General features: G+C 50.5%; 104 protein-coding genes and 1 pseudogene (1 of these 105 running past the window's edge). 37 read left to right on the top strand and 68 right to left on the bottom strand.

The features are described from left to right. Nucleotides 1–87: 87 nt before the first annotated feature. The 10 genes from NFS35_RS10790 (at nt 88) to NFS35_RS10835 (ending at nt 11032) form a co-directional block, all read left to right on the top strand. The gene (locus NFS35_RS10790; protein WP_330640165.1) at nt 88–594 is read left to right on the top strand and encodes an oligopeptide/dipeptide ABC transporter ATP-binding protein; all 507 of its coding nucleotides are present in this window, start codon (nt 88–90) and stop codon (nt 592–594) included. After that, complete coding sequence (locus NFS35_RS10795) at nt 584–1864, top strand: ABC transporter ATP-binding protein (RefSeq protein WP_330640166.1); 1281 nt, start codon at nt 584–586, stop codon at nt 1862–1864. Before NFS35_RS10790 ends, NFS35_RS10795 begins: the two co-directional genes overlap by 11 nt. Before the next feature lie 3 nt (nt 1865–1867). Continuing rightward, complete coding sequence (locus tag NFS35_RS10800) at nt 1868–2287, top strand: DUF3899 domain-containing protein (protein WP_251207138.1); 420 nt, start codon at nt 1868–1870, stop codon at nt 2285–2287. 103 nt (nt 2288–2390) lie between these two features. Then, entirely contained in the window at nt 2391–3260 is an 870-nt protein-coding gene (locus NFS35_RS10805; RefSeq protein WP_251207139.1) for a DegV family protein, read from the top strand. 148 nt (nt 3261–3408) lie between these two features. Further along, nucleotides 3409–5331 carry a DNA gyrase/topoisomerase IV subunit B gene (locus tag NFS35_RS10810; RefSeq protein WP_251207140.1) on the top strand — a complete coding sequence of 641 codons (1923 nt, stop codon included), beginning with the start codon at nt 3409–3411 and terminating at the stop codon, nt 5329–5331. Between the two features lie 84 nt (nt 5332–5415). Beyond that, complete coding sequence (locus NFS35_RS10815; protein WP_251207141.1) at nt 5416–6939, top strand: DUF6056 family protein; 1524 nt, start codon at nt 5416–5418, stop codon at nt 6937–6939. 74 nt (nt 6940–7013) lie between these two features. Next, nucleotides 7014–9308: a DNA gyrase/topoisomerase IV subunit A gene (locus NFS35_RS10820; protein ID WP_251207142.1), complete on the top strand. Its 2295-nt coding sequence runs from the start codon at nt 7014–7016 to the stop codon at nt 9306–9308. A 37-nt stretch (nt 9309–9345) separates the two neighbouring features. Then, nucleotides 9346–9897: a 16S rRNA (guanine(966)-N(2))-methyltransferase RsmD gene (gene rsmD / locus NFS35_RS10825; protein WP_251207143.1), complete on the top strand. Its 552-nt coding sequence runs from the start codon at nt 9346–9348 to the stop codon at nt 9895–9897. Between the two features lie 33 nt (nt 9898–9930). After that, complete coding sequence (gene coaD / locus NFS35_RS10830; RefSeq protein WP_251207144.1) at nt 9931–10416, top strand: pantetheine-phosphate adenylyltransferase; 486 nt, start codon at nt 9931–9933, stop codon at nt 10414–10416. A 19-nt stretch (nt 10417–10435) separates the two neighbouring features. Further along, a complete protein-coding gene (locus NFS35_RS10835) occupies nt 10436–11032 on the top strand; it encodes a hypothetical protein (protein ID WP_251207145.1) in 597 nt (198 codons plus the stop codon). Nucleotides 11033–11120: 88 nt separating this feature from the next. On the opposite strand, the gene NFS35_RS10840 is transcribed toward NFS35_RS10835, so the two are convergent. After that, nucleotides 11121–12101, bottom strand: a complete 981-nt coding sequence (locus NFS35_RS10840) for a hypothetical protein (RefSeq protein WP_251207146.1) — start codon at nt 12099–12101, stop codon at nt 11121–11123. Between the two features lie 69 nt (nt 12102–12170). Between NFS35_RS10840 and NFS35_RS10845 the strand changes: the two genes are divergently transcribed. From NFS35_RS10845 to hisIE, 12 genes are all read left to right on the top strand, one after another. Then, a complete protein-coding gene (locus tag NFS35_RS10845; protein WP_251207147.1) occupies nt 12171–12914 on the top strand; it encodes a pseudouridine synthase in 744 nt (247 codons plus the stop codon). A gap of 1 nt (nt 12915) precedes the next feature. Continuing rightward, on the top strand, nt 12916–13560 hold the full coding sequence (locus tag NFS35_RS10850; RefSeq protein WP_251207278.1) for an HAD family hydrolase: 645 nt from the start codon (nt 12916–12918) through the stop codon (nt 13558–13560). A gap of 54 nt (nt 13561–13614) precedes the next feature. Continuing rightward, nucleotides 13615–14388: an SDR family NAD(P)-dependent oxidoreductase gene (locus NFS35_RS10855; RefSeq protein WP_251207148.1), complete on the top strand. Its 774-nt coding sequence runs from the start codon at nt 13615–13617 to the stop codon at nt 14386–14388. A gap of 4 nt (nt 14389–14392) precedes the next feature. Next, nucleotides 14393–14977 (top strand): hypothetical protein, encoded by a 585-nt coding sequence (locus tag NFS35_RS10860; protein ID WP_251207149.1) that lies wholly within the window; start codon nt 14393–14395, stop codon nt 14975–14977. 25 nt (nt 14978–15002) lie between these two features. Further along, a complete protein-coding gene (locus NFS35_RS10865; protein ID WP_251207150.1) occupies nt 15003–15329 on the top strand; it encodes a nucleotide pyrophosphohydrolase in 327 nt (108 codons plus the stop codon). A gap of 34 nt (nt 15330–15363) precedes the next feature. Continuing rightward, nucleotides 15364–16440, top strand: coding sequence for an RluA family pseudouridine synthase (locus NFS35_RS10870; RefSeq protein WP_251207151.1), 1077 nt, complete (start codon nt 15364–15366; stop codon nt 16438–16440). 9 nt (nt 16441–16449) lie between these two features. Next, complete coding sequence (locus NFS35_RS10875) at nt 16450–16983, top strand: Holliday junction resolvase RecU (RefSeq protein ID WP_251207152.1); 534 nt, start codon at nt 16450–16452, stop codon at nt 16981–16983. 158 nt (nt 16984–17141) lie between these two features. Continuing rightward, nucleotides 17142–18299, top strand: a complete 1158-nt coding sequence (gene hisZ, locus NFS35_RS10880) for an ATP phosphoribosyltransferase regulatory subunit (protein WP_251207153.1) — start codon at nt 17142–17144, stop codon at nt 18297–18299. Next, nucleotides 18296–18958, top strand: coding sequence for an ATP phosphoribosyltransferase (gene hisG, locus NFS35_RS10885; RefSeq protein ID WP_251207154.1), 663 nt, complete (start codon nt 18296–18298; stop codon nt 18956–18958). The genes hisZ and hisG overlap by 4 nt, the downstream gene beginning before the upstream one ends. A gap of 25 nt (nt 18959–18983) precedes the next feature. After that, nucleotides 18984–20291, top strand: a complete 1308-nt coding sequence (hisD, locus tag NFS35_RS10890; RefSeq protein ID WP_251207155.1) for a histidinol dehydrogenase — start codon at nt 18984–18986, stop codon at nt 20289–20291. After that, entirely contained in the window at nt 20288–20875 is a 588-nt protein-coding gene (gene hisB / locus NFS35_RS10895; protein WP_251207156.1) for an imidazoleglycerol-phosphate dehydratase HisB, read from the top strand. The genes hisD and hisB overlap by 4 nt, the downstream gene beginning before the upstream one ends. Nucleotides 20876–20923: 48 nt before the next feature. Next, a complete protein-coding gene (gene hisIE / locus NFS35_RS10900; RefSeq protein ID WP_251207157.1) occupies nt 20924–22210 on the top strand; it encodes a bifunctional phosphoribosyl-AMP cyclohydrolase/phosphoribosyl-ATP diphosphatase HisIE in 1287 nt (428 codons plus the stop codon). A gap of 23 nt (nt 22211–22233) precedes the next feature. On the opposite strand, the gene NFS35_RS10905 is transcribed toward hisIE, so the two are convergent. After that, complete coding sequence (locus NFS35_RS10905; RefSeq protein WP_251207158.1) at nt 22234–23619, bottom strand: MATE family efflux transporter; 1386 nt, start codon at nt 23617–23619, stop codon at nt 22234–22236. A 213-nt stretch (nt 23620–23832) separates the two neighbouring features. On the opposite strand from NFS35_RS10905, the gene NFS35_RS10910 reads away from it, so the two are divergent. The 4 genes from NFS35_RS10910 to NFS35_RS10925 all read left to right on the top strand — a co-directional run bounded on the left by NFS35_RS10910 (nt 23833) and on the right by NFS35_RS10925 (nt 30746). Continuing rightward, nucleotides 23833–25116: an O-acetylhomoserine aminocarboxypropyltransferase/cysteine synthase family protein gene (locus NFS35_RS10910; protein ID WP_251207159.1), complete on the top strand. Its 1284-nt coding sequence runs from the start codon at nt 23833–23835 to the stop codon at nt 25114–25116. 177 nt (nt 25117–25293) lie between these two features. Further along, nucleotides 25294–25686 (top strand): PAS domain-containing protein, encoded by a 393-nt coding sequence (locus tag NFS35_RS10915; protein WP_251207160.1) that lies wholly within the window; start codon nt 25294–25296, stop codon nt 25684–25686. A 51-nt stretch (nt 25687–25737) separates the two neighbouring features. Then, complete coding sequence (locus NFS35_RS10920) at nt 25738–27141, top strand: sensor domain-containing diguanylate cyclase (protein WP_251207161.1); 1404 nt, start codon at nt 25738–25740, stop codon at nt 27139–27141. 275 nt (nt 27142–27416) lie between these two features. Beyond that, nucleotides 27417–30746, top strand: a complete 3330-nt coding sequence (locus tag NFS35_RS10925; protein ID WP_251207162.1) for an ATP-binding domain-containing protein — start codon at nt 27417–27419, stop codon at nt 30744–30746. 12 nt (nt 30747–30758) lie between these two features. Here NFS35_RS10925 and NFS35_RS10930 read toward each other — a convergent pair whose 3' ends face one another. Next, nucleotides 30759–31145: a hypothetical protein gene (locus tag NFS35_RS10930; RefSeq protein ID WP_251207163.1), complete on the bottom strand. Its 387-nt coding sequence runs from the start codon at nt 31143–31145 to the stop codon at nt 30759–30761. Between the two features lie 158 nt (nt 31146–31303). Between NFS35_RS10930 and NFS35_RS10935 the strand changes: the two genes are divergently transcribed. The 7 genes from NFS35_RS10935 to NFS35_RS10965 all read left to right on the top strand — a co-directional run bounded on the left by NFS35_RS10935 (nt 31304) and on the right by NFS35_RS10965 (nt 39666). Beyond that, the gene (locus tag NFS35_RS10935; protein WP_251207164.1) at nt 31304–32272 is read left to right on the top strand and encodes an AAA family ATPase; all 969 of its coding nucleotides are present in this window, start codon (nt 31304–31306) and stop codon (nt 32270–32272) included. Beyond that, nucleotides 32269–33393 (top strand): DUF58 domain-containing protein, encoded by a 1125-nt coding sequence (locus NFS35_RS10940; RefSeq protein ID WP_251207165.1) that lies wholly within the window; start codon nt 32269–32271, stop codon nt 33391–33393. Before NFS35_RS10935 ends, NFS35_RS10940 begins: the two co-directional genes overlap by 4 nt. Nucleotides 33394–33466: 73 nt before the next feature. Then, a complete protein-coding gene (locus tag NFS35_RS10945) occupies nt 33467–34720 on the top strand; it encodes a DUF4129 domain-containing protein (RefSeq protein ID WP_251207166.1) in 1254 nt (417 codons plus the stop codon). Nucleotides 34721–34780: 60 nt separating this feature from the next. Next, nucleotides 34781–36715: a TIGR03960 family B12-binding radical SAM protein gene (locus NFS35_RS10950; RefSeq protein ID WP_330640169.1), complete on the top strand. Its 1935-nt coding sequence runs from the start codon at nt 34781–34783 to the stop codon at nt 36713–36715. A gap of 59 nt (nt 36716–36774) precedes the next feature. After that, the gene (locus tag NFS35_RS10955) at nt 36775–37509 is read left to right on the top strand and encodes a TIGR03936 family radical SAM-associated protein (protein WP_251207167.1); all 735 of its coding nucleotides are present in this window, start codon (nt 36775–36777) and stop codon (nt 37507–37509) included. Between the two features lie 77 nt (nt 37510–37586). Then, complete coding sequence (locus tag NFS35_RS10960) at nt 37587–39095, top strand: ribonuclease E/G (RefSeq protein WP_251207168.1); 1509 nt, start codon at nt 37587–37589, stop codon at nt 39093–39095. 19 nt (nt 39096–39114) lie between these two features. After that, the gene (locus NFS35_RS10965) at nt 39115–39666 is read left to right on the top strand and encodes an NUDIX hydrolase (RefSeq protein WP_251207169.1); all 552 of its coding nucleotides are present in this window, start codon (nt 39115–39117) and stop codon (nt 39664–39666) included. 97 nt (nt 39667–39763) lie between these two features. Here the strand turns inward: NFS35_RS10965 and NFS35_RS10970 are convergent, their stop codons facing one another. The 4 genes from NFS35_RS10970 to rbr form a co-directional block, all read right to left on the bottom strand. Continuing rightward, complete coding sequence (locus NFS35_RS10970; RefSeq protein ID WP_251207170.1) at nt 39764–41410, bottom strand: hypothetical protein; 1647 nt, start codon at nt 41408–41410, stop codon at nt 39764–39766. 49 nt (nt 41411–41459) lie between these two features. Beyond that, nucleotides 41460–41927 (bottom strand): D-aminoacyl-tRNA deacylase, encoded by a 468-nt coding sequence (gene dtd, locus NFS35_RS10975; RefSeq protein WP_251207171.1) that lies wholly within the window; start codon nt 41925–41927, stop codon nt 41460–41462. Beyond that, entirely contained in the window at nt 41924–43231 is a 1308-nt protein-coding gene (locus NFS35_RS10980; RefSeq protein ID WP_251207172.1) for an AI-2E family transporter, read from the bottom strand. The genes dtd and NFS35_RS10980 overlap by 4 nt, the downstream gene beginning before the upstream one ends. A 138-nt stretch (nt 43232–43369) precedes the next feature. Continuing rightward, complete coding sequence (gene rbr, locus NFS35_RS10985; RefSeq protein WP_251207173.1) at nt 43370–43966, bottom strand: rubrerythrin; 597 nt, start codon at nt 43964–43966, stop codon at nt 43370–43372. Between the two features lie 161 nt (nt 43967–44127). Between rbr and NFS35_RS10990 the strand changes: the two genes are divergently transcribed. Continuing rightward, nucleotides 44128–44859 carry a tRNA lysidine(34) synthetase gene (locus tag NFS35_RS10990; protein ID WP_251207174.1) on the top strand — a complete coding sequence of 244 codons (732 nt, stop codon included), beginning with the start codon at nt 44128–44130 and terminating at the stop codon, nt 44857–44859. Next, nucleotides 44843–45916, top strand: coding sequence for a tyrosine-type recombinase/integrase (locus tag NFS35_RS10995; RefSeq protein ID WP_251207175.1), 1074 nt, complete (start codon nt 44843–44845; stop codon nt 45914–45916). Before NFS35_RS10990 ends, NFS35_RS10995 begins: the two co-directional genes overlap by 17 nt. 3 nt (nt 45917–45919) lie before the next feature. Here NFS35_RS10995 and NFS35_RS11000 read toward each other — a convergent pair whose 3' ends face one another. Continuing rightward, nucleotides 45920–46312 carry a LysM peptidoglycan-binding domain-containing protein gene (locus NFS35_RS11000; protein WP_251207176.1) on the bottom strand — a complete coding sequence of 131 codons (393 nt, stop codon included), beginning with the start codon at nt 46310–46312 and terminating at the stop codon, nt 45920–45922. A gap of 199 nt (nt 46313–46511) precedes the next feature. On the opposite strand from NFS35_RS11000, the gene lexA reads away from it, so the two are divergent. Together lexA and NFS35_RS11010 are read left to right on the top strand one after the other, a co-directional pair. After that, the gene (gene lexA, locus NFS35_RS11005) at nt 46512–47129 is read left to right on the top strand and encodes a transcriptional repressor LexA (RefSeq protein ID WP_251207177.1); all 618 of its coding nucleotides are present in this window, start codon (nt 46512–46514) and stop codon (nt 47127–47129) included. 136 nt (nt 47130–47265) lie between these two features. Beyond that, entirely contained in the window at nt 47266–47481 is a 216-nt protein-coding gene (locus NFS35_RS11010; RefSeq protein ID WP_251207178.1) for a DUF378 domain-containing protein, read from the top strand. Nucleotides 47482–47549: 68 nt separating this feature from the next. Here NFS35_RS11010 and rsfS read toward each other — a convergent pair whose 3' ends face one another. The 60 genes and pseudogenes from rsfS to NFS35_RS11310 form a co-directional block, all read right to left on the bottom strand. Further along, the gene (gene rsfS / locus NFS35_RS11015; RefSeq protein WP_251207280.1) at nt 47550–47903 is read right to left on the bottom strand and encodes a ribosome silencing factor; all 354 of its coding nucleotides are present in this window, start codon (nt 47901–47903) and stop codon (nt 47550–47552) included. A gap of 27 nt (nt 47904–47930) precedes the next feature. Further along, nucleotides 47931–48464 (bottom strand): bis(5'-nucleosyl)-tetraphosphatase (symmetrical) YqeK, encoded by a 534-nt coding sequence (gene yqeK / locus NFS35_RS11020; RefSeq protein WP_251207179.1) that lies wholly within the window; start codon nt 48462–48464, stop codon nt 47931–47933. Between the two features lie 22 nt (nt 48465–48486). Next, nucleotides 48487–49107, bottom strand: a complete 621-nt coding sequence (nadD, locus tag NFS35_RS11025) for a nicotinate-nucleotide adenylyltransferase (RefSeq protein WP_251207180.1) — start codon at nt 49105–49107, stop codon at nt 48487–48489. Nucleotides 49108–49117: 10 nt separating this feature from the next. After that, a complete protein-coding gene (gene yhbY / locus NFS35_RS11030) occupies nt 49118–49408 on the bottom strand; it encodes a ribosome assembly RNA-binding protein YhbY (protein ID WP_251207181.1) in 291 nt (96 codons plus the stop codon). A 50-nt stretch (nt 49409–49458) separates the two neighbouring features. After that, nucleotides 49459–50748, bottom strand: coding sequence for a GTPase ObgE (obgE, locus tag NFS35_RS11035; protein WP_251207182.1), 1290 nt, complete (start codon nt 50746–50748; stop codon nt 49459–49461). A 94-nt stretch (nt 50749–50842) separates the two neighbouring features. Continuing rightward, nucleotides 50843–51127, bottom strand: coding sequence for a 50S ribosomal protein L27 (rpmA, locus tag NFS35_RS11040; protein WP_251207183.1), 285 nt, complete (start codon nt 51125–51127; stop codon nt 50843–50845). A gap of 3 nt (nt 51128–51130) precedes the next feature. Beyond that, nucleotides 51131–51463 (bottom strand): ribosomal-processing cysteine protease Prp, encoded by a 333-nt coding sequence (locus tag NFS35_RS11045; protein ID WP_251207184.1) that lies wholly within the window; start codon nt 51461–51463, stop codon nt 51131–51133. Between the two features lie 6 nt (nt 51464–51469). Continuing rightward, nucleotides 51470–51775: a 50S ribosomal protein L21 gene (gene rplU / locus NFS35_RS11050; protein ID WP_251207185.1), complete on the bottom strand. Its 306-nt coding sequence runs from the start codon at nt 51773–51775 to the stop codon at nt 51470–51472. A gap of 175 nt (nt 51776–51950) precedes the next feature. After that, nucleotides 51951–52577: a cytidylate kinase-like family protein gene (locus NFS35_RS11055; protein ID WP_251207186.1), complete on the bottom strand. Its 627-nt coding sequence runs from the start codon at nt 52575–52577 to the stop codon at nt 51951–51953. 106 nt (nt 52578–52683) lie between these two features. Further along, nucleotides 52684–53613 carry an RluA family pseudouridine synthase gene (locus tag NFS35_RS11060; RefSeq protein ID WP_251207187.1) on the bottom strand — a complete coding sequence of 310 codons (930 nt, stop codon included), beginning with the start codon at nt 53611–53613 and terminating at the stop codon, nt 52684–52686. 53 nt (nt 53614–53666) lie between these two features. Then, nucleotides 53667–54191 (bottom strand): signal peptidase II, encoded by a 525-nt coding sequence (lspA, locus tag NFS35_RS11065; protein WP_251207188.1) that lies wholly within the window; start codon nt 54189–54191, stop codon nt 53667–53669. Further along, on the bottom strand, nt 54184–55293 hold the full coding sequence (aroB, locus tag NFS35_RS11070; protein ID WP_251207189.1) for a 3-dehydroquinate synthase: 1110 nt from the start codon (nt 55291–55293) through the stop codon (nt 54184–54186). The genes lspA and aroB overlap by 8 nt, the downstream gene beginning before the upstream one ends. A gap of 45 nt (nt 55294–55338) precedes the next feature. Further along, nucleotides 55339–55875 carry a cell division protein SepF gene (locus NFS35_RS11075; protein WP_251207190.1) on the bottom strand — a complete coding sequence of 179 codons (537 nt, stop codon included), beginning with the start codon at nt 55873–55875 and terminating at the stop codon, nt 55339–55341. 34 nt (nt 55876–55909) lie between these two features. Further along, on the bottom strand, nt 55910–56599 hold the full coding sequence (locus NFS35_RS11080) for a YggS family pyridoxal phosphate-dependent enzyme (RefSeq protein WP_251207191.1): 690 nt from the start codon (nt 56597–56599) through the stop codon (nt 55910–55912). Nucleotides 56600–56602: 3 nt separating this feature from the next. Then, nucleotides 56603–58108 (bottom strand): HlyD family efflux transporter periplasmic adaptor subunit, encoded by a 1506-nt coding sequence (locus NFS35_RS11085; RefSeq protein WP_251207192.1) that lies wholly within the window; start codon nt 58106–58108, stop codon nt 56603–56605. A 120-nt stretch (nt 58109–58228) separates the two neighbouring features. Next, entirely contained in the window at nt 58229–58648 is a 420-nt protein-coding gene (locus NFS35_RS11090; protein WP_251207193.1) for a twitching motility protein PilT, read from the bottom strand. A gap of 108 nt (nt 58649–58756) precedes the next feature. Further along, nucleotides 58757–59743, bottom strand: a complete 987-nt coding sequence (locus NFS35_RS11095) for a D-alanyl-D-alanine carboxypeptidase family protein (RefSeq protein WP_251207194.1) — start codon at nt 59741–59743, stop codon at nt 58757–58759. Beyond that, on the bottom strand, nt 59727–60122 hold the full coding sequence (mgsA, locus tag NFS35_RS11100) for a methylglyoxal synthase (protein ID WP_251207195.1): 396 nt from the start codon (nt 60120–60122) through the stop codon (nt 59727–59729). The genes NFS35_RS11095 and mgsA overlap by 17 nt, the downstream gene beginning before the upstream one ends. A gap of 25 nt (nt 60123–60147) precedes the next feature. Further along, nucleotides 60148–61260 carry an FtsW/RodA/SpoVE family cell cycle protein gene (locus NFS35_RS11105; RefSeq protein WP_251207196.1) on the bottom strand — a complete coding sequence of 371 codons (1113 nt, stop codon included), beginning with the start codon at nt 61258–61260 and terminating at the stop codon, nt 60148–60150. Nucleotides 61261–61291: 31 nt separating this feature from the next. Then, nucleotides 61292–61570, bottom strand: coding sequence for a cell division topological specificity factor MinE (gene minE / locus NFS35_RS11110; protein ID WP_251207197.1), 279 nt, complete (start codon nt 61568–61570; stop codon nt 61292–61294). Nucleotides 61571–61582: 12 nt separating this feature from the next. After that, nucleotides 61583–62404, bottom strand: a complete 822-nt coding sequence (gene minD / locus NFS35_RS11115; RefSeq protein WP_251207198.1) for a septum site-determining protein MinD — start codon at nt 62402–62404, stop codon at nt 61583–61585. An 84-nt stretch (nt 62405–62488) separates the two neighbouring features. Continuing rightward, on the bottom strand, nt 62489–63160 hold the full coding sequence (locus NFS35_RS11120; RefSeq protein WP_251207199.1) for a septum site-determining protein MinC: 672 nt from the start codon (nt 63158–63160) through the stop codon (nt 62489–62491). Between the two features lie 19 nt (nt 63161–63179). After that, a complete protein-coding gene (locus NFS35_RS11125) occupies nt 63180–66089 on the bottom strand; it encodes a penicillin-binding transpeptidase domain-containing protein (protein WP_251207200.1) in 2910 nt (969 codons plus the stop codon). Then, entirely contained in the window at nt 66058–66576 is a 519-nt protein-coding gene (gene mreD / locus NFS35_RS11130) for a rod shape-determining protein MreD (protein ID WP_251207201.1), read from the bottom strand. The genes NFS35_RS11125 and mreD overlap by 32 nt, the downstream gene beginning before the upstream one ends. Nucleotides 66577–66602: 26 nt before the next feature. Beyond that, a complete protein-coding gene (mreC, locus tag NFS35_RS11135; RefSeq protein ID WP_251207202.1) occupies nt 66603–67472 on the bottom strand; it encodes a rod shape-determining protein MreC in 870 nt (289 codons plus the stop codon). Next, on the bottom strand, nt 67469–68479 hold the full coding sequence (gene mreB / locus NFS35_RS11140; RefSeq protein ID WP_251207203.1) for a rod shape-determining protein: 1011 nt from the start codon (nt 68477–68479) through the stop codon (nt 67469–67471). The genes mreC and mreB overlap by 4 nt, the downstream gene beginning before the upstream one ends. A gap of 90 nt (nt 68480–68569) precedes the next feature. Beyond that, entirely contained in the window at nt 68570–69322 is a 753-nt protein-coding gene (radC, locus tag NFS35_RS11145; RefSeq protein ID WP_251207204.1) for a RadC family protein, read from the bottom strand. Between the two features lie 62 nt (nt 69323–69384). Continuing rightward, the gene (locus NFS35_RS11150; RefSeq protein WP_251207205.1) at nt 69385–69624 is read right to left on the bottom strand and encodes a DUF4321 domain-containing protein; all 240 of its coding nucleotides are present in this window, start codon (nt 69622–69624) and stop codon (nt 69385–69387) included. 180 nt (nt 69625–69804) lie between these two features. Beyond that, nucleotides 69805–71103 (bottom strand): methionine gamma-lyase family protein, encoded by a 1299-nt coding sequence (locus NFS35_RS11155; protein ID WP_251207281.1) that lies wholly within the window; start codon nt 71101–71103, stop codon nt 69805–69807. 250 nt (nt 71104–71353) lie between these two features. Continuing rightward, nucleotides 71354–71917, bottom strand: coding sequence for an AAA family ATPase (locus NFS35_RS29650; protein ID WP_251207282.1), 564 nt, complete (start codon nt 71915–71917; stop codon nt 71354–71356). 39 nt (nt 71918–71956) lie between these two features. Further along, a pseudogene (gene miaA / locus NFS35_RS29655) lies at nt 71957–73018 on the bottom strand (tRNA (adenosine(37)-N6)-dimethylallyltransferase MiaA); the annotation flags it as partial. Between the two features lie 145 nt (nt 73019–73163). Further along, the gene (locus NFS35_RS11170; RefSeq protein WP_251207206.1) at nt 73164–73466 is read right to left on the bottom strand and encodes a hypothetical protein; all 303 of its coding nucleotides are present in this window, start codon (nt 73464–73466) and stop codon (nt 73164–73166) included. Next, entirely contained in the window at nt 73463–73978 is a 516-nt protein-coding gene (locus NFS35_RS11175; RefSeq protein WP_251207207.1) for an NUDIX hydrolase, read from the bottom strand. Before NFS35_RS11175 ends, NFS35_RS11170 begins: the two co-directional genes overlap by 4 nt. A 35-nt stretch (nt 73979–74013) precedes the next feature. Further along, a complete protein-coding gene (mutL, locus tag NFS35_RS11180) occupies nt 74014–76362 on the bottom strand; it encodes a DNA mismatch repair endonuclease MutL (protein ID WP_251207208.1) in 2349 nt (782 codons plus the stop codon). Between the two features lie 171 nt (nt 76363–76533). After that, entirely contained in the window at nt 76534–77289 is a 756-nt protein-coding gene (locus NFS35_RS11185; RefSeq protein WP_251207209.1) for a hypothetical protein, read from the bottom strand. A gap of 88 nt (nt 77290–77377) precedes the next feature. Beyond that, a complete protein-coding gene (locus NFS35_RS11190) occupies nt 77378–79102 on the bottom strand; it encodes an AAA family ATPase (RefSeq protein ID WP_251207210.1) in 1725 nt (574 codons plus the stop codon). 128 nt (nt 79103–79230) lie between these two features. Next, nucleotides 79231–81903 carry a DNA mismatch repair protein MutS gene (mutS, locus tag NFS35_RS11195; protein ID WP_251207211.1) on the bottom strand — a complete coding sequence of 891 codons (2673 nt, stop codon included), beginning with the start codon at nt 81901–81903 and terminating at the stop codon, nt 79231–79233. 118 nt (nt 81904–82021) lie between these two features. Beyond that, a complete protein-coding gene (locus NFS35_RS11200) occupies nt 82022–84796 on the bottom strand; it encodes a YidC/Oxa1 family membrane protein insertase (protein WP_251207212.1) in 2775 nt (924 codons plus the stop codon). Nucleotide 84797: 1 nt separating this feature from the next. After that, on the bottom strand, nt 84798–86045 hold the full coding sequence (locus tag NFS35_RS11205) for a CDP-glycerol glycerophosphotransferase family protein (protein WP_251207213.1): 1248 nt from the start codon (nt 86043–86045) through the stop codon (nt 84798–84800). 82 nt (nt 86046–86127) lie between these two features. Then, complete coding sequence (locus tag NFS35_RS11210) at nt 86128–87651, bottom strand: BCCT family transporter (protein WP_251207214.1); 1524 nt, start codon at nt 87649–87651, stop codon at nt 86128–86130. Next, nucleotides 87644–88369 (bottom strand): NTP transferase domain-containing protein, encoded by a 726-nt coding sequence (locus NFS35_RS11215; protein ID WP_251207215.1) that lies wholly within the window; start codon nt 88367–88369, stop codon nt 87644–87646. The genes NFS35_RS11210 and NFS35_RS11215 overlap by 8 nt, the downstream gene beginning before the upstream one ends. After that, nucleotides 88362–90140, bottom strand: a complete 1779-nt coding sequence (locus NFS35_RS11220; RefSeq protein WP_251207216.1) for a phosphocholine cytidylyltransferase/choline kinase family protein — start codon at nt 90138–90140, stop codon at nt 88362–88364. The genes NFS35_RS11215 and NFS35_RS11220 overlap by 8 nt, the downstream gene beginning before the upstream one ends. Before the next feature lie 198 nt (nt 90141–90338). Continuing rightward, nucleotides 90339–92345 (bottom strand): beta-galactosidase, encoded by a 2007-nt coding sequence (locus tag NFS35_RS11225; RefSeq protein WP_251207217.1) that lies wholly within the window; start codon nt 92343–92345, stop codon nt 90339–90341. A 109-nt stretch (nt 92346–92454) separates the two neighbouring features. Continuing rightward, on the bottom strand, nt 92455–93453 hold the full coding sequence (gene ruvB, locus NFS35_RS11230; protein WP_251207218.1) for a Holliday junction branch migration DNA helicase RuvB: 999 nt from the start codon (nt 93451–93453) through the stop codon (nt 92455–92457). Between the two features lie 193 nt (nt 93454–93646). After that, nucleotides 93647–94894: an ABC transporter permease subunit gene (locus NFS35_RS11235; protein ID WP_251207219.1), complete on the bottom strand. Its 1248-nt coding sequence runs from the start codon at nt 94892–94894 to the stop codon at nt 93647–93649. Continuing rightward, nucleotides 94891–95808: an ATP-binding cassette domain-containing protein gene (locus tag NFS35_RS11240; RefSeq protein ID WP_251207220.1), complete on the bottom strand. Its 918-nt coding sequence runs from the start codon at nt 95806–95808 to the stop codon at nt 94891–94893. Before NFS35_RS11240 ends, NFS35_RS11235 begins: the two co-directional genes overlap by 4 nt. A 135-nt stretch (nt 95809–95943) precedes the next feature. Then, nucleotides 95944–97056 (bottom strand): sensor histidine kinase, encoded by a 1113-nt coding sequence (locus NFS35_RS11245; protein ID WP_251207221.1) that lies wholly within the window; start codon nt 97054–97056, stop codon nt 95944–95946. Further along, entirely contained in the window at nt 97046–97762 is a 717-nt protein-coding gene (gene vanR / locus NFS35_RS11250) for a VanR-ABDEGLN family response regulator transcription factor (protein WP_251207283.1), read from the bottom strand. The genes NFS35_RS11245 and vanR overlap by 11 nt, the downstream gene beginning before the upstream one ends. A 432-nt stretch (nt 97763–98194) precedes the next feature. Next, a complete protein-coding gene (ruvA, locus tag NFS35_RS11255; RefSeq protein WP_251207222.1) occupies nt 98195–98800 on the bottom strand; it encodes a Holliday junction branch migration protein RuvA in 606 nt (201 codons plus the stop codon). 102 nt (nt 98801–98902) lie between these two features. Further along, the gene (locus NFS35_RS11260; protein ID WP_251207284.1) at nt 98903–100243 is read right to left on the bottom strand and encodes an MATE family efflux transporter; all 1341 of its coding nucleotides are present in this window, start codon (nt 100241–100243) and stop codon (nt 98903–98905) included. Nucleotides 100244–100387: 144 nt separating this feature from the next. After that, nucleotides 100388–100873, bottom strand: coding sequence for a 3-isopropylmalate dehydratase small subunit (gene leuD / locus NFS35_RS11265; RefSeq protein WP_251207285.1), 486 nt, complete (start codon nt 100871–100873; stop codon nt 100388–100390). A 134-nt stretch (nt 100874–101007) separates the two neighbouring features. Further along, nucleotides 101008–102276: a 3-isopropylmalate dehydratase large subunit gene (leuC, locus tag NFS35_RS11270; protein ID WP_251207223.1), complete on the bottom strand. Its 1269-nt coding sequence runs from the start codon at nt 102274–102276 to the stop codon at nt 101008–101010. Nucleotides 102277–102511: 235 nt separating this feature from the next. Continuing rightward, nucleotides 102512–103465 (bottom strand): type I phosphomannose isomerase catalytic subunit, encoded by a 954-nt coding sequence (locus NFS35_RS11275; protein WP_251207224.1) that lies wholly within the window; start codon nt 103463–103465, stop codon nt 102512–102514. Nucleotides 103466–103585: 120 nt separating this feature from the next. Then, entirely contained in the window at nt 103586–104461 is an 876-nt protein-coding gene (locus NFS35_RS11280; RefSeq protein WP_275564679.1) for an ROK family protein, read from the bottom strand. Between the two features lie 163 nt (nt 104462–104624). Further along, nucleotides 104625–107309 (bottom strand): DegV family protein, encoded by a 2685-nt coding sequence (locus tag NFS35_RS11285; RefSeq protein ID WP_251207225.1) that lies wholly within the window; start codon nt 107307–107309, stop codon nt 104625–104627. Nucleotides 107310–107323: 14 nt separating this feature from the next. Beyond that, nucleotides 107324–109882 (bottom strand): response regulator, encoded by a 2559-nt coding sequence (locus tag NFS35_RS11290; RefSeq protein WP_251207226.1) that lies wholly within the window; start codon nt 109880–109882, stop codon nt 107324–107326. Further along, complete coding sequence (locus NFS35_RS11295) at nt 109882–110241, bottom strand: response regulator (protein WP_251207227.1); 360 nt, start codon at nt 110239–110241, stop codon at nt 109882–109884. Before NFS35_RS11295 ends, NFS35_RS11290 begins: the two co-directional genes overlap by 1 nt. A 288-nt stretch (nt 110242–110529) precedes the next feature. Continuing rightward, the gene (locus NFS35_RS11300) at nt 110530–112323 is read right to left on the bottom strand and encodes an L-fucose isomerase (RefSeq protein ID WP_251207228.1); all 1794 of its coding nucleotides are present in this window, start codon (nt 112321–112323) and stop codon (nt 110530–110532) included. Nucleotides 112324–112525: 202 nt separating this feature from the next. Further along, a complete protein-coding gene (locus NFS35_RS11305; protein WP_251207229.1) occupies nt 112526–115138 on the bottom strand; it encodes a sensor histidine kinase in 2613 nt (870 codons plus the stop codon). A gap of 58 nt (nt 115139–115196) precedes the next feature. Next, nucleotides 115197–115343: the 3' end of a response regulator transcription factor gene (locus NFS35_RS11310; protein WP_251207230.1), read on the bottom strand. It continues 564 nt past the right edge of the window; 147 of the gene's 711 nt are visible here — the last part of the coding sequence; the start codon falls outside the window, past its right edge — the gene reads right to left on this strand; it ends in the stop codon at nt 115197–115199.

The following is a 115343-nucleotide window of genomic DNA, read 5'->3' on the forward strand; positions in this document are numbered from 1 at the left end:
GACGATTTCGGAGAAGATGGATTCTATATCTTTTAAAATTCCGTACCGCCTGTTTTTTATGCCCACATTTATTTTTTTGTCAAACATATGTTCGCAAAACGTACGTTTCTTTTTGCCACTCCAAAAGACGCAATTTCCTATAAAGTCAAAAAGAAGCGGAATATCTCCGTCCTGTTCATCACCCACGACCTGGGAGTGGTGGCCAATATGGCGGATAAGGTGGCAGTCATGTACGCCGGCAAGATTGTGGAGTACGGAACGGTGCGGGATATTTTCTATGATCCAAAGCATCCATATACCTGGGCGCTGCTTTCCTCCATGCCCTCGCTGGACACAAAGGATGTCCTGGAGGCGATTCCGGGGACGCCGCCGAATATGATATACCCGCCCAAAGGCGACGCCTTTGCGGACAGGAACAAGTATGCCATGAAGATAGATTTCGAGAAGCAGCCGCCGTTCTTCAAGGTATCCGACACCCATTACGCGGCCACCTGGCTCCTGCATCCGGATGCGCCCAAAATCGGGCTGCCGGAGAACATCCAGAACCGCATCAGGACAATGAAAGAAATGGAGGTGCCGGATTATGAGCAATGAGTTCAAGACAATGGGAAAAAAACATTCCACGGAAAACATACTGGAAGTCCGTCATCTGAAACAGTATTTCGGCAAGCGTGATTTCAAGGCGGTGGACGATATCAGCTTTTCTGTGAAAAAGGGAGAGGTCGTAGGAATAGTGGGGGAATCCGGCTGCGGCAAGACCACCACGGGCCGTTCCATCATCAAGCTTTATAATGCCACATCGGGAGATGTGTATTTCAAGGGCCAGCGCATCGTGGCAGGCACCCGTTCCTACACAGACGCTATCGCTTTGGAGCGCAGGAAGAGCCGTGATACCGTCAACAAGCTGAAGAAAGCCGGGAAAACGGATGAAATCAGGGCGGAAAAGGAGCGTCTGTCCGCCTTTGTGGAGGAGCAGAAACGACTTATCCAGGAGGCTAAAAATGACCATAAGAACTGCATCAGGCTCTATAGAGAGCGTATCCTCCGTGGGATTGCCGAAGCGTATGATGAAAAAGAAAAAGCTGCCGCAGGAAATACTGTCCTTCTGGAGCAGCTGAAAAAAGAGCGGGCCGAGAAGATAAAGGACGCCGAGAAAGAAAACATCGTCACCAGGATACAGATGATTTTCCAAGACCCAATCGCCTCCCTGAATCCCCGCATGACGGTACGCGAGATCATCGCAGAGGGACTGACCATTCAGGGAATCAAGGACAAGGACTATATCGATAAAAAGGTTTATGAGATGCTGGAAAAGGTAGGCCTTGTGCGGGAGCACGCGGGACGTTACCCCCATGAATTCTCAGGGGGACAAAGGCAGCGTATCGGCATCGCCCGGGCCATCATCATGAATCCTGACCTGATCATCGCGGACGAGCCGGTCAGCGCATTGGACGTCTCCATCCAGGCGCAGGTCATCAATCTGCTGAATGAGCTGCGGGAGGAGCTGGGTCTGACGATTCTGTTCATCGCCCATGACTTGTCCGTTGTAAAGTATTTTTCCGACCGGATTATCGTCATGTATTTTGGTAAAATCGTAGAGATCGCACCAGCGGATGAATTGTTCGGGCATCCTCTCCATCCATATACCAAATCCCTGCTCTCGGCCATTCCCCTGCCGGATCCGGAATATGAGAAGAAGCGCAGGCGGATCACCTATGTGCCGGATCAGGCCCATGACTATTCCCAGGAGGCTCCCGTCCTGCAGGAGGCGGCGCCGGGGCATTTTGTGAGCTGCAATACGGCGGAGCTGGAAAAGTACCGCAGGAGTCTGGCGGGGACACAGGAAAGGAATCTGAAGAATTAACATATGAAAGATAGGAAAATTTTTCTTCGATACGGCATGGCAATGGCGGCGGCAGCTGCCATTGCCATACTTGTCACTTTGATGGAAACCGATTTCTACGGGCTGGACAAAAAAATGCTTTTCCGCTTCCTGAGCGATGGCTTTTTTGTGGCGGCTGTATTCTATATCGGCTTCGGGCTGCTCACATGGATTGCCGATGCCGGCAATTTCCATGCTTTCGGCTATCTGGGCTACATGGTAGTCCGGCTGTTTTCCCCGATGAAGCACCGATTTGAAGAGCGCAAGGACTATTTTACCTATTATACGGAAAAAAAGACACAGCGCAGAGAGGGAAAAACCTCGCCAAAGCGGATATTGCTGACAGTGGGGGCTGTCTGTGCTGTTCTGGCAATCGTGTTCGCAGGTATTTTTTACAGGATATAAGTTGACTTTCTCCCGATATAACAGTAAAATAATCTTGCCGAAAAAATATCAGTAAGAGCATGCCCTGTTTTTAGAAACTTTCACGGGCGGAATGGGGGAAATTATGTCAAAGATAGCAATCGTAACAGACAGTAACAGCGGAATCACACAAGCGGCGGGAAAGGAGACAGGCGTCTATGTGCTGCCCATGCCTTTTATGATTGATGAGGAGACTTTTTATGAGGATATCAACCTGACTCAGGAAGAATTCTACCAAAAGCTTGCCTCAGGCGCCAATATCGCCACCAGCCAGCCCTCGCCGGAATCTGTCATGAAACTGTGGGACACGGTTCTGGAAGAATATGATGAGCTTGTCCATATCCCCATGAGCAGCGGTCTGTCAGGCTCCTGCCAGAGCGCCATGCTTCTGGCAGAAGATTATCATGGGCGGGTGCAGGTAGTGAACAACCAGCGGATTTCCGTCACCCAACGGCAGTCCTGTCTGGATGCGAAGCTTCTGGCCGCCAGGGGAAAGAATGCGAAGGAAATCAAGGAATTCCTGGAGGCGGATAAATTCAACAGCAGCATTTATATCATGCTGGATACACTGTACTATCTGAAGAAAGGCGGACGGATAACCCCCGCGGCCGCGGCCATCGGGACGATGCTGCGCTTGAAGCCTGTGCTGCAGATTCAGGGCGAGAAGCTGGACGCTTTCGCAAAGGCCAGGACCACGAACCAGGGGAAGAGCATCATGATAAATGCCATCAAGGCCGATATCGAGAAGCGCTTCGGCGGAATGACGGAAGACAATCATATCTGGCTGCAGATTGCCCATACGGCGAACCTGGAAGAAGCTAAAGTGTACAAAGAAGAGATATTGAAGCATTTTCCGGGGTATGATATCCATATCGATGCATTATCCTTAAGCGTGGCTTGTCATATCGGGCCCGGAGCGCTTGCTTTCGCCTGCTGCAGAAAGATTAAAGCCTAAAAAAAGTTTCGGAAAAATCTACTTGTTTTTTTGAAACATTTCGTTTATTATAGAATAGGAACGTATGTTCTTCCATGTTTTTGTTTTTCATGCAGTTTATCATGGAACGGTTCAGGGCATGGAAGTTTTGGGACAGAGAGGTTTATAGATGGCAACTGTAAGTAATTATGACGCCTCCAGCATTACGGTGCTGGAGGGGTTGGAGGCTGTGCGGAAACGGCCGGGAATGTATATCGGCAGCACCTCCACCAAGGGTCTGAATCATCTGATATATGAGATTGTGGACAATGCCGTGGACGAGCATCTGGCGGGGGTATGCGATACCATCCGGGTGACCCTGGAAGCGGACGGATCGGCCACGGTGACGGACAATGGACGAGGCATTCCGGTGGGGATGCACGAAAAAGGAATCAGCGCGGAGCGGCTGGTGTTCACCACGCTTCACGCAGGCGGTAAATTCGATAATTCAGCATACAAAACCAGCGGAGGCCTCCACGGAGTGGGCTCTTCGGTGGTGAATGCCCTTTCCACCAGATTGACCGTGACGGTCAAGACGGGCGGCTGTATCTATGAGGATACGTATGAGCGGGGGAACCCGATTACGCCGCTTAAGGACGGGCTGCTCCCGGTGATAGGAAGGACGAGGGAGTCCGGGACAATCATCAATTTCCTGCCGGATGATACGATTTTTGACAAGACACGGTTCAAGGAGGATGATGTGAAGAGCCGGCTTCATGAGACGGCTTATCTGAATCCGAATCTGACGATTATTTTTGAGGATAAGCGCAAGGAAGTGCCGGAGACAGTGACTTTCCATGAACCTGATGGAATCACGGGCTTCGTTAAGGACATGAACAAGTCCCAGGAGGCGGTTCACGATATTGTCTATTTCAGCGGGGAGAGCGAGGGGATTTCCGTTGAGGTGGCGTTTCAGTATATCAATGAGTTCCATGAGAATGTACTGGGATTCTGCAACAATATCTACAATTCAGAGGGCGGCACCCATCTGACAGGCTTCAAGACCATGTTCACCAACGTAATCAATACCTACGCCAGAGAGCTGGGAATCTTAAAGGAAAAAGATTCCAATTTCACAGGCGCGGATGTGCGCAACGGCATGACGGCAGTGGTGTCCATCAAGCATCCGGATCCCCGATTTGAGGGGCAGACCAAGACAAAACTGGACAATCAGGACGCGGCCAAGGTGGTGTCCAAGGTGACAGGAGAGGAGATTGTCCATTTCTTCGACCGGAATCTGGACACGCTGAAGAATATCATTGGCTGTGCGGAGAAAGCCGCGAAAATCCGCAAGTCGGAGGAGCGGGCCAAGACGAACATGCTGACGAAGCAGAAGTTCTCTTTCGATTCCAACGGAAAGCTTGCCAACTGCGAGTCCAAGACACCGTCCCAGTGCGAGATTTTCATCGTGGAGGGAGATTCCGCGGGGGGCAGCGCCAAGATGGCCAGGAACCGTATGTTCCAGGCGATATTGCCTATCCGGGGCAAGATTCTGAATGTGGAGAAAGCCAGCATCGACAAGGTATTGGCCAATGCAGAGATCAAGACCATGATCAATGCTTTCGGCTGCGGGTTTTCGGAAGGATATGGAAATGATTTCGATATCTCGAAGCTGCGTTATGACAAGATCATCATCATGGCGGATGCGGACGTGGACGGGGCCCATATCTCGAATCTTTTGCTGACATTGTTCTATCGGTTCATGCCGGAGCTGATATTCGAGGGACATGTGTACATCGCCATGCCGCCCCTGTATAAAGCCATGCCCGCAAAAGGCGAAGAGCAGTATCTCTATGACGATAAAGCGTTGGAAAAGTATCGCAAGACCCACAAAGGGGCTTTCACATTGCAGAGGTACAAAGGACTTGGCGAGATGGACGCGGAGCAGCTCTGGGAGACTACGCTGAACCCGGAGACCAGACGGATGAAGTTGGTGGAGATCGAGGACGCCAGGATGGCTTCGGAGGTGACGGAGCTTCTGATGGGGACGGAAGTTCCTCCGAGGAAGACTTTTATTTATGAACATGCTGTGGACGCGGAGCTGGATATTTAGAACTGCAGGCTTGATAATCAGGAACAAGTTCTGGCGGCCTGCAACTATAAATATTTCAAGTCAGAAATCTATGGGAGTTTATCCATGAAAAAGAACAAGAGAAAATTGTCAATTAAATCTGAAAGTCTGCAAATCAAGATTTTAGCAGGAGGATTGCTTATTTTTCTTGTTGTGATTTTGGCTCCGCTCTTCAGGATTAGCCATTACAATTTCAGCGGTGCGGACGATTATGTATTTTCATCGGTTTCGGTTCCTCTATGGCAGGAAAGCCATTCCATATGGAAAGTTTTTTGTGCACAGGCCCAGTATGCCTATGAGATGTATCATACCTGGCAGGGAACATATTTCAGTGTATGGCTGTTATCCAGTTTATTGGGCTTCTTTTCGCAAGATGCATATTTTGCAGGAACCTATCTTGCGCTAGGAGGCCTTGTCATCTGTGAGTTTTTTTCTTTTGTAGTGACTCTGCGTAAAGTGTTCCTTGCGGATTATGGACGTTCTGTGATTATTGCCATAAGCTGTATTTCCATGCAGGTTCTTATGACTACTGTTCCAGTAGAAGCTTATTATTGGTTCACTGGCGCGATAGTATATACCTTTATTTATGCATTGACCGTACTGCTGGCTGGTTGCTTGGTTGTTTTTTATCATAGCAAATTTTCCCGGCTACAGTTTGTGCTGATAAATCTCTTGTTTGTGGTCCTGAATCTTGCTATTGGCGGGAGTAATTATATTACGGCTTTGGTGACATTTCTGATTCATCTGTTTACTTGTACTTATTTTTTTGTCAGACATCATAAATACCGTTTTGCAGTGCTGGGGCAGTTTGCTTTCTATCTTCTGGTGTTTATCCTGAATGTCGCGGCTCCGGGAAACCTAATCCGGCAGAACAGCGCAGGAATGAATCATCAGTCTGCCGTACAGAGCATTTTGCTGTCCTGCAAAGCGGCTGCAGAATATCTGATGACATGTACTGTTTTGCCATATATCATATTGGGTATCCTGCTGGTTCCGATTATCCTGAAGATAACACAGAAGAAAGACTATAGATATCCTTTCCCTGCGCTAATAAGCCTTTTATCCTTTGGCTTGTTCGCGGCACAATTTACTCCTACTATTTATGCTTTGGGTATCACGGGGGCCGGAAGAGTTCAAAATTTATATCGTTTCTCGCTATTCATTTTTCTGTATGGCAATGAAATTTATTGGATTGGATGGACTCAGAGGAGATGGAAAAATCTCTTGGGCATAAAGTCGGAGACGGAACAAGTGGAAACTGCTGCAGGGATGTGTTGGATATTGCCTGCGTGGATGGCTGTGGGCTTGCTTCTGCTTTGCAGTTTATATGTTTGGGGAGGCAATACCGTGACCAGTCTTAATGCCTGGAAATCTCTGCGCGCCGGAGAAGCACAGCAGTATCATGCGGAATATGAGCAGCGCTGTCAGCTGCTGGAGAATGAGACCAACAGTGAAGTCGTTCTGCCGCCTTATTCCATAAAGCCGTATCTTCTCTATTTTAACGATATTACAGAGGATTCGTCAGACTGGGTCAATCAGGCGCTTGCTGACTGGTATCACAAGGATGCAGTGACGCTGCAAGCAGAATAATTAAGGAATAGCCATAATCATTTTCTTTTACAAACAGAATAATATATGATATAATTTGGGAAGGTTAAGAATAAATGGAAGACAGCAGAATCATAAAAACAGAATATTCCGAAGAGATGCAGAAGTCCTTCATCGATTACGCCATGAGCGTCATCATAGCCAGAGCGCTCCCTGATGTCCGGGACGGACTGAAGCCCGTGCAGCGGCGTACCCTTTACGATATGTATGAGCTGGGCATCCGCTACGACAGACCTTACAGGAAATGCGCCCGTATCGTGGGCGATACCATGGGTAAATATCATCCTCACGGCGACAGTTCCATTTATGACTCCCTGGTGGTCATGGCTCAGGACTTCAAAAAAGGCCTGCCCCTTGTGGACGGCCACGGCAACTTTGGCAACATCGAGGGAGACGGCGCGGCCGCTATGCGTTACACGGAGGCAAGGCTGCAGAAAGTAACCCAGGAAGCTTATCTGGCGGATTTGGACAAGGACGTGGTGGATTTCGTCCCGAATTTCGATGAGACGGAGAAAGAGCCCTCCGTTCTGCCTGTAAAACTGCCCAATTTCCTCATCAACGGCTCCGAGGGCATCGCCGTAGGCATGGCCACCAGTACGCCGCCCCACAATCTGGGCGAGGTGGTGGACGCCATGAAAGCCTATATGCGCAACGAGGACATCACCACCAGAGAGCTGATGCGGTATCTGAAAGGCCCCGATTTTCCCACCGGCGGCATCGTCACCAACAAGGACGATCTGCTCCAGATTTATGAGACCGGCGTTGGGAAAATCAAAATCCGCGGCAAGGTAGAATTCGAGAAGCAAAAGGGCGGCAAGACCAATGTGGTCATCACCGAGATTCCCTATCCCATGATCGGCATGAACATCTCCAAGTTCCTGTCCGATGTGGCAGGACTGGTGGAATCGAAGAAGACACAGGACATCGTGGACATCTCCAACCAGTCCTCCAAAGAGGGCATCCGAATCGTCATAGAGCTGCGGAAAGATGCCGATGCCGAGAACTTTGTGAATCTGCTCTACAAGAAGACCCGGCTGGAAGACACTTTCGGCGTCAATATGCTGGCTATCAGCGACGGCAGACCGGAGACTATGGGCTTAAAGACGATTCTGAAAGCCAACATGGATTTCCAGTTCCAGATTGCCACCAGAAAGTATAATAATCTGCTGGCCAAAGAGTTGGAGCGCAAGGAAGTACAGGAGGGGCTGATCAAGGCCTGTAATGTCATTGACTTGATTATAGAAATCCTGCGGGGCTCCAAAGACCGGAACATGGCGAAAGCCTGTCTGGTAGAGGGTAAGACAGCGGGAATCAAGTTCAAGTCCAAGGAATCCAAAATCATGGCCGCGCAGCTTGCATTTACGGAACGGCAGGCCAATGCCATTCTGGAGATGCGCCTGTACAAGCTGATCGGCCTGGAAATCGAAGCCCTGATCAAAGAGCATGAGGATACTATGGCGAACATCTACCGCTATGAGGATATCCTGGACCGCAGGGATTCCATGGCCCAAGTCATCATCAACGAGCTGGATGAATTCAAAAAAGCATACAGCCGTAAGCGCAGAACCGTCATAGATAATGTGGAAGAGGCCGTCTATAAGGAAAAAGAGATAGAGGAAACAGAAGTCATCTTCCTCATGGACCGCTTCGGATACGCAAAAATCATCGACACCGCCACCTACGAGCGGAACAAGGAAGCGGCTGACAGCGAGAACCGGTTCCTCTTCCCCTGTAAGAATACCGGCAAGATATGCCTGTTCACCTCCGCAGGACAGCTCCACACCATCAAGGTCATGGATCTGCCTTTCGGGAAGTTCAGGGACAAGGGTGTGCCCATAGATAATATCAGCAACTACAATTCCGAAAAAGAGGCGATTGTCTATATCACCAGCCAGACACAGCTGAACCTTCGCCAGGTGGTTTTTGTCACAGAGCAGTCCATGATAAAGCTGGTGAGCGGCGGGGAATTCGATGTGTCCAAGCGCACAGTGGCATCTACCAAGCTTGGCGAGGGAGACCGGGTCATCAGTGTCATGCCTCTGGGAGAGCAGCGCTATGTGGTCCTGCAGACAAAAGAGGGTTTTTTCCTGAAATTTGCCATAGAAGAGGTTCCTGAACAGAAAAAGGCCGCGATGGGAGTGCGGGGCATGAAGCTGGGGGCGAAAGATTTCGTGGAAAATGTATATTATACCTCCAATTCCACGGAGTTTTCCACGGAATGCTCTTCTTCCATGGAATGCTCTTCTTCCATGGAGTGCTCTTCTTCCATTGTATACAAGGATAAAACCATCAATCTGAACAAGTTAAAGACAGCCAAACGTGACAGCAAGGGAACTAAAATAAGAGTATGATGTGCAGCGTACAGGCTGCGGAAAGGCATGGATTACAATGAGAGTGATTGCGGGAACAGCCAGGAGCCTTCCCCTGAAGACACCTGAGGGGCTGGACGTCCGGCCCACTACAGACCGTATCAAAGAGACTTTATTCAATATGCTGCAGTGGGACATTCCGGGGGGCGTGTTCGTGGATCTGTTCAGCGGCAGCGGCAGCATCGGAATCGAGGCCCTGAGCCGGGGCGCAAAGAAGGCTTATTTTGTGGACAATGCCCAGAAAGCGATTTCCTGTATCCAGCAGAACCTGACCTTTACGAAAATGGCGGACAAAGGCGTCGTGTTGAAGCAGGACGCCTGCAGTGCTCTGGGCAGCATCCGGGAGAGCGAAGCGAATATCATCTTCATGGATCCGCCCTATGACAGCGGGGAGGAAAAAGCCGCTCTGGCGGTTCTGAAAAACATGCCCTATGTGACAGAGGATACCATCATCATAGTGGAGGCGGTTCTGGACAGAGATTTTTCCTGGGTTACGGAGCTGGGCTTCACCATCACGAAAGATAAACGCTATAAGACCAACAAACATATCTTTATGAAGAGGGAAGTGTAGCGTTCTTCCCAAAATGTGCAGGAGGGTATAATCATGAAACGTGCCGTCTATCCCGGGAGCTTCGATCCCGTGACCTTTGGGCATCTGGATGTCATCAAACGCGCTTCCGAAGTATTTGATGTGCTGATTGTCAGCGTCCTGAACAACAAAGTAAAGACACCATTGTTTTCTGTGGAAGAACGTGTTAAGATATTAAAAGAGGCTACAAAGGATATCCCCAATGTACAGGTGGACAGCTTCACCGGTCTTTTAATCAATTACGCAAGAGAGAATGACATCCATGTGGCGGTCAGAGGTTTGCGGGCCATCACGGATTTTGAATATGAGCTGCAGATTGCCCAGACGAATCGGAAACTTTCGGACGGAAAGCTGGACACCATCTTTCTGACTACAAGCCTGGAATACGCATACCTCAGTTCCTCCAGTGTAAAGGAAATCGCAAGCTTTGGAGGCGATATCAGCCAGTGCGTTCCCGAGTTTGTGGCGAAGTTGATTTATGAGAAATACCATATTCTTTAATAGTATAGGAGTGACGCTTATGAGCAGCAGAATAGAACAATTGATTGATGAACTGGAGGAGTATATCGAAAGCTGCAAGCCCAAATTCATGTCGAATTCAGAGATTATCGTAAACAAGGATGAAATCGATGAATTGCTCCGTGAGCTGCGCATGCGTACACCTGAAGAAATCAAACGGTATCAGAAAATCATAAGCAACAAAGATGCGATCCTAAACGATGCAAGGTCAAAGGCACAGGCGCTGATAGACGAGGCCACCGTACACACCAATGAGCTGATCAGCGAGCATGAGATCATGCAGCAGGCTTATTCACAGGCCAACGGAATCGTGGCCACTGCCGCAAGGCAGGCCCAGGAAATCCTGGACAAGGCTACCATGGAGGCCAATGAGCTTCGAATGCAGGCTTCCCTGTACACGGAGGACAGGCTGACGGAACTGGATTCCATCATCTCCGCGGCCATCCAGTCCACTAATTCTGACTATGAGCGTCTGGCGGGCTCTCTCGGTCAATACCGCGATCTGATTCAATCCAACCTCAGAGCGCTCCACCCCGCGGAGAATCTGGATATACATCTGGATGACCCTGAAGATGACGACAAATTGGATGTATTATAAAAAATTCCATTGGCAGAACCAGTTTCGTATGGAAGAAAAGCATTCCAAGGGAACTGGTTCTTTCCTGTATCCGGGCATATGCAGCGAATCAGCGCAGGAATGAACCGGGCAGGAGCAGGAACCAGCACAGATAGAAGATTCCGTTCAGCAATGTCAGTATGATTTTATGTAAAATATAATCGCCAATCGGCAAATCCGAACCTTTGATGCAGCTGTAGGTCTGGGCGATACAGGACAGCCCCCCAAAGGAAAGCGCAATCAGGCTGTACAGCGGAACGGACTCCCCCAGCATCTGCAGGCCCCCTGTGATTTCCAGCAAAGGCGAGAGCACGGTCAGCGGATGGCCCAGGAGCAGATGCGGAACCAGATTCAGCAGATTGAACAGAATCATGTAACCGCCCAGAGAAAGCATGCTCTGCACGGAGGCCTGGATGGAGCTGTCAATCTCCTCCAGAAGCCTTTCCCCGGGGGAAATTTTTCGGGAAACATCCCGGCAGATACCCGCAGAACCATCTTCGCAGGCCACCAAATCTGCCGCAGGACGGACGGATTCCTGCCGGGACTTAGGGTTATCCAAGTCCCGAAAGCGCGTATGACGCAGCGCAAGGCCGTACAAAGCCGGAATCCCATACATGCCGAAAAGATAAGGAAACACAAGTTTTCTGCCCAGGAGAGGCAGCACAAAGCTGCAGAAATACACCGGGCCGATATTGTTGCAGAAAGCCAGGAGGTATTCCGCCTCCCTTTTGGTAATCATCTGTCTTTTATACAGGTCATCCACCACCCTTGCCCCCATGGGAAAGCCGCAGAAAAACCCCATCATCATGGCATAGCATACGTTTTTGCGTACTTTGTAGAGCGGTCCGGCAATTGGGTATATCAGCATGGCGACTTTGTCCGTCAGCTTCATCCGCACCATAACGCCGGACAGAATCATGAAAGGCAGAAGCGACGGAATCATTTTTTCAAACCATAAGCCCAACCCCAGGGAGGCATAGGAGAGGCTCATCCGGGAATGGCTCAGGATACAGATTAGCAGCATAAGAAACATTACAGTAAGCAGTTTCATAGAAAGATAACCTTTTTGATACTATATGCGCAGCGGAACAGGGACATTCGTTCCCAGGAGGAGATTGGCATGCGCCTGGATAAATTTTTGTGTGAAATGAATATCGGCTCCCGGAGCCAGGTAAAAGTGTTCATCCGTCAGGGAACCGTAACCGTCAACGATACCCCGACGACAAATCCGGACCAGCAGATCGACGAATTTTCGGACAGAGTCGCCTTTCGCGGAAAAGCACTGCAATACCGTAGATTTGTTTACTATATGATGAACAAACCGGAGGGCGTGGTGTCTGCAAGTCGCGACAACACGGCCAGGACGGTAGTGTCCCTCCTGGGAAAGGACGCCAGGGAAGACATCTTCCCTGTTGGCAGACTCGACAAAGATGTGACAGGCCTATTGCTCCTTACCAACGACGGAGACCTGGCCCACAGGCTGCTGTCCCCGAAAAAGCATGTGGATAAGACTTACCGGGCAGTCCTGGAACATGTCTTGCTGCCGGAGGACATCCGCAGGCTGGAAAACGGCCTTGACATCGGCGAAGAGAACCTCACTCTGCCTGCCCGGGTAACGGTTCTGGAGGAGCGGATCATTCTCCTTACCCTGCATGAAGGGAAATTCCATCAGGTGAAGCGGATGCTCCAGGCTGTGGACAACCAGGTGCTGCAGCTGCGGCGGACAGCATTCGGCGGACTCACCCTGGATCCGAACCTGGCCCCGGGAGAGTATCGCGAACTGTCCGGGGAAGAACTGGAAACTTTGAGAAAGAGCGGAGGCAGGAAGCAAAAAGCACAGGAGGAAACCGAAAATGAAACATGAAATGCTGCAGGATATCGATGCGGTCATATTCGATATGGACGGTTCGCTGGTGGATTCCATGTGGATGTGGAAAGCCATCGACATCGAATATCTGGGGCGCTATGGCATTGCCCTGCCGGAGAATCTGCAGGAACAGATAGAGGGCATGAGTTTTAGCGAGACTGCCCATTATTTCAAGGAGCATTTTTCTATTCCGGAATCCCTGGAGGAAATCATGGAAGAGTGGAATCGGATGGCATGGGATAAATACATGTACGAGGTTCCCCTGAAAAAAGGTATCCCGGAATTTCTGGCCGGCTGTAAAAATTTCGGTATTCAGTTGGGCATCGCTACCAGCAATTCCAGGGTACTGGTGGAAAATGTGGTGAAAGTACATAATCTCCGGGATTATTTTTCCTGCATCATGACCGGCACCGACGTGCTGCGCGGAAAGCCGAATCCCGATATCTATCTGGCCGTGGCAGAGGGGCTTGGCGTGTCCCCGGAGCGCTGCCTGGTATTCGAGGATATCGTGGCCGGAATCCTTGCCGGGAAAAATGCCGGCATGCGCGTCTGCGCCGTGGAAGATGAGTATTCCGTGCAGTCCAGAGCCGCTAAAAAGGAGCTGGCCGATTATTATATCGAAGATTTTGCGGACTTATTTTGAATGTCCCCTGATTTTTATAGAATGAGTTGAATGACAAGCAAGAAAGGAATGCCAATGAATATCATTATCATCACAGGCGCCTCCTCCGGCATTGGCCGGGAATTCGCGAGGCAGATGGACGGACATTTCGACAGGACAGAAGAATTCTGGCTGGTGGCGAGAAGCCGCGAAAAACTGGAGGCGCTTGCGAAAGACCTGAAACACAGGACCAGGATATTTGCCATGGACATCACGCGGGAGGAATCCCTTGACGCTTTGGAGGAAGCCGTGTTCCAGTCCCATGCGGTGGTGCGGATACTGATAGGCTGTGCCGGTTACGGAATCATGGGAAGTTTCTGTGAACAGGAGCCTCGCCTGGAGACAGGAATGGTGCGTCTGAACTGCGAAGCCCTGACAGACCTGACGCACCGCATGATTCCCTATATGAGGCGGGGCAGCCGCATCATCCAGATGGCCTCCAGCGCCGCTTTCCTGCCTCAGCCCGGTTTTGCGGTATATGCCGCCACCAAAGCCTATGTGCTGAGCTTTTCGAGGGCTCTGGGCGAGGAACTTAAGAATGCCGGCATCTATGTCACCAGCGTCTGTCCCGGGCCTGTGGATACGCCTTTTTTTGACATTGCAGAAGCCACAGGCTCCACCCTTGCCGTGAAAAAATATACCATGGCAGAAGCCAGCCGGGTAGTGGCGCTTGCCCTGAAAGATTCCTATTACAGGCGCCCCGTATCCGTGTGCAGCCTGCCCATCAAGGCATTATGGGCGCTTTCCAAGGCTGTGCCGCACAGCGCCATCTTACATGTAATGGCGCAAATGAAGAAGAAAGGACTGTGAAATCATGCAGCTGAAGCGAATGTTCTCTACAGGCAGCGTCAAAGGGACGAAGAATTATTTAGATACCCAGAAAAAATATGAGATTATGCGCACTGTGCTCTATTTTGCCATCTCCATATCCCTGTTCGCCGCAGGGTACCTCCAGACCGGCAGCCGTGCGAACCTCCTCAGCATCGTCGCCATACTTGGCTGTCTTCCCGCCAGCAAGAGCACAGTAGGAGCGATTATGTTCCTGCGGTTCAAAAGCTGCAGCGACGAGACGGCGGCAGAAATCGAACAGCATATTCAGGGGCTCGACTGCCTGTACGATACGGTATTCACCTCCTATAAGAAAAATTATATGGTGAGCCACCTGGCTGTCTGCGGCAACACGGTATGCGGCTTTTCCGAGGACAGCGCATTCCCGGAAAACGAGTTTTATAAGCACATCGGCGATATCCTGAAAATGGACGGCCATAAAAACGCCACTGTAAAAATTTTTACAAATCTGTCAAAATATACGGAACGGTTGGAACAGATGAAGAACCTGGCGTCTGATGAGGTGCCGACACAGGCAATTATCGCCACCCTGAAAAGCGTCTCATTGTAAAGAAAACGGATAGGAGAAATTTACCATGGAAGATTTCAGTTTACAGGAAATGCGGGAGATACAGTGCCAGCTGCAGGAGAAATACAAGGACAAATGGAATCCGCTGTCTCCGGAGCAGGGAAAGAATCAGCTGCTGTGGATGATGATAGAGTTAGGCGAAGCGGCTGACGTCATGAAGAAAGAGGGAGTCCGGAAAATCATGGACGACAGAGACACAAGAGCTCACTTCATCGAGGAAATGGCCGATGCCCTGATGTACTACAATGACATCCTGCTCTGTTACGGCATTTCCATCGAAGAATTCAAGAGCATCTATCTGGAAAAACATAAACGGAACATGAAGAGATGGTAGGGCCGGCCATGAGAAAGGGCTTTGGAGAAATCATATGCAGTCAGTAACGATTGGAGCAAATCAGGCCGGACAGCGTCTGGATAAGTTTTTACATAAATATCTGCCCCTGGCAGGCAGCGGCTTTCTATATAAGATGCTGCGCAAGAAGAACATCACCCTGAATGGAAAAAAGGCCGAGGGGAAAGAGATTCTTTTCCCGGGGGATGAGGTCTGCACCTTTTTTTCAGATGAGACTTTCGCGAAGTTCTCCGGCAGAGCGCCGGGCCGGGACACCTGCACAGACAGACAGCCTGCCCGAAAATCGCCCTTTCTTACGGAAAAGGAATATGAGAAGGCTTATGAAAAGCTGCAGGGAATCTCGATATTGTACGAGGATGAGGATTTTCTGATACTGAACAAGCCTGCCGGCATCCTGACGCAGAAAGCGGCACACGGCGATTTGAGCCTCAGCGAATGGATGGTGGGATATCTGCTGGCGGAAAACCCTGCCCTGACCGATGAGCTTACCACTTTCCGTCCGGCTCTCTGCAACCGGCTGGACAGGAATACCAGCGGCATCGTGTTGGGCGGGAAGAGCCTGGCAGGGCTGCAATTCTTAAACAGATGCATCAAGGAACGCGCTGTGCGGAAATATTATCGGGCCATCTGCGTCGGCGCACTGATGGAATCGGCCGCGATACAGGGCTATCTCATAAAGGATTCCCGGAATAATCAAGTGTCTGTGTCCGATGAGCCAGAATGCAGAAATCAGGCCGAAAAGCCGGCCCTTATCCACACAGCATATTCACCCGTTACCGTCACGGAAGATTACACTCTGTTGGAGGTAGAGCTGATAACCGGAAAGAGCCATCAGATTCGCGCCCATCTGGCCAGCATAGGCCATCCGCTGGCGGGAGACGCCAAATATGGTCTGGAATCTGTCAACCGTGATTTAAAACGGCGCTATGGCCTGACCCATCAACTGCTTCACGCCTGCAGGGTCACGTTCCCGGAAATCGCATCCGGAGTCGGCAGTTCCTTAAGTGGGAGAACTGTCATAGCCCCCAGCCCGAACCTTTTTATGAGGCTGGAAAAAGAACTTTTAGAAAATTTGAAAAATGGAAGAAAATAGAGGAGCGGTATGGCCACATGGAATTCCCGGGGCCTGCGGGGACAGGCGCTGGAAGAGATGATCAACAGGACCAATGAAAAATATGCCGATGCCGGACTGGCCCTGATTCAGAAGGTGCCCACGCCCATCACGCCCATCAAGATAGATAAAGAGAGCCGCCAGATTACGCTGGCCTACTTCGAGCAGAAGAGTACGGTGGACTATATCGGAGCCGTACAGGGACTTCCCGTCTGCTTTGACGCCAAGGAATGCGCCACGGATACCTTTGCCCTGCAGAACATCCATGCGCATCAGGTATCGTTCATGGAAAAGTTTGAAAAGCAGGGAGGCATCTCTTTTTTCCTGATATATTATACGCATAAGGATATCCTGTATTATCTGCCGTTACAGATGCTTCTCTTTTTCTGGAACCGGGCAAAGGAGGGCGGCCGGAAAAGCTTCCGTTATGAGGAATTGAATCCTGAATATGTTTTGCCGCACAAGCACGGGATTCTGGTTCCCTATCTGGATATCCTTCAGAAAGACCTGGAGGACAGGGCTTGACAGCGACAGAATCATCCGATATACTAATGTGGTTCGATACATCGTTATGATAATGCGGCAGCACATTGCCGTGATAAAGCAGCATAATATTGACCGGGTCAGTCAGGACGACCAACCGAGTCAATGCAGCGTCGGCACAGGAAAGGTTTGGGTAGCTTATGAGCCAGCAATTATTGCATACGCCGGAGGGAGTGCGGGATATCTACGGAAAGGAATATGCGGAAAAATTCCATGTGGAGCAGCAGCTGAGAGAATGCATCCGTCTCTACGGCTATGAGGATATCCAGACGCCCACATTTGAATTTTTTGATGTGTTTTCCAAAGAAATCGGGACGACTCCCAGCAAGGAACTGTATAAATTCTTTGACAAAGAAGGGAATACTCTGGTGCTGCGGCCGGACTTCACGCCGTCCATCGCCCGCTGTGCCGCGAAGTATTTCTCTGAGAAAAAGCATCCTCTCCGCTTCAGCTATATAGGCAATACTTTCACCAACACTTCCAATCTTCAGGGAAAGCTGAAAGAAGTGACCCAGCTGGGGGCGGAACTGATAGGGGATTCTGGCGTAGAGGCGGATGCCGAAATGATATGCATGGTAATCAAAGCTCTTCTCCGCGCGGGACTGAATCGCTTTCAGGTCGCAATCGGCGATGTGGAATATTTCAAGGGCCTCTGCGAAGAGGCCGGACTGGATGAGGATACGGAGCTGGAACTGCGCTCCTTTATCTCCGGGAAGAATTATTTCGGGGCCCAGGAGCTTCTGGCAGAGAGTAATGTGGCCAAGCCCTATCAGAGCAGGCTCTTAAAGGTGGCTGATATGTTCGGCGATATGGGGTCTCTGGCCGGAGCTGGGGCCATGGTGGAAAATACCCGTTCCCTGGCCGCTGTCCACCGCCTGGAGAAGCTTTATTCCCTGTTGCAGCTCTATGGCGTGGAATCCTATGTGTCCTTCGACCTGGGCATGCTCAGCAAATATCGTTATTATACGGGGATGATTTTCAAGGCATATACCTACGGCGTGGGCGAGGCTGTGGTGAAAGGCGGCAGATATGACAGGCTGCTGCAGCAGTTCGGCAAAGACGCGCCCGCGGTCGGTTTTGTCATCGTGGTGGACAGCATCATGGAGGCGCTTTCCAGACAGAATGTGCGGCTGCCTGTCCCGGATGAAATCCGAAAGGTTTACTACGATGCGGGAGACTATGCCGAAAAGCTGGCGGAGGCCCGGAAACTGCGCAGCGAGGGAATCGCGGCGGTGCTGCTCCCGGTGGGTAATGGGCATCCCCTGGAACGGGAGATTTCCAAGGAGGGCGCAAGATGAGCATAAATAATAAATATCTGACTTTCGCGCTTGCCAAGGGACGGCTCGCGAACCAGACCCTGGCTCTCTTCGAGGAAATGGGAATTTCCTGTGAAGAGATGAAGGATAAAAATACAAGAAAGCTGATATTCGTAAATGAAGAGTGGAAACTGAAGTTCTTCCTGGCCAAAGGCCCGGACGTGCCCACCTATGTGGAGTACGGCGCCGCGGACATCGGCGTAGCCGGGCGGGATACCGTGCTGGAGGAGAACCGGAATGTGTACGAGGTGCTGGATCTTGGTTTCGGCAAGTGCAGGATGTGCGTCTGCGGCCCGGAATCCGCCAGGGAGCTGCTTCTGCACCATGAGCGCATCCGCGTGGCCAGTAAATATCCCAACATCGCCAAGGACTATTTTTATAACAAAAAACATCAGACCGTGGACATCATCAAGCTGAATGGTTCTGTGGAGCTGGGCCCGCTGGTAGGACTGTCGGAAGTCATAGTAGATATCGTGGAGACCGGATCCACCCTGAAAGAGAATGGCCTGGGAGTGCTGGAAGAAGTCTGTCCCCTCTCCGCGAGAATGATCGTCAACCCGGTCAGCATGCAGATGGAGCGGGCGAGAATCCAGGAACTGGTGCTGAGATTGCGGAAAAAGTTAAGCGGAAACGAAGCCTGAAGGGCAGAAAGGTGGATTTACAGTCATGAGAATCGTAAAACTGACAGCGGAAACCAAAGCGAATATATTAAGCGACCTGCTGAAAAGGAGCCCCAATAATTATTCCGAATACGAGAGCACGGTAAACGGCATCCTGGAGGATGTGCGCAGGGACAGAGACAGGGCCCTGTTCGAGTACACCCTGAAATTCGACAAGTATGCCCTGAATGCGGATAACATCAAAGTAACCAGGGCGGAAATCGATGCCGCCTACGGTCTGCTGGATGACGGTTTGGCGGACGTCATCAGACGCTCTGCCGACAATATCCGAAGCTTTCACCAGAAGCAGCTGCGCAACAGCTGGTTCAGCCCCGAAGCGGATGGCACGATTCTCGGCATGAAGATAACTCCTGTGGCAAGGGCCGGAATCTATGTTCCCGGCGGAAAGGCCGCTTACCCCTCCAGCGTCCTGATGAACGTGATTCCCGCAAAGGTGGCGGGAGTGGGAGAAATCATCATGACCACGCCCCCCGATGCCCGGGGACAGGTGAATCCGGGCACGCTGGTAGCCGCGGACATCGCGGGCGTGGACACGATTTACAAAGCAGGCGGCGCCCAGGCGGTGGCCGCGATGGCTTTCGGCACGGAATCCATTCCAAAGGTGGACAAGCTTACAGGCCCCGGAAATATCTTCGTGGCATTGGCTAAAAAGGCAGTGTACGGCTATGTGGGGATTGACTCCATCGCCGGCCCCAGCGAGATTCTGGTGTTGGCGGACGAGACTGCCAACCCGAAATACGTAGCGGCGGATTTGCTTTCTCAGGCAGAGCATGACGAGCTGGCCAGCGCCATTTTGATCACTACTTCAAAAGAACTGGCAGAGCAGATTTCCGCCCAGGTGGACGTCTTTACGGAAAAACTGTCCAGAAAGGAAATCATCCGGAAATCTCTGGACAATTACGGCTATATCCTGCTGGCCGAAACTATGGAAGACGCCATCGACGCCGCCAACGAGATTGCCTCAGAGCATCTGGAAATCCTCACTGCCAACCCGTATGAAGTAATGACGAAAATCCGCAATGCGGGAGCCATTTTCCTGGGAGAATATTCCTCCGAGCCTCTGGGCGACTATTTTGCAGGGCCTAACCATATCCTGCCAACAAACGGTACGGCGAAGTTTTTCTCACCTTTGAACGTAGAAGACTTTATGAAAAAGACCAGCATCATCTCATATTCCAGAGAAGCATTGGGAAAAGTACATAAGGATATCGAAATTTTCGCCGAGAGCGAGGGGCTCACGGCACATGCGAACAGCATCCGGGTGCGGTTTGAGGAAAGTGAGGGGTGCCTATGACAAGGACTGCGCAGATAGACAGGAAGACAAAGGAGACCGATATCTCCATCTCCCTAAATCTGGACGGCACAGGAGAAGCCGAAATCGCCACAGGCATCGGCTTTTTCGACCACATGCTGGAGGGATTCTCCAGGCATGGTTTCTTCGACCTGAAATGCCGTGCGGCGGGCGATCTCCATGTGGACGGACATCACACAGTGGAAGATACCGGCATCGTACTTGGACAGGCCATCGCAGGGGCAGTGGGGGACAAGAAAGGAATCCGCAGATATGGCCACTTTATCCTCCCCATGGACGACGCGCTGGTTCTGTGTGCCGTAGACTTATGCGGCAGGCCCTATCTCAACTTTGACGCCCGGCTGCAGACTCCCCGGGTGGGAGGTCTGGACACGGAACTGATCAGGGAATTTTTTTATGCTGTCTCTTACAGTGCGGGCATGAATCTCCACATCAAGCAGCTGGACGGCAGCAACGCCCATCACATCATAGAGGCCATGTTCAAAGCCTTTGCCAAGGCTCTGGATATGGCGGTATGCGCTGAGCCGCGGACCGCGGATGTGCTGAGCACGAAAGGAAGCCTTTGATATGGCAATCCTTACATCTGCAGAAATTTAACAAATGAGGTCACTGATATGCTAGTAAAAAAATTTGTACCATGTATCTACCTTTACAACGGCCACGCGGTAAGGCGGCTGACAGATACCTCCGTAGTGGAGACAGATCCTCTGCGCCTGGTGCATCTGTATAATGAAAACAGCGCGGACGGTCTTGTAGTATTCGACATGTCCCAGGAGGATCAGGAACACGAGGATGCCCTGGACATAATCAAGGAAATCTGTGCCGCAGCTGAGATGGAGGTCACAGGCGCCGGAAATATCAAGCGCCTGGAGGATGTCAAAAAGCTGCTTTATGCCGGCTGCAGGCGCGCGGTCCTGGATTACACCAAAGACAGCAATATCGCCATCACAAAAGAGGCCTCCCAGAGGTTCGGCAGGGAAAAGATTCTCGTTTCCTGCGACAATGCGGATAATCTTGCGGAGAACAGGGAGCTGCTGGAAAGCTATGTATCAGGCCTGATTCTGCTGAATCCTCATCAGATCAGAGCTACCATGGATGCGGTACAGCTGCCGTTTCTGGTGGAGGTGAATCAGATTGCCCTGAATAAACTGATGGAAATCTTTGCGTACGAAAATGTCTGCGGCGTCACCGGGAACACGATCAACGACAATTACCGGGACATCCTGGCGCTGAAAGGCTTATGTAAGGAGAATGGAGTTTTGGTGGAAACTTTTGAAGCTGCTCTGCAATGGGAAGACCTTAAGAAAAATTCGGACGGCCTGATTCCTGTCATCATACAGGATCACCGGACCGGGGAAGTACTGATGATGGCATATATGAACGAAGAGGCCTACGGACATACCCTCCGCACCGGCAGGATGACCTATTTCAGCAGAAGCCGCGGACAGCTGTGGCTGAAAGGCGAGACCAGCGGCCATTTCCAGTATCTCAAGAGCCTCGATGCGGACTGCGATATGGACACGCTCTTAGCCAGAGTCTCTCAGGTGGGGGCAGCCTGCCACACAGGGGCAAGGAGCTGTTTCTTCAACGGAATCGTCAGAAAAGAGGAGGAAGAGACCGCCAATCCCCTGCAGGTCTTTGAAGAGGTCTTTGATGTCATAAAGGACAGGAAACTCCATCCCAAGGAGGGTTCCTACACCAATTACCTGTTCGACAAGGGAATCGACAAGATTTTGAAAAAGCTGGGCGAGGAGGCCACGGAAATCGTCATCGCCGCCAAGAACCCGGGTTCCAATGAGGTGAAGTACGAGATGAGCGATTTCCTGTACCATATGATGGTATTGATGGCGGAAAAAGGAATCAGCTGGGAGGAGATTACCACGGAACTGGCAAACCGTTAGAAACTGATTGAAAAGCGCAGGCATTAAGCCTGCGCTTTCTGTCCTCCTGCGCCTCTGTCCAGAATCCCGTTCAGCCTGGTAAAGAGCATGGTCGCCGTGACGCCGGCTGCCAGGATGTCGCTGACAGGCTCTGCCACGAATACGCCTAAGACCTGATTGGAAAGGACCAGCGGCAGAATGAAAATCAACGGAATCAACAGCACCAGCTTTCTCAGGCATGCCATCAGCAGACTGATTTTCGCCTGTCCCAGCGCCATGAAAGTCTGCTGGCAGCCAATCTGCACGCCTGTGGAGAAAATGCCTGCCATATAGATGCGCATGGCCCAGACTGTATAATCCACCAAAGACGCGTCGCTGCTGAAGATGCCGGCGAACATCCGGGGGAAGAGCAGCATCAGCAGCCACATGAGAGAGGCGTAGGCGGTGCAGGTGAGGAACTGGCATCGAAACGCCTGTTTTACCCGTTCCTTTTTGCCCGCGCCGAAATTGTAGCTCATAATCGGCTGTCCGCCCTGGCAGATTCCCTGCAGGGGCAGCAGCACAAGCTGACTGCAGGAGGATATGATTGTCATGGCCCCTACGGCTACATCTCCGCCAAAGCGGGAGAGGCTGCTGTTGAAGCTGATATTCAGGATGCTCTCCGTACTGAGCATCACAAAAGAGGATATGCCCAGCGCGAGGCAAGGCAGGATGACCGGCGCCTCCAGCTTCATATTGAAGACAGAAAGCTTCAGCATAGTCTTTTTCCCCAGCAGAAAACGCAGCACCCAGAGCGCGCTGACGGCCTGGCTGATGACCGTGGCTATGGCCGCGCCCTGTACACCCATATTGAGACCGAAAATCAGAATGGGATCCAGGATGATATTGCACACAGCGCCTGCCACTGTGGTAATCATGCTGAATTTCGCAAAGCCCTGGGTGGTGATGAAAGGATTCAGCCCCATCACAATCATCACGAAGATGATTCCAAGGATATATATCCGGGCATAGGAGAGAGCGTAGGGCAGAGTCACATCGCTGGCGCCGAACAGGCGAAGCAGCCAGGGCGCGAACACATAGAATATCACCGTCAGCAGAACCGCAAATATCATGAGCATGGAAAAGCAGTTCCCCAGAATCTTCTGGGCGCCTTCCGTATCCTTTTTCCCCATGGCTATGGCCGCCCTGGGCGCGCCGCCGGAACCGGCCAGCATGGCGAACGCATTAATCATCATCAGAATGGGGAGAAACAGCCCCACCCCTGTCAGGGCAGACGCGCCGGCATCCGGGATATGACCGATATAAATCCTGTCCACAATGTTGTAGAGCATATTGATGAGCTGTGCCACCACCGCAGGAACCGCCAGGTTCAGCATCAGTTTCGGAATGCTGCCGCTTCCCATATCCTGCTTTTTCTCTTGTTTCTCCATCGCAATCTCCATTTCCGCCGCAATCCGCAGACTGCAGACATAGTTTTATTTCCTTAAGAATTGTAGCAGAATTTGGATTTGACTGCAATGATAACCGAATTTTCTTTCTTCTTTTTTAATTACCTATTGACATAGTAGTTAAATAGGTGTATTCTATGAACCAAGGAATTCCAATAAGCAATTCTAAAACGATGAATCCAGGAGGAAAACACCATGAGCAAATACAGATTTGAAACCCTTCAGTTACATGTAGGACAGGAACAGCCGGATCCCGCCACCGATGCCAGGGCTGTCCCCATCTATCAGACCACTTCCTATGTATTCCGCGATTCCGCCCATGCGGCCGCGCGCTTCGGTCTGGCAGACGCAGGAAATATCTACGGCCGTCTGACCAATTCCACCCAGGATGTGCTGGAAAAGAGGCTGGCGGCCCTGGAGGGCGGCGCAGCGGCTCTGGCTCTGGCCTCCGGTGCGGCTGCGATTACATATGCCATTCAGGCCCTGGCCCAGGACGGCGGACATATCGTGGCCCAGAAGACCATCTATGGAGGCAGCTATAATCTTCTGGAGCATACCCTGCCTCATTATGGGATTACAACTACCTTTGTAGACGCTCACAATCTCCAGGAGCTGGAGGCGGCAATCAGGCCCGAGACGAAAGCAGTCTATCTGGAGACCCTGGGCAATCCCAACAGCGATATCCCTGACATTGACAAAATCGCAGAAATCGCCCATGCCCACGGCCTGCCCCTTGTCATCGACAATACTTTCGGCACCCCGTATCTGATCAGGCCCATCGAGCACGGCGCTGATATCGTGGTGCACTCCGCCACCAAATTCATCGGAGGACATGGGACTACCCTGGGCGGTATCATCGTAGACTCCGGGAAATTCGACTGGAAAGCCAGCGGGAACTATCCCGCAATCGCCGCCCCGAATCCCAGCTACCATGGCGTCTCCTTTGCGGACGCGGCAGGCCCCGCGGCTTTCGTGACTTATATCCGGGCCATCCTTCTGCGCGACACCGGCGCCGCTATCTCTCCTTTCAACGCGTTCCTGCTCCTGCAGGGCGTGGAGACTCTTTCCCTGCGCCTCGACCGCCACGCGGAGAATACTAAGAAAGTAGTGGAATACCTTGCGGGCCATCCTCAGGTAGAGCATGTGAACCATCCCTCATTGCCTGGCCATCCTGACCATGAACTGTACGAAAAATATTTCCCTGACGGCGGCGCTTCCATCTTTACCTTTGAAATCAAGGGCGGCCAGAAAGAGGCCCACAAGTTCATCGATCATCTGGAGATTTTCTCCCTGTTGGCCAATGTGGCAGATGTGAAGAGCCTCGTCATCCATCCGGCCACCACCACCCATTCCCAGCTGACGGCGGAAGAACTGGCCGACCAGGGCATCAAGCCCAACACAATTCGCCTGTCCATCGGCACAGAACACATCGACGACATTATCGCCGACCTGGAGAAAGGATTTGCGGCCCTGTCATAAAAGATCAGGAAATGAAATACCCTGTGCGGGAATTCGTGCGGGGTATTTTTTATGTCTTTTTCTGATTTTATTTACCGGAATCTTAAGCTCCAAATATCTTGTAAAATTGGCAAGTATAGCCTATAATGATAAAGGGGAGCGATGCTTTCCCAGAAAATTCACAAAAGGAGAACTGTAATGTCAACAGAGAGAAACTTACATCCGTATTTCAAAGCTATGATAGAGACGGACCGCTGCGCGGTAGTAATCTGCAACCTGGCACATGAAATCATCTACATGAACCCGGCGGCCACAGAACGCTACGCCAGATGGGGCGGAGCGGAACTGACAGGCAGGAGCCTGCTCCACTGCCATGGCCCGGCCTCAAAAGAAATGATCCAAAAAGTAATCGACTGGTTCCGGGAAAGCGCGGACCACAATATGATATACACATCCTATAACGAAAAGGAGAACAAGGATGTCTATATGGTGGCGCTGCGCGATGAGAGCGGCGATCTGATTGGATACTATGAAAAGCATGAATACCGGAACCGGGAGACGGAACCATTCTATCATTTTGACAGGAATTGAACTCCCCGGGCGCGGGGGATGGAATAAGTAAAGTTGGAGGAAAAGCATTCTATGAATGCATCATCAAAGAATAGTGCAGGAACCCTCAAAGGGCTCCGGATTCAGACCCTCAGCCTGTGGCTGGTGGCCGTCACGCTTGTGATATCTGTTATGATTGGTTTCGGCATCGTCCAGGTCATGCAAGGTTACTCTGCGTTGACGAATCAGACGAAAAAATATATTTTTGCGCAGGAAGCTGCCGGGGATTTGCTGCTGGGATCAAATTATCTGACCGAGCAGGTGCGTCTCTATGCAATGACCCAGGACTACAGCTATGCGGAGGCATATTTTGCGGAAGTACATGAGACAAGGAGAAGGGACCTGGCGCTGGACGAGCTGGAGACGCATCTGAGCGGAAGGGATGAGGATGTACTGAATACCTCAAAGGAGGCCATGGAACTGTCCAATGAGCTCATGGTGCTGGAGATTCATTCCATGAAGCTGGTGGCCCTGTCGTCCGGGGCGGATATGGGCGGCCTGGCACAGGAAATACAGGACTATCAGCTGACGGAGGAAGAGCTGGCTTCCACAGCGCAGGAACAGGCCTCCATTGCTCTGGAACTGGTGTTCGGGGGCGAATATCTGGACATGAAAAGGCAGATAGAGGAGAAGATGTCCAGCGTCACCCAAAGCGTGATTGAAATCTGTGAGAAAGAGCAGACGGAAAGTCAGGTCCTGATGGAAAAGGCCCTGATTCGCCAGAGCATCTATACGGTCCTGGTAGTGCTGCTGGTGATTCTTTCCTACATCATGATTGCAATCCTGATTCTGAGGCCCATCCGGATTTACGTGAACTGCCTCAAGAACAACCATTTCCTGGAAATCACGGGGGCCTATGAATTCAAATACCTTGCGGCTACATACAACAATGTCTATGAGATGACCATGGAGCAGCAGGATGTGCTCCGCCAGAAAGCAGAGCGGGACGCCCTCACCGGCCTCCTGAACCGGCAGGCGTTCGAACAGTTAAAGGAACAGCTCCGCAATTCTTCCGATACGATTGCGTTTCTGCTGATAGACGTGGATGTATTCAAGTCCATCAATGATACTTACGGTCATGACGTGGGAGATCAGGCCCTGATTAAAGTCGCCAAGCTGCTGGAAGAGAATTTCAGAAAAGCAGATTATGTCCTCCGGATAGGCGGAGATGAATTTGCCGTCATCATGGAAAAGACAGGCCCGGACAGAAAACAGGTCATCAGCGGCAAAATAAACGCCATCAACGGGCTCCTGCAGCACCCCACAGAAGAAGAGCTTTCCCGGGGGCCTTTCCCGAAATATTCCCTCAGTGTGGGAATCGCGTTTTCAGAGAAAGGGTTCCACGATGAGCTGTTCCAGCAGACGGATCAGGCTCTGTACCACACAAAAGAAAACGGAAGGTGCGGCTATACGTTTTATGATGAATTGAAAGACTGACAGACGGCTGCTCCATAAATGCTGCAAAAACCATGAGGTCTGTACGGCTTCATGGTTTTTCGTTCGGCGCGCTCAAAATTATATGAAATAATGATAAAAAACTGCCGGTTAACAGCAGTTTTTTTCAGGTACGATTCTATATAACACTTTACCAAATAATAAAAGAAAAGTCTAGTATTTTTTTCAATTTTCTTTATAATTTTAGTTACACCTGAATCCACAGGCAATAGGCGACTGACCCACGCAGGAATCTTGACAAAAGGAAGGAGCGACCGATGAAGCAAGAGGAACGAATACAAGGCACCACCCGTCAGGCCGAGGAGGCCTTTCTGGAACAGACCCTATCCGTTGTCCGCGGTAATCTGGAAAACTATGGCAGAAAGGTGAAGGACATGGGTGCGGAAATCGATGACATGCTGGATCATTTCCACGATGACAACCCGGAGTTGATTAACGCCCTGGAGAATCTCACTACCATGCATGTGCATATGAAGCGCGCATTGGAGCGGAATGAGAAAGCCCAGAGTAAGCCCTATTTCGGGCGGATCGTCTTCCACGACGACGCACTGAACAAGATGGAATCCATTTATATCGGCAAGGGCGGCATCGCCAAAGACGCCACCCATCAGGTGGTCATAGACTGGCGCGCACCCGTGGCCAATGCCTACTATGAGAATGGTCTGGGGAAATGCAGCTATATAGCCCCCGGGGACAGGCAGGTGGATATCGACCTGAAGCTGAAGCGCACCTACGAGATAGAAGACGGGAAACTGCTGGATTACTTCGACAGCGAAGTGGTTGCCAATGACGACCTGCTGACCAAGTATCTGGCCAAAAACAAACAGGCCGTGCTAAGCGAAATCGTGGCAACCATCCAGAAAGAGCAGAATGAAATCATCCGCAAGTCCCCGCACCACAATATCATCGTCCAGGGTGTGGCCGGTTCCGGAAAGACCACTGTCGCCATGCACCGGATTTCTTTTATCCTGTACAATTATGCGGATCGCTTCAAGCCGGACGATTTTTATATCGTGGGCAGCAACCGGATTCTGCTGAACTATATCACGGGAGTCCTGCCCGATCTGGATGTGTACGGCATACGGCAGATGACCATGGAAGAGCTCTTCGTCCGGCTTCTATATGAGGACTGGGATGAGAAAAAATACCGCATCCTGAGAAACAATCAGAGCGGAGAGCGCGGCAGCATCAAGGGAAGCCTGACCTGGTTCAGGGATCTGGAGGCCTACTGCGCCAAGCTGGAATGGGACAGTATTCTGCGGGAATCCATTTACCTGAATCCCAGGCAGTTCGTGGAGGGGCTTCGGGACGGCAAAAACGGAGTCTATGACGAAACCGTAGGCAAAAAGGTCGATCCTCACAATCTGGTCCTGCTGGTGAACGGCGAGGCAGTGGAACGCTATATCCTCCAGAATCCCAGGATTTCCATGCAGAACAAAATCAATATGCTGAACGACCGCCTGATCATCAAGATAAAAGAGGAATTCCTGGGCAAGGGAGTCAAATATACGGAGGCCGAGCGCAAGGCCATCCTGAAAGCCTACCGGGGCAGGTACGGCGGCAAGGTGTGGAAAGGCTCCATCTATGAACTTTATCGGAAGTTTTTGGAACTGCAGGCCCTCAAAGGAAAAGCAGTGGACATTCCGGCGGATGAATTCGATGTGTACGATCTGGCGGCTCTGGCCTATATTTATAAAAGGATTAAGGAGACCGAGGTCATCAGCGAGGCACATCATATCGTCATCGATGAAGCGCAGGACTTCGGCATGATGGCATATTCCGTGCTGCATTTCTGCATCAAGGACTGCACCTATACTGTCATGGGGGACGTGTCCCAGAACATCCACTTCGGCTTTGGCCTGAACGACTGGGAGGAGCTGCGGGCCTTGCTTCTGCCGGATCAGATGGACAGCTTTGGAATCTTAAAAAAGAGCTATCGAAATACCGTGGAGATTTCTGATTTTGCCACCCGGATTCTCCATCATGGCAGTTTTTCCAGTTACCCGGTGGAACCCATCATCCGCCACGGCAGTCCTGTATCCGTCCTGCAGAGAAGCGAGGATGAGATTATCCGGGAGGCAGCGGATATCTGCAGGAAATGGCAGGAAAAGGACTACGAGACGATTGCGGTAGTCTGCAGGAATCAGCACGGAGCGGACTGGGCGGCAAAGGAGCTGGGGCAGTATATCGAGGTGATGGAGAGTGATTTGGAAAAGGCTGTCTTCGGAAGCGGTGTCATGGTGCTGCCAGTGGAGTATACCAAGGGGTTGGAATTCGATACTGTGCTGATTTTGGATCCCACCAGGGCGGAATACCCTGTAGATGACGGACATGCGAAACTGCTTTATGTGGCCGCTACAAGAGCTTTGCATGAGTTATGTGTGCTCCACACGGAGGATTTGACAGGGCTGATTGCAGATCCGGTTCCTGAGAAAGCGGAAGAGGAGAAGCCCATAGCAGGATGTTTCGTGAAAGAAGAATGCTCCATGGGAGAGGGACAATCCATGAAAATGGCTCAGTCCGAAGCAGCTCCTGTGCCAAAAGCGGCAGACAGGCGGACAGGCGCCGGCAGAGAACGGACAAAGCTTACTGTCGAAAAGAAAACCTCGGAACCTGGCGGGGCGCACCAAAGAGGCAGAATCTCTGTCATACAGAATACATCCCGGAATCTGACGCAGGAATCCGAAGAACATGGAAGAGAAGCATTCAAAAACCAAAAAGCCGTTGCATCGCAGTCCGAATTTTCCCGAAATAATAGTTTTCAGAATATAAGTGCACAAATTGACGTTTCCCGGAAAAGCGGCATAAAACCGAAGCAGCTGTTGCCTGCCAGTAGTACGGCGCTCCCGGCTTTCGGTGACATCCCGTCCACAGAAAAGCTGCGTCCCATGGGCCATTCCAAAATCGATCTTTCCATCCGCTGGGTCGCGAAACAGCCGGACGGCCTCTACCTGCAGAGCCGCTACGGCACATTGCGCCTCAGTCCGGTGGGCAGCGCTATCATACGGGTCTCCTTTGTCAGAGACGGCCAGCCTGAAAAGGGCGTACATCCCGGCATCGCCGTGAATCGGACAGAAAAATTCTGGATGTACAAGGATAATGGGAAACAGGTAGAACTGACCACGGACGAGCTGGCGCTTCAGGTAGACAAGACGAACGGAGCAGTCCGCTATCTGGCCCTGGGTGAAAACGCAAAAGCATCTAAACTGCTTTTGGCTGAGCGTCCAAAAGAATGCCGCCAGCTGGAAACAGCCCCCGGCAAAAAGCTGCGCGCATGGCTGTATTTGGATCCGGCCAAAGACGAACACCTCTACGGTTTCGGCGGAAAAGGACAGCCGCTTTTAAGCCTGCGCGGCGTTTCCAGGTATATCTCCAGACCGGAAGAAAAAGAGCTTCCTTTCCTCCTTTCCGACAAAGGATACGGAATCCTGGCAGCTACGGGCCACCCGGCCTTTTTCTGCGACATTCCGGCCTATGGCTCCTATTTGTACACAGAAAATGACAGGCAACTGGATTTCTATTTCATCGCAGGGAAACGGCAGGATACTATCCTGAACGCCTGCTCATATCTCTGCGGCACATTGTAGAGCCATCAATTTTTATGTATCATTCCGTTGAGTGCCGGATTGCGAGATAGTCTCCACCCATGTCTCCAGCACTTCCTCATAGTCGGCCGAAATCACCTCATATATCTTCTCAGAGGTGATCCCGGCCACTGTCATGCCGTTCGTGTCCATGACAATCACTATCATCACCAGAAATACGGCAAGGAAAAACCGCAGCCGAAAAGAAGAAACACCCTGCGGCATATCTCCCTCCTGATAAGGATTATCATAAGGAGAGGAATATCCCATCCTTTCAGGACCGATACTGGTCCTGCCATACAGAATCCGCTCCCTGTTGGATAAATCATACTGGTCCTCCTGGTACCTGGAGCGCACCTGCTGCACCAGCCGCAGCTTTTGTTCCATAGTCGTGTCACTCATAAACAGATTCCCTTAAAAGATAAAGAAAGCTTATTTAAAAATATGGCATTTTGGACTGCATTATGATAAAATAAATAGAAATAGTCAATTCAGCGCAGGAAATGTATATTTCATAAATATGGAAAAAAGGCATTCCAGGGAAGAGAGGGAAAAGAAAAATGGGAAATAACGAAAATGGGGCACTCCACGGAAAGCAGTTAGGAGATAAGATTCTGTCCAATATCTCAAAGGTCATCGTGGGAAAGGAACAGACTGCCAGGCTGCTGTTGACGGCGCTTCTGGCGGACGGACATGTACTGCTGGAAGATGTGCCCGGCACAGGCAAGACAAAGCTGGCGAAGACGCTGGCAAAGAGCATCAGCGCCGATTTTGCCAGAATCCAGTTCACGCCTGATCTTTTGCCCAGCGATATCACAGGCCTGAATATTTTCGACAGGCAGAAGAATGAGTTCATCCTCCGCAAGGGGCCTGTCTTTACCAATATCCTGCTGGCCGACGAAATCAATCGCGCTACCCCCAGGACCCAGGCAGGACTGCTGGAGTGTATGGAGGAGCGTCAGGTGACCATCGATGGGGAATCCTATGTTCCCGGCAAGCCCTTTTTCGTCATTGCCACCCAGAATCCGGTGGAGACCACGGGCACCTTTCCTCTGCCCGAGGCCCAGATGGACCGCTTCATGATGCGCCTGTCCATGGGACTGCCCGACAGGGCGGAAGAACTGGCCATTCTGGAGAAGTACATGGATAAGGAGCCTCTGGCTGAACTGGAAAGCGTGTTGGCTTTGGAGGAACTGGCCACAGCGCGTGAGGAGGCCGGACAAGTTTTCGTACATAAATGTGTGCAGGAATACATGGTTGACATTGTGGAAGCTACCAGAAAAGGAGAGCAGATTGTCATGGGCGTCAGCCCCAGAGGAAATCTGGCTCTGCTGCGCTGCGCAAAAGCCTATGCCTATCTGGACGGCAGGGATTATGTGACGCCGGACGACATCAAGGCGCTGGCGGTGCCCGTGCTCGCCCACCGTGTGGTTTTGGGCTACGGCTCCGGCGGCACGGAGAATTCCAGGAAATGGATGGAGCAGCTTGTGTCAAATATCCCTGTACCCACTGAGGAGTTCAAATCATGATAAAAATACTGGGAATCGGCCTCATCGCCTACCTCCTTTTTATCGTGCAGAGACGTCTCTATGAGAAACTTTGGCAAAAGCATCTGGGAATATCCATCAGTTTCGGGACGGACCACATCTTTGAGGGAGAGCAGGGTGAGCTGAAGGAAATCATAGAAAACAGAAAACGGCTGCCGCTGACCATGCTGAAAGTGAAATTCAAAACGGACAGACATCTGATATTCGGCAATGAAAAAGGCTCCCGCACTACGGATCAGTACTACCGCAATGACGTATTCCGCATCAGCGGCAGCGAGAGAGTGACGCGCACCCTGAAGTTCTCAGGGGGAAAGAGAGGCTACTATACCATAGACGAAATCAGCCTTGTGGCCTCCGATTTATTTTTCCTGGGTCAGATGGTAGCTGATCAGCCCGTAAAGGCAGAGCTTTATGTATATCCGAAGCCTTATGACAGCAGCCGCCTGCGCCAGTCATTCGTCCAGCTCAATGGCGAAATGCTCACAAAGCGTCATCTGCTGGAGGATCCTTTTGAGTACCGGGGCATCCGGGAATACCAGCCTTTCGACGATATGCGCAGCATCAACTGGAAAGCTACGGCCAAGACGGGCGATTTCAAGGTAAACCAGCGCAATTATACTTCCCTGAAAAGCGTCCGTATTTTCTTTAACATACAGGATGACAATATCCTGAAAAGAGAAGAAGCCGTGGAGATGTCCCTGCGAATCGTGGTGTCTCTGTGTCTTTTCTTTCTGCAGCAGGGCATGCAGGTGTCCTGCTATGGAAACGGCGTGGATGTGCTGACCCGTCAGCCGCTGAGCGTTGACGGCAAGGCCAGCATGGGACAGATGGACTTCATCTACCGTGCGCTTGCCAGAGTCGACACCTCTCAGCCGGCTGCCGGCTTTGTGGAGACCTTTGAGGAGAAACTTTTTCAGGAGTCCAAAGGAGCGTTTACCTGTTTCGTGGCGCCGAACCAATATGATGATTTTGTGACGCTTCTGACGAGGTATGAGGAGATGGACAATCCCTTTACCTGGTTCTATCCCGTACTGGGCAGCAAAGAGCCGGAACTTCCTCCGGAACTTAAGAAGCGGATTGAAGTCATCTATTTTGACGTGTAAGCCGGCAAGTTTGGATGTAAATATCTAAATATTGATTGACATGCCTGCCGGAGGTGGGCATAGGGGTATATAAATGAACATAAAACGCATTGAAATCGTAAATGAATTACTGACAGAACAGATGAACCATTGGCTGCTCTTTCCCCTGCCGCTGACAGTTATGGGAGTGGTGAAAGCTTTGCTGGATATGGGAGATCCCGGCTTAGGCATGTGGGCTCTCTGCAGCCTGATTCCCCTTGCGTTCTTCGTATTCCGCTATACGGTGAAAAACCTCATCCTGTTTCTGATGGCCCATGCGGGAGTTCTGGCTCTCGTTTTCGCGCTCTCAGGCCAGTCCGTCCTGACCAGGATTGTCTGTACCATCTGCGTCATAGGGTATCTGATCCAGTCCCTTGTGCTGCGCCTGAAGCATAATACCGTGTATTCCGAGGGCATCCCTCTGGCGGCTGGCGTGGTGCTGTCGGCTGTCACTGCCCTGTTCCAGTATTATCAGGGCACACGGGGCTGGGAGAATTACTACCATTGGCCTCTGATTGCGGGAATCGCGCTCTATTTCATCATTTATTTCATGGAACACTATCTGGAATTCCTGTCCATGAATAAGAGCAGCGCGGGCTTTCTTCCCGCAGCGGAAATGTTCCATTCCGGCATGGGGCTGGTCCTGGGCTATACGCTGCTGGGAATGGGCATTCTGATATTCAGCACCCAGTTTGAATGGCTGGCCGGTATCCTGAGGCCCATAGGGGATATGCTGCTTCGTTTCCTGCGTTTCCTGTTCTCGCGTTCCTCCGGTTCGGAAGAGGTTCCGCTGCCTGTGGGAGAGGAGGCGCCTCCCGCTGGAATGGGCGGCATGGAACTGCCTCCCGCAGAGGAGGCTTTCTGGTTCTGGGAAGTGCTGGAGGCCATAACCATGGTGGTATTCGGCATTGCTATCCTTGCGGGGACAGGCATGCTGCTCTGGAAACTGTTCAAGCTGGTTCAGAAGTATATGGTATTCCGTTATCGCGAACAGGAAATCCAGACAGGAGAGGCCTATGATTTCCGGGAAAAATGTGAAATCGTAAAGAATACCGACAGAAAGAAACAGGGACTGTTCAATTCGCTTTCTCCCAGAGAACGGATACGGAAACTGTACAAAAAGAAGCTGCCGGCTGCCTCGGCGCGGATGGACGCCCAGGACAAGGACAGCCTGTCTCTCTATACTGCCAGGGAATGGGCGCGGAAACTGGCGTTGGACGGCATGGCGGATTTGTATGAACAGGCCCGCTACTCCGACAGGGAGATAACGGGCGCAGATGTAAAGAAAATGAAAGATGCATGGAATTAGGGAACAGACGATTCCGGTTCTGTCCTGCTACAGAACCAAAGACAGGTGAGGAGAACAGACATGACAATACAGCACGAGAACAAGCCGAAGGGCCTGTATCCCGCTTCCGGCAATGTGGTGGGAACGGAACGCAGATTAGCTTTAAACGACGACATCCTGATGAGCATAGAGAAGCCCGTCCGATATATAGGAGGCGAGTATAATTCGGTCATGAAAGACCCTTCCAAGGTGTCAGTCCGGTTCGCCATGTGTTTTCCTGATGTCTACGAAATCGGCATGTCCCATTTGGGAATACAGATTTTGTATGATATGTTCAATTCCATGGAGGATGTGTGGTGCGAGCGGGTCTATTCCCCCTGGGTAGATCTGGATGCTGTCATGAGGGAGCGGCATATCCCTCTGTTTGCGCTGGAATCTCAGGATTCTGTGAAAGATTTTGATTTTCTGGGAATCACCCTGCAGTATGAAATGTGCTACACCAATGTGCTCCAGGTGCTTGACCTGGCTCAGATTCCCTTAAATGCCATGGAGAGAGGGGAGGACTGTCCCATCGTCATCGGCGGAGGGCCATGCTCCTACAATCCGGAGCCATTGGCAGATTTCTTTGATATATTCTACATCGGAGAGGGAGAGACGAGATACCGGGAACTTTTGGACTTGTATAAGGAATGCCGGGACCAAAATCTGGGACGTGTGGAATTCCTCCGCAGAGCCGCAAAGCTGCCCGGTATGTATGTTCCCCGTTTTTATGATGTCACCTATAAGGAGGACGGCACCATAGAGCGGTTCTTCCCTCTGGAAGAGGGCATCCCCGAAACTGTCTGCAAGGAAATCGTCATGGATGTGACGGACACCTATTATCCCACGAAACCAGTGATTCCTTTTATCAAGGTGACCCAGGACCGCGTGGTGCTGGAAATCCAGAGAGGCTGTATCCGCGGCTGCCGCTTCTGTCAGGCAGGTCAGCTGTACCGCCCTGTGCGCGAACGGGATGTAGAGACTTTGAAGAAATATGCCATAGAAATGCTGGAGAATACCGGATACGAGGAAATCTCCTTAAGTTCCCTAAGTTCCAGCGATTATTCCAAACTGCCCGAGCTGGTGGATTTCCTGATAGAGGAGTGCAGCAAAAGGCATGTGAATATCTCTCTGCCGTCCCTGCGGATTGACGCTTTCTCCCTGGACGTCATGAGTAAGGTGCAGGATGTGAAGAAGTCCAGCCTGACTTTCGCGCCGGAGGCAGGAAGCCAGCGGCTGAGAAATGTCATCAATAAAGGACTGACGGAAGAGGCCATCTTAAAGGGAGCGGCGCTGGCCTTTGAGGGCGGCTGGACCAGGGTAAAGCTGTACTTCATGCTGGGCCTGCCCACAGAGACGGAAGAGGATATCCGGGGGATTGCGGAGCTCTCCAATAAGATTGCGGCCACTTACTTTGAGACGGTTCCCAAGGAACGCAGAGCAGGCGGGAGAGTGCAGATTGTGGCCAGCACCTCCTTTTTCGTGCCAAAGCCTTTTACCCCTTTCCAGTGGGCGCCCCAGTGCACCAAAGAGGAATTCCTCGACAAAGCCTACCTGACAAGGACTGCCATTTCCGAACAGCTGAACCAGAAAAGCATCAAGTACAACTGGCACGAGGCAGACGCCAGCGTCATGGAGGGCGTCCTGGCAAGAGGCGACAGAAAGCTCTGCAAGGTCATCCGCAAGGTCTATGAAAAGGGCGGATTTTATGATGCCTGGGGAGAGTACTACGACAATGACAGATGGCTGGAATCGATGGAGGAATGCGGATTGTCCGTTTCTCTTTATACCCACAGGGAGCGGCCTCTGGATGAAATCTTTCCATGGGATTTCATCGACTGCGGTGTCACTAAGGAATTCCTGAAGCGGGAGTGGGAGAAAGCGAAACGGGAGGAAATCTCCGAAAACTGCAAGCAGAAATGTCAGGGCTGCGGCGCGGCAAGATTCGGGGGCGGAATCTGCTTTGAACTCAGATAGCAGGCCGGACACATATTTGATATCGTTTATTTAGGAAATGTCGGGAAAGGATAAAGATTATGAGACTTCGTATTAAATTCAGGAAATATGGTCCTGTCCGCTATACCGGGCATCTGGATGTGATGCGCTTTTTCCAAAAGGCCATACGCAGGGCCCGGATTGATGTGGCATATTCCAATGGATTCAGTCCGCATCAGATTATGGCCTTTGCCGCTCCATTAGGCGTTGGGCTTACCAGCAATGGGGAATATATGGATATCGAGGTCCGCTCCATCACATCCTGTCAGGATGTGATGGAGCGCCTTAATGCAGTCAGCGTTCCCGGAATCGAAGCCATATCCGTCAAGGTACTGCCGGACAACGCCGGAAACGCCATGGCAAGCGTAGCTGCAGCCGCTTATACTGTACGTTTTCGCGAGGGGCGAGAACCAGTGACGGATATCGCGGCAGTATTGCCGGCTTTTCTGGACAGGAAAGAGATTCTGATTACCAAGGAGACTAAGAAAGGGAGCAGAGAAGTGGATATCAGGCCTGGTATCTATCGGCTTACCATGGAATGCCCCTCTTCCATGGAAGAGAATCCGGAAACGGGAGGGTCTCGCTCTATAACGCTTCACATGTGTGTAGATGCTTCCAGTGGCGGGAATATTAAGCCGGTTCAGATTATAGAGGCTCTTCTTGCCGAATATGGAGAGCAATTACAGGAGAATGCGCTGATAGTTACCAGAGAAGAGGTATATATGGAAGAGGAAAGGAGATTGGTAGCGTTAGATGAAATCGGGATTGTCTGTTGATATCGAAATTCTGGTTCATGAATAGAAAGACTGGATGTCATATTTATTCGGAGGTTTAAGAAAGGAACTGAGCAGTCATGAGCAGAAAAATTGTGGAAAAGTCCTCTGTTACCCTTACAGAAGAGGAGGCAAAACTGCGCCAGACAACTGCAAGTCAGAGGAAATTGCTCTTCACCTCTTACCACGGACAGCGCTGCGCTTTGTCGATACAGGACAACCGTCTGGCGGAAGCTTCCTTTTTTCCAAAAATCCCCAGCAAGATAGGCTCCATCTACATCGGCAAAGTTAAAAACGTAGTGAACAATATCAATGCCTGTTTCGTGGAAATCGAAAAAGGGGAACTGTGTTTTCTTTCTTTAAAGGAAAACACAGTTCTTCAGCCGCTGAACCGTATTGCCGATGGGCGGATTTTGGAGGGAGATGACATTCTTGTGCAGGTCATCCGCGACGCTCAGAAGTCCAAACGCGCATCTGTGACTACGCAGATATCCCTGTCCAATGATTATTTTGTCCTGTCAATGGGTTCTAAGAAAGTGTGCTATTCTACAAAACTCAGCAGGAAGCAGAAAGAGCGGCTGAATCATTTCCTGCTGGAGGCAGGTATCCTGAATATGGAACAGGAGCATTCCATGGAAGAAAGGCATTCCATAGAACAAATGCATTCCATGGAAGAAAAGCACACCAGAGAGAAAAGCGGATATCTGGCGCAGGAATGCCACGTATTGCTGTCAGATGCCTGTCTGACCAGGCTGAAGTCAGAAGGACTCGATATGGATTCTTTCATCTTGCCTTCCACGGGCATGATAGTCCGGACAAAAACGGAAGAGTCGGAGAGCAAAGAAGAGCTGTTGACGCATTTTTATGACTTGACCGCACAGTATATCAGATTGCTTTATGTCGCCAGGTACCGAAGCTGTTTTTCCTGCCTTAAAAGGGCCGATACAGAAATAGAAACCGTTCTGCAGCAGTTTGCTGGTTATAGAGACAGAGCTGCAGAAGACCTGACGGCGGATGTGCCTTGTTATTGCGATGCCAAAAATCCCGAGTGGGAAATCATTACAGATCAGGAATCGTCCTATGAGCAGCTAATGCAATATAAAAGAGAAAACGCCCTGGAAATCCCTATACGCCTGTATCAGGACAGCATGCTGTCGCTTTCTGCATTATATGCCGTCGAGGGGAAGATGAGGACTGCGCTGGACAGACGGGTATGGCTGAAATCAGGCGGCTATCTGGTCATTGAACCCACAGAGGCCCTGACAGTCATAGATGTGAATTCCGGGAAATGTGAGGACGGAAAGAATCCCCAGGACACTTACCGCAGAATCAATCTGGAGGCCGCCAGAGAAGTGGCATTCCAGCTTCGCCTGCGAAATCTCTCGGGTATCATTATCGTGGATTTCATCAACATGCGCTCCTCCAGCGACAATTCGCAGCTGCTTCATGTGCTGAAATCCCTTGTAAAACAGGATAAAGTACTCACTACCGTAATCGACATGACGCCGCTGGGGCTGGTGGAGATTACCAGGAAGAAAATCAGCAAGCCGTTGTGGGAGCAACTGCAGTTTTCTGATAAAAAGCAATAGAAATCTATAGGAGGATTTTATGGAATTCTTGAAATTTGAAAAAGTCAGGGACGGAAAATATCTTAAAAATTACGAACTCACTTACCGCAACAAAGCCGGCAGGGAAAAGAAATATGAAATAGTCAGCCGCAGAGAACTTGCCGGAATCGAGGATGTAGGCGGCAAACCCAGCGGAGTGTCCATTGTAGCCACTTATGGGGATAGGATGCTTTTGCTCCATGAATTCCGAATGGGAGTCAACCGCACAGTGTATAATCTCTGCGCCGGGATGCTGGAACCCGATGAGTCAATTGAAGACTGTATCGCAAGGGAGCTTTACGAGGAAACCGGCCTGAAAGTCAAAAATATCAAGAAAATTCTTCCTCCGTCCTTTGCCGCCGTCGCCATTTCTGATACCACCACTTACATTGCTTTCGTGGAAGTTGAAGGTGATTTTGAGGACCACACTTCAGAAAATGAACAAATCGACGCCAGATTCTATTCAAAAGAAGAAATCAAACAGCTGTTGGAAACAGAGTCTTTCAGTTCACGTGCGCAGATAGCGGCTTATTTCTTTGCGGAGAATATATAGTGCGGAACGGCATCCAACTATTCGCAAAAGACAAGTTTAACGAATAGTTCTGCTTCTTTTGTGTCTGCAAACTATTCGTTAAACTTTGGATTAGCATTTATGGTTCTTTAAATACATATAATTCCCATTTTGCCACAGAATCGAATTTTTCAAGTTCATAACCCGCATACTCAAATGTATCACCAAATGAGTATTTTTCTATATCCACTGCAACAATGACATTTTCTGTCTGCACGGGACCATCCACATATTGCTTATAGTAATCATATGCCCATGTACGACCAGTATCTAAAAGGCAGATATAGGTTGATGTCTCATCGATTACTCTGCACATATCTACGTCATTTGACCCTTCAAACAAATAGATATACTCTACATCAAAATCTTTAACATAGGCGCAGAATTCCTTTAGTTGGCCATTCTGTTCTTCTCTGGAATATAAATCCTTATAGGATGTCAGGCACAAAAGTAAAAGAAATAGTATTCCTCCGCAATACAGACAAATTTGTTGCTGCTTTCTCCGGAAACTCTGTATACTCCTGAGTATAAAGATGACTGTAGCACACAGCAAAGGCAGCATCCCAATCAGATGATAGCGATATTCATATGTGGAGGAGCCCCCTCGAGTATTTGTAACATTTAATATAAATAGATTCCATACAAACACAGAAATCAATAAAAAAGGACGCAACTGATTTTTTTCTATAGATTGCCCTATTTCTGCTTTTAACGAGACTTCTTTTTTCCATTGTACCAGCATAGCTACGCCAGCTACAAGCATGATCAGAACCAAACCGCATTTTGCCAGCAGTTGAATACCGGCCACCGAAAGGATTGGAAGCATGGTATTTTCTGTGGCACCGCCAAACAACTCGAACATCCCGAAGAAACAAGAGGCCACATTCCCCAGCAATTGATAAACACTGCAGAAATTCATGTTGTTTCCCCTGGCTCCGTCCATTATAATCTCATTGACTTTCCATCCTGTCAATGCCAGTATAACAGTCATAATCATCAGTATAATAGTATAAAATGGAACTTTCTCCCATCTCCAAAACTTATATCCAATATAGACAGCGCATGCAGGGAACAATCCACATACTATTACATACGGTCCGCTGGATATTGAAGTCAAAAGCACCAGCGCAAGATATACCACTGATATAATCCAATCTGACACATCTGTTTTCTGCGGAATGATACTCTTCCATTTTCTGACAGACATTCCGCCCACTGTAGAAAGATATTCCGTCCGTATGATAATTCCTATCAGGATAAGCGGCAGCGATGCTTTGATAATATACTGCGCACCTCCAAAAAAGAGCATATTATAATAATCCAGCATCCCAACACGGTAAGGAATAATCAGAAGATTCGCACACAAAAGCGGATATAAGGCATCTTCTCCCTTAAAAAGATAAAAAACAATGTATAGGAACCCGCCCAGGCACAAAATATTTGCCATACCAAAGGATAGAATGATATCACCTGTCAGCACATAAAATGGAAGGGCGAACAGGCTGCTGCAGTCCCACTCCAGCGTAGTCAAATAATCCCAATTCGGCAAAAGCAATTGTTTTTGCCTCCATATCTCTGCAATATGATTGAACAGCTTACCGGTGTCACAATCAAGATTTTTCTCAATCATAGTCAAATTGCTATACATTATCAGACAAAACTGCACTGCCAAAATTATGATCAATGATAGTTTGACGAGTTCCTGCACATCCTTCTTGTGCTTCATATGTAGAATCTTCATTGTTTACTTCCCTCTCATCTTTTTTGAATTACAATTATCTGCAGACTTCATCAGAATCCAGCATCACAGTAAATGGCCCGTCATTTACCAACGAAACTTTCATATGCGCGCCGAAACTCCCACATTCTACTATCGGTATTTCCTGCCTGCATTTTTCTATGATATATTGATACAGATTATTTGCGGCGTCTGGCGCTGCTGCGTTCACAAAGGACGGCCTGTTTCCTTTGCGGCAGTCCGCATATAAGGTAAACTGAGAAATGATGAGCAGCTGCCCCTGGACGGATTTCAAATCCAGATTGGTCTTGCCGTCTTCATCGCTGAAAATCCGAAGTCCTATCAGTTTTTTGACCATCTTATCAGCTATCTTTTCAGAGGCGCCGCCTTCCACATCGGCACTGCTGATGCCCACTAATACCAGGAATCCCTGTCCGATTCTGCCGATGCACTGTCCGTCCACAGATACATCTGCTTCATTTACTCTTTGCACCAAAAATCTCATTTATCTTCACTTTCACCTTTCTCTTTTTTAGTCTCTGCCGCGCGAACAGCATTTGGTTCCGCCACCATGGAATGCATCCCTTTATCATCTATGTAATCCACAGTTTCATACAGATTTGTCTCTTTCGGCAATCGCTTTTTTTCCAGCCTGGCATTGATGAACGCTCTGATGGCCGCGTAAATGATGGCAAAAATCGGCACGCCCACAATCATGCCGAATACGCCAAGCAAGCCTCCGAAGAAAGTGATGGCAAATATGACCCAGAAACCTGTCAGTCCGGTAGAATTGCCCAAAATCTTAGGTCCGAGGATATTGCCGTCAAACTGCTGAAGAGCCAGGGCAAACAATGCAAAATAGACGCAATTCAATGGGTGCATGGGATCAACCACAAAAATCAGGACAGCGCTGGGAATTGCGCCCAAAAACGGCCCAAAGAACGGGATGATATTCGTACATCCGATAATCACGCTTATCAGCATTGCATAAGGAGTCCCCATAATCGTAGTGCCCGCAAAGCATAGGATACCGATAATAATAGAGTCCAGTACCTTACCGCTCAAAAATCCGATGAATGTCCTGTGGGTGAAGCGAAAATTCCTGATGACGATATTTGCCGTATCCTGTTCAAATAATGCATATGTTATTTTCTTTGCCTGTGCGGCAAATCGTTCTTTATTGGCAAGCACATAAATCGAAATAATGAACCCAATGATAAAATCCCAGAGAACATCAAGCACATTTATGACACTGAGCGACACCGTCTTGATGAGCGACGCAGTACTCGGAATAATATCGTTAATCCGATCGTTCAGCTGCTTTTCTATCTGATCTACAGTCTTCGTCACATAATTTCCGATTTCAGGATTATCCTCCAGCGTCTGGTTAATCCAGCTTGTAACATTTGTGCTATAAGAGTCAAAGTTATCAATAATCCCCTGCACACTGGGGATTATCTGTGAAATCAACATGGAAACCAGCATATAGATCAAGGCCACGAACAGAAAGGCCGTAATCAATATGCCGATTCCCCGAATCAATATTCTGCCTCTCCTGCTTTTCTTTATTTTGCATTTGCCGAAAAGCCGAATCAAAAGCTTGTTTTCTACGAAATTCAACACAGGAGTCAAGAGGTATGCCGTAGCTAACCCAAACAGAACCGGCTTCAGAATGTTGAGTATCCTGCTGACTCCTGATTTAATGTTCATACTGTGGAAAATAAAATAATAAAAAGCAATTCCCCCTGCAATGACTGCGAAAGCTGTCAACCCCCATCGAACATACTTGCTGTCTTTGTTGAATTTCATATAGGTGCCCTTTCTTGTCTACTCTCAATGGATTGACTCATTCCATTTTTACCCTCTTATCCATCATACTCTTAATTTCTTTACATAACAAGTAGGCTTTCCTAAGATTTTACAAAAAATGTCAAAAAAAATAATATATTAATGTCCACTATATGGAGACAATTCAAAGCGAATGAAATAGCCCTTATCATGTTGGCACACAGGACAGCGTTCCGGCACTTTCGTACCTTTAAATACATAGCCGCAGTTCAGGCACATCCACTCCTCTTCCACATCTGACACAAAAAGCTTCCCTTCCTTAAGCAGTTTTGCAAATCTGCCAAAGCGGTCTCCATGGATTTTCTCTATTTCCGCTATCTGCGAAAAAGAATACGCTATCTGGTCAAATCCCTCCTTTTTTGCGGTTTCCCCGAATGACTTGTAGACCGGGTCATGCTCCTCATATTCATTGTGCTGCGCCTTGTCCAGAAGATGGTATACATCATCCGAGATATCCACCGGATAACCACCATCCACAGTAATGGTACTTCCGGCCATTTCCCTCAGATGATTGTAGAAAATTTCGGCATGCTCCTTTTCCTGGGAGGCCGTAAACGCAAAAACCGCGCTGATGACATACAGGCCGTTTTTCTTTGCCTGAGAAGCCGCAAAAGTATATCGGTTCCTCGCCTGGCTTTCTCCGGCAAAAGCCCTCATCAGATTATCTTTTGTCACACTTTCTGAAAAATTAACCATTTTTATACCCCTTTCATTTGACATCTGATAAAAGTATGTCCATCCGACAATAAAATATTATGGAAATTACTTTATAATTTCTATTGTCTTTATTTAGAAAAAATACTAAAATAGTAACAGTAAGAAGAATATCGGCCCAGGGCCGGTATGGGGGTGCACATATGAAGCTTCAGCAGGTATTAAGCTACGTCCGCAAAGCCGTGGACGATTATCAGATGATAGAGGACGGCGATAAGATTGCCATCGGTATCTCCGGCGGCAAAGACAGTCTCACTCTTTTATATGCGCTTCACAGTTTAAGACGCTTTTATCCAAAACATTTTGATATCCATGCAGTCACAGTGGATTTAGGATTCCAGAACCTTAATCTTGATAAAATCAAGGATTTATGCCGGGAACTGGAAGTGGAATATACTATTGTACAGACAGACATCGCAAATATCATCTTCGAGGAGCGCAAAGAGGATAATCCCTGCTCTCTCTGCGCCAAAATGCGTAAAGGCGCCCTGAATCAGGCCATCAAGGAAGCCGGATGTCAGAAAATCGCCTATGCCCACCACAAGGACGATGTGGTGGAGACTATGCTGATGTCGCTTATCTTCGAGGGACGATTCCATACATTCTCACCGGTCACTTATCTTGACAGGACTCAGCTTACAGTCATCCGTCCTCTGCTGTACATGAATGAAGCGGACGTCATCGGCTTTGTCCATAAACATGATGTCCCTGTGGTGAAAAGTCCTTGCCCGGCAGATGGATACACCAAGCGCGAATATGTAAAAAATCTGCTCCGCCAGCTGAATCAGGAAAATCCCGGGGTAAAAGAACGGATGTTCACAGCAATACAAAGCGGCAATATGAAAGGTTGGACTACATATGGCTGTATTAAATGAAAATAATTATCACGATGAACAGAACAAACAAAATATCCTGAAAATGAGGGCCGTCCTGGAGACACTCCCTCCTTTCTGCAAGACCTTTTTCCGCGGAATCGAAGAATATACCTCTGCGCGCACCAGATTGGCCTATGCCTATGACCTCAGGCTGTTCTTTGAGTATCTCCACTCCCAGAATGCCTTATGCCAAAAGATGGAAATCAAGGATTTTCCTTTCTCTATGTTGGACGAGCTGACACATCTGGATATCGAAGAATATCTGGAATACATGTCCCTCTATCAGAAAGACGGCAAGGACATCACCAACGCGGAGCGCGGAAAGTCAAGAAAGCTTGCGGCTCTGCGCAGCTTTTACAATTATTTCTACAAGTCAGAGATGATTAAGAACAATCCTGCCGCCCTTGTATCTTTGCCAAAACTCCATGACAAGGAAATCATACGTTTAGAGCCTAACGAAGTGGCGATTCTGTTGGATCAGGTGGAGGATGGCAGCAAGCTTACCAAGAAAGAACGGGAATACCATAAAAAAACCAAGATACGGGACGTAGCCCTCCTGAGCCTGCTCTTAGGAACCGGAATCCGTGTGTCCGAATGCGTCGGCCTGGATTTGCAGGACATCAACTTTGATGTCTGCGGCATCAAAATCCGCCGAAAGGGCGGATATGAGGCTGTTGTCTATTTTGGTGAAGAGGTAGAGACCGCGCTTCTGGACTATCTGGAGGAAAGAGAACAAATCATCCCTCTGGAGGGACATGAAAATGCCCTCTTCCTTTCCCTGCAGAATCGAAGAATGACCGTCCGGGCCGTGGAGAATCTTGTAAAGAAATACGCGTCCCGGGTCACCACGCTAAAGAAGATAACGCCCCACAAACTGCGGAGCACTTATGGCACTTCCCTGTATCAGGAAACCGGAGACATCTATCTCGTGGCGGATGTCCTTGGCCATAAGGATGTTAATACCACAAGAAAGCATTACGCGGCACAGCAGGACGCAAATCGCCGCAAAGCGGCCCAATACGTAAGGCTCCGCGAAAAGCCTTCTGATGGGAAATAGGCGTCATTCCACATATTCCTCGGAATAATAGGGAACAATCAGAGTCTGACCGGCTATAATCGTATAGTCGTCATCCAGATGGTTGATGGTCCGTACCTCGGAGATATATTTATTTTTATCCTTATAATAATCATAATCTATATATTCATCGGCGAGGCTCCAGAGGGTCTCGCCTGCTTCAACCGTAACGCTCGTATAATACTTAAAGCCATTTCCGGCATGACTCCTGATAGAGGAATAGAATATGCTCCCTGTCATGATGACACAGGTTACAGCAAGCACGAAAAAGGTAGAAGCCATCATCTTGCGCCTGCGCTCTCTGCGCATGCGAATCATACACCTCCAAAACCTCAGCTCTCCATCATTCATCCTGCGGATACTCTTCTGCTCTTTCATCTTTTAAGTCCCTTTCCTTACCCTGAATCCGTTCATATGTTCTGGAACATTTGTTCTGATTTGCATTATAGTACAAGAACATCTGTTTGTCAATAAAAAGCGAACATATTTTTGGAATATATGTTTGCTTTTTTTCCGTATTTGTGATAAGGTAGAAATAGATAAAAGAATAGTCAGTTTAAAATCAGGAGGTTAACATATGGCATCTGGAAAGATATCCGCTAAACAGCAGGAGATACTTGATTATATTAAAGAAGAGATACTGAAGAAAGGCTATCCGCCCACAGTCCGCGAAATCTGCGAGACCGTGAAGCTGAAATCCACCTCTTCCGTCCACTCCCATCTGGAGACTCTGGAAAAGAATGGATATATCCGAAGAGATCCCACCAAGCCCAGAGCCATCGAAATCTGTGATGACAGCTTTCAGATGATAAGGACGGAGATGGTAAATCTTCCCATCATCGGCAATGTGGCAGCCGGCCAGCCCATTCTTGCTGAGGAGAACATCGAGGATTATTTTCCTGTTCCGGCAGATATCGTGCCAAGCGGCGAGTCTTTCATTTTAAATGTCCGGGGAGATTCCATGATCAACGCAGGAATCTTCAATGGCGACAGAGTGTTCGTCAATTCCTGCAGCAATGCCAGCAATGGTGAAATCGTAGTAGCCCTGATTGACGATTCCGCCACTGTGAAGACCTTTTATAGGGAGGACGGCCATATCCGCCTGCAGCCCGAAAATGACACTATGGCGCCCATTATCGTAGACGACTGCCAGATTCTTGGCAAAGTGTTCGGAGTGTTCCGCTTCTACCGTTGATAGATTAAAGACTGTAGTTTTCTCTGATAAATTTTTCGTGCAATAAATTTTTATATCGTTCCCGTATAAATTCTCTCCTTTTGCAGATATTATTATAGCCGGGACTTTAAATGCCGCGCAGAAAAGAGGGAGACAAATGGGAAATAAATTTTTGGACGGTACTGCCCTTACCATTGCCATCATCGGTGCAATCAACTGGGCTTTGATTGGCATATTCCGCTTCGATTTGGTAGCCTTTATCTTTGGTGATATGTCGTGGCTTTCCAGAATCGTCTACGCAATCGTAGGCGTCTGCGGACTCTATCTGATCAGCTTTTATATGCACCTGGGCAACAGAGGGGAATCAGTGTAACGAAAAAGGGAAACTCTGGACGGAATCTTCCGCGCCATGAGTTTCCCTTTCCCATTTTTGTAAAAGCCTTAACCTTCTAAATCCTCTACTTCCATCTGCTTTCCGTCCCGCCAGATACGTTCCAGGTCATAAAGCCGTCTGTTCTCCCGGTCAAAGATATGGACGATGACATCGCCGAAATCCATGAGAATCCAGTTGGCTGTCTGATACCCTTCCGTCTGCCGTTCCGGGCAGCCCGCCCGACCCAGGGTCTCCTGTACATTGTCGCACAGTGTCTGAATCTGATTCCTGTTGCCGCCGCTTGCAATAATAAAATAATCTGCAATGACAGACACCTCACTGATGTCAATGATACGGATGTCCTCTGCTTTCTTGTCCTCAAGCGCCTCGATTGCCATCTTTGCCATTTCCTTTGCGTTCATTTCTTTCATAAATCCTCCTGTTGGGCATCACTTATTGTAACAGTTCCAGGTCTCCTCCGTCATCGGATCGACATCTCCGCCGGAGGCCCTCAGATAATCCAGGGTATCCTTTAAAATCCGGACCAGGGCCTTGTCCAAATCAACGAAAGCGAGCTTTCTGATTTCAGCCAGATTGGGGGCATGTATCCTTCCAGGCTCGATATAATCAGCAACGAAAACAATCTTTTCCAGAGTGCTCATATTCTGCCTGCCCGTAGTATGGCTGCGGATGGCGTTCAGGATATCCGGATTTCTGATGCCATATTCCTTGTAAGCCAGATGGGCTCCCACCTTGGCGTGCAGCAGGAAAGGATTCTTCTTTTCCACTGCAGTAATGGGAATCTTATTCTTTTTGCAGATAGAAAGACGTTTCTCATCCGTAAGGCATTTTGCGCAGTCGTGGAGCAATCCGGCAATCTGCGCATCCCGAACATCACAGTCATAGCGCATAGCCAGAGCTGCCGCCGTATACTCCACGCCCAAAGTATGCTCAAAACGTTTGCTGTCCTGTATCTTTTCCATCGCTCTTCTGAGCTTCTTCAAACTAGTCGCTTTTTTCACGGTAAAATCCCTTTTCTCTGATATATGCCAATACACTGTCAGGCACCAGATACCTGACGCTCTGTCCCCTGCGGATGCGTTCCCTGATTTCCGTGGACGAAAGGGACATATGAAGAAAAGGCAGAAGCAGAATCTCCTGTCCTTTGCAGAATCTCTGCTCCAGGTCAGTCTTCTTTTCCAGCATTTCCGGAAGTGTGTTCTCTCCCCGGACCGCAGCTACCAGAGTGCAGCTGGCAAAAATCCGCTCCGGCGCTTTCCACTTCTCAATCGCAAACAGACAGTCAGCCCCCACAATAAAGAAAAACGCATCATCAGGATATCTCCTGCGCAGCTCCTCCAGGGTCTCATAACTATAAGTATAGCCCTCTCTCCTGACCTCTATGTCAAGGCATTTGAAACAATCATTATCCCTGACGGCAAGCCGTGCCATATGCAGCCGTTCCTCGCCGGGAAGAATCTGCTGCGTGGCTTTCATATAGGGCATTCCCGCGGGAATCATCCACACCTCATCCAAATCCACCGCATCCAGCGCCCACTCTGCCAGCATCAGATGTCCCACATGGATAGGGTTGAATGTGCCGCCTACAATACCGATTCGTCTCATTTCTCTTTCCTTATTTGGGAAGCACAATCTTCGGCTTGTCCCTGTCCGGCTTGTACAGCACGAACCGCTTGCCGATGACCTGCACCACCTGGGAATGAGTCCTGCCTGCCACCATCTCCGCCAGCTCACCCGGGTCATCCGCACAGTTCTTCAGCACCGCTATCTTAATCAATTCATTCCTGTTGAACGCCTCCCCGATGGCCGCCGTCAGCTCTGGTGTCAGGCTGGATTTCCCCACCTGAAAAACCGGATTCAGATTGCTGGCCAGGCTTTTTAGATACGCTCTCTGCTTACTTGTCATAATCTTCTTTTTCCCTTTTCATCAAATTTATCCGGCTATGCCGGGTCTGCCTATTTATAATAGTCAAAGGAATGTCCATATATGCGGACTGTGTCGCCATCGCTGATTCCCAGCGCCTCCAGCTGTTCCAGGATACCGCTGGTCTTCAGGAAGTTCTGGAAAAAGGCGAATCCCTTCTCGCTGTCCAGATTGGTATATCCCAGCATCTTCTCCACGCGGGGCCCCTCTACCACATATTCATCGCTGGAAGCGTCATATTCCACCGTATAAGGTTCATTCTGGATACTGACATTCTGCTCCGGGAAGAACTCCTGTTCGAACACGGTCACCTCATCCCCCAGCTCCTCCAGCATCTGGTTCACATGGTACAGCAGCTCCCTCACGCCCTCTCCGCTGACCGCGGAAATAGGGTAGACAGGAATCCCTTTCGGCTCGAATTCCGCCTTTATGGCATTCACGGGGCTGTCATCCCTGTCAAAAATCACGTCTATCTTGTTAGCGGCAATGACCTGGGGACGCTTGGCGATGTCCGGGTTGTAGGCATCCAGCTCCTTATTGATGGCGTAGATATCCTCTATGGGATCCCGCCCCTCTGTACCGGCCGCATCCACGATATGGATGATGACCTTGGTGCGCTCGATATGGCGCAGGAACTCATGCCCGAGTCCGATGCCTTCCGAGGCACCCTCAATCAATCCCGGAATGTCGGCGATGACGAATCCTTTCGTACCATCCAGATCCACCACGCCCAGATTGGGATTCAATGTAGTAAAATGATAATTTGCAATCTTGGGCTTCGCATTAGTGACTCTCGCAAGGAAAGTGGATTTTCCCACATTGGGCAGGCCTACCAGCCCCACGTCCGCGATGACCTTCAATTCCAGCAGAAGCTCCAGCTCCTTGGCCGGCCGCCCCGGTTGGGCATAGGTGGGCGCCTGCATGGTACTGGTGGCGTAGTGCTGGTTTCCGCTGCCGCCCCGGCCTCCTTTTAAGAGCACAATCTGGCGATTGTCCCCGGACATATCCACGATGACCTGCCCGCTGGCCGCCTCCTTGATGACAGTCCCGGGAGGCACTTTCAGCACGATATCGTTTCCGTCCTTTCCCCGGCAATTGCGCTTGCCGCCGGGTTCTCCGTCCTGGGCCTTATATTTTCGGACATTGCGGAAGTCGATCAACGTGTTGAGCCCATCGTCCACCACAAAAATCACATCCCCGCCTTTTCCGCCGTCCCCGCCGTCAGGACCGCCTGCGGGCACATATTTTTCACGGCGGAATGAGACATGGCCGTCCCCGCCTTTCCCGCTTCTCACATATATCTTGGCTCTGTCTGCAAACATAATGATACCTTCCTCATGCGGCTCTCCGCATAACTTTCTTATAAGGCAAAAACGAGGACTCCAAACGGATTGTTTGGAGTCCCTGTCGATTGAACTATTCCTCTACAGGATAAACAGAAGCACACTTCCTGTCTCTTCCTTTTCTCTCGAAACGAAGGACGCCGTCAACCTTTGCAAACAAGGTATCGTCTCCGCCGATTCCTACGTTTACGCCAGGATGAATCTTGGTCCCGCGCTGTCTGTAAAGAATATTTCCAGCTTTCACGAACTGTCCGTCAGCTCTCTTCGCGCCTAATCTCTTGGACTCGGAGTCTCTGCCGTTCTTTGTGGAACCGACTCCTTTTTTATGAGCGAAAAATTGAAGGTTCATACGAAACATGGTCTACACCTCCTCGAATTTTACTTGTAAATACTTCCCGCCATATTCCCTGCTTATGTTTTCCAGACAGAAAACCATGGAATCCATCAGGAAACACGACTTTTCCTGCAGGATACTCTCAAAATCACATTTCAGGAACCCTGTCTCCTCATTCTCTGTGACTGCAAGCCTCTCCCCGGCTAATTCCTCCAGGGAATTGATAGTGCCGATAGTGAGAGCCGATATGGCCGCACAAAGGATATCGGGCTTTCCGCGCCTGGCGTATCCCGCATGCCCCATACAGTAAAAACCTCTGTAGGAGCCTTTTTTGTCCCTGCAGATCACTACAGTCGTCATAACTGATTATGCATTGATTTTTTCAATCTTGACCTTGGTGTAAAGCTGTCTGTGGCCGTTTTTCTTGTGATAGCCGGTCTTTCTCTTGTACTTGTATACAATAATCTTGCGACCCTTGCCCTGCTCTACCACAGTCCCGGATACAGTTGCGCTGGCTACATCCTGACCAACCTTCAACCCATTATCGCTCACTGCGATAACGCGGTCAAATGTAATAGCGCTGCCGGCTTCTCCCTCGAGCTTCTCAACGAAGATGACATCGCCCTCAGAAACCTTGTACTGCTTTCCGCCTGTTACAATAATTGCGTACATATTAGGCACCTCCTATTCATGAACCGAAGTCCATTTACTCGCTGGCTTTGGTGGCAGCCTTAGCTGCGCTTCGACCGAACCATGCGGCATTTGCGCGCATACACCATGCATAAATGCAACCATATAATGCACACTAGGACATCATAGCATAAGATGCCTGATACTGTCAAGTGTTTCAGTCATTTTTCTTCTCGAAATCTTCCACATACTGAATAATCAGGTTCACGGTGCCCTCTTCCCCAAGGACACTGCTGTTGATGCAAAGGTCATAGCTGTCCGCGCGGCCCCATTTCTTTGAGGAATAGTAATTATAATAGCTCTGGCGCTGCTTATCCTTCTTGATAATCATGTCCTTTGCCTTGTTCTCGCTTAAGCTGTAGCGCTCCATGATATGCTTTACTTTCGCTTCCTCGCTGCCATAGATGAAGAGATTCACCACATTGCTGCGTCCGGCCAGGGCATAGTCCGCACAGCGTCCCACGATGACGCAGGGCCCCTCGTCCGCAATCTTCTTGATTGTGTCGAACTGGGCCAGAAATACCTTATGGCTAATCGGCATATCCACAAAAGAGGAATTGTTATAGCCGAAAGAATAGGTATCCATTACCAGATTATACAAAAACGAATTGGTGGGCCGCTCGTCATGGTTCTGAATCATCTCCTCACAGAAGCCGCTCTCTTTCGCAGCCCTGCTCAGAAGTTCCTTGTCATAGCACTTGATTCCGAAATGCTCCGCAACTTTCTCGCCTATCTCACGCCCGGCTGAACCGAATTGTCTTCCAATCGTAATCACTGTATTCATATTGACACCTCGCTTTTTCAGAGTATAAAAGCTTTATCAAAAAATAAAAGCTTTTATCTGATTATATTATATAACAAACAAAGGATTTAGACAATAGGAAATAAACTTAAAGTATTTCTAACAAATGCAGAAAATACTCCGGCAACGGCGCGTCCACCTCCATATATTCTCCTGTGGCAGGGTGGCGAAAGCCCAATGTCTTTGCATGGAGTGTCTGCCCCTGCAGGCGGAAAGGGGATTTTCGGCCTCCCGCATACACTTCATCTCCCAGCAGCGGATGATTGATGGATGCCATATGCACCCTGATCTGGTGGGTCCGCCCGGTCTCCAGTTCACATTCGATATAGGTATAGCCGTTAAAGCGCTCCAGCACCCGGTAATGGGTGACAGCCACTTTCCCGTTCTTTTCATTGACAGCCATCCGTTTCCTGTCGGTGGGATGCCTGCCAATCGGCCTGTCGATGATTCCCTCCTCCTCTTTCAGAACACCGCAGCAGATGGCGTGATACCGCCTTGTTATGGAATGCTCTTTCAGCTGGGCCGCGATGGAAGTATGGGCCATATCATTCTTGCAGACAATGATTGATCCGGTAGTGTCCATATCGATCCGATGGACGATGCCGGGCCGCATGATGCCGTTAATCCCCGAGAGTTCTTTCCCGCAGTGATGCATCAGGGCATTCACCAGAGTGCCGCTGTAATGCCCCGCAGCCGGATGCACCACCATCCCCTTTGGCTTATTCACGATAACGACATCTCTGTCTTCATAAAGGATATCCAAAGGAATGGCCTCAGGGAGAATGTCCGGTTCCACGGCTTTGGGCAGCCGAAAGGACAGCTGATCCTCCGCTTTCACCCGGTAGCTCCCTTTTACAGGGATGCCGTCAACCGTGACAGCCTCCTCCTTTATCATTTTCTGAATAAAAGAGCGAGACAAAGAATCGATAAGCATAGCAAGACACTTATCGATTCGCTCACCCTCCAGTTCTTCAGTTATCTCATAGCGGAACTCATCCGCATAACGGAATTCATCCATGGAAAGCTTTTTTCCATTGGAAGCCTTTCTTCCATTGGAAATCTCCTTTTGACTTATTCTGCCTGCGCTTTTTTCTTAAAACTCAAGAACTCCAAATCCTCCTCTTTATAGACGAACATGAACAGAAGGAACAGCACAATGGCAGATACTACGATATAACAGTCAGCCACATTAAAAATAGGATAATGAATCAAGACAAAAGAAATGAAATCAACCACATAGTCGAACCGGATTCTGTCCACAATATTGCCCAGAGCCCCGGCAATCAATACTGACATAAGTACATGGACGATGCGGAATTTCTTCTGCCGGGGTATCCGGAACAGAAAGAACAGGATTACAGCCAGCACAAGAAAACCCGTAATCAGAATAAAGGATTTCCGGTTCTGGAACAGGCTGAACGCGATTCCCGTATTCTCAAAATACTGCAGCTCCAGCACGCCGTCAATGAGTACAAAGGCCGGCTGGCCTTTCAGTCGAAGCGTCACCAGATACTTCGTGAACTGATCCAGAGCCAGAAGCGCCGCCGCAATCAGCATATCTATCAATAAAAGTACATAATTCCTGTCTTTACGCATGGGCATCCTCTTCACTGAAATTGATTTCCTCAATGGCCGCCAGAATCTCCTCATCCGTCACGGTCCTGTCAATGACAGCCTTGCCGATTTTTTTCAGCAGTACGAATTTAATCTTGCCGGACTCCATCTTCTTGTCAGATTTCGTCAGCCTCAGAATCTCCTGGGGATCTATATTATCCACGGAGATAGGGAGATAGAAAGGCACGAACATATCCCTTATTTCATAATATTCCTCCATGGTGAGAAGTTCCTTTTTCCATGATATATACGCGGAGGCCACAGTACCAAGCGCTACGCACTCTCCGTGATACAGTTCGAAATTCTTTGCTTTTTCGATTGCATGGCCCACCGTATGGCCCAGATTGAGCAGAGCCCGGTCTCCCTGCTCCGTGGGGTCTTTCTCCACCACCAGCCGCTTCACATTACAGCTGCGGACCATCATCTCCTGAATCACCTTTAAATCCCGCTCACAGATTTCATACATATTTTCTATCAGCCACTCATAGAACAGAGCATCCTTTATCAGGCCATGCTTCATGACCTCCGCAAAGCCGGCAAAATACTGCCTGTCATCCAGAGTCTGCAGAGTTCCCAGATTCATATATACCAGCCGGGGCATCTTGAAAGCCCCCACCATATTCTTATAGCCGTCGAAATCCACGCCGGTCTTCCCGCCGATGCTGCTGTCCGCCTGAGCCAGCAATGTGGTGGGAATCTGAACATAATCAATTCCCCGCAGATAAGTAGCCGCAGCATACCCCGTGATATCGCCCGCGACGCCGCCTCCCAGAGCCAGCAGCATATCCTTGCGGTCGAATCCCTCCTCAATCAGAAAACGATAGATACCTTTCACAGTATCCAGCGTCTTGTTCTCCTCCCCCTGAGGGAAGACATATTTCACAGCTTTCCTGCATTTGCCCTCTATGAGATGAAGCAGTTCCTCCCCATAGAGCTCATCTACCTTTGAATCCGTGGCGATGCAAATTTTCTTCTCTCCGCATTCAAGGGCAGACAATTCTTCCCACAGTTCATCAAAAGACTGACTGAACACGATATCATAACAGGGCTTCTTCTGATACAAAACAGGCATTCTCTCTGACATATCTATCCAAACCTCTCTATCATTGGTCTTTGGCAAATCCCGCCATTATGTATTCAACGGCATTTCAAAAGAATCGTTGAAGATATCCTGGAAGTCGCCGGATATGTCCACGCTGGCAGGCGTGATGATAAAGATATAATGAGATATCTTCTGCAGATTCCCGGATATGGCGAAACAGGAGCCGCTGGTAAAATCTATGATTCGCTGGGCCACCTCGACATCCAGCCCCTCCAGATTCAGCACCACCGTGCGGTTCGCCAGAAGCGTCTCCGTAATCTCTCTGGCATCCTCCACAGAGGTAGGCTTGATGACACAGACCTCCATGCTGCTTCCGCCGCTGACTCTCCTGGAAGCAGACTGTTTAATCGGCGTAATCTTGCTGGAAGAGGCAGGCTGCTTCTTTGGAGGCGGCGCCGCGTAATCATCCTCATAGTCGTCCATATCTCTCACCTTTGAGGAAGCCCTTCTTGGAGGCGGCGCAGGCTCCTCGTCCTCTTCGTCCAGATAGTCGTCGTCATAGTACTCGTCATCCTCTTCGCCGTTCAGTTTCATATAGTTCAAAAACTTATCCATTACACCCATTTCTTACACCATGCCTTTCGCTGCCTTCCATGTTCTATGCAAAGGCTCTCTCTCCGAATATCCCCGTGCCGACTCTTACAAATGTCGCACCCTCTTCTATCGCCACAGAGTAGTCTCCTGTCATACCCATAGATAGGACAGACATATTAACATTATCAATGTTTTTGTTCTCTATGTCAACAGACAATTGCTTTAATTTTTGGAAATATTTACGATTCTCCTCCGCATCTTCCACAAAAGGCGCTATTGTCATTAATCCCCGCACATGTACAGCGGGCAGTTTTGAGGCTTTTTCCACCAGCGAAGCGGTTTCCTCCACTGACACACCGAACTTGCTCTCCTCCCCGGCTACATTGACTTCAATCAGGATATCCGTCTCCACCTGCCGCTTCACGGATTCCCTGCTGATTTCCTCCGCCAGCCGCAGGGAATCCACACTGTGTATCATCGCCACCCTGCCAACGATATACTTGACCTTATTTCTCTGCAGATGCCCGATCATATGCCAATTGATGTCAGAAGGCATCGTCTCTATCCTGTCAAGGAGATCCTGCACTTTGTTCTCCCCGAAATCCCTTGCACCGGCCTCATATGCTTCCTGCACAAGCTCCAGAGGCTTTGTCTTGCTGACCGCTATCAGTGTCACCTCGCTTTCCGGCCGCCCGGCGCGCTCACAGGAAGCCCTGATGATACCTTTCACAGTCTCCAAATTTTCCCTTACCACTTTTCAACCTCCGTTCTGTCCGGTCTTCTGATTAATGAACTGATTGTCATTTACAGACTCCGCATTCAATACGATATAATCATAGACGCTCAGGCCGTATTTCATGTTTGGCTCTACGATAGCATACTCATCATTCTGGTCCAATATGGTTATCTGTCGGAAATCCGCATATCCTTTATTGATATTATATACACCAATCAGCGTTGCCCTTTTGCTCACCGTAAATATCTCCTGGCTGTCCAGTTTATAGAGACTGTCCCCGGAGTCCAGAATGGAGCTGTCCAGATAGTATTCTTTCGTCTCATTGTCAAAATAATACACTTCCACCTCCAGCAATTCGCTGGAAAGCGTGCCGTCCTCCAAAACTGTCTGCCGCATGATGCTGTCCCCGCCGTTATTGCCGCCGGGAATCACATATTCCTCCGGTATCAGGAAGAATTCCTTTTCTACAATAGAAGAAACGGGAATCTTCAGGCCGGTATCGTCCTCGACAATCAGCTCCACGTCCAGGAATCTGTCTGTGGCAAAAGCGACCATGGAGTTGGTAAATGTCAGCTGCAGATAGGTATTGCCGTCCGCATTGGTGAGGAGTTTCGTCTCTCCCCAGGATTCATATTGGTTCTTCAGAAAACGTACTTTTATGAAACCCTCATCCTGAAGCCGGGCGCCCTTGGCAGCATCCACAGGGATGACGATGGACCAGTTTTCATTGGTGGATAATTTATAGACCGCGTCCCCCGCGGCCACCAGGGAATTTCCCATCATCAGCTTCTTCTCGTACTCGTCTTCGTTCCAGATATCCGCCGTCACATCCTTCGGCGTCAAAGTCTCATAGCCGTCCGTCCAATAGGTCACGATTCCTGTATCCGGCGCGTAGGAATAATTGATGATGTTCCCTCCTGAGGTACCGCCCAAATCGCCGACGCTCTGGAGCATATTCGTGTTCGCCAGCTTCAGCACTGTATTTTTCAAAGAATATTTAAAGTCATATGTACTGCCGTACTGCACAGGATCGAATCCGTGGACGAAATTCACGATTTCATTTCTGAAGTCCGTTAGCTCCCTGTCAGAGAGGGAATTCTCCCCCAGGCTCAGGTTCTCCAGCTCTTCGTTCAGGCGTCCCGTCTCATCCACGATATAGACAAGATTGTTCTTCGCTACCCGTTCTCCTTCTCTGGCATAGTAGCTCACATAACCCGCAGTCTCGGCATTCACCACTGTCTCGTCCCGCAGCGCCACCCCCCGGTAGACCGTATCCGTGGCAAGAGAGCCCTCCTGCACTTCGTATCGGACGATGTGGCTGGTCTGGAAGTATATGATGACACAGACGACCACATAAAAGAAAATGACTCCGAAAATCAGCATTCCGATATTCAGATTCAGCGGTTTCCTGTATTTTCTTATTTGGGTTACTTTCTTTGCCGGAGCCCTTTTCCTCCCCGGAACATTCTGCCGCCTCCTGGTGCCATTCCGTGGAACGCCCCTTTTCCGTCTCCTGCCCTTTGCCAATCCCGCGCCTCCAAACAAAAGCCCCGGGCAGTTGCGTTCCGAGGCTTTTGTGTGTAATCAAATCTTATGATTTCTGCAATCAATGCACCACTCGTCCACACTCTTACGGCCAAAAAGCCATTAGAGGGAAACGATGACTTTGTCCTTTAAATCTTCAGGAATCTGCGATTCATCCATGGATATGCTTAAGATGAAATCCACATCGAAATTGTTGCTGAGTTTTTCCAATTTTTCCATGACGGATCCGATATCCTGACCCTCAAGGCATGCTATCTTTAAGAAGTTATCGAAATACATCTGCTGCAGATCGTGATCCTGTGAAATGATGCCGCTCACAAAGCCCATGAACTCGCTGCTGTTCTCAATCATGTACTGAGAGACATCTATCAGGCGCACTTTATTGTTCAGTTCGTACATATGTTTGGTATTCTTATCAAGATACACAATATTGCCTGCAATCTCCTTGATTTCGCTATTTACCTTCTCCAATAGCTGCGTTGTCTTACCTTTACCTTTATTGCCTACGATTAACTGGACCATTGGAAACCCTCCTATAGTATTAATATTTACGATGGATACACCCACCGCATTTCCGTTGCAGCACTGCCCTACAACCATTATAAGTGAAATGCATCCAAAAAACAACCTCTATTTATGAATCTCGTCAAGTAAATCTGTCATTTCCATATACAGCTCCTCAACCCCCTCCGCTCGCAGCACGATGGAGATATAAGGCGCGCCGTTCTCGTCCCGGGAAAGAAGCATCAGACAATACCCCGCCGCATTAGTAGTCCCGGTCTTGCCTCCGATGACTGTCACATTGGCGGGAATCTGCCTTTCTCCCCGCAGATACTGGTTCGAGTTCTGCTGGTCAAAGGCTTTCTCTTTTCCGTCCTTGTCGTAAAATACGGTCTGGTAGCCGGACATATGTATGATTTCATTAAAGGTTTCATACTTGACGGCTTCATTAAAAATCAGATAAAGATCATAGACCGTGGTATAATGCTCCGATTCCGTCAGTCCGTGGGGATTCATGAAGTTCGTGTTGGTGGCGCCGAGCCTGGCCGCCTCCTCGTTCATCATCTCTACGAAGCGCTCCACGCTCCCGCCTACATTTTCCGCGATCAACATCGCCGCGTCGTTGGCGGAATATATCAGCAGAATCCGCAGCGCCTGGTCCATAGTCATGGTATCCCCTGCCCTCAGGCCGCAGAGCACTGCCCCGGATTCCGTAATATTGACCGCATCGGAGGCCGTCAATGTCTGGTTCAGCTGGCCGTACTTCAGAGCGACCAGCGCCGTCATCACCTTGGTCAGACTGGCCGGGTGCAGCCTTTCATGGATATTCTGGGCGTAGAGAACCTGCCTTTCGTTCAACCCGAACAAACCTGCAGCCTCCGCATGGGACATATCCACGGTATCGCTCAGGACATTGCCCGCCGCCACGCACAGATTCTCCGCGAAGGGCACGGCCGTCCGCGTCTCCTGCCTGGTCACCACATTAAAGCTGCTCACGTCATAATCCACATGGTATGCCATGTCATAAGACAGATTCCCGCAGCCCGTGCACCAGCAGACAATGAGCAGCATGCTGCCTAACAATGAAAGAAGCCTTTTCCTACTTGTATAATTCACGCCATTCCAAATCCCCTCTGTCCAGAGCCTTGATCAACAGTTCCGCGCTTGCCAGATTCGTCGCCAGCGGAATATTGTGGGTATCGCACAGGTGCACCACATTATTCACATCCGGCTCATGCTTCTTCGGGCTTAAAGGATCGCGCAGAAAAATCACCAAATCAATCTCATTGTTCTCAATCTGTGCTCCGATCTGCTGCTCCCCGCCCAGGTGTCCCGCCAGGCACTTGTGGACACTCAGGTTCGTGACCTCCTCTATCAGACGTCCTGTGGTGCCTGTGGCATACAGATCATTCTTGCTCAAAATCCCCCTGTAAGCAATGCAGAAGTTCTGCATCAGCTTCTTTTTTGCATCATGTGCAATCAACGCAATGTTCATACGTGTACCTCCTCCATAGCATCTTCTACTGTTTCGATTTCTTTGCCTGAAGCCTTATGTTCAGGACAAACCCCATGCCGATAAATAGACTCAGCAGCGAAGTCAGACCATAGCTGACAAAAGGAAGCGTAAGTCCTGTCGTAGGCAGGATGAAAGTCGCTACGCCAATATTGAAAAAGCCCTGAAAAGCCACGAGCCCTCCCATGCTGGCGGCGATAATCGTCCCCGCCACATCCTTCGCCTTACGGGCCACCGAGATGCATTCCAATGCCACACAGAATAGCAACACGATTACCACGACGCTCCCCTTGAAGCCGAATTCTTCTCCTATTACGGAAAAGATAAAGTCTGTCTGCGCCTCTGAAAGAAAATTGCCATTTTTCACCGATGTAATCTCATTATTTTTGTAACCTTTCCCCTCCAGCTGCCCGGAGGCGATCGCCGTCACGGAATTCAGCTGCTGGTAGGCAAAGGTGGTCTCGTACTCCTGCGGGTTCACGAAAGCCAGCACCCGGTTCTTCTGGTTCTCTGTCAGCAGGTCGTTGTCCGGCTGCAGGGCCAGCGATATCACCAGCGCTACTGCGGGAATCGCCACCGCCATCACCCCGAACACGACTTTCAGGCTGATGCCTCCGGAAAACATAATGACACAGAATATCGCCAGCAGCACAATGCTGGTGGACAGATCCGGCTGCTTCCAGACCAGAATCCACGGCAGGGCATACATCGCCACACAGCTACCCAAGATTGTCACGGTGTTCAATTTCTTCCTATGTTTCATAATAAACTGTGCGAAGAATAAAATCAACAAAATTTTTGCAGTTTCTGAAGGTTGAAATCTCAAACCGCCAATCGTGAGCCAGCGCGTCGCCCCTTTCGCCTCATCTCCCAGCTGCCAGACGGCCACCAGCAGCACCAGATTGCCCACGTACATCAGCCAGTTCAGCCTGATCAGGGCTGTGTAGTCGAAGAAAGAAATGACTATCATCATGACTACTCCGGCCGCCACTCCCGCCAGCTGCCTTGACTGCAGGGACGGCTCCGCGCTTCCAATGGCGATGACGCCTACGGCCGAAAGAGCCAGTATCAGCAGCACCAATTTAAAATCATAATCCCGTAATCTGTATCTTTTAAACATATTTTCCTCTATACATCATTTCCCTCGGCCTTTATTTCGCCAGATCCTTGGCCGTCACGTCCACGATGGGGATATTTGCGTACAGCGAGGGCATCTTGCCGCCCCGCCCCGATTTATTCCCTTTCGTGTTGATCTGGATATCCATATTTTCCGAATCTATCTTCATGTACTTGGACAAAACCTTGGCTATGTCCGTCTTGATCAGCTCCATTACCTCCGGCGAACAGTTGACCCTGTCCGATATCAGCAGAATCTTCAGTCTGTCCTTCGCAATCTGGCAGGAGCTCTTTCTGCGAAAAAAATGTCTCATCTTTCACTCCTCCTATGCCCTGTGAAAAATACCTGTGACCCTGGTCCAGAAAGAAATCCCCTTGTCGAAATTCAGATAAGGTACCTCTTTCCCCTCCACCCGATGCACTACATTCGCGTAGGCCTGCCCTGCCGGAGAGCTGCTCCCCACAAGGGGCTCTCCCTGGTTGGTGGCCACTACCACGCTCTCATCGTCCGGTATGATACCGATCAGCGGAATGGCAAGGATATCCACCACGTCCTGGGCGGACATCATATCCCCTCGCCTGACCATGTCCATCCGCAGCCGGTTGATAATCAGATTCATCTGTTTGAAACCGTTGGCCTCCAGCAGCCCGATGATGCGGTCCGCGTCCCGGATGGCCGACACCTCAGGGGTAGTCACGACTAACGCCCTGTCCGCTCCGGCAATGGCATTCTGGAAGCCCTGCTCGATACCTGCCGGGCAATCCAGCAGAATGTAATCGAACTGCTCCTTTAAGTGTTCAATCACTTTCACCATCTGTCCCGGTGACACTGCAGACTTGTCCCTGGTCTGGGCAGAAGGCATCAGATACAGCCCCGGATGGCGCTTGTCGCGGATCAATGCCTGCTTCACCCGGCAGTTTCCCTCCACCACGTCCACCAGATTGTAGACGATGCGGTTCTCCAGTCCCATGACCACGTCCAGATTGCGGAGGCCGATATCCGTGTCGATAAGACAGACCTTTTTCCCAAGCTTCGCCAGACCCGTTCCTACGTTTGCAGTCGTGGTGGTCTTGCCCACGCCGCCTTTTCCTGAAGTGACGACAATGACTTTGGAGCTTTTCTGCTCCATGGAATGCTCTTTTTCCATTTTTCTGTCCTCCAAAAAAAGAATTTCGCAATGCGATTTCGATTGTCGTCCACTAAACACTTCCAGACACGGCCTCGACGCGTATCAGAAGCTGCTCAGCAAATCTTTGGTAAGCGCTTCGATGATGACTCTGTCGTTTTTTACGGATGCGATTTTCGGCTGTACTTTGGGTTTGATTCCCCATCTTGATCGTCTGGTACCTGATTTATATTTGAAATCGCCGATTCTGATTCTCTCCGGCTCCATTTCAAACGCTGCTATAAAAGCTCCCTCCAGCCCGTTCCCTCCTGCATGGGCTTTCCCGTATAGTCCTCCCAATATGATGATGTTCTTCGCGCTGATGATGCTGCTTCCCGGATAGACATCCCCCAGCATGATGATGCTGTTCTCCGTCTCCAGCACTTCCCCGTCTTTCAAATCGCCCCGGAAGAACTGCCCTTCCGGCTTCTGAGCCATGGCTGCTTCCGTGCGCTCCAGCGCCTTCACGTAATTTTTATTGACGGTATCATCCTTTTCCACAATGCACATAACGTTGATGTCGCTGTTGTCCCGGATGGTCTCCAGTATCCGGATTTCTTCCACGTCCGTCACGGTGCGTCCCTCTATGGACAGCGCCATGGTGACCGCGCCGAAGAAATTCCTGGCATCGGAGAATTTGTATCCTATTTCCTCCAAAAGATTTTCAAAGGGCATCTCCGCGTTCAGATATAATGCAATTCCATTGGGAAAGCTTTTGATGATGACTGCTTCTCTCATGCTCCGCCCTCCTTTTTGTCTAGCGCTCATTGGTGATACCGCCGTCCGGCTCGTCCGCCGTGCCGGTAATCAGTTCATCCACCTCAGCCAGACCATAATAATATTTCACCACATCTCTGGTAGCCTGCGCCGCATAGTCCGAGGAATATCCGAAAGGAATTCTCGTGACGATGCTGATTTCAGGCTGCTCATAGGGCGCATAGCAGGCGAACAGCGCATGGCTGGGCCTGTCATTGGTCTGCTCCGCCGTACCGGTCTTTCCGGCCACGTTCACCGCCAGATTGCTGAAATAGCTCTTGCTCTCCACCACCTGGCGCATTCCCAGATGGATGGCATTCCAATATTCCGCAGGCATCTCCACGATATTGCGGAGGTCCGGCTGGAATTCCTCCACTACCTCGCCCTCAGAATCCGCTATTTTATCCAATAAAGTCAGATTATAACAATAACCGCCGTTGGCCACCGTGGTCACATACCGGGCAATCCCCGTCAGCGTATAGCTGTTGCTGCCCTGGCCGATGGAGGAACGCACCGGATCCTCCGTAGACACATTGGGAGAGGCCTCGGATATCTCGACGCCGGACTTCTCCGTCAGTCCAAACTGCTCCGCGTACTTATACAGCGTATCCAGACCCTCCGTCTCATTATAGATGCCTGAGCCCATGGAAAGCTGGTATCCTATCTCATAGAAATAAACGTCGCAGGACTCGCGGATGGCTGACACAACCGTCTCGTCCCCATGCCCGTATCGGTTCCAGCAGTTGGGCGGAGGATCGATTTCCGTGAAGATACCCTTACAGTCAACCTTACTGTCCAAGTTCACAACGCCCTCCATCAATCCGGCGGCCGCTGACAGCATCTTAAAGGTTGAGCCCGGCGCCGCCGCATACTGGGTGGCATAATTGTACTGAGGATTGGACTTGTCCGCATTCAGCTGGGCGTAATACTCCGCATCGATAGAATTGGCCATCTTATTGTTGTCATATCCGGGATAGGACACGATGGCCAGCACATCTCCCGTGTTCACATCCGTGACCACGCAGGAGGCGTTGCAGGGATCCAGGGCCAGCTGAGCGGGCGTGATATCCAGATGGTCTATACGGTTCATCATGAACTGCCATGCGCTCATCCTCCCTTCAAAAACAGCCTCTCTCTCGTCCTCCGGCACTGAAATCCTGCCCTGTTCACAGAGAATCTGGCATACCTGTCTGCCGCTTATCACATCATTCAGAAGCATATATTTGTAAAAACGTTTCTGAAACTCCGTATTATTGTCTGCCATTTCAATGATATATTCCAATATCTTGTCATAGATTTCCGCAGAATCGGAGTACTTGTCGTCCAAATCCAGCTTGCTCACATCAATCCAGTTCTGAGAGATGCAGTGCTTCAGATACTCGCTTAGACTGATGACCTCCTCCGTGGCCCAGGCCACCTGCGTGGCGTCATCCGACACCACCGCATCCGCCATGATGATGCCGTTTCTGCGCAGCAGCGTCACGATGTTGCTCTGGTAGACCTGATATTCCTTGGAAAGCTGATTATAAGGGGTAAACCCTTCTGTCAGTTCATAGCGCAACGTATCATAGGCAGCCGCTTTGTAGGCCAGATAAGCCGCGTAGACTTCCTTTTCCGTCTCCATGGCATCTTCCCCGGCCATGGATCTGATATCGATGACGGAATTATCGAACATGGTAAAATACACATCATATATGGGAATTCGGATAGCGCTGCTGTCCGCGTTCTTCGCAGGGACATATTCCTTGGCATTGATAATCATGTCGGACACCAGACCCGCCAGCTTCTGCTCCATGATGTGGTAGATAGCCTCTGTCAGGTCCTTGTCGATGGTCAGATACACATCCTGTCCCGCCGTGGCCTCCTTGCGCTCCTCGATGGAGATGACCTTGCCCATGTTGTCCACGATGACTTTCTCATAACCTTTCTGGCCCTGGAGCGTGGTCTCCAGGTAGGATTCTATACCGCTCTTGCCTACCACGTCGTTGATATTGTAGACATCGCTTCCGAATCCCTGCTCCTCCATCTGGCTGTTCAGATCCGCCAGCTCATCGGAGGAAATCTTGCCCGTGTATCCCAGCACATGGGCGAAATATTCGGAGTCCACATAACGGCGCACCGTGTCCGCCTCTATGGTTACCCCTGGCAGGGACTGAGAGTTCTCCATGATGACTGCCACCGTCTTCTCGTTCACATTGGTGGCCACAGTAGTGCCGATATATTTCCGGAAAGAGGTCAGGTTCATGGCATACCGGATGGTGACCATGGTCAGCCAGTCCTCTTTGGTATAGCCGTCCCCCACCAGGAACTTGCTTTTGGAATTGTCAGGATCCTCATAGTTTCCGATAGCAAAATTAGCAGTACCACTTAAGAATGCCATGATGTCATCCGCCGTGGCGGTGCGCTCCTCATCTTTCAGATCCCCGATGTCAGGCTTTCCGTATACATCCGCGATGAAGCGCAGCAGGCTGACGCCTTCCACTGAATATTGGAATTCCCTGTCTTCGTTTAAAAATATCTTAAAATCCGTGATACATTTGTCGCCGTTCTTCTCGATCATCTGAATCAGCCGGTAGACCGTGTCGTTCAGATTCGCGTTCTTGAGCCTCCCTGATTCGAATACGTCCTCTATCTTCACTGAATACGCCAGCTCGTTGTATGCCAGCACATTTCCGTTCCTGTCATAGATATTGCCCCGGGTGCTTGCGATGTCGCGGGTCTTCTCTATCTCCAGGACAAACTCCTCAAGATATTCAGAACCGTGGACAATCTGCAAGTCGAAGCAGCGATAGATCAGCACGCCCGCGAACAGACAGAATACCACTGTGAAAACTGTCAGTCTGCTGGTTATGATGCCGATTATCTTTTCCTTGAACTCATCAAACAAATTTCTGTGCTCTCTTTCTTTCATATCCCTCCAGCTTTTCATTGACTTTCAGAATCACTGGATACAAAAATAAGGTTACGACAATGGTGTACAATGTCTCCGGCAGGATGATGTGGGTAAAATAATAGGAAAAAGCAAACCTGCTCCGAAGCATAAAAGTCAGAATATAGCATATGATTCCATAGGACAGGTCGCTTACCACAATCAGCGCCAGCGGAAGCTTGATATCCTCAGGGTAAAAAATCTTGCAGAACTTTCCGTTCAAAAAGCCTATGTACATCAGCAACAGCGCATAAAAGCCCAGGAATCCGCCGAAAAAGATATCGCTCATAAGCCCGCAGAAGAAACCGATCAGCAGTCCTTCCCGCTCTCCTCTCATAAATCCGAAAGAAGACGTCAATATAATCATAAGGTTCGGTATGATGCCCGCCAGGGCCAGGCTGCTAAAGACACTGCACTGCAGGACGAAACATACGATAATGAATACTGTCACAACTATTTTACGAAGCATGCGTACTCCCCCTTAAGGCTCTGCGGTCACTCCACCACGGCCTGTTTCATGTCCGTGATGATCAGGACCTCCCCCAGGTGCTCGAAATCCACCGCAGGTATGATTTCTCCCGATTTGGTCAGATTGTTGGCATCTTTATTGATGGTGCTGATGTACCCAATCAGGATATTGGGCAGATACTTGTCACTGATATTAGATGTGACTACCTTATCTCCCTCCATCACCTTGTCCTGTCCGTCCACCAGCTGGCTGAAAGTGATGCAGCCTTCGGCCATCAGTTTCAGATCGCCTGTCACGGTCATATTGTCCTCTGTGGAAAGCGTCATGGCGCTGACATGGACATTATCCGATATGATAGAGGTCACACGGGCCCAGTTAGGGCCTACAGAGGTAATGCGCCCCACAAGGCCGCCCTCCGCGATGACATTCATGTCCACAGCCAGGCCGTCTTCCTCCCCCTTGTCAATCAGGAAAGAGGAATACCAGTTCCCGGAGTCCCTCCCTATGATTCTGGCTCCCACTTTGTTGTATTCCGCATACTGTCCATCCAGAGCGAACAGTTCCCGGAGCTTGTTCAGTTCATATTTATCCTGCTGGAGCAAAGTATTCTCCTCAATCAGCGCGGCCAGCTCCGCTTTCAGCTGTGCATTCTCATCTAAAAGCGTCCGAATCTGCACCAGCTCCTCGGAACGGTGGGAAAGCCATCCCCCCACTTTCTCGATTCCCTGCTGAAAAGGCACGACTACATACCCAACCACCACGTTAAGCGGCCGATTGAATACATCCGTGCCAAAAGTGACCAGCATCATGAGAGTACAGAGCACCGTTAAAACAAAAAGGAGATATTTACTCGGCAGGGTAAACCGCTCTCCTTTTCTCTTTATGACCGGACTCATTTGCTCATCCCTTCAATCGCGTAGGCTACGGACTTGTAATTGTCGTCCTTGATTATCTTGGAAAGGCCCAGCACCACGCTGGTGACGGGATTCTCAGCCACATTCACTTTCAGCCCAGTCCCCGCGGCCAGCCGGTCCGCCAGATGACTGATCTGGGAAGCGCCTCCTGTGAGATAAATGCCGTGGCGGTAGATATCCGCCGCAAGCTCGGGCGGCGTCCTCTCCAGAATCACTTTCACATTGTCGATGATGGAGGCAAAATGCTCTTCCAGGCACTCCACCACCAGCTTTGTAGGGATTTCCCGCTCTATGGGCAGGCCAGTGACGATGTCTCTGCCGTAGACGATGGCGCCCTTGCCCTCCTGCTCCAGATCCTTTAAGGAAATCTTCACAGACTCGGAAGTCCTGCCGCCGATGATCAGGCTGAACTCTTTCCTGACCGCGGCCCGGATTGCCTCGTCGAACTTCAGGCCTCCTGCCTTGATCAGGCGGCTCAGCACGATGCCGCCCAGAGAAAGAATGGAAATCTCCGTGGTCTCATAGCCCACATTGACTACCAGCACGCCCTGGGAGTTCTTCACATCGATATCCAGCCCCAGGCCGTCCGCCACGGCCTTTTCCACCACCATAATCTTCTTCGCTTTCACATTGGCGTATTTGACCAAATCATAAAACGCCCGCTTTTCCACATCCGTCACGTCAGTGGGCACCGCGATATAGAAATCTGCCGGCTTGCAGTTTCCTTTCTGCAGGTCATTGATGAAATATCGTACTAAAGTCTCCATATTTTTGATATCTGCGATGACGCCGTTGGTCAGAGGATAGGAAATATGGATATTGCCGGGAGCTTTCTCGTACATCTCAAATGCAGAGTTCCCATATGCAAACAGGACCTTCTTGTTCTCGATGGCAATCATGTTCTTCTCTACCATGATACTGTCATCGCCCCTGCTGTAAATTTTGATGTTGTTGGTACCCAAATCGATACCGAATGCGTTGTTTGCCAAAATGACAACCCCTTTCTAATCGTATACAATAGAATCCCCGCTTCGCGAGTCCTCTATCATCATGAATAAGCCTGTCCGGCCTGATGAAAATCATACCGGCTGCTTTTCCGCAGACTGCGGTTCGCAGAACCATGCGTGCTCCTTAAAGCTGACATAGCAGTTGTCGCCGATGACCACATGATCCAGGAGCCGTATGCCCATCCTCTCCCCGGTCTCCCTCACATTGAAGGTGAGCTCTCTGTCGGACGCGCTGGGTGTAGGATCTCCGCTGGGATGATTGTGCACCAGCAGGATGTTCACCGCCCGGCTCTCCAGCGCCGCCAGAAAAATCTCCCTGGGAGAGATCAGCGACATGTTGACGCTGCCCTCCGACAGCTTTCTCTCGCAGATCAGCTGTCCCTTGGCGTCCAGGCAGGCCACCATCACACACTCTGTCTCCCGGTGCCGCAGCTTTTCCATGAAATAAGCCGCCACCTGGCCCGAACTGGTGAAATTCAGCCCCTCTCTGGCCTTTGCCATGCTCATCCGCATGGACAGTTCCGTCAGGCATTTCAGCCGGACTGCCTTTACCTCTCCGATTCCCCTGATGCTCATAAGCTCGTCCAAAGACACATCATAGAGGCCCAAAAGCCCTTCCTTGGGATATCTGGCCAGGCCCATGACCTCCTCTGCCACCTGCAGCACATGATTGTCTTTGGTGCCGGTGCGGAGGATGATTGCCAGCAGCTCTATCTCCGTCAGATTCTCCGGCCCGAACCGCAGGAATCTCTCATAGGGAAGCTCTGCGGCTTTCTTCAGTGCGCTTTTTGTCTTCGTTTTCTCAGCGGAATGCTTTTCTTCCATGTCCGATACGTCTCCTTTCCCTTCTCCGACGCATCAGGCGGCCCATTCCCCCGGCCGCAGGACTATCTGATAAAACGATATACTACCAATGCGATTACGACACCTATGACACTCGCTATGGTTATCTGGATTGTCAGGCCAAAGGTCAGGACAATGAATCCCAGATCGAGCACCACAGGTGAACTCATCCCGAAAGATTGCCCATAGTTCAGAAATGTGCCCGAAAAATAAGTGCCGATGAATCTGCCGATGACGAATCCCACCAGTATCAGTACCAGCAGTACCCAGTTTACTTTCTTCAAGCCGATACCTCTTCCTTCTTTTGTCCGCCGCACCCGCGCTGCATGCACAAATGCGCCCGGCATACAGAAAACACTTTGCCCTGGATGAATCTTCCTGTACGCACGTTTCTATAGTATCACAAAAAACATAAGCTGTACACAAAAATCATAGATTTTATTTTGAGTTTTTTCTACACAAAGCTACAGCTTTAAGCTGTTTTTATCCAGCAATCCCCTGTTTACGAGGGATTGAAGGGATTTTAAAATGCCGAATTTCGCATGCTGCCAGGTCAGGCCGCCCTGAAAATACACAGCATATGGCGGCTTGATGGGCGCATCCGCGGAGAGCTCTATGGAAGATCCGGAGACGAACGCCCCTGCCGCCATGATGACCTGGGAATCATATCCCGGCATATCCCACCCTTCCGGTGTCACATGGCTGTCCACCGGCGCTGCCGCCTGGATGCCCTGGCAGAATGCGATGACAGCTTCCGGTGTGCCGAAAGTCACTGCCTGGATGATGTCATGCCTGCTCTCGCTGCCGTCCGGTACCACGGCATAGCCTAAGCCTTCATACAGGTTCGCCGCGAAAATCGCGCCTTTTAAGGCGGATGCCGTCACTGTAGGAGCCAGGAACAGTCCCTGATAGAAGTCTTTCAGAATCCCCAGTGAGGCTCCTACCTCCTTGCCCAGCCCGGGAGAGGTGAGCCGGTAAGCCGCGTTCTCCACGCACGCTTTCCTACCGGCGATGTATCCCCCGATAGGCGCAAGGCCGCCCCCGGGATTCTTGATGAGGGAGCCTACCACCATGTCTGCCCCCACGTCGCCGGGCTCTGCTGTCTCCACGAATTCCCCGTAGCAGTTGTCCACCATGCAGATCAGGTCAGGCTTGATGCCCTTGACGAAAGCAATCAGCTCCCCGATCTGCCCCACCGAAAAGGTAGGGCGGGTCTGATAGCCTTTGGATCGCTGGATGGTGACCAGGCGGGTGCGCTCGCCTATGGCCGCGCGGATGGCATCATAATCAAAGCTGCCGTCCGCAAGCAGATCCACCTGTCTGTAGCTGATTCCGTATTCTGCCAGGGAGCCTTTGGAGGGGCGGATGCCGATGACTTCCTCCAATGTATCATAGGGCTTCCCCACCGGGGAGAGCAGCTCGTCCCCAGGGCGCAGGTTGCTCATCAGCGCCAGGGCCAGGGCGTGGGTGCCGCAGGTAATCTGGGGGCGGACCAGCGCGTCCTCCGTATGGAATATCTTCGCGTAGACCGCCTCCAGCGTGTCCCTGCCCAGGTCGTTGTAGCCGTAGCCGCTGGTGCCCAGGAGGCAGGCTTCGCTGACCTGGCATTTCTGCATGGCGTTAATGACTTTCAGTTGATTGTATTCCGCGATTTCGTCTATCTGCCGGAACCGCCCTGCCAGCGTTTTCAGGACGGCTTCTCCGTATGCGTATATTTCGCTGTCGATGCCCATATGGGCGTACATGTTCTGTATTTCTTCCATATTATAGACGCTGCATTCAGCAGCCCTCCTTATGCATGTCATATCCTCTCGGAATCTCCAGACCACATATCTCGCTGCTTTCCGGAACTCCTTTGAGTCGGTTCCCCCACTTTTCCAGGTGCCATCCCGACCCAATGCCTGATTCTGCTTCCTGATATTCCGAGAGCCTATTGTCGGTAGTTTCTCGGAATCTCTCGGCTACTTTTTCGTAGCATCCAGGTTTTTTCGCCAGGATTCCGAGGGCATGTTTTCAATATCCTCCTGGAGGTTCCTCCATCAGGAGAAACTTCTCTATTTCCAGCTCGGCCAGCATCTGTTCCACCGTCTTATCCGTATTGTCATATAAATGCCCCTGGTTCTCCGCCATGTGGTCAAGCTTGTCTTTCAGGAACAATGCGCGCTCGGTCAGCTCCACATCTCCCCGCAGGGCGATTCGCTGGCGGATGGTCTCCTTCTCCGCTGTCAGGACGATATAGTACAGCTGCGCGTGATGCGTTACCGTCAACTGCTGCAGCAGTGAAAGCTCGTCCTCCACCACATAATCCACAGCCACGTCCAATCCCCGGGCCAGTGCCCGGCCAGCCGTATCCAGGATGCACTCCCAGTTGAACTTCAGGATTTCCGGCCATTCACAGAAATCGGCAGCCTGGTCGTCCTCAAAAAAGGCTCCTTTGCGGTCTGGCTCCACGAAGCCTGCATGGAAATCATCTCCGTGGATGACATAGACCTGTCTCCGCTTTCCCTCATTTACAAGTTTCCTGGCCCAGGCATTGGTCAGAGTGGTCTTTCCACAGCCGCAGGGGCCGGAAAACACGTAGAGGGACGGCGCGGAAGGCTTGCGGTCCTGTCCGGCAGGCAGAATTCCCCTTGCCTGCAGTTCTTCCAGCATAAATTCCATGATTCTGTCTTCATCGTAGGAAAGCTCGTTTTTGTTTATCCATATAACGTCTTTTTCTCTACGGAACCATGTGAGCTGCCTTTTGGCAAAATGCCGGGTATCCCGCTTGATGGTCTCAGCGGCCTCTTCCAGCGTGGTTTCGCCCTCCAGATAGGCCAGGATTTCCTTGTAGCCAAGCCCCTGCATGGAAATCATGCCCCTGTGGCATCCCACCTCCCGAAGCCGCTCTACTTCTTTCACCAGCCCCTGGCGCAGCATTTCGTCTACACGAAGGTCTATCCTTTCATAGATGCGTTCCCGCAGGTCGTTCAGCACGAAGTAGCAGGCATTGTAGGCGGGTTCTTTTTCACGCTCCCTTTCATTATGGCGCGAGATGGGCTCTCCCGTCAAATGAAAAAATTCTAAAGCCCGGATGACGCGCTTTTGGTTGTTGGGATGGATGGCTTCCGCGGAAGCGGGATCTGTCTCCCGGAGCATGGCATGGAGGTATTCCGGGCCTTTTTCGGCAGCCAGCGCCTCCAGCCGGGCGCGGTATGCTCCGTTTTCCGCCGGGCCGCCCCCGGAAACATCCGATTCACTGGCTTTGGGAGAAAGATTCCTTTCCGCCGAAAGGGCGGACTCTTCACCGGAGCCGAAATCGATATCCCGCAGCAGAGCCTGGACATAGAAGCCCGTCCCGCCGGTCACTATGGGGATGTGGCCCCGCGCATAGATGCCGGAAAGGCACTGCTGGCATTTTTCCTTGAACAGGGCAACGCTGAATTCTTCCCAGGGATCCAGGATGTCTATCATATGATGGGGGACACCCTGCATCTCGGCGGCTGTGATTTTGGCGGAGCCAATGTCCATATGCCGGTAGACCTGCATGGAATCCGCCGAGACGATTTCCCCGCCCACGGCCTTGGCAAGGGCGATGGAAAGCTTCGTCTTCCCTACCGCTGTGGGGCCGGAAAGAATGATTAGTGGCGGTTTTTTGTTATTTTGTCTTTTTATAGACGTTTTTTCATCAAAATTCATTTTGTCCTGATTCATAGAGCCCTCGGTGTGAAACTTAATAAACTCCCTTTTCGGAAAAGTGTTCCTACTGCATAAAATTGAAGTATAATGTATATTCCTGCATATGATTACCGATTTTGCACAATTTGTTGCTGTTGAAATATGATTATACTGTACTTTTAGAAAATTTTATAAATTCATATGGCAATCCTATATCTTCAGAATATTTACAGATTTCTATCCTTTCGTCATCACTCATTTCGTCATAGAAAGGGCGATCTGATACTTTCCAGTATGTTTTAACTTCGTCTATTTTCAACACATCACCCCATGGGGCAGTATATAATTCCCCGACTTTATATTTCCCGATTTCTTTATATACCCTCGTGGTATAGCAATACCCTAGTTTATTTAAATAATTTTGAATTGACTCATATTCATGTTCAGGGAATGATATTTCTTCAATCATACAATAAACCTCCTGACGTAGTCTAACAATTTTTCGTCAATCTGCGCAATGGGTTTGTTGCCCTTTATCTTACTATAAAATGCAAGATTGCCTATTTCTTCTCTGTCTTTTATTTGCCCGGACAATTCTTCCGGGCTGCAATCCGGCAGTGAAATTCCATATAAGCCGCCATATTCGATTCGCTGCCTTTCAGAAAAGTAATCCGGCATCAATAAAAATTTCATTGCGCCGAGATAGCGGATATCCCCTGAAGCAATGCCTAATTCCTCATTGCATTCCCTGACTATGCAGGCCTGCGGGGACTCGCCCTCTTCGATGCAGCCGCCGAAAATCTCATATCTGTTGCGCCACTTGTTCCATCCGAATAAAAAGTCATCTCCGATTTTGACGATTGCAAGGCAATGCGTCAGTAAAGGATTCTGTGAAATCGTGCTTTCATCTATTTTTTCTATTGAAATAAGGGTATTGCCGTTACAATCCCTGCAAATAAAAGATTCATATTCTGTATCCATACATCCCCCATGTCCTATTTTGACAAAATGTATATTTAATTGACAATCCGCTTGAATTTCCGCTCCATCTCGGTCTTCGAGATAGTGACGATGGTGGGCCTGCCGTGGGGGCAGTTGTAGGGATTGTCCAAAGTCAGAAGTTCGTCAATCAGCGCCTCCGCCTCCGGGACGCTTAATTTATTGTTCCCCTTGACGGCAGCCTTGCAGGACATGGAGGCGATTTTCTCCTCAATGACGCGGATGCTGCCGAAACCGGTTCCGTACAAAAGGCTGTCCAGCACCTCCAGGAACATCTCCCGCTCGTCGCAGCCGTAGAGATCCACAGGAACGCTGCGCAGGGCGTACTCGCTGCCGCCGAAGGCCTCTATCTCGAAGCCAAGCGCCGCGAAGGTGTCCAGATGGTTTTTCAGCACAGACTCCTCCTGGCCGGAGAGGCTTACAATCACAGGCGGCATCAGGCCCTGGGACAGCACGTTCTTCTCATGGTAACGCTTCATCAGCCGCTCATAGTTGACCTTCTCGTGGGCGGCGTGCTGGTCAATCATCATCAGCTTGTCTTCGAATTCGATGAGCCAGTAGGTGTCGAAGACCTGACCGATGATGCGGAAGCGGCTGCGGTTTTCCATGGTGAGGATTTTCTCCTCAAAGAGATTCATCTGTTCGCCGCTGTAGGCCTCCTGCAGCGGTGCCTGTTCCGCGGCGTATTTCATCCCGGCCTCCGGCCGCAGACTCTGTTCCGCAGATTGCTTTGCATCTCTCTCCTGTAGCAATGGCTGTTCTTCAGGGCGATTTGCTTCTCCCTCTCGTAGCGATGGCTGTTCTTCGGGGCGACTTGCTTCTCCCTCCCGGAACCATGGTTGTTCTTCTGGGCGATTTGCATTTCCCTCTTGAAACGCTGGTTGTTCTTCTGGTTGATTCATTGCTTCTGTCTTCTGTGCCGGCAATATCTGTTGGGCAGAATGCTCTTCCTCCTCAGACAGTTCCGAAGTCTCCGTGAAAAAAGGCTCTTCCTCCTCTGCCTCTGCCGCCTGTATCTCTTTCGGCATCGGTATATCAGACAAAATCTCCCCTGCGCTCCCCGCCGACTTCCCTGCTACAGCCATTCTCTCTGTATCTCCGGAAACCGGAACCGCCGATGGCATACCACTGTCGTTGTCCGCCCTGCCGTTTCTGACCCGCTCCCAGACCGGATTGTGGATAAATTCCTGTTTCCCCGGTTTCTCCGCCGCATATCGGGTCTCTTCCATCACCCGGTATGCATCGCCGCGCCTGTGTTCAAAAGGCTCCGGCGCAGCCTGCTTTTCCCGGGAACGCCCTTCTGCCTTTTCTTCCCGCTCTGCTTTCCGCGCCTCTTTCAGCTCCCGCTCCGTAGACAGCGTAGCCTGCGGAATCATCTCACGACTCCGCAACGCGCCTTTCACAGCTTCCGTCAGGAAACTGCTGAAACCGATTGCATCGTCAAAGCGCACGTCCATCTTCGTGGGATGTACGTTCACGTCCACCCTCCCGGTATCCATGGTGATATGCAGCACACAGAAAGGAAACTTGTGCTGCATCAGATATTCCTTATACCCCTCCTCAATAGCTCTGGACAACACATTGCTGCGGATGAACCTGCCGTTGATGAAATAAATCTCAAAATTGCGGTTGGAGCGCACCTGCACCGGTTTTCCCAGATAGCCCTCCACTTTCACCCCGTTTTTCTCCGCCTGGATGGGCACCAGCTCATTGGCCGCGTCCCGCCCGTAAATGCGGTAAATGACCTCTTTCAGATCACCGTTGCCGGAGGTATGGAATTTCATCTGGCCGCCCATGACCAGCTTAAAAGAGACATCCGGTCTGGACAGGGCCAGATGCTCCATCAAATCCACGATATATCCGCCCTCCGTGGCAGGCTGCTTCAGGAATTTGCGCCGGACCGGTGTATTGAAAAAAAGGTTCCGCACCAGAAAGGTAGTACCCTCCGGTGCGCCCACTTCCTCAAAGCCTGTCTCCCTTGCGCCCTCCAGCAGAATCCGATTCCCCATGATGCTGCCTGCAGGCGTGGTGATGACCTCCACTTTCGCCACCGCGGCTATGCTGGACAGAGCCTCTCCCCGGAAACCCAGACTGGAAATCCGCATCAAATCCCCCGCGTCCTCTATCTTGCTGGTGGCATGCCGCAGGAAAGCCGTTCTCAGCTGGCTCCCCTCCATGCCGCAGCCGTTGTCCGTCACCCGGATAAACTCGATTCCGCCGTCCTTTGCCTCCACCGTGACGGCGCCGGCCCCCGCGTCGATGGCATTCTCCACCAGCTCCTTCACCACGCTGCTGGGCCGCTCCACCACTTCCCCGGCTGCTATTTTATCGATTGTCTCTGAATCAAGAATGTGTATCTGTGACATATTTTCACCTTATCGCCTTCAGCATCTTATTGCCAGGAACTGGCGGAAAATAACTGATGCAGCTTGTTTGGGAGAAAGCACGGAACTTATTCACAAGCGATGATATTTGCCGCAGCGTCCCTTGAAAACCTTTCCCTCGTGAGTCGGGTCACTTGGCAAGTTATTGCAATGTCAGTATTCTACCAACACCACGCGCCCACGCCCCGGGAAATAAATCTGCAGCCCCATCTTCCAAAGTTCGAAGTAAGGACGGAAAGGATTTTCCTGCTTCGTATCATACATAGACCACTGGAGATAGTGTGACAGCAGATAATCGCAGCTGATATGGTACAGTGCCTCGGACATCAGCGCAATATCCCCGCAGCCCTCTCTGTGCTGCATATAACAGCACCAATCCCTCAAATCTTCCTCTATCTCTGTTGCTTCATTTTCTTCTGTGGCCCAGTTCTGATTGGCTTCTGTTATAAAGTCTTTTCCCGCTTGTCCGGAGAGAATTTCTATTTCGGCATTCTCATCCAGTGGGGCATCTTCCTCAAACTCTTCCACAAAAACACGATTTATATTTTTGATATAGGCTCGTGCGGCATTCTCCGCAGCCTGCCTGTTATCTGTTGAAAATCGGGCAAAGAAATATGCGGCATAAGCCGTCTGTCCATCTGGTAGCTGAACTTCCGCGGTATCTTTGCCTATTTCATCAATTTCCAAAAGTCCCTGCAGCATCTCCAGTCCAGGTTGTCCATATAGGGAAAGAATAGGGCGCAGGCGCTCAAGATTACCGCCACGCAAAGCCTGAAAAAGAAAAGGCGGAACAGCTTCCTTCTCCAAATCATATTCATGTTCTTCAAAAATTTCCATTAGCAAGGGGTCTTGTTGAATGATTTCTGTCCAACCATCGGGAAGATATTTCCTGCATTCCTCTATTGTCATATAAAAATTCTCCTTCACTTATTCCGATTTATGATCTGTTTCTCCCATTATCCCGCAATTCCGAGCGCGTTTCGCAAGTGCGTCCTGCTCACTTTTGAAGCAATACTCTGCATCTTTTTCTGTTGCAGGCAATACCGTATCTCAGGATGGTCTCCAGGCCGTCCTGGCGCAGCTTTTCTTCATAACCTGTTATTTCTATCTGCCGCAGGGCTTCCCTACAGCCCTTTTCTAAGGCTTCATATTGCTTCTTTTCTTTGTTGTCCGGGTATTTTACTTCTATCACGATGCCGATGCCTTTTTCTTCGATTTCCACAAGAATATCGCTGTAACCGTCGCCTGATTCGGCATTGGAGCGGATATACCAGTCTTCCCGGTGGCTCAAAAGTCCCAGGAGGATGCCATGGTAAAAATTTTCTTTCTTGCTTTTGCGCACATTCGTATCCCGTATACTGATTGTTCTGGAGAGATAGGCGTTGAACCGGCTTTCCACCGCTTCAGCATCTCCGTTTGCGAATGCGTCACAGAATGCATCCAACGCAGGTGTATCCCTTCGGGCTTCCTGCTGAAACCATTCCAAAATCTGGTCAACGAAAATTTTCCGTATCTCACGGTTCGGTATGGCCAGATGATAAATTTCACCGTCCTCGCTGCCCCGCTGTGTCAGGTAGCCCGTGGTAAAGAGGATGCTCCAGAGATTGTCGATGGAGGCGTAGAGGTCCCTGTATGTCAGTTCCTGGTTGATTTTTTTCGGAATGGATTCTCCGTCAATCAGCCGCTCCAGCTCCTTTCTGGTACCTGCCTTAGCCAGGTTGATGAAATTTCGGATGATATCATTTCCGCTGGTATTAATCCAGAACGGCTTCGGAGATGCGTTCGAATCCAGTCGCAGCGAATCAATATAATTTATCACATCCCATGGACAATAGACGTCGGCATTGCCGAAACGGTATCCGTCATACCACTCTTTCATCTGATTGAATTTATCACCACATCCGTAATACTCTGCCATGGCCTGGACTTCACTGTCGGTAAAGCCAAACCTCTCACCAGACTGCAGAGTCGTTATCGAAAGAACCTTCAGATTATTCAATCCAGTAAAAATGCTTTCCTTAGAGATGCGTAGGCAGCCTGTCAGCACGGCAAATGCCAGGCTGTGGTTGCCCTTCAATGCCTGGCTGAAAAGACTGCGAATCAGACCCACCATCTGGTCATAATAGTCGAAATATCGTGCCTTATCCAGCGGCACATCATATTCGTCGATTAGAAGAATCGCTTTCTGCCCATAATGCTTATGCAGAAGCCCACAAAGAGTCAGTAAGCTGGAAACAAGCAATTCCTGAGGCATGTCAAACCATTTTTGACCAGAGAAGTCAATCGAGACCAGCTTCTCATAGGAAGCTTTTTCCCGGGCAGTAAGCGCATCGCTGTCCAGCAGGAACTGAAAGCGCATGGCTTCCCTCCCAATAGCGGAACGAAGCATTCCCAGGGCAGTATCGTAATCACTGCCGTCTACATCCTTCAGGGTGACGGAGATGACAGGGTACTTTCCCATATGCTCCCTGCAAAGCTGGAGCTCTTCCCTGATGGCGAGTCCCTCAAAAAGCTGCGGCTCACAGCCATATTCAAAAAAATATTTTAGCATATTCATGTTCAGGGATTTGCCGAACCTTCTGGGGCGCGTAAACAGGTTTATATTTCCCGAACCCTCCATGAGATCTCTTATCAGGGCTGTCTTATCTACATAGTAAAAACCGTTTCTGCGGATATCTTCAAAATTCTCAATGCCGATGGGCAGTCTGGCTCTTGTGTTCACGACGGCTCCTTTCTGGGATAAAATTGCTTCGCAATTAACCGGATTTTATGCTTTCATTTTACTATAATCTTCAGTAGTTCACAAGCATGAATCCTGCTCAAGCCCCCGCGCTTTTTCATCCAGGCAGATTACCCCCGCCACCGGTTCTTCAGCTTATTCTGCAGCCGGTAAAGCACATTCAGGGCATCGATGGGAGCAAGCATGTTCACTTCCACTTCCATCAGCTCTTTCAGCACATCCTCGTCCTTCACAGTGTCGAACAGGGACATCTGGCTCATTTCAATTTCGTCTATCTTTGGCTGTTTCTTCGTCTTCGTATCCTTGACATCCACCGTAATGCTCTGTATCTTCTCAATGATGTCATTGTCCGTCAGCTGTTCTACGATTTCTTTCGCCCTGTCGATTACCATGTCCGGCACACCGGCCAGTTTCGCCACCTGGATGCCGTAGCTTCTGTCCGCCCCGCCCTTGATGATCTTGCGCAGGAACACGATATCGTCCCCGCGCTCCTTGACGGCGATGCAGTAATTGTTCACATTGCTCATCTTCCCTTCCAGCTCCGTCAGTTCATGATAATGGGTGGCAAACAATGTCTTCGCCCCCAGAAGCTTTCGGTTGCTGATATGCTCAATCACTGCCCAGGCGATGCTGAGTCCGTCAAAAGTGGAGGTTCCCCTGCCGATTTCATCCAGAATCAACAGGCTGGATGAGGTAGCGTTCCGCAGGATATTGGCCACCTCGTTCATCTCCACCATGAAAGTAGACTGCCCGCTGGCCAGGTCGTCGGAGGCTCCTACTCTGGTGAAAATCCTGTCCACGATGCCGATGTTGGCGCTCTTTGCGGGCACGAAACACCCCACCTGGGCCATCAGCACAATCAGCGCGGTCTGGCGCATATATGTAGATTTTCCCGCCATGTTGGGACCCGTGATGATACTGATGCAGTGCTTGTTATTGTCCAGGAAAGTATCGTTTGCAATGAACATGTCATTGGTAATCATCTGTTCTACGACAGGGTGTCTTCCGTCCTTGATATCGATGACGCCTTTCTCGTTCAGGATGGGCCGCACATAGCGGTTCCGCTCTGACACCAAAGAAAGGGCGGCGTACACATCCAGCTTCGCTATGGCTTTGGCCGTGGTCTGTATCCTGTCAAGCTCCATGGCGATGGAGTCGCGGATTTTGCAGAACAGGTCATATTCCAGCGTGGTCAGCTTGTCCTCGGCATTTAAGATAGTGTCCTCTAACTCTTTCAGCCTGGGCGTGGTGTACCGCTCCGCGTTGGCCAGGGTCTGCTTGCGGACATAATCCTCCGGCACCAGGTCTTTGTACGAATTCGTCACTTCAAAATAATAGCCGAAGACCTTATTGAATTTGATTCGCAGGTTCTTGATTCCCGTCCGCTCCCTGTCCGTCTCCTCCAGCTGGGCCAGCCACTGCTTTCCGTCCCGCTTCGCGCTGCGCAGCATGTCCACGGTCTCGTCAAAGCCGTCTTTAATCATGCCGCCCTCTCTGATGGTCACAGGCGGGTCATCCTCAATGGAGGCCTGTATCAACTGGAAAATATCCTGCAGTCCGTCCATATGCTCATCGATATCCCGCAGTTCCCCGCAGGAAAAGCCTTTCAGCACAGACTTGATGGCCGGGAGCATCTCCAGCGAATTGCGGAAAGCAATGAAATCTCTGGGATTCGCGGTTCTGTAGGTGACCTTGCTGAGCAGCCGCTCCAGATCGTAGACGGGATTCAGATATTCCCGAATTTCATCTCTGGAGACACTTTCCCCGCAAAGCTCCTCCAGGGCATCCAGACGCTTTTCCATTTCTTCCTTATCAATCAGGGGCTGCTCCAGCATGCTCCGCAGAAGCCGCCCTCCCATGGCCGTTTTCGTCTTGTCCAGCACCCAGAGGAGGGATCCCCTCTTCTGCTTTTCCCGCATGGTCTCCGTCAGTTCCAGATTCCGCCTGGTGGAGCTGTCCAGCAGCATATATTTATTGGTCAGATAGGGATACAGATGGGTAAAATGGGCCAGATCCGTCTTCTGGGTATCGTACAGATACTGTAGCAGCGCTCCCGCCGCCGTCATTCCCGCAGGGAAATCCTCTATCCCTAAACCAATCAAAGTATTTACCTTAAAATGCCGTAGCAGCAGCCTCCGACATCCGTCATCGTCGAACAGATGAGGTTCCAGAGCATTGACGGAGATATGATACTTTCCCCGCAGCCCCTCCACGTCATAGCCGCTGACCAGAAAAGCCTCGTTGCAGATGATTTCCGAGGGCTCGTATTTCATCATCTCATCGTTCAGCTTCTTTAAGTCTTCCACCTCTGTCAGATAATAGTCCCCGGTGGTGACGTCCGCCACGGAAATACCGATTTTCGTAGGGGTATAGGCGATGCACATGAGGAAATTGTTCCTGGATTCCTCCAGGGACTGCATGTTCAGGTTGGTACCCGGAGTCACGATGCGGAGAACCTCCCGCTTTACCAGCCCTTTGGCCAGCTTGGGATCTTCCACCTGCTCACAGATAGCCACTTTATAGCCTTTATTGACCAGTTTGGTCAAATATCCCTCCACCGCATGGTAAGGAACCCCGCACATGGGAGCGCGTTCCTCCAGCCCGCAGGCCTTTCCCGTCAGGGTGAGCTCCAGCTCTTTGGACACCGTCTTGGCATCCTCGAAAAACATTTCATAAAAGTCCCCCAGTCTGTAAAAAAGGATGCAGTCAGCGTACTGCTTCTTGGTCTCCAGATACTGCTGCATCATGGGAGTGAGTTCTTCTACGGGAATTTGTTCGGACATAATTGTCGCTCCTGTTCTTATGCTTTTGTATATCGTCAGTATTTGTTGTACATTAAAACGAATGTACTATGATTTGTACATTCGTTTTTATTTTAGCACAAAATATTGTGTTTGTAAATTATTGTGTTTCGGCATTTTCCATAGGTGGAAGCGTAACCTCATCCTCTGATATCAGCTTCCAGTTGTTTACATCCCGCATATCATCATGTATCGAATACCATGCGGATGGATGGAATGTATTGCCGTTGTTCTCCTCTATACTCCAGTCTTTCGATGAAATGACATACTGATCGTGGGCGCTCTTTTCAGAAGAGTCTATCTCCTTCCCTGTAAAAGGATTTACCGGATTCTCGATGATTCCCTCCATGGCCAGCGTTGGGACATCCCCATTTGTCATAAACTCTTCCGATATCGAAAACTCCCTGCCGTCAAAGTCCTTGACCAGCAGCAGCGGATAAAAGGAGACGATATCTCTTTCTCCAAGCCGTGCCTCGTCTCCGTCAAACAGAACACTTCTTCCATGATCCGCCACCAGAATGATTCTTGTGTTATCATAGACATCATTCTCACGCATATAGTCAAACCATTTTCCCAATTGAATCATGGCAGCCATATTTGTCTGATAATACATCGCATGTACGCCTGTCGTCATCGGCAGCGTCTGTCCGTTTACTGTATACCTGTCCTGATGCTCGCGCTCATATTCCGTATTATCCACTGTTATGGCAGGTAAATACTCCGGTTCCTGTAACATCATAGGGTCATGGGTCAATCCATTCACCATCATTAAGAAGGTATCTATATCATCGTCTACAACATCGGTAATTTCCGGATATGCAGATAACTCATTATAGCATTCCATGAAAGCCTCCCGCAGCCCGTAAGAGGTATACATACCATCGGTTGTCTGTTGTAAATAAACGGTCTTCTGCGCATCTTCCTCCTGATTATATCTGCCGTAATCATATATGGTTTCCTGGAGACAAAGCGGAGCCGTCTTCATAATCCCATAACAGAAAAAGTTTCTCTTGTCATCCTGTATCCATAGGTCTTTTATGGAATCATCCTGAAATTTCCCGCTCAGAACATAGTGCTCTATTTCAGGATAATCATCATAAATCGAAAAATCCGGAATCCACTGATAACCTGCATAAGGCGGATCGCAGACCATCACCTGATAGTCGTTTTGATCGAACAGCACCGGCATTACTTTCAATGCTTCATTCTGCTTTTCGGCCAATGGCTCTTCATCTCTTTTATTCATCTCTACCGGAGTATATTCATATCCTCCAAAAAGAGCCGGCGAACCAAAATTCGTATGTGCGCCAAACGACACAGTGTTGGCATAGTAGGTGAAGCCTTCAAACTGTTCCTTCAGTTCCGGTTTTTCTTCAAACAGATATGGAATGTATTCACCTATCGCCTGGTCCAACATGAGCACTATGACATTTTTCCCTGTTTTGCTCAATGTAAATCTGGGGATTGCCCTATAGTTATCCAAATCCCTGCTTTTTAAACTGCTCACCGCATCATGGATTCCAGCCACATTGACAGACACCATGCAGATAAGAGACAAAACTCCTATGACCAGCACTTCCGAAACCAGCTTTTCTCTGTAACGGTATACTGCGTAAAATACCAGTATCACCGCAATGACTGCCAGCGCGTTCCATAACTGGCTTTCCCCCCTGAATCCTAACTGATTTTCATATTGCAGGCTTCTCGTGAGCAGCCCCAGATCTTTGCCAAAGAACATATAGTTCACTGTAAATACACCCGAAAGAATCCACACAGCCCTGTCAAAATATACTCTCACGGAAGGTTTCGCAAGAAAATAGAACACGCCTGCCCAGATTACAAATATCCCGAACGCAAAGCAAAAGGAACTGACAATGAACCATGACGGATGATAGAAATTCGTGATAACCACGAACTCCAGCGGTGAAGTTTTAATGACGGAAGACGGAATCAGAGCTCCCGTTAAAATAGACAAAAATACTCCCCCCGCGAAAAAAAGAGTTCTATTTCCCGTTTTCAGCGCCTCCCTGCGCTTTACCCTGCTTTTTACGATTCCGAAAATGAGGGGCATCTGTAATAATATGGCACATGCCGTAAAAAATGCCACTTTCCGAAAAGTTGGGGTCGGATACAGGAAAAGTCCATAGATTTCCATCAGAAAACCACTGACTGAAAAGACCGCGTTCAATATTTTCCGTGGATTTTTCAGCTTGTAGAAACAGGTCTTCACCAGCGAGAACACATTATTCAGCGTCCAGTAAAAGACCAGTCCCGCCGGAGAGGCATATAAAAACACCAGAAAAAACAGCGCCATGGCATAGAGCTGTATCTTTGACTTTAACGGGCTTCCTTTTGTGAAAATGACACAGGATACCAGATTTACAATCGTCATGATAATCGGCAGGAGATTCACAGAGATTCCCGCGAGCTGCAGCATTCCGTCCGGCTTGCCAAGATCTGCGATCGGCCCAAAAGAAACACCTTTCAATAGCAAAAGACCGGAGAGGAACCGGTACGCCGCAATAAAGAAAGGAATCTGTAAAAACAGGGAAACCGCACTTCGCAGGACATAGACAGGCCTGTAATGATTCTGCCTGTAATAGGTCTGCAGCATCATTATCCGTTCATCGCCGCTGAACGTCTTTTTGATGTGCTCCACACCTCTTTGCAGCTTTTTTTCTATGAGGCGCTCTTCTTCCTGTATGGCATCAGCACGCATATACAATGGAAGTACAAGAAAATTCATAAAAAGGCTCAGCACAATAATCGATAACCCCGGGTTATCGATTATTTTATAGGCCAGCATATAAATAATCTCAAAAATGAGCTCAAGCGATTTCAGCAATACTGTATCTAAAATTTCCACAAAAGACATGTCAAGCCCCCTTTTTATCCTGTGTCAGCTCATCATACTTATTCAGCAGATATTCCACCGCGCGCTCTGTCCCTTCTCCCTTGTGCTCCCAGGTTTCCTCTCTGGCTTCTCTGCGTCCCTGCGCATACTTCGGATCCTGAATGCATTCATCGATCATTGCCTTTAAAGTATCCAGATTTTCCATTGTCAGCTTCTGGCCGATGCGGGGCAGAGCCGTAAATGTCCAGTACGGCGTTTCCAGCCACCATGCGTCATAAGGGCTGTTGTCAAACTCCGTATCCGCGTAAATGACAGGCTTGTCATATACAAGGGCAAAATCAAAAATAATGCCGGAAAAATCGGATATTAAAATATCGGCACGTTTCAAAACCTCAAAGTTATCATTGTCCCGATTCCACTCTAGCTGGTCTGATGCAGGATATTCCTGCATAATCTTCTCGATTGTCTCTTTTTCGGAAGTAAAGGACTGCGGATGCGGGCGGACGATAATATGATATCCTGTTTTTATAAGCACTTCTATTATCTTTCCTCCATATTTTTGAAAGATTGAACTCTTTCCCCAGGACGGCGCCAGCAGGACGACATGTCCCTCTTTCCCCTCTTTCCGCTCTGCCGCCTGCAGTCTCTTGGCCATTTCATCCATATAGGGAATCCCTATCTTTATCAGGTCTTTTTTGGGAAGCCCCCTGATTTTTTCAAGGTCTCTTACTTCCTGCACCTGATACTCCCCTGAAAGCATCACAGCATCAAAATAATCCACGCCAAACATCCTGTATCCCGAGATATCATTTGCCGCATGCTGCATGTGCACATAATACTGTACGTTTTTGGAGCGTTTCCACTGGTAAACATCCAGTCCCGGCGTCGTTGAAAGGACAATTCCGGCATTCAGAAAATTCATCCTTGCAAACGCTCTGTTATTTTTGCCGATAAACTCTCCTTTTATATGTTCATAGGGATTCTGAAGCGCGGGATCGTCGGGGGATGCCGTCATATAGACCATGTCCACCCCCCTTCTGTCAAATTCCCGGCAGATTGGCTCAAATACGCTCCAATACCTCTTATCGTCCGAAAAAATAACGAACGGCAGTTTATCAGTATTTGTCTCTACCTTCTTACCTCCGCTCAGCAGAAAGCGCAGCTTTACGGCCCAGTTTTTCAGCAGATAGCTCAATGTCCCGATAACGCCGATCAGGATTGCAAAAAGCATGCTTCCCGTCCCTGGATCGATATACAACAATATAATCATTTTCTTTGTCCCTTCCCCCTGCTTTTCCGTACTGCAATTACATATTTTACAACTATCCCGCCAAAACCGCAATTATTTTATTTTACCCGACATATTTTTTCAGATCTTTCATAAAGCTCAGCACGATCAACACGATGACCATTCCTATCGGGAATGCCGCTATAATGCTGACTGACTGCAGATTGTTCATGGAACTGTCCGAAAAGACCAGCGCAATCGGCAGCAGAATCAGCAGGATACACCACATCAGTTTTATCAGTTTGTGGGGCTCCTCGCTCTCCCCAAGTTTATGATAACTGTAACAGGAGCCTATCAGAGCAATGGAGTCGAAGGATGTGGCATAGAACGCTATCATGGTGATCAGCATCAGTACCAGTACGAATGATGCACAGGGCAGTGTGCGAATCATCTCTATAATAATATCATAGAGATCTCCGTCCCGCCCATATATTGTAAGAAAATCCGCGCCTCCCAATACCTGTTTCCCTAGAGAATAATTTCCCAGCACAATAAAACTGATAATCGTGGAACCTGTCCCGAACAGATAACCGCCGAAAATGACCTGGCGTATAGTCCTTCCCTTTGAAATGCTCCCGATGAAAAACGGAGCCGCCACACACCATACCATCCAATATGCCCAGTAAAAAATCGTCCAGTTCTGCGGAAATTCTGTCGTTCGCGCAGGATCCGTAAACGTTGCCAGTTCAAGAAAATTCTGCAGCATTCTTCCCAGCGCGGAAAATCCCGTTTCTATAATATATCTTGTTTCTCCCCCGAACAGCAATACAAAGAGAACCAGTCCGTAAAACAGATAAATACACGACTTCGCCAGGAAGCTGATTCCTCCAATGCCATGCAGCAACGCATAGGTATAGACCAGGCAGGTTATGAGCAGAATAACGATTGTAACTGCCCTGCGGCTCAGGTCCACGTGGAAAAGCTCATTTATTATGCCTGCCATAAGCGGAGTCGCCAGCGAAAACGTTGTTGCGGTACCCGCCAGAAGCGCAAAAACCGCCAGCAGATCGATAACACGTCCTAAAATGCCATCTGTCCGTCTGCCAAGAATCGGCCTGCAGGCCTCCGAATATTTCTGACGCCCCCTTTTCCGCACATGAAGCATAAAGCCGAACGCTGCGGCCAATACCAGATAAAAGCCCCATGGAATGAAACTCCAGTGAAACAAAGGATACACGCTCGCCCAGTCCTGAATGCTTCCGCGCTGCGCGATATACGGATCGGATGCGTACAAAATCCATTCCGAAAAGGAATAGAATAAGATATCTGCCGCCAGGCCAGCCGTGAACATCATGGAGCCCCATGCGAAAAAGGAAAGTTTGGGTTTTTCTCCTTTGTCCCCGAGCACCACATTTCCATAGCGCGAAGCCGCGATAAATAAGGAAAACAAAAATACGCCTAATCCCACTGCCAGATAATAAGTCCCCAATACGTCTCCAAGCATAAACCTTATCTGTCCCAGAATCTCATTCGACTGGTCTGGGGCGAAGAAGAAAAATACACAAAGTACAACAATGATGATAAACGGCACCAGGGTTATCATCCAGTCCACTCGTTTACCTTCACTGCTTTTTTTCGCTTTACTCATCCCTTTTCCCCACAAGCTTCTCATAATCCCGATCCAGCGCCGCCAGTTCTTCCAGATTATCTATTTCCACGACGTCCCCTTTTTCCATTTCATAAATCCCGAGCCGGTATTGTTCCGGATAGCAAAACAGCGCGATATCATCCCAGTAAATCTGCGTATTCTTCTTTTCTTCAAATTCTGTTTCGAGATGCTTCCTCAGCTTTTTCCCATCCTCTTCCGTCCATCTTGAAATGCTGTAAAGCTGCCAGCCCTCTGCTCCTCCGGTCCTGCTGCAGCGCTTCACGATTCCGTTCTCCACCGTAAGCAGCCATTCTTTCGTCTGCCGTGCAGTCCATGTACAATTATATCCTGAACGCTCAAAAGATTTTGACATTACCTCTTTGTTGTATATCATCTGATCCGCATCCAATATGATAGAATCCCCTATATACTCCCTTGCCATGTACAGCGACGAAATATTATTGCATCTGTCATAATAAGGATTTTCAATCAGCACAATGCCGGGATATTCCTTCTCCAGGCAGGAAAATCTCTCTTTCATATATCCCACTACCACATATATTTCATATATTCCATTGGCATGCAATGCCCTGATGCTTGTATCGATCATCCTGCTGCCGTTTACTTTAATCAGCGGCTTCGGTGTCTCCAAAGTGAGCGGCTGCATCCTGTTTCCCATACCTGCCGCCATAATAATCGCATTTTTTACCTCAGACATATTCTGAACTCTCCATTTTTTCTAACTCTTTCCGGGCGATTCGATAATACTCTTTTGCATAACGATATTGGTACAGAGAATATTCTCCGAATTCTTCGCCAAGCTTTCGCTTATATTCGCACCAATTACTCCAAAGCAGGCCGCAGGCGGCAATATAGCAATAAATTTTGATTCGGGTCATATCATCGCATTTTCCCGAAAAGTACAGATCTATCAAATGGTCAATCCGCCCTCTGTCATAGAGAGCATAGATGCAGAACATGGCAATATCCACATGCGGATCCTGCATACCCGCATACTCCCAGTCTATTATCCTGATGTCCTCTTTCCCGTTTTCATCCATGCAGAACAGAAAATTATCAGGCACTGCATCGATATGGGCAAGGACTTTCTTTTCCGCATATTTTTCTGTAAAGGGCCTTAATGACAGAACATTTCTTTTCGTTTCGGTATAGTCTTTATAGGAAGAGATTGTTTTCCCCCAGAGACTTTCATAAAAATCAATCTGTTCCCAGATATTGAATTCATGTGCTGCCTCAAGTCCCAGCTCGTGAAATTCCCGCAGCTTTTTCATGCATTTTCCAATGTCGCTCTCACTGTGGGGATTACAGGCTCTTGCTTCCTCTATATATTCCGTGATTTTGTATCCGTTTTCCGGATTGATATAGATAATCCTGTCACAGATATCCAGATTTTTTATCTTCTCGTAAATATTCGCTTCTTCTGTGCGGTTGATCAAGTAATCCGTCCCTTCCCCCGGTATGCGCATGATATATCTGTTTCCCGCGCATTGAAAAGAAAAGGAACGATTCGTCATTCCCTTTTTCAGAACAGCCATATCTGTTATTTCCTGTTCGCTGACTCCAAGGGCTTCGGCAGCCGCGGAAATGGTATCAGATTTCAAATGTTCCGAAGAACTGTCATATTCCCGAAGCTGCTCATATGTATTAATCTCCAGAATACCGGAGTTTTCCACGATTCTTGGATAGACCATCATACCTTCATTTTGATACAGCGCTTCTTCCCAATAAGAATTATCATATTTTCTGTATCTGCAGAATTCTTCGATACGCTTCCTGAGCTCTGCCGCATCTTTCTCCAAAATATAGCTTATGCCCACCATGGCGTTTCCCGGCTGCGCTGTCCGGGTCTTTACCAGTTCCATTTTCCGGTTTACCCGGACATCGCTTTCTTCTGTCAGAAAATCGCTGATCATGTACCACGAATATAGTTCCTTGCGTCTGAACGGATTCTCCGCACACCACAGATCGGCCGGAAGAATATAAGAATTAGATATATATTTTAAGGCCATTTTTAAAGAATGCAGATTATTCTTGGCCGTATATTCCGAATTGACAATCAGTTTGACTCCAAATTCATCAATCAGGTATTCAAAGCTTTCTTTCATGAACCCAACAACTACATATATGTCGTAAACCCCTGCTGCCTGAAGCTGCCTGATCAGCCGCTCTATCAAACACTCTCCCCTGACCTCCAGCAAAGCTTTTGGAATGTCCATGTTAATCGGCACCATCCTCATTCCAAAACCTGCCGCAAGAATGATTGCATTTCGGGGAGAACGGTTTGTGAATACATTTTTTGCCGCTTCCGTAAAGCGTTTTTCTTCATCCAAATATCCTTTGTCCGTCAGATTTTTGATACAGCGGTTGACAAATCCTAATGAATAACCTGTTTGTTCTGACAAAAAACGTTGGCTTACATAGCTCTCAGCTGACAGCGCAAGCATGATATCCAGTTCCTGTTTGTTCATGTAATTTCTCCAATCACTTTTCGTGAACAGCCCCTTAATAAACTACACCAATGAAGCATATTTGTCAAGAAAAACCAACATGAACCCAGGCTGAACATATTTTTGCAGTCCCTGAAAATCCCCTGGAAAACCACGTACAAGCTTCTCCACAATGTTTATCGCAAATGCGTCCGGATGGTATCTTTGCCATCGTACCTCTTACCTTTCCAGAATCCGCAAATCCCATGAGCCGATTTCCAGACGCTCACCATCCTCTACAGCCGCCTCCGTCAGTAAATCCGCCGCTTCAGCACCCGCATAGGGAACCTGCTGTGTCTCCGGCGAATAATTCAGATAGAATATTACCTCCCGCCCGAGATCATTGATCCCTTTCCGGATGATGACAGGGAATGCCGTCTCCTGCTCTTTCCCCCAAAGTCCTGCCTCTTTTACCACATCGCACAGAATCTCCCGCAGCATCTCGTCGCTGGTCCAGCAGCCAAGATAAGTGGCAGTACCTTTTCCGTAATGATTTCTCGTCACAGCCGCATAGCGTTTCCAATTATAGTGATCATAGGAAGCCAGCACCTGTGCGGTATCCGCCTGCACCAGCTCCATAAAGGTCTGCACCTCATTCTGAGGGCAATGATAACGCTCCGAAGCCAGCTTCACATTCTTCGGCACCGTGAAATGGCTGTAGGAGATTCCCAGGCACTTGTCGATGCCGTGGGGCTGGCAGTCCGCGTAGACTTTCACATTTTCATCGGCAAAGGCGGTCTTGAAAGTGGTGAACAGATGGCCTCCCTTTGCCACGTAATTATCGATTCGCCGCAATAATTCATCCGGCGCCGCGTAGAGCGCAGGCACTACGAGCAGGTCATACGCCTCCAGATGTTCTGCCTCCGGCCACAGGAAATCGCATTCCACATTCATTTTATAAAGCTGATCGTACACATAGCGCAGCACCTCATTGTAGCCGATGCCGTTCCCCCGCCAGCCGCTGATGGGAAACCAGTCCAGCGCCGTCAGCGCCTCATTGCTGACTAAAACGGCCGCTCTGTTATGCTTCTTCAGGTTCACCAGGCGGCTGCCGATCCGCGCGAATTCATTGCCGATTACTTTCGCGGCCCGGTAGGTGTCATTCTCTTTGAAATCATGGCTCAGCAGGCCTTTCCAGTAGGTCTCGAAAGAGTTGTGGATGGAATGCCAGTGCCAGTACTCCACCATGTTCGCGCCGGATGCCACATGGCTGTAGGCCTGGAGGCGCAGCTGGCCGTCATAGGGCAGCCACTGGGGGAATCCCTGGGCCTCCGTCTCCAATACGAAGTAATTATCCCTCTTTAAGGAGCGGGTGCTGTCCCCGCCGAAAGCGATCTCCGCACCGGTCAGATCGTCCTGGGTGGGATGATAGATATCCACCCCCGCCACGGTCAGCGCCTTTGCCGCGTGATAATGATTCACCATGGGCTGTACGCCGAAAGAGCCGTCTTTCCAGCCGAAATCAAAATTATGGGTGATGAACTGATCCTCTCTGGCGTACTCCCGGACAATTTTTCCCTGCCATTCCAGATACTCGTCCACCAGCGTGCGCCTGAACTTCTCAAACTCCGCCCCCAGGCTGGCATTGATGGTGCCCCGCACATCCGGGAAATCCTCCCAGGCATCCACGCGGTTGCTCCAGTAATCCAGCCCGAACTCATGATTCAGGGCATCCAGGTTATCGTTAAATTTTTCACGAAGATATTTCACGAACTGCCTCTGCACATTCTTTCCGGACGTGTCATAATGCTTTGTCTCATTGTCCAGTTGGAAGCCGATCACACATTTCCTGTGGGCGGACACCTCCATCAGCCTGCGGATGACCCGCTCCCCGTAAAAACGGTAGGTCGGGTGCGTGATGTCCATAATCTGCCTTGCGCCGTAGAGGCCTCTGCCGTCTTTCGTCACAGCCATGATATCCGGATAGGACCTCTCCAGCCACGCGGGGATGGCATAGGTAGGCGTACCGATGATGACATTGATGCCTGCCTCCTCCATGGCATCCAGCACCCTTGTCACATGGCTGAAGTCAAATACTCCCTCCTGGGGCTCGCAGGTGCTCCATGTGGACTCCGCGATGCGCACCAGATTGATTCCGGCGGCTTTCATCATCGCCACGTCCTCCTGCAGCCTGTCATAAGGCATGTACTCATCATAATATGCGGCGCCATACAATAATTTGTCCATCTGATTCTCCTTTTCCTATTCCACAGGCAGCATTACGCCCAGGCTTCCCACCGCGCGGGGATACCCGCAAGCTATTTCGTCTCTCTAAATTACCATAATGATATCCGCTCTATTTATAGACACCGCAGTCCAGATGCCGATACGCTAACTCTGTGGCCACCCTGCCCTTTGGCGTGCGGTTCAGAAATCCGTTCTTGATCAGATACGGCTCATAGACATCCTCAATAGTCCCTGCGTCCTCACCGATAGCGGCCGCAAGGGTATCCAGTCCCACAGGTCCGCCGTCGAACTTCTCTATCATGGTCTGCAGGAGGTTCCTGTCGATATGGTCCAGCCCCAGCTTGTCTACATCCATCAAGTCCAGCGCCGCCCGGGCCACTTCCTCCGTGATGACTCCGTCATACTTCACCTGGGCGAAATCCCGCACTCGTTTCAAGATGCGGTTGGCAAGCCGCGGCGTCCCCCGGCTTCTGCGGGCCATCTCCAGCGCTCCCTCCGGCTCAATCTCCACCGCCAGTATCCTGGCAGAGTGCAGAATGATAATCTGCAGTTCTTCCTCGGTATAAAACTCCAGATGATGAATCATCCCGAAGCGGTCCCGCAGCGGTGCCGTCAGAAGCCCTGCCCTGGTGGTGGCCCCCACCAGAGTGAACTTCGGCAGATCCAGGCGCACGGAGCGCGCCGTGGAACCCTTTCCGATCATGATGTCGATGCAGTAGTCCTCCATGGCAGGATAGAGCACCTCCTCCACCTGACGGTTCAGGCGGTGTATCTCGTCCACGAAGAGCAGATCCCCTTCCTCCAGATTGTTCAGGATTGCCGCCATCTCCCCGGGCTTCTCAATAGCAGGTCCGCTGGTCACTTTCAGATGGACTCCCATCTCATTCGCGATGATGCCGGCCAGCGTCGTTTTCCCCAGGCCGGGAGGCCCGTAAAACAGCACATGGTCAAGAGCGTCCCCCCGTTGTTTCGCGGCTTCGATATAAATCTTCAGACTTTCCTTCACCTTGGATTGACCGATATAGTCATCCAGTTTCTTGGGGCGCAGGGAACCCTCTATCTCTATATCCTCTTCTGTTATGTTCGTCTCAATCATTCTCTTGGGCATACTATCTGCTCTTCACATCCTTGCCGGCATGAAGATTTTCCTTTCAATGTGTTTGCAGGCATATCTATTTTAGCTTCTTTCGGCTTCTTATGCAAGCACTTTTCCCATAATCGAAAAAGGCATCTGGAATGCATACCAAATGCCTTTTTCACTACAATCGCTTTCTGAACGCCAAATGAGACTGGCAGGATATTTAATTCAGTGCATGCCTGCAATAAGAGCGGACAGCCAGGAATGCAAACAGTGGAATCTCAATCATACAGGCTCCAATCATGGCATACGGCGTCCAGACTGACAGCCCGGCCAGATTCAAAAACCGGAAATCTGTCATTGCATAGAGGACACTTGCCTGAATGCTCGTTCCGCTGGCGGGCAGGATACTGCAAAGCCATGTGCCCAATGCACCAGGCACCGTCATAGAGATGACGACCGGTGCGATACAAAATACCAGCGATGATGCCAGGGATGACACAGTGGTTTTGCATCTGGCGGAAAGAAACAGCGTAAAGCACACGGAAGCCAGAACGGAAAGCAGGCCTGCGGCAGCAAAAAGGAATTGGAGGCCTCCTATGTTCATGTCTGCCAGAGTCACAATAGAGTACATCATCTGAACAGATGTACGGGTACATTCCCATCCGAACAGACTGTCTGCCGTCAAAATGTGCACGGCAGCACAGATTACAAATGCCGCTCCGCTGATGAAAAGAGCGGCAGACAGCTTTGCAATGCCAAGCGAGGCCCTGCCATATCGGGTACACCGCAGGATATCGTCTGCGCCGGACTGATAATCCGCAGAGAATACCGGCGCGGCAATGACCACACAAAACAACAGCACCAGAAACCCCATAATATTCTGATAGTCCAGGACGGTGGAATTCATGCCCGGATAAACTTCAAAAGGCTTTTTTGTGTTCCGGTACATTTCTACGGCTTTGCGCTGTGCCTCAGGAATGTCCGGCTGCTCCATCTTCATCAGGGAGGCAATCCGGGCCTCACAGACGGAATAGTAATCGTCGATCTGCTCCGGGTCTATTTCCATAATCGCAGGGGCCATTCCGGTATCCGGATCCGCAAAGGCCTCTTTTACGCCGTGGAGCAGCGGAGCCATGGGGAGGATTTCCCGCTCATAGACGCCCTCCGGCAGATTATAGGATTCCGTCACGCCGTAGGATGCAAGGCAGGTCTGATAGGCCTCCACAGCCTCCCGCACCCGCTTTGGGGTAACAATCCCGGCAGCATCCTCCTGCCGTTCCTTTTCATGGGCAATAGATGCCAGACCGGTCAGATTTACCTCGTTTCCGGCCTCGTCCGTGTAATTACTGTAACAGTAGGTGGTGGGAAGCCAGGCCGACAGGACGGAGAGCAGAAGCGCCAGGGCCAGCAAAATCCAAGTAAGCCTTGACTTCAGTACACGTTTTAATTCCAGATATAAAATTCTCATCGACTGATACCTCCTTTTTTTCGACTGGTTCTTTTTCGGTTCTCTCCGCCGCCCTGGGGGAACAGCCATAAATACAGATCCTCCAGACGGGGAGCGGAAGGAACCGAAATATCATTGCAGGGATAATCTGCCAGATAGCGGATGGAAACTTTTGCATCGTTTTCATTCCGCAGGCTGACAATCTGGAGCCTGCTTTCGTATTCCGGCACAGCTCCCGAAGAAATCGTACAGTTCCATACTTTCCCCTCCACCAGCTTGACCAGTTCCTCCGTGGTTCCTGTGGCCAGCAGCCTTCCGTCCCGGATGATTGCATGGCAGGTGGCGATGTACTCCACATCAGGAACGATGTGGGTAGAAATCAAAACAATGCGGTCATGGGCAAACTCCGACAGCAGATTACGGAAACGCACCCTCTCACCGGGATCGAGGCCCCCGGTAGGTTCATCCAGAATCAATACTTCCGGATCGTTCAGCAAAGCCTGGGCAATCCCCACCCTGCGTTTCATTCCGCCGGAAAGCCTGGCGATTTTTTTGTTATAGACGTCCGTCAGGGAGACTCTCTCCAGCAATTCGCGGATTCTCCGTCGGCTCTCCTGCTCGGACAATCCTTTCAGAGCGGCAACATAAGCCAGATAATCCTTAACCGTGAATTCCGGATAAAAACCGAACTCCTGCGGCAAAAAACCGAAAACATCCCTGTACTCCTCCCCCAGCGTCTGGATCGGCACGCCGTCATACAGCACCTGGCCGCAGGTGGGCCGCATAATCCCGGCAATCATCCGCATCAGCGTCGTCTTGCCTGCCCCATTGGAGCCCAATAGGCCCCATACCCCTGGCGTCAGCTCCAGACTGATGTTGTCAACCGCTTTTTTGTCTTTAAATTTTTTAGAAACCTTATCAATCAGCAGTTCCATGTGAAAACTCCTTTCCTGCACAAAACAAAAGCGCTCATGCCTTAGTACACTTATTGTACCAAAAGCAAAAGCACCATTTCCTTGTTTGTCCACACAGTATTCAACTCTTTTTCTACGGACTTTCTTACGATTTTCCTATAAAATCGGAATCGTCACAGTAAAGACCGTCAGTTCATTTTCACTTTCTGCCGTGATCGTCCCCTTATGGAGCGCAACAATCTTTCTGGCAATGGCCAGCCCCAGCCCGGTTCCACCACTGCAGCGCTCCGTATCCATCCTGTAAAACTGTTCAAAAATCCGCTCCAGCCGTTCTTTCGGAATGGTTCCTCCGTGATTGGAAAATCTCAGCGCCAGGCTGTCTTTGCACCATTCGGTCTCGATGGTGATTTCGGTTCCGTGATAGCTGTAAAGTACAGCATTGCGCAAAAGATTGTCAAATACCCGCTGCATCTTATCAGCATCGCATTTCAACAGGATATCATCTGCAGCCACAAGGCGGCAATTCAGATTCTTTCTGTCCAGAATCGGCTGAAACTCATACACAAGCTGCTCCAGCAGGCGGGTAAGATTGATCTCAGCATATTGCAGCGTAATATTGGACAGGCTGTATCTCGCAATTTCCAAAAATTCGTTGATTAAATCCTCCAGCCGTTCCGACTTGGCAAGAGAGATAGCAAGGTATTTCTCCCGCAGTTCTTCCGAAATATGTTTTTCATCTCGAAGTAAATTCAGATAGCTGATTGTGGAGGCCAACGGCGTTTTCAGGTCGTGGGCCAGGTACATAATCAAATCGTTTTTCCTCTGTTCAGCCATGAGCATGTCACTTTTCTGCAGAACCATCATATGCTTTGCCAGGTTCATTTTCCGCTCAATGGCGACCATTTCCGGAGGCAGGGAAATCTCCCCGGGAGCATCCTCGAGCAGGATATCCATCCCGTCACTGACAGCCTCAAAATACCGTGTAAGCCAACGGAGGTAAAAGCTGAACAGAACAGCGAATATCAGCAGAATGGAAAACAGAATCATGGCATCCATATGGCTGCGGAATATCCGCTCATACAATTGGAGGGCGGCATCATACTTTATTCCAAAAGCAGTTTGAAAAAGCGCCACCATCCCATCTGCAAAATGGCCGCGCAGTAAAACGGAAGATATGATATAAATGGCAGCGACGGCAGCAGCCAGCGTGCCGATTGTCCGGAGGAAAATCTTTATGCGAAGCTGGCGGAAATCTTTTCTATTTTTCAATGGTATAACCAACCCCCCATACTGTTTTAATAAACCTGGGATTTCTGGCAGGCTCATCCATCTTTTCCCGCAGCCTCCCAATATGGGCCATGACAGTATTGTTATTTTGCAGGAACTTCTCGCCCCATACCGCCTCAAAAAGCTCCTCGGAAGGAACGACGATGCCCTGCCGCTCACAGAGATACCAGAGAATGGCAAACTCAATGGGAGTCAGCTGCAGTTCTTTTCCAAACAGAAAACACTTATGGCTGTCCCTGTTGATTACCAGTCCCCGTATATCATACTCATGCACCATATCGCCCTGTTTCGGAGCAGAGTTGTTATAGAGCCGGTACCGGCGCAGCTGGGTCTTTACCCGGGCAACCATCTCAAGCGGATTAAAAGGTTTTGTAATGTAATCATCGGCTCCGATGCTCAGCCCCATAATCTTATCTACATCCGTTCCCTTTGCCGTGAGCATTATAATGGGATAATAGGACTTCTCCCGGATTTTTTTACAGATTTGAAAACCATCCGCATCCGGAAGCATCACATCCAGAATGGCCAAGTCCAGGTCTGTATGCGAGATACACTCCAGAGCCTCCTGGCCCGTGTAACATTTATAAACCGTACAGCCGTCTCCCATGAGATAAAACTCAATCACATCGGCCAGTTCTTTTTCATCGTCCACTACTAATATATTGCAGGGCGTATTCAGCTGCTTCATATTCATGCCTGCCCCTGCAGAGATTTCCATGGTTTTCGTATGCATATTTGTCCCTCCATCTGAATTTTCCCTGCCATTTACAGCTCTGATGTCCGCCTGTATCCTTTCTCTTCTTTCTGTTTTATACCGCCATGTACCTGTCAATGGGCAGCCGCCAGCCATGAGATTGCTTTTTCTGTCCAGAAAAGGGAACTGGTATGGGACAACTGCGCCGGCAAAGGATTTTTTACTTACTTCCGCACAGACTGCCACGGAAAGCGGCAGCCCCAGGGTCACAAGACCGTAAGCGCCGCAAACAGCTTTTCTCTCCAGAGTTTAATCTGCTCCAGAATATGTCCGATACTGCCTTCCCCGGCATAGCGGCTCATATCAAAAAAATCCTCCTCCAGGCCGGACCAGTAAAGCTCATTCTCGTTTCCGAAGCCGCAGCCATCAGAACATCTTCTTTAAGGCAGCTTTCAGCACCGCGCCGGAATCCATCTCCTCTATCCTCTCGATTGCGTTCACCGCTTTCATGGCCTCAGCCTGCCCATAGCCCAGAGACACCAAAGCCTCCACTGCTTCCCTCTTCTGGGGCGTGTCCGCGCTGCCCGCGGCTCTGGTCTCCTCGATTTCCCGGCCGATCATACCCTCATCTATCTGAATCTTGTCTTTCAGTTCCAGAATCAGCCGTTCCGCCGTCCTTGCTCCGATTCCCGGCGCTTTCGTAATGGCCTTTACGTCCCCCGACATAATGGCATATCTCAGGGAATCCGCGTCCAGCACGGACAGGATTGCCAGCGCCCCCTTGGGACCGATTCCACTGACTGTGATACATTTCCTGAATATTTCAAGGTCATTCCTGGACAGAAAACCGAACAGCTGTACGGCATCCTCCCGTACATTCATGTAGGTGTACAGCTTCGCTTTCTCCCCAATGCCCGGCAGCCTCGCCGCCGTGTCCGCCGATATCCGCACATGATAACCCAGGCCGCCCACGTCTATCACGACATCGTCTTCTCTAATATCCTCAATGATTCCTTTCACATATGCTATCATGGCTCATCCTCCCTGCAGTATCCCGGCGCTTCCGGCACTGCGATTAACTGCAACAGCCCTGCACGAAGCCGCGCAGGGCCGAAAACGAAACACTTCTCCCGATTATATATGTGCAATCGCGGCGCTTCTCTTCAAGAGCTTTCGATACACTATCGCGAAACAGACCATGTGGACCGCAAAAGTCAGGAACCAGCTGATCGGATAGGAATAATACAGGCATTCCAGCGTTCGGAAACTCTGGAAAATCGTATAAATCCAAACCACCCGGAACAGACATGCCCCTGTCAGTGAGACCAGCATAGGCATGATGGCGTATCCCATGCCTCTCATGGCGCCCACAGCTACGTCCATCATGCCGCACAGAAAATACGGCACACAGATAATACGCATACGCAGAATTCCATAGGCAATTACCTCCGGGTCCGCCGTATACAGCTTTAACAGCGTCCCGCCCAACAGATAGGCCACATTGCCCATGAACGCCCCCACGACCACCACCAGCAGTTCACAGATCAGCAGAACTTTCCCTATCCTCTTATACTTCTTCGCGCCAAAGTTCTGGCCGCAGAAGCTGATTGCCGCCTGATACAGCGCGTTCATGGCCGTGTAGACGAATCCCTCGATATTGCTGCCCGCCGTATTCCCGGCCATGGCCACGGATCCAAAACTGTTCACCGAAGACTGAATCAGCACATTGGAAATGGAGAACAGCGCCCCCTGCATACCTGCCGGGATGCCAATCTGAATCATGCCAAGCAGCTTGTCCGGCACGATTTTGATTCCCTGCAGCACCAGCTTGTAAGCGCCGTCCGTCTGAATCAGACATCTCACCACCAGCACCGCGGAAATAGCCTGGGACACCACTGTAGCAGTGGCCACGCCGGCCACGCCCATGTGGAACACGATGACGAACACCAGATTCAGCGCCACATTCACCACACCGGCTACCATCAGATAATACAGCGGCCTCTTAGTATCCCCCACGGCCCGCAGCACGGCGCTGCCGAAATTATAGGTCATCATGAACGGCATACCGGCAAAATAAATACGCATATACAGGACGGAATGGTTTATGACATCCTCCGGCGTGCCCATCCATCCGAGGGCAGGCTTAGCAAGAAAGAATCCCAGGAAAATCAGGATGATTCCTCCGCCCAGCGCCGTGGCTATCGCCGTCTGAACCATCTCCCTTAAGTCGTTCTTACGGTTGGCCCCATAATACCTGGCCACCAGCACATTCGCCCCCACAGACAGGCCGATGAAGATATTCACCAGCAGATTCGTCAGCGCTCCCGTGGAGCCCACCGCCGCCAGGGCTTCGTTTCCGGCAAAACGGCCCACCACCACGATATCCGCCGCGTTGAAGAGCAGCTGCAGGATTCCCGACAGCATCAGCGGCACATAGAATATCATGATTTTGCCCAGAAGCGGGCCGTTGCACATATCAATCTCATATTTCCTGGAGGATACCTTTTTCGCGGAACTTTTCTCTTTCGCAGAGTTCTCTTCTGCGGAGTTCTTTTCTTCCCTGGAATTTTCTTCTTCCGTGGAATGCATTTCTTCCATTATAATTCCCTTTCGCCGCTGTCATTTATTATTGATATAGTTTATCAGTCCCTCAGAGGCAATAATCTTCTGCATGAATTCAGGGAAAGCCTGTCCCTGGAAACTTGTCCCTTTCGTCACATCCGTAATCACGCCGGAGTCAAAGTCCACCTCCACCTCGTCTCCCGCCTCAATGCCCTTTGCCGCCTCGGGGCACTCGATGATGGGAAGGCCGATATTGATGGCATTCCTGTAGAAAATCCTGGCAAAAGTCTCCGCAATGACGCAGCTGACTCCTGCTGCTTTGATGGCGATTGGCGCATGCTCTCTGGAGGATCCGCAGCCGAAGTTCTTCTCGGCTACGATGATGTCGCCCTTTTTCACCCGCTTCATGAAATCCGCGTCTATGTCCTCCATGCAATGTACCGCCAGCTCGGCCGGGTCAGAAGTGTTCAGGTACCTGGCCGGAATGATGACATCCGTGTCTACATTATCTCCATATTTAAATACTGTTCCTTTTGCGTTCATATCTCTATTGGCCCCGGACAGCGCCTGTTCAAGGAAAATCCATCCGCTGACATTCTGCCGGGAACGCTCCTTTCTATAATTTCTTATGCTCATGGTCATGCAGTCCTCGCCCAAACCAGCCGGCGAACCTGCGCCTATCTCTCATCCGGCGCGGAAATCACGCCCGCAACGGCGCTCTCGGCTGCCACCGCGGGGCTTGCCAGGTAAATTTCGGACGAAACATGTCCCATACGGCCTACGAAATTGCGGTTGGTGGTGGACACACACCGCTCTCCCTCAGCCAGGATTCCCATATATCCGCCCAGGCAAGGGCCACAGGTAGGCGTGCTGACAATGGCTCCCGCCTCGATAAAAGTCTTCAGAAGCCCCTCTTCCATGGCCTGCATGTAGATGGCCTGGGTGGCCGGGATTACGATGCAGCGCATCCCCTTTGCCACATGGCGTCCCTTCAGCACTTCCGCCGCAGTCCTCAAATCGTCCAGACGGCCGTTTGTGCAGGAGCCGATTACCACCTGGTCGATGGCGATGGCTTCCATCTGACGGATTTCGTCGATGGTATGGGTGTTCTCCGGCAGATGGGGGAACGCCACCGTAGGGCGCAGCGCGCTCAAATCAATGGTATATTCCGCATCATAGACAGCATCCTCATCCGCACGATAAATCGTGTATGTTTTATCGGAATGCTCCTTTATATAGTTCTCTGCTTTCTCATCCACAGGGAAGATGCCGTTCTTTCCGCCGGCCTCAATCGCCATGTTGGCAATGGTGAACCTGTCGTCCATGGACAGGTTCGCAATGCCGTCCCCCACGAATTCCATGGACTTATACAGCGCTCCGTCCACGCCGATCATACCGATGATATGTAGAATCACATCTTTGCCGCTGACCCATTTCGCGGGCTTGCCTGTCAGGGTAAATTTGATGGCCGCGGGCACCTTGAACCATGCCTTGCCGGTGGCCATTCCGGCAGCCATGTCCGTGCTGCCCACGCCTGTGGAAAAAGCCCCCAGCGCGCCGTATGTACAGGTATGGGAATCTGCTCCAATAATCACATCCCCTGCTACCGTGAGCCCTTTCTCAGGAAGCAGCGCGTGCTCGATGCCCATCTCACCCACTTCAAAATAGTTCGTAATCTCGTTCCTGCGGGCAAACTCCCGGACACATTTGCAGTGCTCCGCGGACTTGATGTCCTTATTGGGCACGAAGTGATCCGGCACCAGGGCAATCTTGTCCTTGTCGAACACGCCCTTTGCCTGAATCTTGTCCATCTCCTTGATTGCCACCGGGCTGGTGATGTCATTGCCCAGCACCAGATCCAGCTTTGCCTCGATGAGCTGTCCGGCCTCCACCTTGTCAAGCCCCGCCGCCGCGGCCAGAATCTTTTGCGTCATTGTCATTCCCATATTTTAAAACCATCCCTTTCGTCAAAATATCTAACCTAGATGATAACACAGTTGCGGATTATGTGCAAATATAAGTTATTGATTCTTCATAGCCTGTTCACTGTCTGTACCGTTATAATTTACGGAAGATTTTAGCGAAAAAGAAAACCACAGAATCGGGGCAATGACCCATAGAAGTCACTGCCCCAATCCCATTTTGCATTGATTATCTCTTTCACGGTTTCCCCGCTTTATCTTATTCCTCCACCGTGGAAAGAATAAGGCTCATATTCCCTTTCATCTCCACGTTTCCGTATCCGCACGGAATGATGAAGTGATCCCCTTTGCGGACTTCCGCGCCGTTTACGCTGCCCTGCCCCTCCAGCACGGACGCTGCCAGGAACGGGAATCTCTGCTCAAATACCGCGCTGCCGTTTACATCCAGTTTGAATACCGTATATTTCTCGCAGGTATAAATCTGGTTCAGCTTATTTTCCTGCAGATTGGCCAGAGACCTCACGCTCTCCTCCGCGGACTTCGCCGGAACCGTGATGACATCCAGGCTCTTGTCAATATGGAGCTCACGGGGCTTTCCGTTCTGGAGGCGGCCGTAATCGTACAGCCTGTAGGTAATCGCGCTGTTCTGCTGGGTTTCCAGAATCAAAGTGTCAGCTTTGATCGCGTGTACGGTTCCCGGGTCAATCTGGATGAAATCCCCCTTGTGGATGGGGACCTCCCGAATCAGCTCCTGCCACCTGCCCTCTGCCACCATTTCCTTTAATTCTTCAGCGGTCTTCGCATTATGGCCTACCACCAGAGCCGCGTCCTCCTTACAGTCACAGATAAACCAGCATTCCGTCTTACCCAGGCTGCCGTTCTCATGAACCAGAGCGTAAGCATCGTCCGGATGCACCTGGATGCTCAAATCGTCCTGGGCATCTATAATCTTCGTCAGCAGCGGATACCTGTCATAGGGCAGATTTCCGAACAAATCCGGGTGCTCCGCCCACATCTGCGACAGCGTCTTTCCCTGAAAACTGCCATTGCGGATCATCCCGTCCCCTTCCGGATGTGCGGAAATGCCCCAGCACTCCCCCAGGTCGTCCCCCTCTGCCGGGTAGCCGAACTCCTCCCGCAGCTTCTTTCCTCCCCAGATATTATGTGTACATACAGGCTCCAGAAAAAGGAGCCCATTTCCCTCATTTCCCATCTTACAGACATTCTCCTTTCATTTGTCGGGCTGCCCTCCGCAGCTTCTCTCGCACCCGCATAATTTTATGTCTGCCATCTCCTCGCGCTCACGCCATATCTTTCCTTTGGCACAGCTCCCTTAGCCAAGCGCATCCAGCCCCAGCTTCACGGCTCCCATGATGCCGGGATCCTCGCCCAGCGCGGGAGGAACGATGTAGTCGTTGATTTTGTCAGTCGTAATCATCTCATGGGCCACATATCCGTTCAGCAGACGCTGTACCTCTTTCCTGACCATCCAGAACAGCTTCTCCTGATGCATGACGCCGCCCCAGAGAATAATCTTCTGGGGAGAATAGGACAGGATATAATCCGTGACCGCCTGGGCGATATAATAGGCCTCCATCTCCCAGACTTCCTCTCTGTCCGCCAGCTCTATCGCTTTTTTCCCCCAGCGGGCTTCGATGGCCGGCCCGGAGGCCATTCCCTCCACGCAGGTCTCATGGAACGGGCATTTCCCCTCATAAGTATCCTTGGGATGCTTCATCAGCAGCACATGTCCGCCTTCCGGATGTACCAGTCCATGCAGCAGTCCGCCATTCACATAGACGCCCACGCCTACGCCTGTGCCTATTGTAATGTAGATAGCGCTGTCCAGCCCCTTGGCCGCGCCCCAGGTCACTTCGCCCAACACCGCGCCGTTCACATCCGTGTCAAAGCCCACCGGTATACCCAGCTCCCTTTTGAACGCCCCCACGATGTCGCAGTTCCCCCAGCCCGGTTTTGGCGTCTTGGTAATATAACCATAGGTCTCTGACTGCTTGTTCAAATCAATCGGTCCGAAGCACCCGATGCCCAGCGCCTGGATGTCCCAGTTCCTGTAATAGGCTATCATATCCTTGAAAGTCTCTTCCGGCTGCCTCGTAGGGAAAGAGGCCCTGTCCTTTATGACCCCGTTCTCATCTCCCACCGCACACACCATTTTTGTCCCGCCTGCCTCGATTCCTCCTATCAACATACCCATTCCCTCCTTAACAAAAAATGTTCCGGCGCGTTTTCCGACAGCGCCGCAATTAAATATATTATACACCAAACAGGGCGCAAATGATAGTCCCAAAGCATTTTTCTTGCCCGACTGCCCAAAACGCCTGTACACATCAATACCGAACTCCCAGATTCCCCTATCGGGACGCAGCCGAATAGGAAATCGCCACATCATTCTTCTTCATGAACAACAGCCCGAAAGACCCTGGCCCGCAGTTGCTGGCGATGGCGGAGGAAGCTTTCTGCAGATAGACCCGTTCAAAGGGACAATACTGACGCACAAGCTCCTGGATATATGTAAGGCTCTTCTCATCCATCCCCGCATAGGTGATGAACAGTATCCGCCTGTCGATATTCCTGGCGTTCAACAGCACCTTACGTATATAGCCCCTTATCACATGGTGGAAGCTTCCCATCTCCATGCTTCCCACCGACATGCGGCTGTTGCGCAGCACGATGACCGGGTGCAGCAATAGGGCGTCGCACATAATCTGTACCCTTCTGGGAATCTGTCCCGCCTTGCACATCATATGTGTGCTGTCAATGATGAAAGCGGAGGAAATATAACGACGCAGCTTCTTCACGGTCTTCACGATTTCGTCCCTTGTGGCATGGTTCTCCGCCATGTGGGCGGCGTACAGCACCGACAGGCCCATGCTGCTGGAGAGGTGCCCCGAGTCGATTACCGTGACGTTTTCAAAAGACTTGGCCGCCTCCACAGCATTCCGATATCCCTCGCTCACATGTTTCGCCATGGTGATATGAATCACATCCTGCGCTTCCGTAAGCTTCCGCGCGAAAAACCGTTCATAATCCTCCACGGAAGGAGGCTGGGAAATGCCGCTCTTCCCCTCTGCCATATGGGCCAGCAGTTCATCCGCCAGCAGCTCCGAATCATCCAGGAAGCGCCCCTGCTCCGTACACACATAGTAAGGGCAGACACTGATGCCGAACTCTTTCTTCAGGGATTCCGGAAGATCGCACACGCTGTCCGTAGTGACCAGCAGAGGCATCCGCTTGGCCTGTTCAAAAATCAGGATGTCCTTTCCGATTTCGGACTGGCTGGCATCCTCGCTGAGGTTCACCAGCTCCTTGGGCAGGATGCTCAGCACGGCAGCCTCCAGCAGCGCACCGCTGATGGGCTTGGCCAGATAGCCGGAGAAACCCTCTTTCCGGTAGAGCAGCTGGTTGTCGCTGCCCGCGTTGGCCGTCAGAGCTATTACCGGCACATCCCGGCACAGTCCTCCGGGCTGGGAATGCAGCGCATGGAGGCATTCAATCCCATCCATCTCCGGCATCAGATGATCCATCAGGATACAGTCGTAATACTGATACTGGGTCAGCCGCAGGCATTCCGCGCCGCTTGAGGCTGTGTCTATCTGAATCTTCGTATCCGACAGCAGCTTACTCACCACCATCAGATTCATCTCATTGTCGTCCACCACCAGCAGATGGGCATTCGGCGCCTCAAAACTCTGCCGGTAATGCTCCCCCTCGCGAACTTTCACCCGGGAGCTTAAGGTAAATGTCCCCAGCTCTTTCTCGTTCATGATGTCTTGCTCCAGGGTCACAAGGAACGTGGATCCGTTCATATAGACGCTGTTGACGCTAATCTCGCCCCCCATGAGCTCCACCAGCTGCTTCACGATGCTCAGGCCCAGACCGGTGCCCTCGATATGGCGGTTCTTCTTCTCGTCCACCCTCCGGAATGCATCGAAAATATAGGGGATGTTCTCCTTCTTCACCCCCATGCCGGTGTCCTCCACGGAATACCAGACGCGCACCCTGTTGAGCCCTACCCGCTCGCATCGGACGGACAGGGTGACGGAACCCTCTTTGGTATATTTTACCGCGTTGTTCAGCAGATTAATCAATACCTGCTTGATGCGCACCTCATCGCCGCAGAGCATGCTGGGCATAGAGGGATCCACCTGCAGCTTGAATTCCAGCCCTTTTTCCCTAGCCTTGATCCAAATCATGTTCACGATTTCCGAAAAAAGCTCCCCTGTCTCATAGGACACGTTCACGATGTCCATTTTCCCGGACTTAATCTTGGACAAATCCAGTATGTCGTTGATCAGTGTCAGCAGCATCTTACTGGCACCCTGGATATTCCTGGCGTTCTCTGCCACATCTTCGGAAATGTCCCCCCGCAGAATCATCTCGTTCAGTCCGATGATGGTATTGATGGGCGTGCGGATCTCGTGGCTCATGCTGGAGAAGAAATGGTTCTCCGCCTGATTCAGTTCCTCGATTTCCTTTTTCTGCTGTATGGTGAGCTTCTTCTCCTCCTCGTAGAGATGGTTCTGGAACAGGAGCAGCACCCCTGTGAGGAATCCCGCCACAATGACGGAGCGGGCGGAATCGAAATAGGCCTGGGCCGTAGTGTTGGGCAGAACCAGCTCCGGGTAGAAATAAGCGATATAATAGCACACCAGCGTCTCTATGGTGCACAGCACGAAGAACGCTGCCTTGCGCCTGCCCTCCAGGGTAATGCTGATATAGATGAAACAGAGCACGAACCACTCCGGCACGCCGCCGTAGATTCCGCCTCCGGTGAAAAAGACCATGGGGAACAGCGTGAGCAGCAGCACCACCGTGGCCGTAGCCCCTGCATTGATGCATTCTTTCCGGATGCTGATTTTGGCCACTATATACATATAGATAAGGCTCGCGGGCAATATAATCAGATTCGCCGTAAACCGGCCCAGAATCAGGATAAAGACCAGCGCAATCATACTGATGCCTGTGACCAGCCGAAACATCCGTTCCCGCAGACTGATTTTGTGGTCAAAAATGATTTCCAGCCATTTTTTTAACATGTCAACCCCCAATATCATAAACCGGCAATGCTGTCGCAGACATCCGCATACATCTGCAGCAGCGCCGGATGGTTCTCACGGATGAAAGCCTCATCCGCCTTTTTGCCCGCCATCTCCAGTTCTTTCGCCCTGGCGGAAAGCGCTTCCGCCCCAATGGTCAGCGCAGTGCTCTTCAGGGCGTGAGCCTTGATTCCATAGTCCGTCCAGTTGGCGGCTTCGTAGAGGGCGTTGAGCTCCGCCTCTTTCTCGGCCCTCTGGTCATGGAACATCTGCAGCATCTCCAGGTAGAACCCATCGTCCTCGCCGCAATATTCCAGGCCTATGCCCACATTGATGCCGGCCCGCACCAGGGAACCGTAGGTAGGGGGTGCCTCCTGCACCGAGGCGCCGGCTTCCTGTACGCTTTTCCGGGAGGCCGGCGTCCGGACGGAATCCGCCTCCGGTTTTTTGCCATCCGCAGAGGAATCGCCGGCGGTATCCATTTCCATTGATGCCTCCTGGGCCCCGGGCAGCAGCTCATACTGCATGCAATGCTCCGGCAGAATCCGCCTCAGGACACGCTCCAGCACGGAACACTCAATGGGCTTCGGGATGAATTCGTTGAATCCCTCGTTCCGGAACATTTCCCTTGCGCCGCTGATGGTATTGGCCGTCAGGGCGACCACCGGCAGATCCTGGTAGGCTCCGTTATTAATCTCACGAATACGCCGCAAGGTCTCCACACCGTCAAACCCAGGCATCATATGATCCAGGAAAATCACGTCGTAAGCGGCGCCCGCACATTTATCCACCGCCTCTTTCCCGCTCAGACAGGTGTCCACCTGTATGCCGTAGCTGCCCAGGACGCCCTTGGCCACCATGAGGTTCATCTCCTCATCGTCCACGGCCAGTACTCTGACGCCCTTGCAGGTAAAGGGCCTGCGGCCTGCGGCCTGGGCCTCCTCGAAGCCGTTGCCCGGCCCTCCGCCGCTGATCAGGTTCACGATGGACAACGCAAAGAAAGGCTTGCGCAGCACCAGCAGCCTGCTTCCCTCGTCAAGGACAAAATCCCTCTCCGCAATCACCGCCACGGGAATCGTCTCCGCCAGCTCCTCATAATAAGGAGGATTGGCCATATATTCCCGCTGGGCGATGAACACATGGGTCAGCTTGTGATCCCGCTGCAGCTTCAGCAATCCCTCAAAGTTATGGGCCTGATACCCTTCGATGCCAAGCCCCTCTACCAGATGGAGTATCATCCTGTCGTAATACCTTCGCACCTCGTCCCTGCTGTACCGCTCCGGCTTGAAGAAGCAGGCGATGCACAGCTGCGAAGCCTCCGGAACTTGGATACAGGGAGTCTCGTCCTCCACTTCCTGAGGTATGGCGATATGTACCTGCAGCCCTTGCTGCTCCGCACTCTCGAAATGCACGAAGCCGCCCATGGAGCGGAGCAGTCCCCTCGCGATGGGAATCCCCAGCCCCAGACCGCCAACATACCGCCGGCTTCCGGAATCTGCCTGATAGAAATCGTCCACAATCTGCTCCAGCTGGCCGGAGGTCATGCCAATGCCGGTGTCATAAATATCAATCACCAGATTGATGCCATAAGTCTCCCGCCGGAATCCAATCCAGAGATTGATACCGCCCTCCTCCGTGAACTTCAGGGAGTTTTCCAGCAAAATCCGCAGGATATGTGTAATCTTATCCGCATCTCCCCGCAGCAAAGACGGCAGCTTCGGATCGATGTCGAACACCATTTCCAGCTTGTCGCTGCCGTTCTGCAGAGCAGTCATGGTAATCACATCGTTCAGCACTGAAGTAATCCTATAAGGCTCCTTGGCTGCCGCCAAAGTGCCCTCTACTATCTCGGTGTAGTCCAGGATATTGTTAATCTGACCGGACAGCCGCTTGCCGGCCAGCTTTATAGATCTGATATCCTCCCGGATCTCGGGGGAGATGTCCTTGCCCAGAGCCACTTCGCTGATGCCGATGACCATATTGACGGGGGTGCGAAGCTCGTGGGACACATTGGACAGGAAATCGGCGTTCTGCCGCACTGCCGTGGCCAGCTGCTCCTGCATGGTATCGTATCTGGCCCTCTCCCGCCGCCTCCTGTTGATTCGGTACCGCGCCACCACCAGCGACCCCATCACTGCCGACGCGCCCATCGCCATACGCAGCACGTCCCCGTTCCGCATGCCGGGGCCGATGGTGCCCAGAAGCAGTAAATGGTACAGCATCTGGAACACATACAGGGCCACTGCCAGGTACAGCAGCCTCTTCCTGTTCAGCAGAGAAAGCAGCAGCAATACGATACAGGCCACCAGGGGAATGTCGAACAGACTGGATTCATGAACACCGAAAAAGAAAAATTCCATCATCAGCAGCCCTGTGCAGATGTTCTCATACAGCATTTCCGAGCCGACTCTTCCGATATGGAGCCACCACACCACAAGGCAGCCCGCCACCATCATGGGAACCGTCCACAGTTCCCACGACATGGTCAGAGTAATCAGTCCCAGCAGCACGCTCAATATGCTGAGTGTGCTTACCATGAGAAGATGCATACTTGTCTGCGCTTCCGTCCTCATTACTTCTCAAACTCCTTTGCAAGCCGTTCCTGCAGATCCTGGGGCAGGAACGGTTTCTTCAGATAATTGACCGCCCCCAGCCGGATTGCATTCATCACGTCGTCCTCATATCCTGACGCCGTCAGGAAAATCACCGGAACCTCTATATTCCTTTCTTTCATGCGCTCAAATGTTTCGATGCCGCTCATGCCGGGCATCTCGATGTCCAGAAGAATCAGGTCAACTTTCTCGTTCTTCAGAATGTCCAGCGCCTCCTGGCCTGATTCCGTGGTCAGTATGTCATAATTCTTCTCCAGAATCAGCCTTGTCCTCCTTAAATTCATCTTGTCATCATCCACTACCAAAATCGTTTTCTGCATATCGCCTGCTGCCTCCTTGCTTATTTCGTAAGAATTCCAGGAATCATCTTATCGTCTTTTCTAATTCGGTATCCCGATTATCCTGTCCCCTCTATAAATCCTGATTCATAGTTAGTATAGCATATCCCTGTAGGCCTACGCAATTCATCTTTTACGGCCAATCATTAAATTTTTATTAATTTGCCGGGTCTGTACCGGAAAAAATCCCGGCAAAAAACAGGCGCCCCGCCGCATGTTCCCTATGCAGCAGACGCCTGATTCTCATTCTCCGGACTATACAGCCTTGTCTTACTTATACAGAGGCCCGTAAGCCGCGCACGCGCGGTAGTCCTGTCCCTCCTTGTCCATGCCGAAAGCGTTCCAGGCCGCCGGCCGGAAAATCTTGTCCTCGTTCACGTTGTGCATGCAGATGGGGATACGCAGCATGGAGCACATGGTAATCAGATCCGCGCCGATATGGCCGTAGCTGATGGCGCCGTGGTTGGCCCCCCAGTTGTTCATCACATCGTAAGCCGTCCTGAACGCGCCCTCCCCGGTAGTCCTGGGTGCGAACCAGGTACAAGGCCATGTATAGTCGGTGCGCTTCCACAGTTTATCCGACACTTCATCCGGCAGATGAATCGTCCAGCCTTCCGCTATCTGCATCACAGGCCCCAGGCCCTTTACCAGGTTCAGACGAATCATCGTAGCGGGCATCTGGGCTTCCGTCAGAAAACGGGAAGAATATCCACCGCCGCGGAAATAGCCGAAATCTGCCGCGTTCCACGTAGTGGCTTCCATGATAGCTTTCTGGTCCGCCTCAGTGACCTCATACCAGGGCTTCATGACGCCGTTGCCCTCCGCATCTTTCGCCTGGCCGTTGGCATCCAGGCAGGCAGCGCCGGAGTTGATCAGATGGATGAACCCACCTGACTCCTTAGCAACACCCTCCAGTTCATAGCCTGTGGCTTTCATCACCGCCTCAGGGCTCCAGTAGGTGCGCACGTCCGCAAAAATCTGGGCGCGATTGGTCAGCAGCTTCATGAACAACATCCCCAGTCCGTTCAGGGTATCGTTCTCCGTAGCCAATATGTAAGGCTCCCTGGCGCCGTTCCAGTCGAAAGAGGTGTTCAGCATGGCCTCGGGGAAGTCACAGTTGGGATAGAAGTCCGTCCACTGCCTCTGCCCCTGGAAACCAGCTGCGATGGCATTGTGGCCGACCATCTCCTCTTCCCGGCCCTCCGGCAGGTTTTTGTTGCCGTTCATCAAGTCCTTGATGATGCACATCATCTTGACTACGAACTCCCAGTCCTTATCTTTCTCTTCCCGGGTCTTCCGGACTGCCTCCGGATTCTTGTCGAAGCCTTCCCTGCAGCTGGCCTTTACCCAGGAAAGAGCTCTCTCATATTCTTTCTGGTCATAGATGCCCTCTGTCATGCGGCGGATAATCTCCACCTCGTCCACAGACTCCACACGCATGCCAAGATACTCCTCTATGAACGCAGAATCGATGATGGAACCGCCGATGCCCATGCAGATAGAGCCAATCTGCAGATAGGATTTCCCGCGCATGGTAGCCACCGCCACCGCGGCACGCCCGAAGCGCAGAAGCTTCTCCTTCACGTCCTCAGGGATGGAAACGTCATCCGCCTCCTGTACATCATGGCCATAAATCCCAAAAGCAGGCAAGCCTTTCTGGGCGTGCGTGGCCAGCACCGATGCCAGATACACCGCACCGGGACGCTCCGTGCCGTTGAATCCCCAGACGCCCTTGATGGTATTCGGATCCATGTCCATGGTCTCCGCCCCATAGCACCAGCATGGCGTCACTGTCAGGGTGATGTCCACTCCTGCCTTGCGGAACTTGTCCGCACAGGCGGCGGTCTCCCCTACACGCCCGATTGTGGTGTCCGCAATCACCACCTTCACCGGCTCCCCATTGCTGTAGCGCAGATTCTCCGCAAACAGCGCCGCCGCGGCTTTCGCCATGTTCATGGTCTGTTCCTCCAGGGATTCACGCACTTTCAGATAGCCTCTCCTGCCATCGATGGTAGGACGTATGCCAATTACCGGGTAATCGCCAATCAGCCTGTTTTCTGCCATTTTATATCCTCCTCTGAAATTTGATTAAAAAATCAAGCAGTTTTATTATAATATACTGGCAGTTTTTTTCAAGTGTTTTACGGACAATTTTATGGCAGGCTTTTATCCAAATTTCTTCGAGGTCTTTTTATGCGCCCTTACTTCCCCCGTCCGCCTGTTTTCCTTCCGGGACTCCTGCTTTCTTTCCCATCCACGGACACCCTCACAGACTATTCGGGCGTGCCTCGGGATAGCTTTCCTGCTCCGTCACATGCCATGTAGTGGTGACCTTGAACAAATCCCCGTCCACCTCCAGATCCAGTTCCCCTCCCTGCAGTTCCATAAAACTTTTTGCGATGGCCAGCCCCAGTCCGCTTCCCTCGGTATTGCGGGAGGCGTCTCCTCTCACGAACCGCTCTGTCAGCTCTGAAGAGTCAACCGTTATCTCCCGGGCAGAAATATTCTTCAGAGTTATGATGACCGTATCCCCTATCCGGAATCCGTTCACATAGACTCTGGTGCCCGGCAGGGCGTATTTCGCGATATTGCCGAACAGATTCTCATAGATGCGGTAGGTCTTCTGGCTGTCCAGAGGCAGAATCACTTTCTCTTCCGACAGATTCATGCGCACATCCAGCCCGGCCGCCCCGATTTTGTCCGACATCTCAAAGGCCACCTGCTTCACAAGGTTCATGATGTCCAGGTCCATGATGTTCAGCGTGATGTTCTGGGAGCTTGCCTTGCTGAATTCAAACAAATCGTCAATCAGACTCTTCAGCCGCAGAGACTTTCGCTCCAGCGTGTCCAGATATTCTTTCCGCTGCTCCTCGGTGGTGCCGTTTTCCTTCAGAAGATTGATATATGTGATGATTGCGGTCAGCGGTGTCTTCAAATCATGGGACATGTTCGTCACCAGCTCCACTTTCATCCGCTGGCTCTTCACCTCTGTCTCCACGGCTTTCTGCAGGCCATCCTGGATTTTAAAGACCTGTTCCCTGAAAGGCTCGAAGATTCCCAAGTCCTCCGGAATGGATACGTTCAGATTCCCCGCGGCAATCTCATCCACCGCTTTCAGCAGAATTCTGTAACGTTTCTGAAGCTCACTGACATATTTCCGCAGGATGAAATAAAGCACGATGGAGTAGACTATGATAATCGCCACGCCTCCCACCCAGAAGAAGCTTATCAAAGCCAAAATGACCGCGTTCACAATCAATATCTTTATAATCGTCTTGTTCGCATTCCTGGTCAAATCCATATGTGCCATAGCGTCATAAGCGCCCACCGCCTTTCCTTTTATGAAAGGGAAGATACGGTATATCAGGCTCCGCTCTCTGATGTACCTCCCTAGCCCCAGCTCCGGCAGCGCCCTGGCGCAGACGCCCACATACCAGCAGCAGAAAGCGAAGACAGCAAGCACCGCCATGTTGACCATCATGGCCAACGCCCTCCCGCTGCCTGAATTGATTCTCAGATAATCCGAAAACGCCCCCCCTGCCCTGCCGCTGGCCACATAGGCAATCATATTCAGGACCAGCGAGGTAACACCCATCAGGCCGGTGCCGAAACACACAAGGAACTCCAATGATGCCGTGCAGATTCTTTCGTCCATCCATGGCCTGTGACTTTTCGGCATAGGGAAAAGAAGTCCCAGCAGCGCCAGGCCAAGCATGCACAGCAGCACAATCCCCGTCAGGCCGGAGTCATAATAGGAACTGGCGAAAAAGTCATGATACCCCGCCGCATCATAGTACAGGACCCCTGTGTCGCCAGCGTAGCTTGAAATCATTCTCCCCACATACATCCCCTGGGATTTTTCCTGTCTGGTGCTCCACTCTTCTGAAGAGATGGTGTAAGTCACGGTACAGCCCGCGGGTGTTTTCACTCTCCCGTATTTGCTGAAGGTATTCATAGCCAACCCCATCTGGATCTGGACGGAATTCATCCTGGCTGCTTCATTTGCCAGCTTCCTGATCTGGTTCACGTCCTTGCCGCACAAATCATCTCCGATGGTCACATTCCCGGCATCATCAAATTGAAAGCTCAGGCGGAAATACAGGGAGCCGGCGCTTCTGTTCCGGTCCTCCACGGACATGTTGGTGACATATTTCCCTGTGGCATGGTCTTCGATGATATAGCCATAGCAGCTGTTCAGATCTGGGAAGTTCTCCTCCAGCATGCCAAAGTACGCCTCCAGTTTTTCCAAATCATTTTCCAGGTTGTAGCTGTCATTTTGGCTCAGATCATAGGACTCCCCGCTGTCCTGAAACTCTTTCAGCACTTCTTCGTCCAGCAGACCCTGTTCCACATAGGACGCTATCTGCTCCTCTTTCAACAGCCCATAGGCAGCGGCCTCATTCAGGGACATTTCTATCAGTTCTTCCTCTGAGATAACCTGTTGCGCCATGCTGATTTCCGTCACCAGGCTCATCAGATTGTTGTAAGTCCGCCTCCGCTCCGCATCCAGTATCCACTGGTGCCCCTCCCCTGTCTCCAGATAGATGTCCCTGTAGTCAAGCTCCTTTTCGCTCTGTGCATTGCGCAGATCGTGGTACAGCAGATAACAGTTCTGATACAGCCAGGCGATATTGTCCGCAGTCTCTATGGGAGTTTCTTCATATTTCTCCGCCCTGGAGCGGAAGATTCCATAGAAACTGCTGAACACCGCGGCAAATGCAAGGCTGATGAGAGCGCCCCTGTAGATCCAGGGCTTCTCATGCCGCAATCTGCCCGGCCCCCTCCGCTTCCTGGCATTGTTCTCGGAAGCGGCAGAATCAATCCGCCCCTGTTCACCCTGCCTTTTCGGAATCCTTTCCTTCCCTTTAAAAAGCCCCATACCATCCTCCTGCTATCCCTGATTCCACTGCCCGCTTCATCAGCGGTACGTCTCTTCTCTACTGCCTGTCAATCTTATAGCCTACGCCCCACACTACTTTCAGATATTTGGGATTCTTCGGGTCAATCTCGATTTTCTCCCGTATGTTCCGCACATGGACCATGATTGTGTCCGTGTTCACTGCCTTTTCGTTCCAGATGCGCTC

It is taken from the genome of Acetatifactor aquisgranensis (assembly GCF_943193215.1).
Taxonomy (GTDB): domain Bacteria; phylum Bacillota; class Clostridia; order Lachnospirales; family Lachnospiraceae; genus Acetatifactor; species Acetatifactor aquisgranensis.

Excerpts from the sequence above, each read along its gene's own strand:
- NFS35_RS10790 (WP_330640165.1), top strand. The coding sequence starts at position 88 with ATGTTCGCAAAACGTACGTTTCTTTTTGCCACTCCAAAAGACGCAATT.
- NFS35_RS10795 (WP_330640166.1), top strand. The coding sequence starts at position 584 with ATGAGCAATGAGTTCAAGACAATGGGAAAAAAACATTCCACGGAAAAC.
- NFS35_RS10800 (WP_251207138.1), top strand. The coding sequence starts at position 1,868 with ATGAAAGATAGGAAAATTTTTCTTCGATACGGCATGGCAATGGCGGCG.
- NFS35_RS10805 (WP_251207139.1), top strand. The coding sequence starts at position 2,391 with ATGTCAAAGATAGCAATCGTAACAGACAGTAACAGCGGAATCACACAA.
- NFS35_RS10810 (WP_251207140.1), top strand. The coding sequence starts at position 3,409 with ATGGCAACTGTAAGTAATTATGACGCCTCCAGCATTACGGTGCTGGAG.
- NFS35_RS10815 (WP_251207141.1), top strand. The coding sequence starts at position 5,416 with ATGAAAAAGAACAAGAGAAAATTGTCAATTAAATCTGAAAGTCTGCAA.
- NFS35_RS10820 (WP_251207142.1), top strand. The coding sequence starts at position 7,014 with ATGGAAGACAGCAGAATCATAAAAACAGAATATTCCGAAGAGATGCAG.
- rsmD (WP_251207143.1), top strand. The coding sequence starts at position 9,346 with ATGAGAGTGATTGCGGGAACAGCCAGGAGCCTTCCCCTGAAGACACCT.
- coaD (WP_251207144.1), top strand. The coding sequence starts at position 9,931 with ATGAAACGTGCCGTCTATCCCGGGAGCTTCGATCCCGTGACCTTTGGG.
- NFS35_RS10835 (WP_251207145.1), top strand. The coding sequence starts at position 10,436 with ATGAGCAGCAGAATAGAACAATTGATTGATGAACTGGAGGAGTATATC.
- NFS35_RS10840 (WP_251207146.1), bottom strand. The coding sequence starts at position 12,101 with ATGAAACTGCTTACTGTAATGTTTCTTATGCTGCTAATCTGTATCCTG.
- NFS35_RS10845 (WP_251207147.1), top strand. The coding sequence starts at position 12,171 with ATGCGCCTGGATAAATTTTTGTGTGAAATGAATATCGGCTCCCGGAGC.
- NFS35_RS10850 (WP_251207278.1), top strand. The coding sequence starts at position 12,916 with ATGCTGCAGGATATCGATGCGGTCATATTCGATATGGACGGTTCGCTG.
- NFS35_RS10855 (WP_251207148.1), top strand. The coding sequence starts at position 13,615 with ATGAATATCATTATCATCACAGGCGCCTCCTCCGGCATTGGCCGGGAA.
- NFS35_RS10860 (WP_251207149.1), top strand. The coding sequence starts at position 14,393 with ATGCAGCTGAAGCGAATGTTCTCTACAGGCAGCGTCAAAGGGACGAAG.
- NFS35_RS10865 (WP_251207150.1), top strand. The coding sequence starts at position 15,003 with ATGGAAGATTTCAGTTTACAGGAAATGCGGGAGATACAGTGCCAGCTG.
- NFS35_RS10870 (WP_251207151.1), top strand. The coding sequence starts at position 15,364 with ATGCAGTCAGTAACGATTGGAGCAAATCAGGCCGGACAGCGTCTGGAT.
- NFS35_RS10875 (WP_251207152.1), top strand. The coding sequence starts at position 16,450 with ATGGCCACATGGAATTCCCGGGGCCTGCGGGGACAGGCGCTGGAAGAG.
- hisZ (WP_251207153.1), top strand. The coding sequence starts at position 17,142 with ATGAGCCAGCAATTATTGCATACGCCGGAGGGAGTGCGGGATATCTAC.
- hisG (WP_251207154.1), top strand. The coding sequence starts at position 18,296 with ATGAGCATAAATAATAAATATCTGACTTTCGCGCTTGCCAAGGGACGG.
- hisD (WP_251207155.1), top strand. The coding sequence starts at position 18,984 with ATGAGAATCGTAAAACTGACAGCGGAAACCAAAGCGAATATATTAAGC.
- hisB (WP_251207156.1), top strand. The coding sequence starts at position 20,288 with ATGACAAGGACTGCGCAGATAGACAGGAAGACAAAGGAGACCGATATC.
- hisIE (WP_251207157.1), top strand. The coding sequence starts at position 20,924 with ATGCTAGTAAAAAAATTTGTACCATGTATCTACCTTTACAACGGCCAC.
- NFS35_RS10905 (WP_251207158.1), bottom strand. The coding sequence starts at position 23,619 with ATGGAGAAACAAGAGAAAAAGCAGGATATGGGAAGCGGCAGCATTCCG.
- NFS35_RS10910 (WP_251207159.1), top strand. The coding sequence starts at position 23,833 with ATGAGCAAATACAGATTTGAAACCCTTCAGTTACATGTAGGACAGGAA.
- NFS35_RS10915 (WP_251207160.1), top strand. The coding sequence starts at position 25,294 with ATGTCAACAGAGAGAAACTTACATCCGTATTTCAAAGCTATGATAGAG.
- NFS35_RS10920 (WP_251207161.1), top strand. The coding sequence starts at position 25,738 with ATGAATGCATCATCAAAGAATAGTGCAGGAACCCTCAAAGGGCTCCGG.
- NFS35_RS10925 (WP_251207162.1), top strand. The coding sequence starts at position 27,417 with ATGAAGCAAGAGGAACGAATACAAGGCACCACCCGTCAGGCCGAGGAG.
- NFS35_RS10930 (WP_251207163.1), bottom strand. The coding sequence starts at position 31,145 with ATGAGTGACACGACTATGGAACAAAAGCTGCGGCTGGTGCAGCAGGTG.
- NFS35_RS10935 (WP_251207164.1), top strand. The coding sequence starts at position 31,304 with ATGGGAAATAACGAAAATGGGGCACTCCACGGAAAGCAGTTAGGAGAT.
- NFS35_RS10940 (WP_251207165.1), top strand. The coding sequence starts at position 32,269 with ATGATAAAAATACTGGGAATCGGCCTCATCGCCTACCTCCTTTTTATC.
- NFS35_RS10945 (WP_251207166.1), top strand. The coding sequence starts at position 33,467 with ATGAACATAAAACGCATTGAAATCGTAAATGAATTACTGACAGAACAG.
- NFS35_RS10950 (WP_330640169.1), top strand. The coding sequence starts at position 34,781 with ATGACAATACAGCACGAGAACAAGCCGAAGGGCCTGTATCCCGCTTCC.
- NFS35_RS10955 (WP_251207167.1), top strand. The coding sequence starts at position 36,775 with ATGAGACTTCGTATTAAATTCAGGAAATATGGTCCTGTCCGCTATACC.
- NFS35_RS10960 (WP_251207168.1), top strand. The coding sequence starts at position 37,587 with ATGAGCAGAAAAATTGTGGAAAAGTCCTCTGTTACCCTTACAGAAGAG.
- NFS35_RS10965 (WP_251207169.1), top strand. The coding sequence starts at position 39,115 with ATGGAATTCTTGAAATTTGAAAAAGTCAGGGACGGAAAATATCTTAAA.
- NFS35_RS10970 (WP_251207170.1), bottom strand. The coding sequence starts at position 41,410 with ATGAAGCACAAGAAGGATGTGCAGGAACTCGTCAAACTATCATTGATC.
- dtd (WP_251207171.1), bottom strand. The coding sequence starts at position 41,927 with ATGAGATTTTTGGTGCAAAGAGTAAATGAAGCAGATGTATCTGTGGAC.
- NFS35_RS10980 (WP_251207172.1), bottom strand. The coding sequence starts at position 43,231 with ATGAAATTCAACAAAGACAGCAAGTATGTTCGATGGGGGTTGACAGCT.
- rbr (WP_251207173.1), bottom strand. The coding sequence starts at position 43,966 with ATGGTTAATTTTTCAGAAAGTGTGACAAAAGATAATCTGATGAGGGCT.
- NFS35_RS10990 (WP_251207174.1), top strand. The coding sequence starts at position 44,128 with ATGAAGCTTCAGCAGGTATTAAGCTACGTCCGCAAAGCCGTGGACGAT.
- NFS35_RS10995 (WP_251207175.1), top strand. The coding sequence starts at position 44,843 with ATGGCTGTATTAAATGAAAATAATTATCACGATGAACAGAACAAACAA.
- NFS35_RS11000 (WP_251207176.1), bottom strand. The coding sequence starts at position 46,312 with ATGAAAGAGCAGAAGAGTATCCGCAGGATGAATGATGGAGAGCTGAGG.
- lexA (WP_251207177.1), top strand. The coding sequence starts at position 46,512 with ATGGCATCTGGAAAGATATCCGCTAAACAGCAGGAGATACTTGATTAT.
- NFS35_RS11010 (WP_251207178.1), top strand. The coding sequence starts at position 47,266 with ATGGGAAATAAATTTTTGGACGGTACTGCCCTTACCATTGCCATCATC.
- rsfS (WP_251207280.1), bottom strand. The coding sequence starts at position 47,903 with ATGAACGCAAAGGAAATGGCAAAGATGGCAATCGAGGCGCTTGAGGAC.
- yqeK (WP_251207179.1), bottom strand. The coding sequence starts at position 48,464 with ATGGAAAAGATACAGGACAGCAAACGTTTTGAGCATACTTTGGGCGTG.
- nadD (WP_251207180.1), bottom strand. The coding sequence starts at position 49,107 with ATGAGACGAATCGGTATTGTAGGCGGCACATTCAACCCTATCCATGTG.
- yhbY (WP_251207181.1), bottom strand. The coding sequence starts at position 49,408 with ATGACAAGTAAGCAGAGAGCGTATCTAAAAAGCCTGGCCAGCAATCTG.
- obgE (WP_251207182.1), bottom strand. The coding sequence starts at position 50,748 with ATGTTTGCAGACAGAGCCAAGATATATGTGAGAAGCGGGAAAGGCGGG.
- rpmA (WP_251207183.1), bottom strand. The coding sequence starts at position 51,127 with ATGTTTCGTATGAACCTTCAATTTTTCGCTCATAAAAAAGGAGTCGGT.
- NFS35_RS11045 (WP_251207184.1), bottom strand. The coding sequence starts at position 51,463 with ATGACGACTGTAGTGATCTGCAGGGACAAAAAAGGCTCCTACAGAGGT.
- rplU (WP_251207185.1), bottom strand. The coding sequence starts at position 51,775 with ATGTACGCAATTATTGTAACAGGCGGAAAGCAGTACAAGGTTTCTGAG.
- NFS35_RS11055 (WP_251207186.1), bottom strand. The coding sequence starts at position 52,577 with ATGAATACAGTGATTACGATTGGAAGACAATTCGGTTCAGCCGGGCGT.
- NFS35_RS11060 (WP_251207187.1), bottom strand. The coding sequence starts at position 53,613 with ATGGATGAATTCCGTTATGCGGATGAGTTCCGCTATGAGATAACTGAA.
- lspA (WP_251207188.1), bottom strand. The coding sequence starts at position 54,191 with ATGCGTAAAGACAGGAATTATGTACTTTTATTGATAGATATGCTGATT.
- aroB (WP_251207189.1), bottom strand. The coding sequence starts at position 55,293 with ATGTCAGAGAGAATGCCTGTTTTGTATCAGAAGAAGCCCTGTTATGAT.
- NFS35_RS11075 (WP_251207190.1), bottom strand. The coding sequence starts at position 55,875 with ATGGGTGTAATGGATAAGTTTTTGAACTATATGAAACTGAACGGCGAA.
- NFS35_RS11090 (WP_251207193.1), bottom strand. The coding sequence starts at position 58,648 with ATGGTCCAGTTAATCGTAGGCAATAAAGGTAAAGGTAAGACAACGCAG.
- mgsA (WP_251207195.1), bottom strand. The coding sequence starts at position 60,122 with ATGAACATTGCGTTGATTGCACATGATGCAAAAAAGAAGCTGATGCAG.
- NFS35_RS11105 (WP_251207196.1), bottom strand. The coding sequence starts at position 61,260 with ATGTTTAAAAGATACAGATTACGGGATTATGATTTTAAATTGGTGCTG.
- minE (WP_251207197.1), bottom strand. The coding sequence starts at position 61,570 with ATGAGACATTTTTTTCGCAGAAAGAGCTCCTGCCAGATTGCGAAGGAC.
- minD (WP_251207198.1), bottom strand. The coding sequence starts at position 62,404 with ATGGAAAAAGAGCATTCCATGGAGCAGAAAAGCTCCAAAGTCATTGTC.
- NFS35_RS11120 (WP_251207199.1), bottom strand. The coding sequence starts at position 63,160 with ATGAGAGAAGCAGTCATCATCAAAAGCTTTCCCAATGGAATTGCATTA.
- NFS35_RS11125 (WP_251207200.1), bottom strand. The coding sequence starts at position 66,089 with ATGAAAGAAAGAGAGCACAGAAATTTGTTTGATGAGTTCAAGGAAAAG.
- mreD (WP_251207201.1), bottom strand. The coding sequence starts at position 66,576 with ATGCTTCGTAAAATAGTTGTGACAGTATTCATTATCGTATGTTTCGTC.
- mreC (WP_251207202.1), bottom strand. The coding sequence starts at position 67,472 with ATGAGTCCGGTCATAAAGAGAAAAGGAGAGCGGTTTACCCTGCCGAGT.
- radC (WP_251207204.1), bottom strand. The coding sequence starts at position 69,322 with ATGGAAGAAAAGCATTCCGCTGAGAAAACGAAGACAAAAAGCGCACTG.
- NFS35_RS11155 (WP_251207281.1), bottom strand. The coding sequence starts at position 71,103 with ATGGAAGAAATACAGAACATGTACGCCCATATGGGCATCGACAGCGAA.
- NFS35_RS11170 (WP_251207206.1), bottom strand. The coding sequence starts at position 73,466 with ATGATTGAAGAAATATCATTCCCTGAACATGAATATGAGTCAATTCAA.
- NFS35_RS11175 (WP_251207207.1), bottom strand. The coding sequence starts at position 73,978 with ATGGATACAGAATATGAATCTTTTATTTGCAGGGATTGTAACGGCAAT.
- mutL (WP_251207208.1), bottom strand. The coding sequence starts at position 76,362 with ATGTCACAGATACACATTCTTGATTCAGAGACAATCGATAAAATAGCA.
- NFS35_RS11185 (WP_251207209.1), bottom strand. The coding sequence starts at position 77,289 with ATGACAATAGAGGAATGCAGGAAATATCTTCCCGATGGTTGGACAGAA.
- mutS (WP_251207211.1), bottom strand. The coding sequence starts at position 81,903 with ATGTCCGAACAAATTCCCGTAGAAGAACTCACTCCCATGATGCAGCAG.
- NFS35_RS11200 (WP_251207212.1), bottom strand. The coding sequence starts at position 84,796 with ATGTCTTTTGTGGAAATTTTAGATACAGTATTGCTGAAATCGCTTGAG.
- NFS35_RS11205 (WP_251207213.1), bottom strand. The coding sequence starts at position 86,045 with ATGATTATATTGTTGTATATCGATCCAGGGACGGGAAGCATGCTTTTT.
- NFS35_RS11210 (WP_251207214.1), bottom strand. The coding sequence starts at position 87,651 with ATGAGTAAAGCGAAAAAAAGCAGTGAAGGTAAACGAGTGGACTGGATG.
- NFS35_RS11215 (WP_251207215.1), bottom strand. The coding sequence starts at position 88,369 with ATGTCTGAGGTAAAAAATGCGATTATTATGGCGGCAGGTATGGGAAAC.
- NFS35_RS11220 (WP_251207216.1), bottom strand. The coding sequence starts at position 90,140 with ATGAACAAACAGGAACTGGATATCATGCTTGCGCTGTCAGCTGAGAGC.
- NFS35_RS11225 (WP_251207217.1), bottom strand. The coding sequence starts at position 92,345 with ATGGACAAATTATTGTATGGCGCCGCATATTATGATGAGTACATGCCT.
- ruvB (WP_251207218.1), bottom strand. The coding sequence starts at position 93,453 with ATGCCCAAGAGAATGATTGAGACGAACATAACAGAAGAGGATATAGAG.
- NFS35_RS11235 (WP_251207219.1), bottom strand. The coding sequence starts at position 94,894 with ATGAGAATTTTATATCTGGAATTAAAACGTGTACTGAAGTCAAGGCTT.
- NFS35_RS11240 (WP_251207220.1), bottom strand. The coding sequence starts at position 95,808 with ATGGAACTGCTGATTGATAAGGTTTCTAAAAAATTTAAAGACAAAAAA.
- vanR (WP_251207283.1), bottom strand. The coding sequence starts at position 97,762 with ATGAAGCAGCTGAATACGCCCTGCAATATATTAGTAGTGGACGATGAA.
- ruvA (WP_251207222.1), bottom strand. The coding sequence starts at position 98,800 with ATGATAGCATATGTGAAAGGAATCATTGAGGATATTAGAGAAGACGAT.
- NFS35_RS11260 (WP_251207284.1), bottom strand. The coding sequence starts at position 100,243 with ATGTGCAACGGCCCGCTTCTGGGCAAAATCATGATATTCTATGTGCCG.
- leuD (WP_251207285.1), bottom strand. The coding sequence starts at position 100,873 with ATGAACGCAAAAGGAACAGTATTTAAATATGGAGATAATGTAGACACG.
- leuC (WP_251207223.1), bottom strand. The coding sequence starts at position 102,276 with ATGGGAATGACAATGACGCAAAAGATTCTGGCCGCGGCGGCGGGGCTT.
- NFS35_RS11275 (WP_251207224.1), bottom strand. The coding sequence starts at position 103,465 with ATGGGAAATGAGGGAAATGGGCTCCTTTTTCTGGAGCCTGTATGTACA.
- NFS35_RS11280 (WP_275564679.1), bottom strand. The coding sequence starts at position 104,461 with ATGTTGATAGGAGGAATCGAGGCAGGCGGGACAAAAATGGTGTGTGCG.
- NFS35_RS11285 (WP_251207225.1), bottom strand. The coding sequence starts at position 107,309 with ATGTTAAAAAAATGGCTGGAAATCATTTTTGACCACAAAATCAGTCTG.
- NFS35_RS11290 (WP_251207226.1), bottom strand. The coding sequence starts at position 109,882 with ATGAGGACGGAAGCGCAGACAAGTATGCATCTTCTCATGGTAAGCACA.
- NFS35_RS11295 (WP_251207227.1), bottom strand. The coding sequence starts at position 110,241 with ATGCAGAAAACGATTTTGGTAGTGGATGATGACAAGATGAATTTAAGG.
- NFS35_RS11300 (WP_251207228.1), bottom strand. The coding sequence starts at position 112,323 with ATGGCAGAAAACAGGCTGATTGGCGATTACCCGGTAATTGGCATACGT.
- NFS35_RS11305 (WP_251207229.1), bottom strand. The coding sequence starts at position 115,138 with ATGGGGCTTTTTAAAGGGAAGGAAAGGATTCCGAAAAGGCAGGGTGAA.